This window comes from Microbispora sp. GKU 823, assembly GCF_002027145.1.
Taxonomy (GTDB): Bacteria; Actinomycetota; Actinomycetes; order Streptosporangiales; family Streptosporangiaceae; genus Microbispora; species Microbispora siamensis.
The window spans coordinates 57672-154457 of the sequence record NZ_MWJN01000004.1 but is presented as its reverse complement, the minus strand read 5'-3'; the positions used below and the strand labels follow the sequence as shown (position 1 = coordinate 154457).

The following is a 96786-nucleotide window of genomic DNA, read 5'->3' as shown; positions in this document are numbered from 1 at the left end:
CCAAGCGTCTCGGTTACCTGAACGGTGTGACCATCGCGGTCTCCGACACCGACGGCAACAAGCGCATCGACACCAGCGTCTCCCCGTACTTCGACGGTGAGACCCTGGCCGTCTACCAGTACGCCGCGAAGTTCGCTTCCGGCAAGATCGTCTGAGACTAACTCTCCCGACGGTCTGACTGGACCACAGGAAAGGGCCCGGCCTCCAGCCGGGCCCTTTTCCTATATCGCGGAGCGGCTGTCAGGCATCGCTCCAGTAACAGCCCTTACGCCCCATGATCTCCTCCGATAACTTTATTCTCATCCTTTACTGACGCATGGGGCAAAAGTCACGCCCCACGCCAGACCTGGGAGAAAAAGTGAAGCGCACCCTCGCTCTTGGCGGCGTGGCGGCCGGCCTGCTGGCTTCCGCCGTCGTCGCCTCCCCCGCCCAGGCGGAGACGGTTCCGGCCAAGCCCCTGGCCGAGACCAACTTCGCCGCCAAGCAGGTGGCGGCGTTCTGGTACGGCCAGAAGATGGCCAACCTGATCAACGCCACGCCGTACAACGTCGAGACCAAGGTCTCCTCCAAGGTCATCGCCCACCTGCCCAAGGAGCCCGCCTCCTACAAGCCGGGCGTCGTCGGGTCCAGCGGCGACCAGAAGCCCACTGGCACCTCGAAGAACGTCAACCTGCCCCGGTCCTCCGGCAAGGTCTTCTTCGTCGGCGCCGACAACAAGCCGCACTGGTGCTCCGCCACCGCCATTCAGAGCGGGCACAAGAACCTCGTGGCCACTGCCGGTCACTGTGTCTTCAGCACAGTGAAGGAGAAGGACACGATGAGCAAGTGGGTCTTCGTCCCCGGCTACTACCAGGGCAAGACCCCGTGGGGCATCTACGTCGGCAAGACGGCCTTCACCCACTTCGACTACGAGGTCTACGCCGACGGCGACTTCGACTACGCGTTCGTGGCCGTCTACAACGGCGTCCAGGTCACCGACGTGAAGACCGACAGCGTCAAGAACTGGGTCGACAAGCGGGTCTTCAAGACCCTGGCCGAGGCCGAGAAGGCGCAGAAGGACGTCGAGACCAAGGAGACGGGCTGGGCCGGCAAGATCGTGCCGTTCGTGTCCAAGCCCGAGACGGTCGTCAGGGACAAGAAGAACAAGGAATACCAGCAGACGTGGATCGACGTCTGCACCTGGGCGCACTGGCAGAACCTCCAGGCGCCGGCTCTGACGGCTGAGAACAAGGCCCCCGCGACCAAGGACGCGGTGGAGATCCTCAACAAGGGCCGCGGGGAGACGACCGACTTCAAGACCGCGCCCGGCACCGGGATCAAGGTCACCCGCGTCTCGCTCACCGAGTACGACTCGGCCAAGGACGAGGTGAAGCTCGGCGACCTCGTGTTCCGCGTCTCCGAGGACGGGAAGAGCGTCTACTTCATCTACGACCACGGCTACTACAAGGTCAACTTCTGGGCGAAGTACGACCTGGACTACAAGCTGGTCGGCAAGATCGTGGACATCACGCTGAAGGACGTCGGCCGCCTCGGCGACAACGTCCCCGGCCAGGGCCTCGCGTACAACCAGAAGGTCGGCCAGCCGACCTACGTGTTCGGTTACCCGAGCGGGTCGCACCCGGACGGCAACTACGCCTTCACCGGCAAGACCCTCAAGTACAGCTACGGCAAGACCTTCCCCGCCGCGGCGCCGTCCATCAAGGGCGAGGCGCTTCAGGGCATCAAGTCCTCCTTCACCGGTGAGGGCGCGCTCGGCTCCGGCTGGCTGTACAAGTACGACAACAGCAAGCGGTTCGGCTACCTCAACGGCGTGACCATCGGCGTCTCGGACACCGACGGCAACGACCGGTACGACACCAGCATCTCGCCGTACTTCGACGGCGAGACCCTGGGCGTCTACAAGGTCGCCGCGGCCGCCGCGTCCGGCAAGATCGTCTAAGCGCTCGACCTCATGAGAAGGGCCCGGCGGTCTGCCGGGCCCTTCTCTCGTTTCCCGGCTCTCCGGTGTCCTCCCACGTCACCCGGCGGGCTCGCCTTACGCTTTGCCCCCCGCCGGGTCGTCTCGCGGACAGAATCAGACGTGATCACATCGGCGCGCGGTTCCATCTCACGATTGTGATTTACATCACATTCCTCGCCTGAACGATCAGTGACTTCCCGTGATCACGGCATCTTGAAATCAGCATCTCATCAGCGGAAACACAGCAAACATTCAGGATCGGATTCGGCCCTGATCATCGCGGGTGCGTATGCGGAGCGATTCTCGGCGCTACTTTCCGCCTGACTCCTCCGATAGCTTTCTTACCGTCCCTTTACTGACGAGTGGGCGCATTTTGTGCCCCCGACAGATCGAGGAGAACACCCCTTGAAGCGCACCCTCACCCTCGGCGGCATCGCGGTCGGCCTGCTGGCCTCCGCGGTCGTCGCAACCCCCGCACACGCGGACTCCGTACCGCACGACACCCTGGCCGGCTCCAACTTCGCCGCCAAGCAGGTCGCCGCCTTCTGGTTCGGCGAGCGCATGGCCAACCTCCGCAACGCCAGGCCGTACAACGTGGAGACGCGAGTCTCGGCCAAGCACGTGTCGACCGGCGGGGCGTCCGCGGACAGCAAGCCCGGCGTCGTCGGGTCCAGCGGCGACAAGAAGGCGACCACCAGCACGAAGAACGTCAACCTGCCCCGCACCACGGGCAAGGTGTTCTTCATCGGCGCCGACCACAGGCCCCACTGGTGCACCGCGACCGCGGTCCAGTCGCACTACAAGAACCTGGTGGCGACCGCCGGCCATTGCGTGTACGACACCAAGAGCAACAAGGCGACCCTCGACAAGTGGGTCTTCGTCCCCGGCTACTACCAGGGCAAGACCCCGTGGGGCATCTACGTGGGTAAGACCGCGTACACCCACTACGACTACGACGTCTACGAGGACGGCGACCGCGACTACGCGTTCGTCACGGTCTACAACGGCGTCCTGCCCACCGGCGGCTCCAGCAAGAGCTACGCCCAGACGTACGAGACCTCCCGTGAGGCGAGGCGGGCCAAGGCCAGGCTCGACAAGGACAGCGCCTACTCCCACCTGCGTATCCGGCCCGTCCTCGACACCGACCACGTGGTCAAGGAGGGCACCCGCGAGTCGGAGAAGGTCTACGTCAAGCGGGACGAGTGGAAGAAGCTCAACCCCGAGGGCACTCCCGCGAACGGGCCCTTCAAGGAGGGCACCGGCGTCACGGACAAGGAGTACACCTCCAAGCCCGACGGCTGGGTCGAGGGCAAGGAGTCGGCCGACGGCAAGGCCTTCTACCTCAAGAAGGGCGACAAGTTCGTCGTCCGCACCTACTGGATCAACTACGACGTCGACTACCGCCTGACCGGCCGGACCCTGTCGATCGGCCTCAAGGACGTCGGCACCCTCGGCTCCAACGTCGGCGGCCAGGGCCTGGCCTACAACCAGAAGATCGGCAGCGGAACCTTCGTGTTCGGCTACCCGAGCGGGTCGCACCCGGACGGCAACCACGCCTTCTCCGGCAACACCCTCAAGTGGTCGTACGGCAAGACGTTCAAGGCCAGCTCCCCCACCATCAACGCCCAGGAGCTCGTGGGGATCAAGTCGTCGTTCACCGGTGAGGGCGCGCTCGGCTCGGCGTGGCTGTACCGCTACAGCAACAAGAAGCGGCTCGGCTACCTGAACGGCGTGACCATCGGCGTCGCCGACCGCGACGGCAACCAGCGCTACGACACCAGCGTCTCCCCGTACTTCGACGGCGAGACCTACGGCGTGTACAAGGTCGCCGCCAACAACTGGTCCGGCAAGATCGTCTGATCCGCCACCGCGTACGCGAAGGGGCCCGGCATCACGCCGGGCCCCTTTCCGTTTCTCCGCGCATCGGCGACCGCGGCGACGCCCTACTGCCCTTCGAGGCGCTCCGCCACCGTCATCCATTCGAGCTCGGCCGCCTCCTTCTGCGCGGCGATCTCGCGGAGCTCGGCGTCGAGCTTGGCAAGGCGCTCGAAGTCGCTCGCCGCCTCGGCCATCTCGGCGTGCAGCTTCACCTCGCGCTCGCCGAACTTGTCGATCTGCCGTTCCAGCCGGTTGAGCTCCTTCTGCAGCTCCCGCAGTTCCTTGGCGGACGGCCCGGCCGCAGGCGCCGGCCGGTCGTCCTGGACGGCCCCCTCGGGAGCGCCTGCGGCGGAGGCCGCGCGGGCCGACAACGCGGCGCCCGACGCGCGGCGTTCCAGGTATTCGTCCACGCCGCCGGGAAGCATCGACAGCCTGCCGTCCCCCAGGAGCGCGACGCAGCGGTCGGCCACCCTCTCCAGGAAGTACCGGTCGTGGCTGACCACCACGAGCGTGCCCGGCCAGGCGTCGAGGAGGTCCTCCAACTCGGTGAGCGTCTCGATGTCGAGGTCGTTGGTCGGCTCGTCGAGCAGCAGCACGTTCGGCTCGTCCATGATCAGCCGGAGGAGCTGCAGTCGCCGCCGCTCGCCGCCCGACAGGTCGCCGACGACCTTCCACTGGGCCTCGCCCCGGAAGCCGAGGCGTTCGAGCAGCTGGGAGGCCGACCACTCCTTCTTGCCCACCTGGACGTACTTGCGGATCTCCTCGACCGTCTCCAGCACCCGCCGCGTGGGGTCCAGCTCGGCGAGCTCCTGGGACAGGTGCGCGAGCCGCACCGTCTTGCCGCGTACGACCCGGCCGGAGTCGGGCTCGACCGTGCCGGACAGCAGGCGCAGCACCGACGACTTGCCCGAGCCGTTCACGCCGATCAGGCCGATCCGGTCCCCCGGGCCGAACTGGTACGTGCAGTGGTCGAGCACCAGCGGACCTGCCCCCGGGCCGCCGGCGTGGAGCGTCACGTCCTCCAAGTCCGCGACGGTCTTGCCGAGCCGTGCCGAGGCGAAGTTCAGCAGCTCGACGGTCTCCCGCGGCGGCGGCTCGTTCGCGATCAGCGCCTCGGCCGCGTTGATCCGGAACTTGGGCTTGGAAGTCCGGGCCGGCGGTCCGCGCCGCAGCCACGCGATCTCCTTGCGCATGAGGTTCTGCCGGCGCTCCTCCGCGGCCTGCGCGATCCGCGCCCGCTCCGCCTTGGCCAGCACGTACGCCGCGTAACCGCCCTCGTATCGCTCGACGGAGCCGTCCACGACCTCCCACGTGCGGGTGGAGACCGCGTCGAGGAACCACCGGTCGTGGGTGACGACGAGCAGCGCGGACTTGCGCTGGACGAGATGCCCGGCGAGCCAGGCGATGGCCTCGATGTCGAGGTGGTTGGTGGGCTCGTCGAGGATCAGCAGGTCGTGCTCCTCGACCAGCAGCCGCGCCAGGGCCGTACGGCGCCGCTCACCGCCCGACAGCGCGCCCGCGGGAGCCGCGAGGTCGATGTCGGCGAGCAGGTTGGCGAGGATCTCCCTGATCGCGGCGTCGCCGGCCCACTCGTGCTCGGCCCGGCCGGCCAGGACGATGTCCTTCACGGCGGCGTCCGGGTCGAACTGGTCACGCTGGGAGAGCGTGCCGACCCGCAGCCCGCGGGTGTGGGTCACCCGGCCGCTGTCGGGCTTGAGCGTTCCGGCGATGATCGAAATCAGCGTGGTCTTGCCACCGCCGTTGCGGCCGACGACGCCGATCCGGTCGCCCTGCTCCAGCCCGAGAGAGACGTCGGCGAGCAGGGGCTTGGGCCCGAAGGCGTGGGAGACGGACTCCAGATTGACCAGATTCATCGCCCGTAAAGCTTATCCGGCCACGGTGGCCCCGGGGACGGGCCCGTGGGCGGTGACGACGGCCCGGCAGCCGTCCACGTCCTTGATCAGGCCGGCCAGCTCGTGCGCCCGCTCGGCCGACTCGGCGAGGAACGCGCAGGTCGGGCCGGAGCCGGAGACGAGCGCGCCGAGCGCCCCGTGCGCACGACCCGCGGCGAGCGTGTCCGCGAGCGAGGGACGCAGCGCCAGCGCGGCGGGCTGGAGGTCGTTGGACAACGCCTGCCCGAGCGCCTTCGCGTCGCCCTCGCGCAGGGCGGCGAGCAGTGCCTCGCTCACCGCGGGCGTGGGCGCCGCCACCCCCGCCTCCTCGCGCAGCCGGTCGCACTCGCCGTACACCCTGGGGGTGGACAGGCCGCCGTCGGCGAGCGCGAAGACCCAGTGGAAGATCCCGGCGGTCTCCAGCGGGGCGAGCCGCTCGCCGCGTCCGGTGCCCACGGCGGTGCCGCCGAGCAGCGCGAACGGCACGTCGCTGCCGATGTCGGCGGCGATTTCCATCAGGTCCTCGACCGGCAGGCCGAGGCCCCACAGCTCGTTGCAGGCCACGAGGGCCGCGGCGGCGTCGGCGCTCCCCCCGGCCATGCCTCCGGCCACGGGGATCGACTTGCGGATCAGCAGGTCGGCCCGGTAGGAACGGCCCGCCCGGTCGGCCAGCGCCCTGGCGGCCCGGACGGCGAGGTTGTCGTCGCTCACCGGAACCTCTCCGGTGTGGTCCCCCTCGACCCTGACCCTGAGCGGGGCGGCGGAGAGGTCCCCGTCGGCGGGCTCGGCGGCGGTGACCTCGTCGAACAGCGAGACCGCGTGGAAGACGTTCACCAGGTCGTGGTAGCCGTCCTCGCGCAGCGGGCCGACCGCGAGCTGAAGGTTGACCTTCGCCGGCACGCGCACCGTGATCGCGCTCATCGCCCGTTCACCGGCTCGTGCCGTCCTCGCGTGTGTCCTGGTGCGTGTCGTCCTGGTGCGTGTCGTCCTGGTTTCGGGCGACGGGCGGGGCCACGTCGTCTGTGCCTGACCATGAGATCCGAGCTTAGCGTCACACGCCCCTCGGAACATCTCGCGAGTTTCCGCTGATCAGCCGTGCCCGCGTATGCGAAAAGGGCCCGGCTGGAGGCCGGGCCCTTTCCTGTGGTCCAGTCAGACCGTCGGAGAGCTAGTCTCAGACGATCTTGCCGGAAGCGAACTTCGCGGCGTACTGGTAGACGGCCAGGGTCTCACCGTCGAAGTACGGGGAGACGCTGGTGTCGATGCGCTTGTTGCCGTCGGTGTCGGAGACCGCGATGGTCACACCGTTCAGGTAACCAAGACGCTTGGTGCTGCTGTAGCGGTACAGCCACGAGGAACCGATCGAGCCCTCACCGGTGAAGGAGGACTTGATGCCCACCAGCTCCTCGGCCTTCATGGACGGCGCGGCCGCCTTGAAGGTCTTGCCGTAGCTCCACTTGAGGGTCTTGCCGGTGAAGGCGTAGCTGCCGTCCGGGTGCGACCCGCTCGGGTAACCGAACACGAAGACGGACGTGCCGATCTTCTGGTTGTAGGCCAGGCCCTGACCACCGACGTTGCTGCCGAGGGTGCCGACGTCCTTGAGGGCGATGTCGACCAGCTTGCCACGCAGCTTGTAGTCGACGTCGAAGTTGCCCCAGTAGGTCGCCTTGTACCAGCCGTTGTCCTTGGCGAAGTAGAAGGCCTTGCCGTCGGGCGTCCAGCCGCCGTTGCCGAACTCCTCCTTGGAGACCCGGGTGACCTCGGTGCCCCAGGTCTTGTCCTCGTAGGTGGAGGTGCCGTGCTCCTTGGCCTGGTTCTCCAGGGTCGCCACGTCGGCGGGCGTCTTCGTGATCTGGCCGCGGGTGACGGGCGCCTTCACCGAGTCAGGCGTGCGGAGGGGGACCCGCTTGGTGTAGTCCACCACCGGCACGATCTTGCCCGCGAAGCCGGTGCTCTTGAGCTCCAGCTCCTTCTGGGCCTTCTCGGCCTCCGCCTTGGTCTCGAACGTGCGGTTGTCCACCCAGTTCTTGACCTTGTCGGTCGAGACGCTGGTGGGCAGGACACCGTTGTACACGGTGACGAACGCGTAGTCGCGGTCGCCGTCCTCGTAGACGTCGTAGTCGTAGTGGGTGTACGCGGTCTTGCCGACGTAGATGCCCCACGGGGTCTTGCCCTGGTAGTAACCCGGGATGAACACCCACTTGTCGAGGGTGTCCTTGTTGCTCACCGTGTCGTAGACGCAGTGACCGGCGGTCGCCACCAGGTTCTTGTACTGGCTCTGCACCGCGGTGGCCGAGCACCAGTGCGGCTTCTTGTCGGCGCCGATGAAGAACACCTTGCCGGTGGTCTTCGGCAGGTTGACGTTCTTCGACGTGCCGCTGGTGGCCTTCTTGTCACCGCTGGAGCCGACGACGCCGGCCTTGCTGTCCGCGGAGGCGCCACCGGTCGAGACGTGCTTGGTGGGCAGCGTGGTCTCGACGTTGTACGGCGTCGCGTTGACGAGGTTGGCCTTGTTCTGGCCGTACCAGAACGCCGCCACCTGCTTGGCGGCGAAGTTCGTGTTGGCCAGGTTCACCGGCGGGGCGACGTCGGAGGCGGCCTGCGCGGCGGGGGTGGCGACAGCGGCGGCGGCCAGCATGCCGACCGCGATGCCGCCGAGGGTGAGGGTGCGCTTCAACTTACTACTCCCTGGTCTGATCGTCGGGCGCCACTTGCGCCCCATCCGTCAGTAAAGGACGAGTAAGAAGCTATCTAAGGATTTGCGTCTTGTGACCGCCTTAAGTCGTTTCAGTCTGATCAGCCGGTCAAGATCGCGACCTTCGTCGCCGCCCGAATCCCTCTGAGCACCATCACGTTTTCGCTGATCACAGATGCCGCCGTCGCAGACACGTCACCGAGCGTCACTGATCCATTCAGAGGCTCAATGTGACCTAAATCACACTAATCCGATGGAACGGGACGGCTGTTGATCACGTCAAAGTTGCTCCGTCAGAGCGCCCCGCACCCCCGGGCGAGAGCGTGCCCGGGGGTGCGCCCCCGCCCGAAGTGTCCGGCCGGGCGGGGCACGGCGCTCAGAGGATGCCGCGGTCGGCGAACGCCTTGGTGGCGGCGCTCGCCGCGCTTGTACCGTACAGACGCCGGGCCGCGGCGACGGTCGCCTCGGCCGCCGCCTTGAACGTGGTGTCGGGAGCGAAGTCGAACTGCGCCTCGATGATCAGCGTGCTCGCCTTGCGGTCGCCGAGCGCACGGCGGATGTCCCACAGGGCGCGGGACCAGATCTCGCCGTCGGCGTGGACCTCGCCCCTGACGTCCTCGGGGTAGTGCTTGGTCCCGTCCAGGCGGCGCAGGCAGTGCGGAGCGGACGTGTAGCTCACCGAGTCCCAGTCGGCGACGCACGCCTCGTCGGTCCTGGCCGGAACCCCGGTCGCCCAGCTGCTCACGGCCACGGCCAGGTAGTCGCCGAAGGCCTCGCCGATCGCGCCGGACTCCAGGGTGGTGCCGAACCCGGGCACCTGTCCGTCCTGGACGCTGTGGCCGTACTCGTGGACGATCACCTCGGCGTCCTCGCCGTCGTCGACGCCGCCCTTGCCGAGAGAGATGTTGGCCTTGTCATCGCGGAAGAAGGAGTTGTCGCCGCCGTACTGGTTGATGCGCAACTCGATCTGCCGCTGGTTCACCGGCCGCAGCGTGCTGCCGAAGCCGAGCGACTGGATGTAGTGCTGGGCGGTGGTCACCCAGTGATAGCCCATGACCTGCTCGAACTGGTCCACGTCACGGTGGTAGGCCGGGAAGGCGCCGCCCACGGCCTTGGCGGCGGCGCCGGTCGAGCTCTTCACCCGGACGTACCGGCCGGTGAGCGTGCCGGAGCCGTCGAGGTCGGTCAGCGTGACCTTCGTGTACGCGGGCCCGAACTCGGGCAGGTCGGCGTCCTTGGCGTCGGCGAGATCCTGCAGGCCGAGCTGCTGCACGGGGTTGGGGGCGAACACGGTCGCCGTCGCCGTGTCGGCGTAGGCACCGGCCTGCGCGGTCGCGGGCGGGGCGGCGACGCCTGCGACCGCGGCGGCGAGAGCGCCGGCCAGACCGGCGGCAAGGACGGCGGAACGCGTGAGGGGCATGAGTCCTCCGGAGAAAAGTGCCACAAGTACCGGAGATCGTCGTCGTGCTCCCAGATCGGCCGCAAGAGCCGATGCATGTCCGTAATGATCCAATTAGGTCAGGTGTGTCTAACCCGACCGGCGCCGCCGCCGACGATGTGGCCGTGCTGCCGGCCTACCTCGGCCGCCGGCCGATCTGACCAGACCTAGCGCGTCGCCGCCGCGGCCCGCTGTTCGGCGATGCGGGCGAAGTCCTCGATCCTCAGCTGCTCCCCCCCGCGCCGAGGGGTCGATCCCGGCACCGAGCAGGGCCTTCTCGGCGGCGGCCGGCGTGCCGGCCCAGGAGGCGAGCGCGGCGCGCAGCGTCTTGCGGCGCTGGGCGAAGGCCGCGTCGACGGCGGCGAACACCTCCTCGCGGGTCGCCGTCGTCGCCGGCGGCTCCCGCCGCACGAGCGAGACCAGGCCGGAGTCGACGTTCGGCGCGGGCCAGAAGACGTTGCGCCCGACCGGACCGACCCGGCGCACGTCGGCATACCAGGCGGCCTTCACCGAGGGAACGCCGTAGATGCGCGAGCCCGGCGCTGCAGCGAGCCGGTCGGCGACCTCCGACTGCACCATCACCAGCCCGCGCCGCAGCGACGGCAGCACCTCCAGCAGGTGCAGCACGACCGGCACGGACACGTTGTACGGCAGGTTGGCCACCAGCGCGGTCGGCTCGGTCCCGAGCTCGGCGGGCCCGACCTTGAGCGCGTCGGCGCGCACCACGGTCAGCCGGCCGGCCACCTCGGGAGCCCGCTCCGCGACCGTCAGCGGCAACTGCTCCGCCAGCACCGGGTCGATCTCCACGGCGACGACCTCGGCGACCTCCGGGAGCAGGGCGAGGGTGAGCGAGCCGAGCCCCGGCCCGACCTCGATCGCCACGTCGTGCGGTGCGACCTCGGCGAGCCGGACGATCCGGCGGACGGTGCCGCCGTCGATCACGAAGTTCTGCCCCAGCTTCTTCGTCGGCCGGATGTTCAGCTTCTCCGCGAGCGCACGCACTTCGACCGGCCCGAGCAGACTCATGCCTCCAGTGTCTCCCGCTCTACCAGGCGCCGAAGACGGTCTCGCCGTTGGCCGAGATCCGGGCGGCGAGGTCGGTGACGTCCATGCCCTTGACCTCCGCGAGGCAGCGGAGCGTGAGCGGGATCAGGTAGGGCGCGTTGGGCTTGCCCCGGTGCGGCGTCGGCGGCAGGTAGGGCGCGTCGGTCTCGACCAGCATCAGCTCGGGCGGCGCCACCGCCGCCGCCTCGCGCAGATACCCGGCGTTCTTGTACGTCACCGGGCCGGAGAACGACATGAAGTAACCGGCGTCCGCACACCGCTTGGCCATCTCGGCGTCGCCCGAGAAGCTGTGGAAGACCACCACGTCGGGGGCGCCCTGGTCGGCGAGCACGGCGAGCACGTCGTCGTGCGCATCGCGGTCGTGGATGACCAGGGCCTTGCCGGTCCGCTTGGCGATCTCGATGTGCGCACGGAAGCTGGCGTGCTGGTCGTCCTTCGACGCCCAGTCGCGGAAGTAGTCGAGTCCGGTCTCCCCCACCGCCCGCACGTGCGGCCGCCGCGCGAGGTCCTCGATCTCGGCGAGGACCTCGGGCGTGGAGGCGTGCGCCTCGTTCGGGTGGATGGCCACGGCCGCGTAGACGTCCCGGTGCTCGCCGGCCACCTCGGCGTTCCACCGCGAGGACGGCAGGTCGTATCCGACCGTCACCAGGCGCGTCACGCCGACCGACTTCGCCTCGGCGAGGATCGACTCGACGCTCGCCCCGGCCGCCTGGGCCGCCAGCGCGACCGGATCGCCCGAGGACGCCTGCCGGTTGCCGACCATGATGTCCAGGTGGCAGTGGCTGTCGAACACCTCCGCCGGCAGCGCCTCGGGCGGCGCGGGACGCTCACGCGACATGGTCAGGCGTTCTCCAGCCGCGGGAAGAGGATCTCGCCCTTGACGACCTGCGCCCCGGCGGGCAGCTTGCCCCAGGTGGCGACGTCGGCGACCCGCTGGTCGGCGAGCGCGCCCAGGTGCGGCTCCGCCCCGAGGGACGCCCACAGCTTCGCGCTCGTGGCCGGCATGATCGGGTGGAGCAGGACCGCGATCGCGCGCAGCGACTCGGCCGCCGTGTAGAGGATCGTCGCGAGCCGCGCCTGGCCCTCGGGCGAGTCGTCCTTGGCCACCTTCCACGGCGCCTGGTCGCTCAGGTAGCCGTTGACCTGCTTGACGAAGTCGAAGATGGCGCCGATGCCGCCGGCGAAGTCCAGGTTGTCACCGATCATGGTGTCCGCCTGGGCCGCCGCCGCCGCGAGACCGTCCGCGATCGCCTGCTCGGCCGGGCCCGCGTCGGTGGCCTCCGGCAGGACACCGTCGAAGTACTTGCCGATCATCGCCGCGACCCGGGACGCCAGGTTGCCGAAGTCGTTGGCGAGCTCGGAGGTGTAGCGGGCGGAGAAGTCCTCCCAGGAGAACGAGCCGTCCTGGCCGAACGGGATCGCCCGCAGGAAGTAGTAGCGGTAGGCGTCCACGCCGAAGTGGCTCGTCAGGTCGCGGGGCGAGATGCCGGTGAGGTTGGACTTGCTCATCTTCTCGCCGCCGACCATGAGCCAGCCGTTGGCGAACACGCGTCCCGGCAGCGGCAGGCCGTTCGCCATGAGCATGGCGGGCCAGATGATCGCGTGGAACCGGAGGATGTCCTTGCCGACCAGGTGCACGTTCGCCGGCCAGGTGGCGTCGAACTTCGCCTGGTCGGAGCCGTAGCCGACGGCCGTGGCGTAGTTGAGCAGCGCGTCGATCCAGACGTAGATGACGTGCTTGGGGTCCCAGGGGATCGGGACTCCCCAGTCGAAGGTCGACCGCGAGATCGACAGGTCCTGCAGGCCCTGCTTCACGAACTGCACGACCTCGTTGCGCGCCGAGGCGGGCTGGACGAAGTCGGGGTTGCGCTCGTAGAACTCCAGCAGGCGAGGGCCGTACGCCGAGAGCCTGAAGAAGTAGTTCTCCTCCTTCAGCCACTCCACCGGGCGCTTGTGGATCGGGCACAGGTCGCCCTCCAGCAGATCGCCGGGCGACTTGTACTCCTCACAGCCGACGCAGTAGGGCCCCTCGTAACCGCCCTTGTAGATCTCGCCCTTGTCGTACAGGTCCTGCACGAACTCCTGGACGCGGTCGGTGTGGCGCGGCTCGGTGGTGCGGATGAAGTCGTCGTTGGCGATCTGGAGGTGCTCCCAGAGCGGCTTCCAGGCGTCCTCGACGAGCTTGTCGCACCACTCTTGGGGCGACACGCCGTTCGCCTCGGCCGTGCGCATGATCTTCTGACCGTGCTCGTCCGTGCCCGTGAGGTACCACACCTTCTCGCCGCGCTGGCGGTGCCAGCGGGTGAGCACGTCGCCCGCGACGGTCGTGTAGGCGTGGCCCAGGTGCGGGGCGTCGTTGACGTAGTAGATCGGCGTCGTCACGTAGAACGCCGACTCCCCGGATGCAGTCGTTCCTGTAGCCGCCATGTGCGAATCCTATCGGCCCCGGGGAGATGACTCCCCGGGTTAAAACGCCGGTGGCGTCAGGCCACGGACTCGCGGCTGACGGCCTCGGCGGCCTCCTCGGCGGCGGACGCCGCGATGTCGACCGGGTTCTCCCGCGTACGGCGGATGCCGAGGATGCTGATGAACAGCGATGCGAAGATCGTCTGGAAGCTCATGACGAACGCGGTCGCCGACGGCACGACGAGGCGCAGCGACTCGGCCGGGATCAGCTCGCCGAAGCCGCGGCCGCCCCAGTGGGCGAGCGAGGCCACCAGGCCGACGAGACCGGCGACGGCCAGGGCGCCACCCGCGAGCAGGCCCTTCTCCAGCGTGACGACGTCCACCAGCCTGCGGATGCGGCGGTCCTCGGGGAGGAAGCCCTCCTCGGCCGCGTACACCTTGGTGAACAACGCGAACAGCACGGCCTGGAAGCCGATGACCACCATCGCGGACGCGCCGACCAGTGTGTCGACGTCGAAGGCGAGCTTGCCGATGTAGACCGGGCCGAACGACAGCGCGGCCCCGGCGATGAGGCCGAGGCTCATCAGCACCAGGCCCGGGATGAAGAACAGCCAGCGCGGGCTGTAGAGCATCAGGAAACGCAGGTGGCGCCAGCCGTCCCGCCAGGAGCGCAGGTGCGGCGGGCGGGAGCGGCCGTCGGGCGACAGGGTGGTGGGCACCTCGCGGACGTCGAGCCCCTGGAGGGTCGCCTTCACGACCATCTCGGAGGCGAACTCCATGCCACCGGTCTGGAGCCCCAGCCGCAGGATCGAGTCGCGGCGGAAGCCGCGCAGTCCGCAGTGGAAGTCGCCGATCTCGCTGGGGAAGAACAGCCGGCCGATGAACGACAGGACCGGGTTGCCCAGGTAGCGGTGGAGCGGGGGCATGGCGCCCGGGGCGATGCCACCGCGGAACCGGTTGCCCATGACCAGCTCGGCGCCGTCCCGGAGCTGCTCGACGAAGGGCATCAGGTTGGTGAAGTCGTAGGAGTCGTCGGCGTCGCCCATGATGACGTACTTGCCGCGGGCGGCACGGATGCCGCCGATCAGGGCGTTGCCGTAGCCCTTCTCGTCAATATGGACAACCCGGGCGCCCGCGTCACGGGCAAGCTGTTGCGAGCCGTCGGTGCTGCCGTTGTCGGCGATGACCACCTCGCCGTCGATTCCGTTCTCACGCATGCAGGTGAGTGCCTTGCGAACACAGATCTCAACGGTCTCGGCCTCATTGAGGCATGGCATGACAACGGTAAGTTCCACGTCGCAACTCCTCGCATATGACGGCAGGACACCAATGATGCCCGCTTCCCAGTAGCGTCCGAGTCAAGTCCGCGAAACGGCTGGCATTCTGTAACCGTGACTCCACCCACCGCTGGAGCGGCGGGACTCCCGCGTCGCCGGCCGAGCGGCGACGCAGAGGACGAGCCCGGCCCGGAGAATTACCAGCTCGCCGGCCACGCCGGCGTGCGCGGTATGCCCGCAGGTCACGTGCCGGAACTCCGCCCGGGTGGCGCGGTTTTCCTTCACCACACGCCCGCGGGTGTCCATTGGCAGGCACCGGCGAAACTCGAGGGGAGGAAGCGCGGACTCACCCGCCGGATGGAGCAGGCGGTCGAATCCGCGCGACTTTGATGGTCGCGATCGCGGATCCTCCGTCGGTGAACGCCGCCCCGGTCGGTGGCTGGGCCCGTCCGCTCGCCCTGCTGCGCCGGCACCGGGTCTTCGCGGCCGCGCTCGGCGTCGCCTTCGTGCTGCGGATCGTCACGATGCTGGGCTTCGGCCCGGCCATGTGGTTCAACGACTCCTACGACTACGTGTCGGTGGCGCTGCGCCCGCGTCCGCACCCGATCCGCCCGGACGGCTACAGCTTCTGGCTGCTGCTGCTCAAGCCGTTCCACAGTTTCTCGCTCGTGGTGTTGACCCAGCACCTCATGGGCCTGGCGGCGGCGTTCCTTATCTACGCGCTGCTGACCAGAAGATTTGGGATGCCAGGCTGGGGGGCGACGCTGGCCGCCGTCCCCGTGATGTTCGACGCCTACCAGATCCAGCTCGAACAGCTGGTCATGTCGGACACCATGTTCATCCTGCTCGTCGTGGGCGTGGTGACGCTCGTGCTGTGGCGGGATCGGATGACCTGGCGGGGCGGGACCGTGGTCGGGCTGCTGCTCGCGCTGACGGCGCTGACCCGGAGCATCGGCCTGCCCATCCTCGCCCTGGTCGTGGCCTACCTGGTGATCAAGCGGGCGGGCTGGAAGCCGATCGCCGCCATGGTCGCCGCGTGCGCGCTGCCCGTGCTCGCGTACATGGGCTGGTTCAAGGCGGTGAACGGCCAGTTCGCGATGACCAACAGCGACGGGGTGATCCTCTACATGAGGACGTCGCTGTTCGCCGACTGCCACAAGATGAACATCGACGAGCGCCGCGAGCTGGAGCTGGCGCTGCTGTGCATCAACGTCCCGCCCAAGGACCGCGGCCTGTCCGCGCAGGCGTACCTGTGGTGGGACGACCAGAACCAGCTCCACGTCTTCGGCTCGGGCATGAAGTTCACCCCGGAGATCAACGCGAACGCGAGCGCGTTCGCGAAGAGGGCGATCCTGTCCCAGCCGGGCGACTACCTCGCCGCGGTGGCCAAGGACTTCTTCCGCGCCTTCCAGTGGGGCCGCCCGCGGTTCCCGGACGCCAAGACCTTCCTGCAGTACGAGTTCGACAACGAGTACACCCGCAAGCTGCCCAAGTGGAGCTCCTACCACAGCACCACGGACAAGGACGCCGAGGCGTACGAGAACGGCCCGGCCGCCACGCACGTGGTCTCGCCGTGGTCGGACATCATGATCGGCTACCAGAAGGTCGTACGGCTGCCGGGCCTCGTGCTGGGCCTGCTGCTGCTGTTCGGCCTGTACGGCGTGGCGCGGCGCTGGCGCGACCTCGGCGGACCCGGGCTGCTGCCCTGGCTGGGAGCGGTGGGGCTGATCCTGGCCCCGGCGGCGACGGCCGAGTTCGACTACCGCTACCTGCTGCCCGCGGTGCCGCTCGCCTGCCTCGCCGCCGGCATCACCGCCGCCGGCCTGCTGGGCCGCCCCTCGCCGCGGCTGTCGTCGCCGCGCCCGTCCTCACTGCGCACGTCCTCACTGCGGCTGTCGTCACTGCGCCAGGCGTCACTGCGCCTGTCCTCGCGGCGCCGCTCCTCGCTCCGCTGACCCGCCGCGCGGTGCCCGGCCCCTGCCCGGAGGTCAGGCGCCGTGGACGGCGTTGTAGAGCTCGCGCTTGGAGACACCGGCCGACTTGGCCACCTCGGCGATGGCCTGCTTGCGCGGCACGCCCGCGCCCTCGCGCCTGGCCACCTCCTCGACCAGTTCCTCGATGCCCGGCGCGGCCTCCTCGGCGGTCCGTCCCGCCACCACCAGCGTGATCTCGCCCCTGACCTCGCCCGCGGCCCATTCGGCCAGCTCGCCGAGGCCGCCGCGGCGCACCTCCTCGTAGGTCTTGGTGAGCTCCCGGCAGACGGCGGCGGGCCGCTGCGCGCCGAAGGCCTCCGCCATCGCCGCCAAGGTCGCGTGCAGGCGGTGCGGCGCCTCGAAGAAGACCATCGTGCGATCCTCGGCCGCCAGCGCCGCCAGCCGCCTGGCCCGCTCCCCCGGCTTGCGCGGCGGGAACCCCTCGAAGCAGAACCGGTCGCTCGGCAGGCCGGAGACGGCGAGGGCGGTCGTCACCGCCGACGGGCCGGGCAGCGCCGTCACGGGAAGGCCCGCCTCGACCGCGAGGCGGGTGAGCCGATAGCCGGGATCGGAGACGCCCGGCATCCCCGCATCGGTGATCACGACGACGGTGCGGCCCTCGCGCAGCGCCTCCAGCAACTCGGCCGCCCGCGCGCTCTCGTTGGCGTCGTAGTAGGACACCACGCGGCCCCCGATGGCGATCTCCAGGTCGGCCGCGAGCCGCCGCAGCCGGCGGGTGTCCTCCGCGGCGATCACGTCGGCCGCGGCGAGCACCTCGCGCAGCCGTGGGGACGCGTCTTTGGGCTGGCCGATCGGGGCTGCGGCGAGAACGAGCACGCGTCCACCCTATGGCGGGCGTGAAACATTCATTCACGAACGGCCGGATGACCCAATCCACGCGCGAGCCGTGTCCTCGGCGGGGACTCACCAGTAATCTGTCGGCGTGGCCGTGACCGACTATTCTCACAAGGCGTTCGAGCAGCCGGAAGAGGGACCACAGGACAACGCTCCCGCGGTTTCCCTGCGCGACCGGCTCGTGCCGCCCATGCCCGGCAGCGCCATGTGGGGCTGGCTCGGCCCCATCCTGGTCGCCCTCTTCGGCGGGTTCCTCCGGTTCTACCGGCTGGGCACGCCGCACGCGGTCGTCTTCGACGAGACCTACTACGCCAAGGACGCCTTCGCCACCGTCAAGTACGGCGTCGAGCGGCAGTTCGTGGACGGCGCGGACAAGCTCCTGCTCGCCGGCAACGAGAACATCTTCAAGCAGTGCGGCTCGGTGAGCGAGTGCGCCTCCTACGTCGTGCATCCGCCGGTCGGCAAGTGGCTGATCGGCCTCGGCGAGATGATCTTCGGAGCGAACCCCTTCGGCTGGCGTTTCACCGCCGCGCTGCTCGGCACGCTTTCCATCCTGATCCTCGCCCGCACGGCCCGCAGGATGACCCGCTCGACGCTGCTCGGCTGCGCGGCGGGCGTGCTGCTGTCCCTCGACGCCCTCCACTTCGTGCTGTCCCGTACGGCGCTGCTGGACATCTTCCTGATGTTCTGGGTGCTCGCCGGGTTCGCCTGCCTCGTGGCCGACCGGGACTGGTCCCGCAGCCGGCTCGCCGATTGGCACGAGGCGGGGTCGCCCGCGGACGGGCCGCGACTGGGCCTGCGGCCCTGGCGCCTGGCCGCCGGGCTGTGCCTCGGCCTGGCCCTGGCCACCAAGTGGACCGGCGGCTTCTACATCGCCGCCTTCGCGATCATGACGCTGCTGTGGGACGCGGGCGCCCGGCGGGCCGTCGGCACGCCCCGGCCGTATGGCGTGGTCGCGCGCCGCGACCTGCCGCTCGCCGCGGTGTGGATGGCGGTCGTCCCGGTCGTCACCTACGTCGTGTCGTTCACGGGGTGGTTCGTCACCGACAAGGGGTACGGCCGCAACTGGGACCAGGCCACCTCGAACGGCCCGGTCTACTTCGTCATCGACTCGCTCCGGTCGTGGTTCGACTACCAGGAGCAGGTGTTCGGCTTCCACAAGGGCCTGGAGGCGAGCCATCCCTACCAGTCCGAGCCGTGGCAGTGGCCGCTGCTGCTGCGCCCGGTGGCGTTCTTCTACGAGTCGCCGAAGAACTGCGGCGCCGCCTCGTGCTCCTGGGCGGTCCTCGGCACCGGGACGCCAGTCATCTGGTACGCCGGTCTGCTCGCGCTGATCGGCATGATCGCGTGGTACGTCGCGACCCGCGACTGGCGGGGGGGCGCGGTGCTGCTCGGCTACGCCGCCGGGTGGCTGCCGTGGTTCTACTTCGCCATCGCGAACAACCGGACGATGTTCATGTTCTACGCGATGCCGATGGTGCCGTTCATGATCCTGGCGCTCGTGCTGGCCTGCGGGCTGATCATCGGCAGGGAGGATCCGGCCCGGCCCAACCGGCGTGTGGTCGGCACGGCCGTGGTCGGCGCGTTCGTGCTCCTGGCTCTGGTCAACTTCGGCTGGCTCTACCCCGTGATCGCCGCCGAGTCCATCCCGTACGACTCCTGGCACGCGAGGATGCTGTTCAACTCGTGGATCTGACACCCCCGTATCGTTGGGCGCGTACCGTGCGCCCTAGGGTGCACCCAGAGGGGGGGTGGTCGCGAGTGATGCCGGGTCGTCGTCAACGATGGGGTCGATACGGCAGACTGCGGGTCATGCCCGCACCTGACGTCGCCGCGCTCCTCGCCCAACTGGAGCGCTCCGAGCCGGACATCGCCGAGCCCGCCCGCGTCGCGGTCGAGTGGCTCGCCGGCGGCGAGGCGCTGGAGACCATCAGCCAGTTCGACGTGTGCGAGTTCCTCTGGTACACGCTGCCGATCAAGGTTCCGGGCGACCAGGCGACCATCGCCGGCGCCCTCGGCCGGCTGCTCAGGCTCGCGGGCATGGAGCGTTACGCGGCCCTGTGCGACTCCCCGGCCACCGCCCGGATCCTGCTGACGTACGCCAGGGAAGGCGAGGAGGCCGGAGCCGCGGCCTACCACCGCGAGCTGGAGGCCACCGGGGTGCTGCCCCCGGACATCGCCGAGCTGTCGTGGAGCTCGATCATGGGGCCGGAGGAGCTCGGGGCGCACGTCGCCTGCGCGGCCGCCCTGGAGCTGGCCATCGTCACCGGTGACCCGGTGGACCGCGAGGAGCTGACCCGCCGCTGGCTCACCTCGCCCCGCGCCGAGCTGGGCGGCGACTGCTGGCTGCACCGGGTCCACGGCGAGCGGCTGAACCGCTGGGTGCTCGGCCGCGGCACCGCCCGCCGCGAGCTCGCCCAGCCGTTCGAGGTGCGGCTGCACGCCCCCATCTCGGCTCCGGACGAGCCGCACCTGGAACCGCTGCGCTGGCTGCTCGGCCTGGCCCGCACCGGCGTCCGCCTCACCGAGCGGCTCAACGTCGGGCGTGCCGTGGCCGCCGAGGCGGCCGACCGGTTCGGCTGGGGCAATCGGGCCAGGTCCGGGGTCGTACGCGGCGAGGCCGACGTGCCCGCTCTCACCGAGCTGCGGCAGATCGCCGTACACGATCTCGGGGCGCTGCGGCGCAGCGGCCGGAGGCTGGTGCTCACCACCACGGGCAGGAACCTGCTGGACGACCGCGCCGCCATGTGGGAGGCGGCCACGCCCACGCTGCTCGTCCCCGCCCCCGGGGAGCACGACTTCGAGGTCTCCATCCGCGAGTCGGCGCTGATGATCCTGGTGGACGGCGACGTGGTGCGGGATGGCGACCTGCGCGACCGGGTCGCCGAGGTGGTCAACGGCGAGGGCTGGCGCGCCACGGACGGCGGCCGTGTCGACGGCGCCGACCTCACCGGCCCGCTCGCCCGGCTCCGGCACCGCCTCGAGGCCCTCGGCCTGGAGACCGCGGACGACGAGCCGGAGGCGGCAGGTTCAGCGCCCGAGACGGCAGGTTCAGCGCCCGAGACCGCCACCCGGGCACCCGGGCGCGCGAGCCGGGGAGCCCGTGAGGCGTGCCGCGAGCCCCGTGCCGTGGCGGCTCACGGCCGCCGGACGCGCGCCGCGCTCGCCGCGCTGCGCGCCCAGGCCCTGCGCCCCCGCCAGTACGCCGGCCTCGGGTAGCCGTTCAGGCCCGTGGGGCCTGGAGGGCCTCCAGGTAGTGGGCGTTGTACATGATCCCCAGGATGTTGCCGAACGGGTCGGCGACCGAGGCGGTGACGAACCCGGGGCCGCGCTCCGTCGGCGCCTCGTGCTGCGTGGCGCCCATCGCCAGCAACCTGTCCAGGCTCGCCGCCACGTCGTCCACGTGCCAGTAGAGGACGGCCCCGCCCGGCCCGCCCACCTCGTGCGGCGCGTAGCGGCGGTCGATCAGTCCCAGTTCGTGCTGGTGATCGCCGAGGCGGAACTCGGCGTAGGCGAGCCGCCCGTCCGGCCCCCGGCGCTCGAAGTACGCCTCCACGCCGAGCAGCTCCGCGTACCACCTCTTCGCCTGCTCGACGTCGTCCGCCCAGAAACTCACGGTCGTCATTCCGCGCAACATGCGTGCTCCCTTCGTCTGATGTGAACGCTAGAAGCCGTTGAGGAACGTACGGTTCCGCAATGCGCGGGAGACTGTGGCCATGCTGGAAACCTCCGTACGGCTGCTGCGGTTGCTGGCTCTGCTCCAGGCGCGGCCCGGCTGGTCGGGCGCCGACCTGGCGGACCGGCTCGGCGTGACCACCAGGACCGTGCGCAACGACGTCGAGCGGCTGCGCATCATGGGCTACGAGATCGACTCGGTCACCGGCCCAGCCGGCGGATACCGGCTGGGCGCCGGGTCCGCCCTGCCTCCGCTGCTGCTTGACGACGAGGAGGTCGTCGCGGTGGTCGTCAGCCTGCAGGCCGCCGCGGGCAGCACCGTGACCGGCATCGAGGAGACCTCGCTGCGCGCGCTCACCAAGCTCCAGCGCATGCTGCCGTCCCGGCTGCGCCACCGGATCGAGGCCGTACGCGCCGCCACGGTCGCGGTGCCGGGCCACGGCCCCACCGTGGATCCCGACACCCTGACCTCGATCGCCGCGGCCGTCCGCGACCGCGAGACCCTGCGCTTCGACTACCTGGACCACCGGGGCGACGAGGGGCGCCGGACGGCCGAGCCGCACCGGCTCGTGTTCACCGGGCGGCGCTGGTATCTGCTGGCCTGGGACGTCGACCGCGGTGACTGGCGGACCTTCCGCGCCGACCGCGTGCGGCTGCGCACCCCGAACGGCCCCCGCTTCACCCCGCGCGAACCACCCGAGGGCGACGCCGCCGCCCACGTCGTACGCGGGACGGGCTCGGCCGCCTGGAGGCACCGGGCCGTCGTACGGCTGCACGCGCCCGTCGAGGTCATGGGCGCGAGGCTCACCGCCGCGGCCGGCCTGCTGCGCGCCGACGGCGCGGACGCCTGCGTGCTGGAGACCGGCGGCGACTCGCTCCCCACCCTGACGGCCTTCATCACCGCGCTCGACGTGCCCTTCACCGTGCTCGACCCGCCCGAACTACGCGCCCACCTGTGCGCGCTCGCCGAGCGCTACCGGGCAGCGGCGGCAGGTAGCGTGTGAGGCCATGCCGGACGAGACACTTGCCGCCGACGACGACATTCGACACGTCAACGCGTTCTGGCGGAGGCTGGGCCTGCCCGGTCTGATCGACGTCCACACCCATTTCATGCCGGAACGCGTCCTGACGAAGGTGTGGGCGCACTTCGACTGCGCCGGGCCGCTGGTCGGCCGGACCTGGCCGATCACGTATCGGCTGCCGGAGGACGACCGCGTCGAACGGCTCAGGGCCTTCGGCGTGCGGGCGTTCACCTCCATGCTCTATCCCCACAAGCCCGGCATGGCGGAGTGGCTGAACGACTGGGCCGCCGGCTTCGCCGCCCGGGTGCCCGGCTGCCTGCACACGGCGACGTTCTTCCCCGAACCCGGCGCGGCGCGGTACGCCGCGCGGGCGATCGAGGCGGGCGCCCGGGTGTTCAAGGCACACCTCCAGGTCGGCGGGTACGACCCGAACGACCCGCTGCTCGACGAGGTCTGGGGGCTGCTGGAGGACCACGGCATCCCGGTGGTGACGCACTGCGGGTCGGGCCCGGTCCCCGGACCGCACACCGGGCCGGAGCCGATCGCGGCCCTGCTCACGCGGTATCCCCGGCTGCCGCTCGTGATCGCCCACATGGGCGCTCCCGAGTACGCCGAGTTCCTCGCCCTGGCGCTGCGTCATCCGGCGGTCCGCCTGGACACCACGATGGTCTTCACCCGCTTCACCGAGGAGACCGCGCCCTTCCCCCGGGAGGCCGTCCCGCTGCTGCCGGAGCTTCAGGACCGCGTCCTGCTCGGGACCGACTTCCCCAACATCCCCTACCCGTACGCGGAGGCGCTGGCGGCCCTGGCCGGCCTGGACCTCGGCGACGGGTGGCTGCGCGCCGTCTGTCACGACAACGCCGCCAGGATCTTCGGTCTGTACGAGGGGGACGGCCGAAGGTAGAAAGTGATCGTGGTGGAGCCGCGTGGGAACTCGCATGGGAAGTACGGTGTCGACGCCCCGGCGGTGCTGACCGGGCTGGCGCTGGGCGGAGTCGCGGAGACCGCGCTGGCCGCCGTGCTCTTCGCCGTCGGGTGGGCCGTCCCCGCGGTGGTGCTGCTGATCGGCGGCGGCATGATGATCATCGGCGCGGCGCTGTTCGCGCACACCACCCTGCGCGGCAAGTTCCGCGTCTGGGACGCGGAGCTCGACCGGCTCGGCCTGACCGGAAGCGAACGCGTCCTCGACATGGGCTGCGGCCGCGGGCTCGTCCTGCTCAAGGCGGCGGCGCGGGTTCCCGGCGGCGACGCGACCGGCGTCGACCTGTGGACGCACGACCAGTCGGGCAACAGCGGCGAGGCCACCCTGGCCAACGCCCGCGCCGAGGGCGTCGCCGACCGGGTCGCGCTGGTCACCGCCGACATGCGGGGCCTGCCCTTCCCCGACGCCACGTTCGACCTGGTGGTGTCGAGCCTCGCCGTGCACAACATCGTCGACGCCGAAGGGCGCGCCGACGCCGTACGCGAGGCGTTGCGTGTGCTGAAGCCGGGCGGCAGGCTGCGCGTGGCCGACTTCAGGAACGCCGGCCGCTACGCCGACGTGCTCCGCGAGTGCGGGGCCGCCGACGTCCACGTGTACGACCTCGGCTGGCGCTTCTGGTACGGCGGGCCGCACGCGAAGACGTCCATGGTCGCGGCCACACGTCCATGACGCACGGCCCGGAACGCACCGGAGGCCGGTCTCGAGAGACCGGCCTCCGGGCGTCTGTGCGGCTGTGGCGACTGGTTACGGCAGGGCCTCGATGACGGCGTCACGCCAGTCGTAGTTCATCCAGTCGTAGTTCCAGGGCAGCCCGCCGGTGACGGCCTCCAGCTGGCTGTCGTCCAGCGGGCGGAGGGCCTTGTCGAAGTCGTTCATCTCGGATGAGACCTTTCCGTGAGGAATGTGCTCACCGAAGGTCCCAGGCGCGGCTTGAAGATCTCTTGAAGACAACTGGGTTCTCAGGTGGACCGGTCACGCGGGGGACATGACCTCGTAGAGGTTGCGCGCCGCGTCGACGAAGAACAGCCCGCGCGGGCACAGCGGATGATCGATACGGCCGTTGTCGGGGTGTGCCGGATCGCTTCCGTAGGGCACCCCGGCCTCCCGCAGGCGTTCCAGGATCTGGTCGAACGTGGCCGGATCCACGTCGAACGCCAGATGCACGCCGGCCGGGTTCTCCACGGTCATGAAGTCGAGGGTCAGCGTCTCGTTCACCCGTACGGGCGCGAAGTGGCCGTTCCGGCCGGCGGGCGGGAGCTCCGCCAGACCCATGATCGAGGCGAAGAACCGGGCCGCCTCGCGGTTGTCGGCGGCGGGGACGATGGTGTGGTTCAGCGTGATGGTCATGCCGGGCTCTCCTGATCTCTGAGGCTGCCGTGGAGGAGGATGTCGACGAGCTCCTCCGGGGACGGGTCCACGCCGCCGGACGCGAAGTGAAGGCGGGTGAAGAGCATCCCCAGGAAGACCGAGGCGATCCTCTCCGGCTCCAGGCGCAGCGCCGCCCGATCGGGTTCGATCAGCTCGACGAGCGCCTCGTGGGTCGCCCTCATCGAGGTCTCGCGGGCTCCGGGAGGAGGCCGGTCTCCGGGGGCCTGCCGGTCGCCGAGGCTTCGCCCGCGGCGGTGACCGGTGCCGTGCAGTGCTCCGATCACGGTCCCCATGCGTCCCAGGTGGGCGCGCAGGGCCTCGGCCGCCTGCGTGAGCCGGTCGGCGAGTGGTTCGTCGAGGGAGATGGAGGCCAGCTCGCGCAGCACGTGATCGGGGTTCATCGCCTCGGCCATGCACGCGTCGAGCAGTTCGTCCTTGTCGCCGAAGGCCCGGAAGACGGTGCCCTCACCGATGCCGGCGGCCCGGGCGATCTGACCTGTGGTGACGGCGGCGCCGTGCTCGGCGACCAGTGGCAGCGCCGCGGCGACGATCATCGCCCTGCGCTGTTCTGGGCTCATCGCCGGCGCCCGCCGGCGGGGAACGGATTCTGTCATGCCTCCGACGCTACGGAGTGAGCGCTCACTCCGTCAACGAGATTTTGGTGGACGGCCTCTCTGCCGGGGGGCCGGTTCAGGAAGACAGGGTGTCGTCGGCCGGTGCCGCCGTCGCTTCGGCGGGAGCGGACGGGAGGCACAGGACGAAGCGGGCGCCGACGGGGCTGTCCTCGATCGTCAGGCTGCCTCCGTGGGTCTCCGCGATCTGCCTGGCGATCGGCAGCCCCAGCCCCGCGCCCCCGGCGTCCCTGCTGCGAGCCGAGTCCAACCGGGTGAACCGGTCGAACACCATCTCGCGCTTGTCCCGTTCGATGCCCGGCCCGTCGTCGACGACTTCCATCACCGCCGCGCCCCGCGGGTAGCGATCGCCGAAGCCGCCGCCGCGCTCGTGCCGTACGGACACGGTGATCATCGTCCGCGCGTGCCGTTCGGCGTTGTCGAGGAGGTTGGTCAGCAGGCGGGCGAGACCCACCCTGTCGCCGAGCACGAACACCCCCGGCTGGAGGGCGGATTCGACCCGCCTGGTCGGGTGACGACGGTTCCGCAGCTCCGCGGCCACGACCTCGGCCAGATCGAGCCGGTGCTGCTCGCCGCGCTGGCCGTGGTCCAGCCGTTCGAGGGTGAGCAGGTCGCGCACGATCGCCTGCAGCCGGTCGAGGCTGGGCAGGAGGACCGACCCCAGCTCGGGCACGCTGGTCTCCTCCGGCGCGAGAAGGCCGTCCTCCACCTCCGCGCGCATGGCGGCTATCGGAGTGCGCAGGTCGTGGGAGGCGTTGGAAACGAACTGACGCTGTTGCTGCAGCGCGTTCTGCACCTGTCGCAGCGCGGTGTCCAGCCGGCCGAGCGTGTGGTTGACGCTTTCGGCCATCCCCTGGATCTCGTCGTCCGTGGCCGGCACCGGCACCCGGCGACCGGGGCAGTCCCCGTTGATCTCGTCGAGCTCCTCCCGGATGGCGTTGACCGGCCTGAGCGACGCCCGTACGTTCCGGTAGCCGAGGTAGGTGATGGCCGCGGCCAGCACCGCCGCGCCCACTCCCACCAGCCCGGCCAGGCGGGGGTCGACCCACGGGGGCACTTCCGGGGAAGCGCTGTAGACCATCCATTTCTCGCCCGCGCGGTGTGCCCACTGCGCCACCACGATGTTGCAGTCGCCGGCCGGGAAGACGCCGCCGCACACGACGCTGGTCGCGCTGTTCCTGCTGTCCGGCGGGGTGAAGCGGGCCATTCTCGGCATCCCCCGTACATCCGGGGTCGAAGCGACGACGCGGCCGGACGGGTCGAGCACCTGAAGGTGACGGCACTCGCTCCCGGCAAGGGGATAGGCCAGCCGTCCCCGCTCCATCTCGACGGCGACACGGCCACCCGCCGCCGCGACCTCCCTGGTGACGGTGTCGCGAGCGTAGTGGCGGACGGCCGCCATGAGGAGCAGGGCCAGCAGCGCGCACAGCAGGGTGGACACCACCCCGGTGAACAGGGTGATGCGGCTGGTGATGGAGAAGCGGCCCTGCAGGTTCATCCTGGCTCCTCCGGCCAGTGGACCACATGGGGCGGAAAGGGCCGGGAAAGAGGCGACCACTCAATCCCGGCAGGGCGTCAAGGCCCTACCCGCATCTCCGGTGGAACGCCAAAGGTTCTCCCGCATCTCCTCCGTATGACTTCACGGAGGACGGCGGAGGTTGATCACCCGGAGAAGCAGAGAACTCTTCGCGGGCTCCGGCATCGTCCAGCGCGCCGACCGCGAACCCGGCGCATCCAAGCCTTCATCAGGTCGGCTGACGCCAGGCGAATCGCCGCCTACCGGCAGGTCAGGCACCTATCGTGGGGCCGCTGCGATGTGCGGTACCACGCACCAGACCGTCAGACGCATCATCGAGCGGGCACCGGCCGGGAACAAGGCGCCGGGCCGCAAGCAGCGCGAGCACGACTACGACCAGGTCGCCGGCCTGGTGGCCGAGAAGGTCCGCGCCGTCTTGTGGATCCGAAGCCTCTGACCGGCCTGAAGATCCGAACCTCGTACAGGCTCTAGCGGGGAGTGCCCTCAGTGTCAAGGTCAAGTTGGCCTCGACCTCCCCTCCGGGCGGACGGATGGTTCCTTCATTCGTATGAGCGCCAAAATCATCGCCGGTGGGGAGTTTCTGGACAGCGAGCCTTCCTAGCGTGGCCGTTATGAATCGCACATTGCTCATACGGGGCGTGGCCTCTGCCGTGGCGGTCGGCCTTCTGCTCACCGGGCCCGCCGTACAGGCCGCGTCAAAGCCCGTCACCGTGGCCCTGCCCCAGCCGACAGGTCCACGCGAGATCGGCACCGTCGCGCTGCACCTGCGTGACGGCTCTAGGGCCGACCCGTGGATCAAGGAACATGACCGGCGTGAGCTGATGATCAGCCTGTGGTATCCCACGCGTCGTCCGGACGGCCACCCCGCTGCGCCTTGGCTGCCGCCTCGCGCCGCCGAGGCCTTCTATCGCAGCAGCAGCCTCTCGCCTGCGGCTGTCGGCCTGCCCTCGACCCATGGCCGTGAAGGGGCCCCTGTGGCGGGCCGAGGGCTCCCCGTCGTACTGTTCTCGCCCGGCAACGGCGCCGACCGTTCCATGAACACCGCCACGGTCGAAGAACTGGCCAGCTGGGGCTACATGGTGGTCACGATCGATCACCCGGGCGATGCCGGCGAGGTGGAGTTCCCCGACGGCACGGTCACCGGCCGTGTGCTGAAGCCAGTCCCGGTGAGCCGGCTGGGCGAGAAGGCCGACGAGATCAAGGTGCGGGTGGCTGACACGCGCTTCGTGCTGGACCAGCTCAAGAAGCTGAACAAGGGGCAGAACCCCGATGCTGAAGGCCGGAAGCTGCCGGAGGGGCTGCGTGGCGCGTTCGACCTGAGCAGGGTCGGCATGTTCGGCCATTCCGCGGGAGGAGCGACGGTCGCCGCGACGATGCTGGAGGATCGGCGGGTCAAGGCGGTTCTGAACCTGGACGGCCCCGTCCTCGGGAAGGTGGCCGCCAAAGGATTGGCCAAGCCGTACATGCTCATGGAGGCCGAGATCTTCGACAAGCCCATCCGCGGGCAGAAGGCCTTCTGGTCCCGGCTGAAGGGCTGGCGGCTGCACGTGAAGACCAAGGGTGCCAAGCACAATTCCTATACCGACCTGCCGCTGCTGTACGAGCAGGCGGCCCCGGTGATCGGCCTGTCAAAGGAGCAGTTGCGAGCGGTGAACGGGACACTGCCGGCGGCGCGTTCCGTGGCCGTCACCCGCGCCTACACAATGGCCTTCTTCGATCTGCATCTACGGCGCAAAGGCCACCTGCTCGACAGGCGTTCCTCGCGGTTTCCCGAGGTGCAGGTGATCGCCCGTTAGAGCCTCGACGAGGTTCGGATCTTCAGGCCGCTCAGAGGCTTCGGATCCACAAGACGACTCCACGTAGGCGCAGGCCTGCCAGATAGCTGTCGGGCGTCTTGCCGAACCGGAAGGCCAGCCCACGCCGCTCCTCGATTCGATTGACGCACCGTTCCGCGGTGGTGCGCTGCTTGCAGAGATCGGGATCATGGTTGACCGGGCGTCCGCCGCGAGAGCCGCGCTTCTCGCGGTGGACGCCCGGTCGGCCTTCTCCGGAACGACCACCTTGAGGCTGGCACTCCCCCAGCAAGCAATCGACGCGCTACGTCAGCACCAACGCGTGCGCTCGCCCCGCCGTCTGGTGATCTCCGCAACGATCTCGCGGCCCTGAGCAGCGAAAAGGCCCGCCAGGTGGATCACCTGACGGGCCTTCGTCGTGGTGGAGCTATGGGGATTTGAACCCCAGACCCCTTCGATGCGAACGAAGTGCGCTACCGGACTGCGCTATAGCCCCAACGACCTCGACTAGATTAGCAAACTCTGCGGGGTGTTCGCGCCACCGATTCAGTCCCCGGCCGCGCGGCGCCCGTCGGCGTACTGGTCGAAGACCTGGACGCGCTTGCGCGCCTCGAACTTGATGATCTCCGCCTCGCGGGCCGCCGCGGCCAGGGCGCGGCGGCGTTCCCGCTGACGGCGCAGGTGCTCGGCCCGCGCCCGGGCGGCCTTCTCCCGCTGCTCCCTGTCCGCGCGTACGGCCACGCGCAGCACGGCGAGGTAGCCGACGAGGAGCACGCCCGAGGGCGCGACGGCCCACCAGGGCATCACGCGGACGGCCGCGGTGACCACGGAGGCCAGCACGAGCAGGATGCTCCACAGGAGCCGCCGCCGGCGCCGGGCGAGGATCCGGGCGCGGCGGTGGGCGGCGACACGGCGGGCCCGCGCGTGCGCTCCGCGGCGATCTGGTCCGGGGTGACGGCCTCGGCCGGCGCGCGACGGAAGACGCGGCGGGATCGGCGGAGTCCGCGGACGCGGCCGGCGGGGTGACCACCCGTGTCGGCGTCGCCCCCCGTCCACGTCACGGGTGCCGTCGGCGTCGTCGGCAGTGGCGGCCTCCGGGGGAGTCGTCGGCGAGCGACTCGGACAGCGTGGACGCCTCCGCCTGCTCCTCGAACAGATCGTCGTCGGTGTGCCGGTCCCGGCGCAGCCACATGGGCAGCAGGACGCTGAGCCACATGACGACGATGGCCAGGTAGAGCAGGGCGCTACCCATGCGCCCACCCCCACGCCCTCCGGCGATGGGCATGGTGAACACGTCCGTGGCCCTGTGTCGGCGGAGAGGTGTTCACGTCACGCACCGTAGGACTGTGTGTCACTGAATGACGAGCATTCAGTCCGGTGTGTCGCGAGATCGTCAAAGCTCTTCATGTAATTCGATCCCGTGCGAGCGCGCGATCCCCACAGGCACGCGGGTCGCTCTGCTACCGCTGGGCCAGCGGCGGCCGGGATGCGATGGACGGAGCCCGCTTCCTCATGTGGATGCCTCCCGTGACGCGGTTTCGGTTACCGCCACGGAGCATCACAGCACCCGCTAGTGATCGGTTTGTCCTTCGATTGCAGCCGGCCGGGCGCCGCCTCCTAACCGGGGCTGGACTCGCTGCGGCGGGCGGCCGAGTTCATCGTGCGGCGCCACTGGACGAGCAGTCCGCGCGGCACGTCCTCGACGGTCAGCGCGTAGCAGATGTGGTCGCGCCAAGCGCCGTCGATGTGCAGTTGACGCCGGCGGATGCCCTCCTCGCGGAATCCGAGCTTCTCCACGACCCTGCGGCTGGCGTGGTTCTCCGGCCGGATGTTGGCCTCGAGCCGGTGTAAACCGGTCGTGAAGAAGCAGTGGTCCACCGCCATGGCGAGCGCGGTCGGGATGATGCCCCGCCCGGCGAGCGCGCCGTCGACCCAGTAGCCCACCTGCGCGGAGCGGGCCGACCCCCACACGATCGCCCCCACGGTGAGCTGCCCGGCGAACCGTCCCTCGTACGTGACGACCCAGGGCATGGCCATCCCCTGGCGGGCCTCGCGGCGCAGCGTGCCGACCATCGAGACGTACGGCCCGAGGCCGGTGCGGAACAGGGGGGTCTCGGGGTTGCTCGGCTCCCAGGGGCGGAGCCATTCGGCGTTGCGCAGACGGGTGTCGCGCCAGTCCCGCACGTCACGCAGGCGCAGCGGCCGCAGCCCGACGGGCCCCTCGGCCATGGACGCCGGCCAGCCGCGAAGTCGATCCATTCGTCAATCATCCACCGGAACACGGTCAACGCGCCACGCGGGACGCGCCCCGGTCTCAGCGCGCATGATCGCCCCCGTGGATCTGGTCGACCACGTGAGCCAGGATCGGGGTCAGCACGGCCATGCCGTCCCGTACGCCGCCCGAGGACCCGGGCAGATTGACCACCAGCGACCTGCCGGCCTGCCCGGCGAGGCCGCGGGACAGGATCGACGTCGGCACCTTCTCCCGGTTGACCAGGCGTACGGCCTCGGCGATGCCGGGGATCTCCCGGTCCAGCACCCGCCGGGTCATCTCCGGGGTGAGATCGAGGGGCGTCACCCCGGTCCCACCGGTGGTGACGATCACGTCGTAGCCCGCGGCGACGCCCTCGCGCAGCGCGGCCTCGACGGCGTCCCCGTCGGGGACCACGCGGGGCCCGTCCACCTGGTCGCAGCCCGCCTCCTTCAGGAGGGAGGCAAGCAGCGGCCCGGAGCGGTCCTCATAGACGCCCGCGGACGCCCTGTTGGACACCGTCACCACCAAAGCGCGCAACGCCCTTACTCCTGTCCGGAACGGGTCCAGTGGCCGGTCTTGCCGCCCGTCTTCTCCTCGACCCGTACGTCGCTGATCACCGCCGCCGGGTCCACCGCCTTGACCATGTCCACCAGCGCGAGCGCCGCGACGGTGACGGCCGTGAGCGCCTCCATCTCGACGCCCGTCCTGTCGGCCGTACGGACCCGGGCGGTGATCTCCACCCCCTCGTCCACGACGGCCAGGTCGACCTTCACGCCGGTCAGGGCGATCGGGTGGCACAACGGCACGAGGTCGGGCGTGCGCTTGGCGCCCATGATCCCGGCGATCCGCGCCACGCCGAGCGCGTCGCCCTTGGGCACGTCTCCCGCGCGCAGCACGGCCACCGCCTCCGGCGACAGCAGCACCCGGCCCGTCGCGACGGAGGTGCGCGCGCTGACGTCCTTCTCCGAGACGTCCACCATCCGGGCGGCGCCCGACTCGTCCACGTGAGTCAGCTTCATAGCGGTATCACCTCCACCTCGGCGCCCTCGGGCAGCGAGGTCACGTCCTCGGGCACCACGATCAGCGCGTTCGCCCCGGCCAGCGCCGCGAGCTGGTGCGAGCCCTGCCGGGTGACCGGCGCCACGGTCTCCCGGGTCAGCACGGCCCGCAGGTACGACCGCTTCCCCTCGGGGGAGCGCAGCGGCGCGGTCACGGCCGCCCGTACGGTCGGAGGCGGACCGGCAGGCAGGCCCTGCATCGCCCGCAAGGCCGGCTTGACGAAGAGCACGAACGACACGAACGACGAGACCGGGTTGCCCGGCAGCGTGAAGATCGGCACCCGGTCCGGCCCCACGACGCCGAAGCCCTGCGGCATGCCCGGCTGCATGGCGACCTTCTCGAACGTCACCGTGCCCAGCGGGGACAGGGCCTCCTTGACCGGCTCGTACGCCCCCATCGAGACGCCGCCGCTGGTGATCACGGCGTCGGCCCGCAGGAGCTGGGCGTCCAGCGTGTCCATGAACTCCTTGGGGTCGTCGGTCACCGAACCGGCCCTGAACCCCTCCGCCCCGGCCTCGCGTACGGCCGCGGCGAGCATGAAGCTGTTGGACTCCCAGATGCGGCCCGCGCCCAGCGGGGTGCCGGGCTCGGCGAGCTCGGCACCCGTGGACAGCACGACCACCCTCGGCCGGGGCCGCACCAGCACCCGGCGCCGGCCCACCCCGGCGAGGATGCCGATCTGGGCGGGGCCGATCCTGGCGCCCTCGCGGAGCACCACGTCGCCCGCCCGCACGTCCTCCCCCGCCCGCCGGATCGCGTTGCCGAGCGGGGCCGGCCTGTCGATCCGTGCGCGGGCGGTGCCGCCGTCGGTCCACTCCACCGGGACGACGCGTCGGCGCCGGCGGGCAGGGGCGCCCCGGTCATGATGCGGGTGACCAGGCCGGGGCCGAGGGCGTTCAGCCCGCCGTCGCCCGCAGCCACGTCCCCGATCACCGGCAGCGTGACGGGCGCGGCGGCCACGTCCTCGGCCCGTACGGCGTAGCCGTCCATCGCCGAGTTGTCGAACGGCGGCAGCGGAACGGGCGAGGCGACGTCCTCGGCCAATACGGCGCCGAGGGCGGCCTCGATCTCGACCTCGAGCGGTGCGAGCGGTCGCACCGTCGCGAGGATGTCGGCGAGGTGGCGGTCGACTGGCTTCATCGGCTCACTGTCCGGCCTTGTCCAGGAACTCCCGCAGCCAGGGCAGGAACTCCGGAGCGAGGTCGTCCCGGTTCGCGGCGAACTGCACCACGGTCTGCAGATACTCCAGCTTGTTGCCGGTGTCGTAGCGACGGCCGCGGAACAGCACGCCGTGCACCGGACCGCCCTCCTCCGGGCCCATCGAGGCCAGCGTGCGCAGGGCATCGGTGAGCTGGATCTCGCCGCCGCGCCCGGGCGGGGTGCGCTCCAGCACGTCGAACACGGCGGGGTCGATCACGTACCGGCCGATGATGGCCCAGTTGGAGGGCGCCTCGTCGGCCGGGGGCTTCTCCACGAGGTCGGTGACGCGGACGACGTCGTCCTCGTCGGTCGGCTCGATGGCGGCGGCGCCGTACAGGGAGACCTGCTCGCGCGGCACCTCCATGAGCGCGACGACGCTGCCGCCGTACGTCGCGCGCACCTCGATCATGCGCTTGAGCAGCGGGTCGCGGGGGTCGATGATGTCGTCGCCGAGCAGACAGGCGAACGGCTCGTGGCCGACGTGCTGCTTGGCACACAGGACGGCGTGGCCGAGACCCTTGGGCTCGCCCTGCCGCACGTAGTGCATGGTGGCGAGGTCGACGGGCTCCTTCACCTGGTTGAGCCGTTCCTCGTCGCCCTTGGCGCGAAGAGCGTCCTCCAACTCGTACGCTACGTCGAAGTGGTCCTCGATCGAGCGCTTGTTGCGGCCGGTCACCATGAGGACGTCGAGCAGCCCGGCGGAGACGGCCTCCTCCACCACGTACTGGATGGCCGGCTTGTCGACGATGGGCAGCATCTCCTTGGGGGTCGCCTTCGTCGCGGGAAGGAAGCGGGTGCCGAGACCCGCGGCGGGCACGACGGCTTTGGTCACGGGATCGAAGTCAGCCATGAGTAGACACTAACGGAGCAGTCTTTGGACAAGATGAACCTGCGTCGGCGTATCCTGCGCGGCCGGTCGGAACTCGATCCCAGGACGCTGCGCGAGTCGTCGGCGGCCATCAGGGAGTTACTCCTCGACCAGCCGTGGGTGCAGATGGCGGGGCTGGTGGCCTGCTACTGGTCGACCGGCACCGAGCCGTCCACCCAGGGGCTGATCCTGGCCCTGTGGAAGCACGGCGCCACGGTGATGCTGCCGGTGCAGCGCCTGGACGGCGACCTCGACTGGGCGGTGTACGACGGCCCGGACTCGCTGGCGCCCGGCCCGAACGGAATCATGGAGCCCGTGGACGTCCGGCGCGGCGTCGACGCGATCCGCACCGCCGCGCTGGTCATCGCGCCGGCCCTGGCCGTCGACCGGGTCACCGGCGTACGGCTCGGCCGCGGCGGCGGCTTCTACGACCGGGCGCTCGCCCGCGTCGGGCCGAACGTGCCCACGGTGGCGCTCCTGCACGAGGGCGAGCTGATGGAAGGGGTTCCCGCGGAGCCGCACGACCAGCGCGTACGCTTCGCCGCCCTTCCGAGCGGAATCGCCCGATTGGTACAGATGTGACAAGATTGGTCTAAGTGACGGCGAAGGGAGCGGGTGGGTCTGAACGTCTGGCTGCTTCTGTCCGCCGCCGTCGTCATCGCGGCCATCGCGTCCGTACGGATCGCGCACCGCACCGGCCTTCCCACGCTGCTCATCTATCTCGGCCTCGGCCTGCTGCTCGGCGAGGGCGGCATCGTCGGCATCAACTTCGACAACGCCCAGACGGCCCAGCAACTCGGCATGGTCGCGCTCGCCGTGATCCTGGCCGAAGGCGGTCTCACCACCAACTGGAACCACGTACGCGCCGCCGTGCCGACCGCGCTCGTGCTCGCCACGGTCGGGATCGCGGTCAGCGTCGTCGTGCTCGCGGCGACCGTCGCCGTCCTGCTCGGCATGGAGTGGCGGATGGCCCTGCTGCTCGGCGCGTTCCTGGCGTCGACCGACGCGGCGGCCGTGTTCTCCGTGCTGCGGCGACTGCCGCTGCCGCCCCGGCTCGCCGGGATCCTGGAGGCCGAGTCGGGCTTCAACGACGCCCCGACCGTCATCCTCGTGATCATGCTGAGCGCGGGCTCGTCGCTGACCCTCTCGCTGCCGCACGTCCTGCTGGACACCACCGTCGAACTGGTCATCGGCGCGGCCGTCGGCCTCGCCGTGGGTCCGGCGGGGGTGTACGCGCTGCGCCGGGTCGCGTTGCCCGCCTCCGGCCTCTATCCGATCGCGGTGCTGGCGCTGGCGTTCGTCACCTACAGCGGGGCGACGCTGCTGCACGGCAGCGGGTTCCTCGCGGTGTACCTGACGACGCTGGTCCTGGGCAACGCCCGGCTCCCGCACCGCGCCGCCACGCGCGGCTTCGCGGAGGGCGCCGCCTGGCTCGCCCAGATCGGGCTGTTCGTCATGCTCGGCATGCTGGCCGATCCGCGCGAACTGCCCGGCGTGATCGTCCCTGCCCTGGTGTCGGGCCTGCTGCTGGTCCTGCTCGCCCGGCCGGCGTCCGTGCTGGTGTCCGGGGTGGTGGTGCGGCTCCTGCGGCTCGGCTCGCTGTCGTGGCGCGAGCAGGTGTTCCTGTCGTGGGCCGGGCTGCGCGGCGCGGTGCCCATCGTGCTGGCCGCGATCCCCTGGGCCGCCGGTCTGCCGGGGGCCAAGGGCCTGTTCAACGACGTCTTCATCATCGTCATCGTGTTCACGATCCTGCAGGGGCCCACGCTGCCGTACCTCGCCCGGCTGCTCGGCCTGGCGGCGGAGGGCGAGGCCCGCGACCTCGACGTGGAGGCCGCGCCGCTGGAGGAGCTGAACGCCGACCTGCTGCAGGTCCGCATCCCGCGCGGCTCGCTCATGCACGGTGTGGAGATCTTCGAGCTCAGGCTGCCCGCGAACACCATGGTCACGCTCGTCGTACGGAACGGGCAGTCGTTCGTGCCCACGCAGACGACCCGGCTGCTGGCGGGCGACCAGCTTCTCGTGGTCACCACGGCCGCCCAGCGGGAGACGGTCGAACGCCGCCTGCGCGCCGTCAGCCGCCGCGGCAAGCTCGCCGGCTGGTACGGCGAACGCGGCGGCTGACCGCTGCCGCCCGGGGTGCGCGGATTGGTTCGCAGGCGGACCGCGGCCTGAGCGAATGGGACGGCGCGGGGCAATAAACCGGGCTGGAGTGGCGTTTGGGCTTGTTGATTGCCTACCATTAGCAATCGACCCGGTCGAGTGCCAGTCTCAGGAGGAGCGAGTGCCTACCTACCAGTACGCCTGTACCGCTTGCGGTGAGCAGCTGGAGGCCGTCCAGAAGTTCTCTGACGACCCGCTCACGGAGTGCCCGGCCTGCCAGGGCAAGCTGCGCAAGGTCTTCTCCGCCGTTGGCATCGTGTTCAAGGGCTCCGGCTTCTACCGGACCGACAGCCGTTCGTCGAGCTCGTCGACGACCACGTCCACCACGACGACGTCGTCCTCGAAGCCGTCCGGCGACTCGGGCAAGAAGGAGCCCGCGGCCTCCACGAGCTCGTCGAGCACCTCCTCGTCGAGCACGTCGTCGTCCGGCTCCACCGCGGCCGCCTGAGGTTATCCACAGGGGGTCGGCGGGACGCGGCGGGTGTGCGGCGCCGTTCGCTAGTGTCGGCCCATGGTCAATCGCGCAGACATCGGGGTCATCGGCGGCTCGGGGTTCTACTCCCTGCTGGAGGACGCCGAAGAGATCGACGTGACGACGCCGTACGGCCCGCCGAGTGACTCGATCACCGTGGGCCGCATCGGCGAGCGGACCGTCGCGTTCGTCCCGCGGCACGGTCGCGGCCACACCTTCCCTCCCCACCGCATCCCCTACCGGGCGAACATGTGGGCCCTGCGGTCCCTCGGCGTCCGCCAGGTGCTCGCGCCCAGCGCGGTCGGGTCCCTGCGCCCGGAGATCGGCCCGGGCGCCCTCGTGATCCCCGACCAGCTCGTGGACCGCACACAGGGCCGCGAGCAGACCTACTACGACGCGGGCGGGGCCGTGCACGTGTCGTTCTCCGACCCCTACTGTCCCTCGGGCCGGGCGGCCGCCGTGACCACGGCGCGCGAGACGGGCTGGGACACGGTCGACGGCGGCACTCTGGTCGTGGTCCAGGGCCCTCGCTTCTCCACCCGGGCCGAGTCGAAGTGGTTCTCTGGCGCGGGCTGGTCGATCATCGGCATGACCGGGCACCCCGAGGCCGTGCTCGCCCGCGAACTCGCCCTCTGCTACACGACGCTCGCCCTCGTGACCGACCACGACGCCGGCGTGGAGGCCGGCGAGGGGGTCACCCACGAAGAGGTCCTGGCCTTCTTCGCCGCCAACGTGGAGCGGATGCGCACTCTGGTCGCGCAGGTCGTCGTGGCCCTTCCGGAGGAGCGTCCCTGCCCCTGCGGCAACGCCCTCGACGGGATCAAGCTGCCGATCGAGCTCCCCTGACACGAGGTGGTCATGCGTGATCTGAGACGGCTGACGGCGCGCCGTCGCCGTCCGATCGCCGCCGTCCTCGCCGGTCTGGCGGTGGCCTGTGTGCTGCTGGCCGTCCGTACCCCTGACGGGGTGGAGGTCCTCGCCGCCGCCCGCGACCTCCCCGGAGGCCGGCTGGCCGCCTCCGACGTCGTGGTCGTACGGCTCCCGCCCGACACGGTGCCCGCCGGGGCGTACGCGCCCGGCGCCCCGGTCTCGGGCCGCGTGCTCGCCGGCCCGTTGCGCCGGGGTGAACTCCTCACCGACGCACGGCTGCTCGGGCCGGGCCTGTTCCGCCAATCCCTGAACAGCGAGGCATCCGGCGGGCAGGAGCCGGGTGGGCAGGGCTCCGGCGGTCAGGCGCCCGGAGGGCCGGCCGGCGGTGGTCCGGCCTCGGGGCAGTGGGCCCCGGCCACGCAATCGGGGGCTTCGGCCGCTGGGCCGGGGATGGCCGGGACGCCGGGGATGGTCGCGACGCCGGTCAGGATCGCCGATCCCGACGCCGCCCGCCTGCTGTCGCCGGGAGACGTGATCGACATCCTGGCGGCCTTCGAGGAGGGCCCTTTCCAGGCCCGGACCGTCGCCCAGGAGGTGCGGGTGATCGCCCGGCCGCCGGGCCGTACGGACGGCGGTGCGCTGCTCGTGCTGGCCACGACCCCCGGGCAGGCGGCCCAGCTCGCCCAGGCGCAGGCACAGGGCAGGCTCTCGGTGACCATTCACCCCCACTGACCGGCCTTGCCGGGCGGCGGAGAACGCCGATCAGGCATGACCTGCTGGAGCATCTCCTTGAACCCGGCGTAGCGCCCGGCGCCGAGGATCCGTCCGTGCCGCTCCTCGATGGCGGCACAGGTCGGCCTGCGTGTGTATGTCAGAGCTGGGAGCCGAGCTTGGGGTCGTACTCCCAGTGCCAGGGCTCGAAGGGGCTGTGATACGCCCAGTCGGGGTGCATCCAGCCATACCGCTTGCTGTTGGCCTCCAGCCAGTTGAACTGAACGGAACGGAAGTTCTGCACTCCGCCGCACAGGTCGACGGCGAGCCCCAGGCCGTGGTTGCTCTTTCCCGGCGTGGCCGCGAAGCCGGGCCGCCGGTAGTAGATGGACTGCTGCTCGCTCAGGCTGCGATAGCTGTCGGAGATGCACATCGAGGTGCCGAAGCGCTTCTTGTAGGCGATGTTGAGATCGGCGAAGGCGATCGCCGCGTCCGCCCGCAGTTCCTCTCCGGCCTGCGGCAGGGGGCACAGGATGTTCTTGGGCAGCAGGCCGTTCGGATACTGCTCCGCCTGACTGATCCTGGTCGGGTCACAGCCGCCCGCCCCCTGCGTTCCATCGCCGATCTTCACGCCGAGTTTGATCAGCGCCTTGGTCAGCGACCGGACCAGAGCCGTGGAGCGTTTGCGCAGAACGGTGACCTGCGCGCTCAGCTGCGCCTCCTGCAGGAGGCTGGCCGCCCGGAGCTCCTGCGCCTCCTGCGCGAGCTGCTGCTGCCGCTCCAGCAGCTTCACCGCGTCGCCGAGCACGTTGTTCCGCCCGGCGACGATGTGATCGAGGTCGGCGATCCTCCGGAGCGTCTCCGTGCCGCTGCCCGCCCGGAAGAACGGGCTGATTCCGTCGAGCGAGGGGTCCTGATACATGGACGAGGCGAGGTCGGACAGCGGCTTGCGCAGCTTGTTGAGCTCCGCCGTGGCCTGCTGGAGACTCTCCAGCTTGGTCGCCAGCTCCTTCTCCACGGCGCCGAACTTCTTCTGCCGCGCCACCAGCGCCCTGTTCGCGTCCTCGATGGACTTGTACGCCTTCTGAGCCTCCCGCCGCAGCTCGGTCAGCGTGGTGGGCTCCTTGTCGAGCACGCCGGCCACGGCGCTCTCTCCGGCGGCCTCCGTGGTCGTGGTGCCGGCCAGGGCCGCCGATGCCGTGCCGTACGGCGCCGAGACGGCCAGCGAAGTCATCACCGTGACGACCGCGATCAGCCCGGCTGATCGAGGAGATGGCACGATCGACTCCCCCGTTTGCGAACTCGTGACCTGGGTCAGGGACGCACGTTACTACAGCGCCCTGTGTGCCCGAGCCCCGGTTCGCATAAGCGCTATCGACCGGTCACGTCGCATTTGCGCGTTTCCAGCTCATCGCCCGCCTTCGGGGTGGCCCTCGCGTTCCCGGCAGAGCTCCCACAGCCACGTGTCCCGCCACTCGGGCGCACACGTGAAGGTCGTCTCCTCGCGAGGTTCCGGCTTCTCCACCGGCCGACTCACCTTCGGGGCATCCCGGTGAACGACCTCACGGACGGGTTGGACGATCGGAAGGATCCGTACGATCCCCTCGTAGAGACGCGCGGGACCGGACGGCTCGGGCACCGGCGTCGGGTTCAGCAGGGGCTCCCGCACCGTCCCCGCCATCGGAACCACGGCGATCCTCCGGGCCTCCTGACCGTCCGCGAGATTCGGCGGCACGACCGGCCGCTTACCGAGCGTCCCGGCGGAAGCCCGCTCTCCCGCGGTCCCGGTGCGTATCTCATCCGCCGTCCCAGCCGGTTCCGCGCGTACGGCCGCATCACGTGAGAGATCGCTCCGCACCTGCTCCCCGTAGCCGCTGAAGTCGGCCATGAGCATGCCCGAGGCCAGGATCACCGGCGCGAGCAGCGCCGCGACGAGCACCACCGATCGCAGCCCCCGCGCGGATCCACGTCTCGTTACGGTCACGGCCAGCGACGGTAACCACCCTCCCCTGGCCGCCGTACGACGACTTGCCATGCCTTTACCGCAGGTCAGCCCGCCGATGACCGGCGGCCCCGAAACGACACCCCCAGGGGAGGCGCGAGCGGGCCCAACCTTTCGCTAGGCTTACTGGTGCACATCACGCCTCCGTAGCTCAGGGGATAGAGCACCGCTCTCCTAAAGCGGGTGCCGCAGGTTCGAATCCTGCCGGGGGCACTCACCAAATCTTCGGCACAGGCGCCTGCCTCCGGCAGGCGCCTGTTTTCGTTTCCGGGAAGTTCTTCTGCCATCGCCGCGACTCCTTTGATCGTCTCGTGGTCCAGAGTGATTCGGATCAACGCCACCCCACGGCCGGCGTCATGGCGGATCTCCAGATGGAAGGCCGTGAACAGCTCGCGCTGGAGCTCTTCGGGCAGCTCAGCGATCTTCGTCTGCAGCATGGGGATCATGTGGAGCAGGCCAGCTTGGTGGTCGCGCGCGGGCGGACTCCCCTCGGCATCGGCAAGCTCCTCCGCCTTGGTCCGGCGCTCGCCTTCCAGCTCCGTGAAGCGGGCCCGCAGACGTTGGCAGAACGCGTCGTCCGCGTCGGTGTCCTCGATCTGAGCGATCAGCCTGTCCTGCTTCCGCGTGATCTCGGTGATGCTCTTCTTGAGCGCACGGCACCGAGACTCCCACTCCTCCTCCGCCTGGCGGCTGTTCTGCGGCAGGTCGGCGGCGAGAAGTTCATGCCGCTGTTGGCCGAAGACGCGTCGTTGAAACAGATCATGAACTGCGTCAACAAGCAGGTCTTCACGAACGCGGACGACCTTGGGATGGCCAGGGAAACGGTCCTCCCGGCCATGATGGTTACGGTCGGGCTGGCACACGTAGTAGGCGTCCTGGGCCTTGCGGCGCGTCTCGGTCTGGCCGAACATGCGCCGGTCGCAAAGATCGCAATGGACGAAGGACCTCAGCAGGTACGTTCGGCGCGCCTGCGAGTGCCTGTTGAGCTGAGCACCGGAACGCGACGTGTTGCGCGTCCGGCCGACCTTCTGAGCGCTCTCGTAGATCTCCCGGGTGACCAGAGGCTCATGGGTCGGCTGCTCGGACCAGACCCAGGCGCTGGGAGGGTTCAGCATGCTGCGGTTCGTGCCTCGGCGGCTGGTGGTTGCCTTCCGATTCCACACCATGTAACCGGTGTACTTCGGGTTGAGCAGGATCTCCCGGATCCCGGACCGAGACCAAGAATTACGTCCCCGGAAGTTCGGGTTCAGCGACTCGGGCGGTGGATAGCGCTCATGGTCCGCGTTGAGCCGGTCGGCGATGTCGCCATATCCCAGCCGTTCCATCACCCGCCATACGAAGATCTGCGTGACGGCAGGGCCACGCACCGGGTCGGGCACCAACCTGGTCTTGCTCTTGCCGTCCGCCGCCTTGGCCGGAACCGGATGTGGGACCTTCTCCGCCTGGTAGCCGTACGGAGGGCGCCCGATGTTCCAGCCCTGTTGGGTGTGGGTGCGGAGGCCGTCCCAGGACGCCTCCATCATCTGGACGGCGTACCACTCGGCGATGCCCTGCTTGACCCGGCGGGTGAGGATGGCCGTGGCGCGTTTGCCGTTGAGCGTGATCGGCTCGTCGGCCGCGAAGAGAGCGACCCCGAGTTGTTCGAGCTCATGCTCGATCTTCGTCCCGTAGAACGTGCGGCGAGAGATCCGGTCGATGGACTCGCAAATGACCGCGTCGAACCGGCGGTTCGGCCGGGCGGCTTCGGCCAGCAGGTCCTGAATTCCGCCATCCCGAGGAATAGGAATCGTGAAGCGCTCGTGGGCGGTGCTGTGGCCACGGTCTTCCAGGTTCTTGCGGCCCGACTCGATGTCGTAGAAATGAGCGACGATCAGGGCGCCGGGCGGCAGTGCCGCCCGGCTGTTGCTGAGCTGACGAGGCAGAGAGAGCGTCGGGTCCTGTAGATCCTCGGTCGAGGTTCGTCCGCACCAAGCGACACGTAGCCCGTCGAAGGGGTCCTCGCGTGCCTTGCTCTCCCATCCGCCCACCAGCCTTACCCCCTTGCATCCTCAGCGGTCATCCAGAGCAGGATCTTGTAGATGGCACGCGCCTGGGTGGCCCGCAGTCCTCTGCCCTGATCCCCGGAAAGCGTGACGACCTGATATTCGATCGTCAGCGGCTGCGGCTCTGCCGCCCCTGACCGTGCAGATGAACCCTCGGCTGCCGGTCGGGGCTCTTCATTCACAGTAATCAGAGGATCGGCTGCCCGACTCGCCCTTCCGGGCCCTGCAGAGTACGCCGCTGAGGCTGGTTCGAGAGACTCTGAGCAGGCCCTTTGTGACCGTTCAGTCACCCTCGCCTCCTGCCGGGAGTGCCCCCGTCTTGATTGACGAGGAGCCGGGTTCGGGCGAGTTCGCAGTAGTCGGCATTGAGCTCGATACCGGCGAACTTCCGGCCGAGTTGCCGCGCCGCTATACCAGTGGTGCCACTGCCGGTGAACGGGTCCAGGACGGTGCCGCCGGGGCGGCAGCCGGCGGCAATCGCTGTCAGCGGGATGTCGACCGGGAACGCCGCGAAGTGCGCCGCCCGCAGTGGCCGGGTGGGGATCGACCAGACGTCCCCGGGGTTCCTGCCGTTGGGGTGCGCGGCGGCATGCCGCTCACCCGTGGGCCGCATCGCCGCGCCGTGCCGCGGGCCGGCCGAGTCCTCCCCGTACTTGCCGCTCGGAGGCCAGGCCGTCGTGATGCTGTTCGGCTTGTTGCCCCCGGCTCGTGCTCGCCTGGAAATCGGGCGGTCGCCGGTGTAGGGCTGGCGGACCGGGTCGAGATCGAACCAGTACCGCTGCTGCTTGACAAGCAGGAAGATCAGCTCGTAACGGTTGGACATCCGGTCGCGGACGGACTGCGGCATCGCATTGGGCTTGCTCCACACGATAGCGTTGCGGAGGATCCAGCCATCCTCCTGCAGGGCGAAGGCGACCCGCCACGGCATGCCGAGCAGGTTCTTCGGCGGCACGGCCAGGCGGGCCTTCGGCCGTACCTCGGGCTGGCGCGGGTTGTAGTGCTTGCCGCGGGACCAGCCGTCGGAGTTGGCCGCGTAGCAGTCGCCCACGTTCAGCCAGCAGGTGCCGTCGTCGGCGAGCACCCGGCGAGCCTCGGCGAAGGTGGCCCGCAAGGTGTCGACGTAGTCCTCCGGCGTGGGCTCCTGCCCGTACTGGCCCTCGCAGTAGTTGCGGAGGCCCCAGTACGGCGGACTGGTGACGATGCAATCCACCGAGCCCTCATCCATCTCGGCGAGCACCGCATGCGCGTCCCCGTGGTAGATCGCCGCGTGCTCGTCGCTCCAATACGGCTCGCGCAGTTTCCTCATGCGCGACCTCCGGAGATCTCCCACAGGACGCGGGCGACGTGACCGGAACGGCTGGTGCCCCATCCGAGCGGGCTGGGGACCAGCCGGAACCCGGCCGCGCACAGGCTGGTGCCGGGCTCGTCGACACGGGTGTAGGCGATCAGGCGCCTGTAGCCCTCAGCCCGCGCGGCCCGCCAGGCGGCACCCAGCAGGGCCGAGCAGGCATTGGGCGTGCCGTCCGTCGACAGGCAGACGACCTCGGCCGTGCTGCCGTCGTCGAAGGCCCAGAAGGCGGGCCTGCCGACGAAGGCGACGCCGACCAGGGTTGTGTCGCTGGTCTGGACACCGATGACGAACTCCGCCGCGGCCGGTGGGGCGAGGTAGCGGTGCGTCCAGGCGGTGAACGCCCACGCGGTTTGTACCGCGACCGGCGAAATCACCAGACGTGGCTTTTCCGTTGTGGCTAGGCCGCCGCTGCCGGCGTTCTTCTGGATGCCATTCCTTTTCTCCATTGATTTGTCGGGACACGTTTTCCGGATGCGGGCCGCCGAGGCCGTGAACACGGCTCCAGTGGCATGCAACCAGGCAAGCAGCGTCCTCAGAGTCCACTCAGAGGCCGGGCGGCTGAGCTCAGAAGGTCGCGCTCAGAAGCCGCCGAGCTACTCAGAATGCCGAGGCTCTGAGAAATTTCTGAGCGACTACCCAGCTTTTCTCTGAACCGTTTCTGAGGCGGTGCGTACACCGGTTTCGAGACCACGAACTCCTTCTCGACCCGGAGCACGACATGAGCGCGCATCGCCTCACCGAATCACCCCTGGACACCGCGGAGACGTCATTCCGGTTGCTGACGACCGGTCCCGGGGCCCTGTCCCTGGACTGCACGGCACTCGCCCCCGGCCTGCCCCGGGGAGCGGTCTGCCTTCGGGAGTTGCGCGTGCTGCTCACCAGCCGGACCATCACCGACGAGGCGCGGGACGCCGTCTGGCGGGAGCTGGTCGCACGCGCCCAACAGGCCAGCTCGACCTGGACGGTCGCGGCCATCGGCATGGCCATGCCGGCCCTGCGCACGATCGCGATAGCGCTGACCCGCGACCTGGTCCGCGGAGACCCCGTGGACGTCGATATCGCGATCATGGCGGGCTTCCTGCGAGCCCTGCATCGTGTGGACACCGCCCTGCCCCACATCCGCGCTCGACTGTGCGAGGCAGCCCGCTTCGCGGGTGAGCGCACCCGCCGTCACATCGAGGCCACGGCCGAGCGCCGCTGTGCGGCCGGCGAGCCGATGCCTCCCCCGCGTCCCTGGTACCACCCCGATCTGGTGCTGATCGACGCAGTGGCCCAAGGTGTACTCAGCGAGCTCGACGCTGAGTTGATCAGCCTGACGCGGCTTGAGGACGTGCCGCTGAGGGACCGCGGCCCGGTCAGCGGGCAGCAGAACCGCCGCGAGTTGCCACTGATCAACGTCCGGCGGGAGGAATCCGAACCCGCCGCCTTTCCCCCTATCGCTTCTTCGCCCCCGGGAGAAGCGCACTCGGCTTCCGCGCGAGCCAGGGAACTCCGGATGCGCACACAGCAACCGACCCGAAGGGAGGCAGGGACACAACCCCTGGCTCCGCGCGGTTCTCTCCCAACCACCCCTCTGTCGTGGCCCGCTGTCACCGCGCCGCCCGGCAGCGGCACCCGGTACGGCACCCCAGCGGCAGCTGTCCCTGCCGCAGAAGACCGTCCTCGCGGGGGATCGCCGTCTGGGGCCTGGCCATTACGGCAATCACCATTCTCGTCATTGCCGCAGTGGCAACCGGCGCCTTCGCTGCTTCCCCGGTGGCCGCCGCTCCGTCGGATCTCAACGCGGTCTTCACGAATCTACGCAACTGGCTGATCGGCCTGCTGGCGACGCTGGCCACGCTGATGCTGACCATCGGCGGACTTCGCTACCTCATCGCCGGCGGTGATCCCGGCGAGGTTCAGAAGGCCAAGGGGGCGTTGAAGGCGGCAGCCTTCGGCTACGCGCTGGCCGTGCTGGCTCCGCTCTTCGTGAGCATCCTCAAGCGCGTCGTCGGGTGAGAACGATGGCCTCCTCACCCTGGCCTCGGGTCACCGGCTCAGCCAACATCAGTCGGCCCGACGCCTCGTTCCGCGCTGCCGCGACTCCCCGGCCCGCTGCCTGGGCGCAGTCGTACGCCTCTCATTGCCACGTATGGCCGTGCTGCTGGTCGTGACGGGATCGGTTGTTGCCATCGCGGCAACCGCGAGCGCCACTCCAGTGCCGGTTCCTTCGCCCTCATCGTCGCTGTCCGGACCAGTCGACATCCCGGTGGACAGTCCCGGGTTCGGGTTCGGCATCGGTGACTGGATCAACGGCCAGATCAATTCCTGGTTCGCCAACCTGGTCGCGCTCGCGATCAAACCGCTGCTGGACGTGCTGGCCGCCACACTGCTGGCGACCCCGGACGTGTCCGGCAACGGCAGAGTGTTCGACCTGTGGAAGGCAACCGCGGCCATCGCGAACACCGGATTCGTCCTGCTGACCACGATCGGTGCGATCACCGCGATGGGGCATGGGACGGTCCAGACCCGATACACAGTCAAAGAGGTCCTGCCGCGCCTGTTCGTCGCGGTCCTGGCCGTCAACGTCAGCTTCGGCATCTGCGGCAAGGCCATCGAACTCGCCAACGCCCTGTCACGCGCGCTGCTCGGCCAGGACTTCGATGAGAGGCGCGCGGCGGCGACCCTGCGCCTCCTGGTTGTCGTCCCAGGGCAGCAGGAGATCTTCTACATCCTGCTCGCGCTGGTCGCGGTCATCTTGCTGATCCTGTTGCTGATCGCGTTCGTCATGCGGGCCGCGCTGATAGTGCTGCTAGTGGTCGCCGCGCCGCTCGCACTGGCCTGCCTGGCACTGCCGTACACCGACGGGCTGGCCCGGTTCTGGTGGCGAGCCTTCACGGGGCTGTTGATTGTGCAGGTCGCTCAGTCACTCACGCTGGTCATGGCGGTACGGATCTTCTTCAACCAGGACGGCCGTCTCCTGCTCGGGCTCATGCCGACCGGGCAGCTCGTCAACCTTGTCCTCGTCCTGTGCCTGCTGATCATCTTGGTGCGCATCCCGGGCTGGGTTTCCCGGCGCGTGTTCGCCCAGACCGCCGGCCGTGGCTCAACGGTCACGCGGATCGTCAAGTACGCCTTGGCCTACAAGCTCACCTCTCCGGTCATGAACGCTCTGCACCTCGGCAGAGGGCCACGCGGCGGCAGGGGTTCAGGCAGGGCCAGGGGTGCGACCTTCTCCATGGCGAGCAGGGCACTGCCCGCGCTCGCCGCAGGTCCCGCTGGTACGGCTGCCGCCACCACAGCGACCGCCGTCTCCGCGGCCAGGGGCGGCACCGGCCAGGCCCACCACGCGCCCGGGGTGGCTCGCCGTCCCGCCACTCCTGGCAACTTGCAGCCCGGCCCGGTCAAGCATGCCCCGTCCGGTTCTCCGGGTCAGGGCAAGTACGCGACACCGCTGCGGCCATCGGTTCCGATTCCCCCCACCACGCCGGTGTACGGCTACCCGCGCGACACCTACTACGCCAACGGCCCGGCAGGGCTGGTGCAGATGTACTGGCTCCGCACCCAATCCACTCCATCGACGTCTGGGCGGTCAGTCCAGGCGCCCAGTGCGCCGGCTCCCGGCGGCATCGACCGGCCTCAGAACCCTGGCCGTCGTGGGCCGCAGCGGCATGGCCGCCCGTCCGGCGGTGGTGACAACCGATGAGCTGGGTGCAGCCGGTACGCATCCCCGCCGATGTGGACCAGGAGGACCGGATCGTCGGCGGCTTCACCGCCCGGCAGGTGGCCATCCTCGGCGGCACCGCAGGCCTGCTGTACGCCGCCTACATGCTCGTCGGAGAGCACGTGCCGCTGGTGGCGTACGGCGTCGGGGCCCTGCCGATCGCGCTGACCGGCATCCTGCTCGCGATCGGACGGCGTGACGGTGTGAGTCTCGACCGGTACGTGCTGGCCGCGCTCCGTCACCAGCGTTCCGCGAAGGCTTTGGTCTCCGAATCAGGGAGCATTCGTCCGGCTCCCGCCTGGATAGCCGCCAGGTCTACTCTCCGGCCCGCCCCGGTGCGCCTTCCGGCGCGAGGAGTGGCCGATGAAGGGCTCATCGATCTAGGGCCGGATGGGGTCGCCGCCCTGGCGGAGGTGTCCACGGTCAGCTTCGCCCTTCGGACACCGGACGAGCAGGACGCCCTCGTCTCAGGTTTCGGCCGCTGGCTCAACTCACTGTCCGGCCCGGTCCAGATCCTCATCCGTGCCGCGCCGGTGGACCTCAGCGAGACGATCAACAGCTTGGTGGACAACGCTCGTGCGCTTCCTCACCCCGCGCTGACGGCCGCGGCGCATGAGCACGCGGCCTTTCTCACCGGCCTTTCGGCCGGGCACGACCTGCTGCGCCGTCAAGTCCTGCTGGTCGTCCGGGAGCCCTGCGCCGAGACGGGCGGCCGGGACGCGGCATCGGCCCGGGCGCTGCGCCGCCTGGAGGAGGCCGCCCGATTGCTGTCGGGCTGCGCACTCACCGTCCGCCCGCTGGACGCCCCGGCTACACGGGCGCTGCTCGCCTCCTGCTTCGACCCCGCCGGCCTGCCGCTACCCACCGACCAGCTTGCGACCCCGGGCGAGGTCATCAGGACAGGAGAACACCGGTGAAGCTCTTCCCACGCAGGCGCACGGCCCTCGCCACTGGGTTCGGCCCGGACGCGATCCAGGTCCGGCCGCGGGACCTTCGAGTGAGTGGCGGTCTGTGCGCGACCCTGGCCATCAGCGGCTACCCGCGCGAGGTCACACCCGGCTGGCTGGAGCCGTTGCTGACCTACCCCGGTCGCCTGGACGTGTCGCTTCATGTCGATCCGGTCCCGTCCCAGCTCGCCGCCGATCGACTGCGCAAGCAGCTCGCGCGTCTGGAATCCGGGCTGCGCAGCGATCAGCAGCACGGCCGGCTTCTGGATCCCGGAGCGGAGGTCGCGGCAGAAGACGCCCAGGATCTCGCCTCCCGCATCGCGCGCGGTCAGGCCAAGTTGTTCCGCGTCTCGATCTATCTCACCGTTCACGCGGCCACCCAGGATGAGTTGGACGAGGCGTGCGCACAGGTACGAGCGCTGGCCGCGTCACTGTTGCTGGATGCCCGGCAGGTCACCTTCCGACAGCTTCAGGGCTGGGTGTCCTCGCTGCCGCTGGCCTTCGACAACCTGGCCATCAGCCGTACGTTCGACACTCCGGCGCTCGCGGCGGCGTTTCCGTTCACCAGCCCGGACCTGACCACCGAACTGGGACCGACCGCCGTCCTGTACGGCGCCAACGCCGCCAGCCCGTCCCTCGTCGCCTGGGACCGATTCGCCCAGCCCAACCACAACTCGGCCATCATCGCCAGCAGCGGAGCCGGGAAGTCCTATCTGGCCAAGCTGGAAGCGCTGCGATCCCTCTACGCCGGGGTCGAGGTCGCGGTCATCGACCCGGAAGACGAATACGCCCGCCTGTGCACGGCCCTCGGTGGCGCCTACCTCCACTTGGGCGCGCCGAACGTCCGGCTCAACCCATTCGACCTGCCCCTTGAGGGGCGGCGGGACGGGGACCCGCTGACCCGGCGGTCGCTTTTCCTGCACACGCTGGTCGCGGTCATGCTCGGCGGGCCGCTGGACCACGCCGGTAAGGCGGCACTCGATCGGGCGATCCTCGCCACCTACAAGCAGGCCGGGATCACCTTCGACCAACGCACATGGAAGAAGCGCCCGCCTCTCATGAGCGACCTGGTAAGCGCGCTTACCAGAGACGACGACCCCAAGGCCGCCGGGCTAGCGGCAGGCCTCGCGCCGTACGTAACCGGCAGCCACCGCCAGCTCTTCGACGGACACACCACCACCCAGCCCGACTCCCACCTGGTCGTCTTCTCCCTCCGGGACCTGCCCGAGGAGCTCAAGGCCGTCGGCACCCTGCTCACCTTGGACGCCGTTTGGCGAAGGGTCTCCGACCCGCGCAACCGTCGCCCGCGCCTCGTCGTGGTCGACGAGGCATGGCTGCTCATGAAGGACCCCGAGGGCGCCAAGTTCCTGCTTCGGATGGCGAAGGCGGCCCGCAAACAATGGGCCGGGCTGTCGGTGGTCACCCAGGACGCTGCCGACCTGCTCGGCTCCGACATCGGACAGGCGATCATCGCCAACTCCGCCACCCAGATTCTGCTTCGGCAGGCTCCCCAGGCCATCGACGCGGTCAGCGACGCCTTCGGCCTGTCCGACGGGGAACGCCACCTCCTGCTCTCCGCCGAGCGCGGCTTCGGCCTGCTGGCAGCGAACTCCGGCGCGTCCCGCGTGGCCTTCCAGGTCCTGGCCAGCGAGCAGGAACACCGCCTGGTCACCTCCTCCCCTCAGGAACTCGCCGAGTACGCGGAGGACGACCTGTGAAGACGATGATTCAGGGTCCGCTGTACGATCCCGAAGCCTTCATCGACTGGCTGCTGGCCTGGGTAAACGGCCGCGTCTGGCAGCTCGCTCTCGCGCTCTCGGTCGCCGCGATCACTCTCGAACTTTCCCACGTCCTGGTCGTACGGCTCCGCCACCGCGCCGCGACGAACGGGGCACGATGCGTGGAGATCTTCGCCCCGCCCACGGCAGACATGGCGGGTGCCGAGGCACTGTGGGGCAACCTACTCGGACTCCTGCGCCCTGCCTGGAAGCGCATCCTGTTCGGCCAGCCGCATCTGGCATTCGAGTGCGTCTTCGGCACCGGCGGAGTCCAGATCCGGATGTGGGTCCCCGGCACAGTCCCTCAGCACCTGGTGGACCACGCGATCGAAGCCGCGTGGCCGTCCGCCCGGACCACCGTCGTGGAGGCCGCTCCGCCGATACCGCTCAGCGGGCAGGCCACCGGCGGACACTTGGTGATCGCACGCAGTGAGCGGCTGCCGCTCCGGCACGACCATGACCACGACCCTCTCCGCGCCCTCCTCGGAGCCGCGGTGGGCATGCCTGGCTGGCAGCACGCCGCCGTACAGATCCTCGCCAGGCCCGCCACCGGTCGCCGCCTTTCCGGCGGTGCCGGCAGCATTCTCGTCTTCCTACTGCGAGCCGGACTCGACCTCTTCGCGCCGGGCCCGGCTCGGGCTCACCACCAGTCGAGCTATGGGGCGCAGGATCACGCTGCCCGTCTGGAGCAGTACGCCGAGGCCCGCGCCATGAGGGACAAGGCCCTACAACCCCGATACGAGGTCGCGGTCCGCTACGCCGTCCACGGCGACGAAGGCAAGGACCGGGCAACGTGCAAGGCCCGCCGAAAGATCATCCGAGGTCGCGCGCATGCGATCGCTTCGGCGTTCGCCCTGTTCTCCGGGCACAATCACCTGGAGCGGTGCCGGCTCCCGCTCCCCGCTCGCCACCTCGCCTCCCGCCGATTCGGACGCGGCTACCTCCTGTCGGTCTCCGAACTGGCCGCACTCGCGCATCTACCAATGGACCCCTCCGTACCCGGGCTTCAACGAGCCGGAGCGAACACGGTGGCTCCCTCGCCGCAGGTCGCCCAGAACGGGAAGGTGCTCGGCCTGGCCGACGCCGGTCACGAGCGGCCGGTCGCTCTGCGTGTGATCGATTCCTGCCACCATGTGCACGTCCTCGGCCCGAACGGCACCGGCAAGAGCACGCTTCTGGCCCAGATGATCCTGTCGGACATCGAGGCCGGGCGCGGCGTCGCCGTCGTCGATGCGAAGGGAGACCTCGTCGCCGACCTCCTCGGTCTCATCCCCGAAGAAGCAGGCGAGCGCATCGCTCTGATCGACCCGGACGATCGCCAACCCCGGCCGGCACTCAACGTGCTGAGCGGCCCGAACCTGGAAACCCTCGTGGACAACCTCGTCGGCATCTTCCACAAGATCTACGCCGACTCCTGGGGCCCGCGCAGCGACGACATTCTGCGCGGCTGTGCCCTCACCCTCTCCCGCAACGGCGGGACTCTCGCCGACATCCCATTGCTCCTCACCGATCCCCTCTATCGCAAGCAGCTCACTGAACGCCTCAACGATCCCTTCCTGCTGGGGTTCTGGAACTGGTACGAGCACCTGTCCGAGCAGGCCCAGGCACACGTCACCGCGCCCATCATGAACAAGCTGCGGGCGTTTCTGCTCCGCCCGTTCGTCCGTGACATCCTCGGCTCTGCCCAGTCCACCTTCGACGTCGGCGACGTCCTGGACGGCAAGATCCTGCTCGCCCGGCTACCCAAAGGCGTGCTCGGCGACGACACCGCCCGGCTGCTCGGCTCGCTTCTGCTGGCCCAGGTCTGGCAGGCCGCCTCCCACCGCGCCCGGCTCGGTCGCAGTCGCGCGCCGTCTGCGTTGTACGTGGACGAGACGCAGAACTTCCTGAACCTCCCGCACGCCCTGTCGGACATGCTCGCCGAGGCTCGCGCCTACCGGCTGTCGATGGTGCTCGCCCACCAGCACCTGGCCCAACTCCCCCGCGACCTGTGCCAGGCGGTCAGCTCCGACGCCCGCAACAAGATCTACTTCTCGCTCTCGCCAGAGGACGCCCGCGAAGTCGAGCACCACTTCAGCCCATACCTGACCCGGCACGACCTAGCCAATCTCGGCGCCTTCCAAGCCGCCGCCCGCCTGGTCGTCCGCTCTGCCGAGACTCCGCCTTTCACCTTGCGCACCCGGCCACTGCCCGCCCCCGACCTCGCCCTGGCGCGACGCGTCCGCGCCGCCGCCGCCAAAGCCCACGGCCGGACCCCCACCCAGCCCGAAGTCCTACCGCACGACGACCCACGACAGCAGCCCAGAAACGGAGAGAACACATGAACGAGCACTACGCGCCCGGCGTCCTGGCCTCGCTCGCCACCCAGCTGACCAGCCGCGACCGCCACCTGATGCGCCTGGTCTGGACTCACAAGGTCCTGACCGGCCACCAGATCACCCGCATCGCTTTCGACAACCCGATCACCGCACGGCACCGCTTGGTCAGGCTGCATCGCATCGGCGTCCTGGACCGCTTCCGGCCCAAGCCACCCGTCGGTTCAGCCCCCTGGCACTACGTGCTCGGCGAACCCGGCGCCGCCGTACTCGCCACTGAGGACGGCGTCGACCTGAGCGAGTTCGGCTACCGCCGCGACCGCGCCCTTGCCGTGGCCTACAGCCAGCGCCTCGCCCACAGCGTCGGCGTCAACGACGTCTTCGCCCGCCTGTATGGCACCGCCCGTCAGGCGAACGGGTGCCGCCTGGAGACCTGGTGGCCAGAGGCGCGCTGTGCCGCCCAGTGGGGCAAGCACGTCCGCCCCGACGCCTACGGCAGGTGGACCGAGAACGGCAACACCGTCGATTTCTTCCTCGAGTACGACACCGGCACCGAGACCCTCGACCGGGTGCTGGGCAAGCTGCACGGTTACGCCGCACTGACGGCGGCCACCGGAATCACCACCCCCGTCCTGTTTCTCACCGCCTCCAGGCGAAGGGAGAGCAGCCTTCACGGCCGGCTCCAGCTCGGTGCGGCTCAGACCGGGGTGCCGTGCGCGACGGCCGTTGCCGGAGCTGACCCGCAGGGCCCCATCTGGCTGCCCTATAACCGCCGAGAAGCCCGCCTGCGCCTGGCCGAACTCGCCGATCAGTGGCCTCAGCCTGCCGCGGAGTGCCCTTGATCGTAGAAACCGCGCTGGCGAAGATCCTCGCCGCAGGCGCTGGCCTCGTGGCAGGGGTGGTGCTCCTCCTAGGACTGGCAGGAGGCGCGCGGTATGCGGCCATGTCGGCCAGTGCGGTCTGTGATTACCCCAGCCCCTCAGCGTCCGAGCTGAGATCGGCGCAGCCCCGGAGAACTACGTCCACGGCCGCCGCCGGACTGTGTGCGGAACTATCGCCCGGAGAGATCCCGGCAGAGGCGCTGGCTGGAGCGGAGCGCGGGATAATCGCCGTTCAGGCGGCGTTGCGCATGCGCGGCACCCCGTACTCGTGGGGAGGCGGCGGGCCGGACGGACCGAGCTTCGGCATTGGTCGCGGTGCCGGAACGCGAGGGTTCGACTGCTCCGGCCTGGCCGAATACGCCTGGTCGAGAGCCGGGGCCCGGATCGGCGGCGACACCTCCGCGCAGTGGAACGCCGGAGTCCACGTGCCCAGAAGCCAGATAAGACCAGGAGATCTGATCTTCTTCGCCTCCAATCCGGCCAATCCCGCGACGATCCACCATGTCGGCATCGCGATCGACGCGACCCGCATGGTCCACGCGCCGTTCACCGGCAGTACCGTGCGCGTCGACACCTGGGCAGGCGTGCCAAGCCGGGAGCGAGAGTTCATCGGCATCGTCAGGCCCGCGTGATGTAACTGCTCGTAGCAGGCGCGCGGTCAGCGGCATGAGCGGACGTCTATTGGTCTGGACGGCCGCCGGTCAGGTGGACATGACGTAACCCCGGGCTGAAGGCAGCGACGTGATCGGCGGTGCCGTGGTGCGCTTTCGAGGGCGTAAAGCGGCCTTCGCTGACTGCGACGTCGTAGGCGCCGCCGTACGGGTACTCGGCCAGGATCCCGGTCACCTGGTGCTCGGCTGCCCAGGCGAGTCCGGCGTCCAGCGTGTCGAACACGCCGGAGGCGTGTCGGGCGTGTTCACCGTGGAAGAGCCAGACGGCCGGCCTGAGCGGATCGCGCTGATCGGCGCTGGGCCTGCGGCGCAGGCCCTCGGGGTGCACGAGAAGGCGCGGGGAAAAGGGCCTGGCCGATGGCGTACGGTGAGGACCACCGGTTCGGGGTGGACGCCCCGCAATCCGGTCTCGGGTGCGGTGTTCGCGAAGGCATTCCACAGGTGCAGGCAAACCAAGTCGTCGTCACGATTGGCGGTGACGTAGGCAAGGGTCTTGGAGTAGAACTCGTTGGTTCCGCCGATCCACAGTGACGGGGGCCCGAACGTCCAATGACCTCGGACAGCGTGCGGTCCTGCGTCACCCACCCGCCGATGTCGGCGCTCAACCGCCGAAACTCCGCCGCCGACAGCGCCCGATCCAGCTCCAGCCAGCCGAGACGATGAGCGATCTCGGCGTAGACGGAGGCCGTGGCATCACGTAAGGCGTCGGCGGGAAGGATGCTGCTGTAGGCGCCCATGACGCCCGTCGCGGTGAACGCGTCGCGTTCGCGTAGTCGATCGCACTCCGCCCACCACCGCGTCAGGCTCCCGTCCACGGCGGCCATCGCCTCCAGCAGAAGCCGTTCCGCCGTCTCATCCCTGCCGTACATGCCAGGGCGACGAAGCACGCCGTTCACCTGCTTCAGGTGGTGCCGGCGAGCCCCATCCAGAACGGGATCGGAGTCCCCTTCACTGCTCATCGCATCGGATCATGACACACCAACGCGATCCGCGATAACGGCTTATCGGTATGAGTAGACGCATGCCGCTCCCACGCTGCCGAAGCATGCCAACCGACGGTGAAGCGACTCTCGAACACGTGGCGACCAGCGCAAATTCGCATGTCATGCCCGTTTCCACCTGTATGGCTTTCTCCAGAAAGCTCGAACCAACGGGTCGATCTGCAAGCTCACTCGTAGGCGCAGGCCGGCGCCTACTTCGTTCTCATTCCAGCACCGTCGTCGAAGCGGAGGATGCGAACCTGGGCACGCCCTCAGGAACCGTCATCACCGCTCAGCGAGCGGTGATGACGACGCGTGATTCGGCCCGTCGCCGACAGGCGGCGCGATCAGCCGACGCCGAGGATCCAGCGCAGTTGGTGGGCCTGCTGGGCGCCGATCAGCGGCTCGGCCGCGTCGATCAACCCACCGAGTCGGAGAGTCATCTCCTTGGTCGGCGCGCGGTAGGAGGTCGCAGCGCTGCGGCGTGACCAGTCGATCAGATCGGCCTGTGCTCGGTGGCCGAGTTCCACGTCACGGGCGGCCAGAAGGTGAAGGTCGACGTGAACCCGGGTCCAGGTATCTTTCGCCCGCAGCTGCTCATAGGCCCCGAGGCGAACATGCGGCGGTGATTCAGCGGTCAGCAGTTCCCATAGCCGTGCGGCCGGCACGACGTCAGGCTCGCTACGCAGTGCTTGCTTGACCGCGCGGACGACCACTGGGGCAGGATCGGCGAGCATTCGGGCGATCCGGGTGAGGGGCCCGTCCAGGCGGCGGACGGCGCGGACGGCTTCCGCCCGCACCCTGGGACTGGGATGCTCCAGGAAAGGTAGGAGTACGTCCACATCCTGATGCGTGCCGCATTCGCCGAGGCCGGCGACCAACGCACGAGTCCGGCCTGCGGGTGAATCCGCGGCCAGGGCGTTCCGGTAGATCACGGCGGGACTGCGGCCCGCGCGGCGGACCGCCCACTGCGCGGTGGCGCGCATCATCACCGATCGATCCGCCAGATGGGCCACACCGGTTTCAGGGCGGCCGAGCTTCACCAGGGCGGTGAGCGTCTCGATCCCGACCTTCGCGCTTCCCTCTCTCAGCAACCCTTCCAGCACGTCGACGCGCCGGTCTCGGACGGCATCGGCCACGAGCCATTCCGCGCACAGGAGCCGGCAGACCCCATCCTGTTCGCTCAGGGCGGCACGCGTGACCTCCTCGTGCCGGGAACGGCCGGACTCCAGCCACAACCGGTAAACCAGACGCCGCACCCCGATGTCCTGATGCGTACGCGCCGACGCCAGCACGCCGTCCGAGGCCGCACGCAGTCCCCCCGCGACGGCCTCCACGGCATGCCCACCACGCGCCCACGATCCCATCGCCGTGGCGACACTCGCCGCCGCCAGCAACGCCGAAGTACCCGCCGACCTCAACGCTGCGGTCAACGACCTGCGTGCGCGCTCATGTACCTGCGGCACCCAATCGGCGGTCCGCAACACCAGAACGGGCAGCAGCAACCCATCCGCAGGCATAGCCAGGCCCGCGACCGCCGACACCCTTCGGTGCCCGTCCTGGGAACAGCCCGCCACCAGTGACGACAGCCGCTCGTCCCTTGGCAGCCCGGCCTTCGTCGCATTCGGGGCACCCACGAAACACAGGAACAGGTCACGTCACCGTCGGCGTATGAGGATGGGTATGGCTGCTATCGGTGGTGCTGGCAGTACTCGACGTGTAGTTCCGCCCACGGGCGGCGGCGGTCCGGGTACCCCATCCGGCCCAGGCTGATTTCAGCGCAGCAATGCGCGTCGGGACTCTCCGCGAGATGCCTCGGACAACCTTCCGCCAGGGCACGCACCGGGTCCGCCTCCAACTCGAAGGCCTCGCGGCTGCCGATCAGAAAGAGGGTGTCCGCGGCGATGTCCCAGCGGAGATGATCGCGGAAGTCCTGATGGGGCCACGGTCGCCGGTCGCCAACGGAGCGCTGACGAAACGCCTGAGGGGGAAGTCTCACACCATGCGGCCTACCCGGTCCCAGCCGGGCGCGGACCTGTTTCCAGCGGGAGACCGGAAACGCCAGGCGATGATGCAGCAGGACCAGATCCAGCAGCCGCTCCTGGTTGGCCGAGTCAGCCGGGCGGGCCGCGCGCAGCGGCAGGTAGATCAAACTGTGCGGGGAGCCGGCGGCCAGCCCCCAGGCCATCGCGAGCACCACGGCCGCTCGCTTGTCCACGCTGAGCTCCGCACCGAGCTGGCCTTCGTACAGCATCGCGTGCTTCACGGCTCGGGCTGGCCGGACCACTCGGTACTCGTCGCGGCCAAGGCGAACCTTGCTGATCAACGTCGACCATGTCTGCTCCGAAAGACGCACTCTCACCCCCGTCTCGTGTCTCGTCCGGGAAAGCAGGCTAAGAGCGACGCACCGGCTTGGCGAGGCGTTTTGTATGGCACCGATCCGCCGTGATTACAACCACGGCACTCAGTGGCAGAAGAGTAGGTGGTGACAGGCGTGCCTTGCGGCCCGGGATCGAAAGTGGCAGCATGCGCCGATGCATCCAATGCGGCTGATCGAGTCGGCCCCGGGAGAGCACTCGCTGTTGCTCGACGCGGGAACCACGCAGGTTGACGACGTGATCGAGGAGCTCGGTCACACGCCGAACGGATATTTCTGGGAAGGCGTCGCGCAACTGCTCGTCAGCACCGAGGCCCCCGCTCTGGAAGGCCGCTTCTCCTACGACCCCGAAGGCGACATGTTCTGCGCGTACGGAAGAGACCGCGGCGCGCTGGAGGAATTGGGAACCCTGATGGCCGCCATCGCGGCTGACGCCGACCACATGCGGCGGCTCGTGGCAGCCGCCGAGGATGACGGTTTCGAGTTCGACGACTGACCCGTCTGCTGCTGAGCAGCAGACGGTAACCCCGCCGCCGTCTGGGCGCGCTCAATTCGACCTGCGACCTTCGCGCAGACAGTCGGCCGAGCGGTCAGCGGCATGTGAGAACGTTGCCGGATGGTGCTTACACCTGCACCATTGTGGTCATTAGTGACGGCCAGCGGACAAGGGAGCATCGGTGACGGGCATTTGGCATGACGAAGGGAATGGGCTGGTACCTCTTCCAGCGCAGCCGTATGCGAACGAGCAGGCGCTTCACAGCAGCATCGAACGCGCTCCCGCAATGCTGCCGCTTCCCGGTCAGCCAAGACTGGTGATCCTGGGTCGGGAGGTGCAGCTCGGCAATGGCTACGCCGATCTCGTGGCCGTGGATGCCGATAGCGGGCGACCAGTGGTCATCGAGGTGAAACTCGCTGCCAATTCAGATCGGAGAACCGTCTTCGCACAGGTACTCGGATACGCGTCCTATATATTCCGGCTGTCGGCGACCGCGTTCGAAGAGCTGATGCAGCCTCATGTGACCAAACGTGGACACGCGACCGTCGCCGATGCCGTGGCTGCGGAGGTCGGAGATGGGTCGTTCGACATCGAGGCCTTTCGCAACGGCATGGCTGAGGAATTCGAGAAAGGCAATGCCCGCTGCGTCGTGGTCCTCGATGCCGCGCCTACCGACTTGATCGAGCTCGCCGGGTATCTGCAGACTGTCACCAACGATCGCCTGGACATCGACCTGGTAACGGTGACGGCCTATGACGTGGGTGGGAGCCAGGTGCTCGTGCCGCAACTGGTCGAGCCGGAGCGCGCTCTGGCGGCCTCCATATCGCCATCGAGGATTCAACGGGAAGCCAAGCCGACTCCGGGATCGGCTTCCTTCCGCGACAGCATCGACAGCGCCGATCCCTCCCATCGCGAACTGCTCCGCCGGCTGTATGACTGGGCAGAGCGATTACAGTCAGATGGTCTCGCCACCCTCTTCACCACCGTGGGCAAGGGCCGCTGGATCCTCAGGCTGCATCTTCCCGGCCAGGGCCGTGCGATGTTCACGATCTGGAACGACCGAAGCGCCTATATCAGCCCGCAACGCACCGTCATCCAAGCCGAGGCACCGAACACGCTGGCCCTCATGGACGAACGGCTTCCCGGCCAGATCGGTCAGAACAACACCCTGAAGTGCGACATCAGTGACGAGGTGCTCGCGCTCATGAGGAGTGCCTACGAGGAATCCGCCAACCGCAGAACTGCCTAGTAGCGCGGTCAGCAGCGTGACCGGACGCGGGCGGACTGTCTTCAGATAGCCGTTCAAGTAGAACTCGTGGCGTCAAAGTCGATCTTGCTGCGAACGCGCAGCAGCGACCAAGGCCAGCACACCTGCGCCGAGGGTCGGAAGGCCGACGGAGAAAATGCCAAGGATTCCGACCACCGTCAGGATTACGCCCGACACCGCTAGCGCCAGTCCCCGCCAGGGCGCCGTGCGAACTGCGCTGTAGATCGCAAGAAGTGCGGCCAAGGCCAGTGCGGTGCGCCGAGGAACCAGGCCAGCACCTGACCGTCTCGCTGAGCAACGAATCGAACATACAGGCCCATCGTGACCAGAACGGTCAGAGCCGTGATCGCCGCCAGAGGATTCCAATCCCTTTGCAATCCGGGCATCATGGTTCATAGTTGCATATTTCGACGCTGTTCAGCGAGTGCAGAATCCACCTCGAGTCGGCACGAAAGCGCACTTGCGCCACCTGGGTAGACCACGCACGACTCGTCTCATTCGCGGATTTAGAGTAAGTTTTGGTCGAGACTGAACCAGGTAGGAGGAACGCGTGGGTGCTCGGCCCGAGCAGCAGTTGGCGCTCAACTTTCTGGATGCGATCCATCGTCTCTGGATCCAGCATCCTGGGAGCTATACCGTTAGAGAAACCATAGACGATCTTGTACCAGCATTGGCACAAATGTGCATCAAGGCGCTGGCTGCAGATGTTCGAGATGCGCCTCCCGCAGACGAGCAAGAGATTGCCATCGACGGCCAACTAATTCAAGACGACGGCGCCACTGTGCCGTTGACTTTGCGCGACGTAGTTAACAAGATTATTCATGGTACGCCAACGTTGGTGGAAGTGCGAGACAGGGAGGTGCTGCTTCACTTCAGGAACAACTTCGCTGGCGGGCGGAACCGTGTCGACAAATGGACGTGTGCATGGTTCTCCGGCACTAATCTACTGAAGAAGCTTAACGAAGAGCTTTCCAAACACGAGGGTCCACAGGTTGAGAAGCGGGAGCGGGAGATAGCCCAGCTGCTCGAAACACTAGGAGTGGATCGATTTCTACCCACCGCGATCAGTGAAAACGACTGTCAGCCTGGGCAGTACTCTCCCTGACTCATATTTGCATACCATGGTTCACACCATCGCGTGAGCCATCCTATTCCTATCTGATTGGCGCCGCACTATCCGACCCGGAGGGCAGGTCAGCGGACGGCGTTGTGGCTGCGGCGAGCGACATGCCTTGCCACATGAGCGGACGTCGGAGGCTAACCCCGATGTGCGGACCGTCGGACGCCGGCGCGCTCGCGCGGCCAGTTCTACTTGCGAGCAGTCCGGGCGAGACGGAGAAGCACCTGTGACAGCTGAGTTTGTGGCCATCGGGCATGGCGACCAGGATGGCATGACCCCACCGACGCGGCAGTCCACGTCCAGATGCATAAAGGTCATCCAGGACATGAAGCACGAGAGCCTACACGTGGCTCCCGCAGTGCCCGTGGAGGCGCAACGGGCCAATCCCAGTGATCACGAGCGGTGAGCCATAGGATTGCTATGACCGATCTCAATCTGCCTTTGATCACAGAGTTGAAGTTGGTCGGAGGGCCGGTTCTTCGCGAGCCGGCCCTCACTCCTCTCCCAAACATCGCTGCAACAGCAGGAAGCCAGGCATCTCGTTCCTCGGTCGGATCCCGACCTCGAAGATTTCTGGCTCCTCGAAGACGGGCTCTCCGCTGGGGCGACGCGCGTAGGCGACTCGCCCGTAGTCGACGCCGTCACCCCGGTCGTAGCTCATCCACGTGATGGCTTCTTGCTCACCTTCCCGCAGAGGGTGATTGGAGACGGCTCGCACTGCGATCGTGCTCGGCGGCTTGAACACCCACACTTGTGGAACCGCCAGCACCCATCGAGCCGCGTCGACTTCAACCGCCTTCTCAGCTGCCCTGGCCTCGAACGCCGCCGCGGTCGAACTGTCGCGCAGGTAGTCGTAATCGCTCAGAATCAGCTTCCGCCCGCCCTCGAGCGCGATGATCGCCGGGCACTCGCGAGCCACGATGTTCTTCTCCAGACGCTCCACCACGTCGAACAGTAGATGCGCGGTCGCCTCGTTCATGTCGCCTCTGGCCCCCTCGCTCGCGGCGTTTACAGTGCACCAGGGTTTCAGAAACGGTCGTACGAGGGGGAGATCCCGGAGAAGCTCCATCGTCGCGGTGGCACCTCAGATGGCTGGTGGCGACCAGCGCGTCGAAGACACGGGCGCCAATCTGGCCAGATGTGATGGGAGATTTGCGAGACGGCTCGAACCACGTGCCCTGCGGGCGCGAAGTGCTCGCTGCTCCGTCTCCCGAAGCCGTTTCTCACGCGAGCGTGGATTGCGGTGCCCGCTTCGGCCGACGCTCCGACGATCTTTGCTGGGTGCTGGCAGCCCTTGCATGCGGGAGCGCTTGGGGAACACGCAACCTCCTTCCGTTGACTACGGCTCCTCGCCCCTTGCGGGGACGGGGAGCCGTGTGAGTGTGATGTCAGACAGCTATGGCGAGCGGCTGATCCAGCACGGCGGCCAGTGTGCACAGGGTGCCGCGGTCGAGCTCGTCGATGCCGCCCGTCACCGCGCGGAGCATGTTTCGCTCAGCTCGCTCGGCGCCGCGTACGTTCTGCTCGTGGTGCGTGAAAGTGTTCACCGCCTGGACCACGCCCCAGGCCGTACCACGCCACGGAGCCACTCGGAGGTCGTGGTTCCAGAGCTTGGCCAGGGCGTCTCGCTTACTTTCCGCCATGGTGCGGCTGCGGCCTCGCTCTCGCGGCATCGGCGCGTGGACGTCCAGGAATGCCTGCCACTGCCGCTCGGTGACCTCAACCCGGCACAGGTCGCGTACCGCCGTTGAGAACTCGTCGGCCAGTGCGTACACGATGTGCAGCGCCTCGCGGGCCTCGGCGAGCCGGAACTTCGAGTGCCGGGAGTGCTTGATCTTCACCTGCTGCCCACGCTCCGCGAGGCCAGCGGCCATCGTATTGTCGCAGACGATGTTGGTCACCGCCCGCTTGAACGTCGTGGCCAGCGAGCCGTCAAAGGAGGTCGCCCCGAACAGGTGGGGCCGGAACTCGACGCCTTCCGGCGTGATGACGTTCTCGGGCACCTCGACCGACACCCAGGCGACCGCTCCGCCCTTGAGCAGCCCGGCGGAGCCGATCGATAGGTCGGCGTCGAGGAGCCGGGAGACGGTGTTGATGAGCCACTCCACGTAGGGGTGGGGTTCGTAGCCGTCTGAGAAGATGCCCATCACGTGGCCGTTGTCGCTGCGCAGGATGGCCTGCCTTCCGGGCACCTGTGCGAGCCCGCTGCGCGGGTCTTCGACATATACCGGGCTGCTCAGCGCCTCCCAGCCGAACAGCCGACGCTTGACGTCGTCCACAGGGACCGGGCCGGGATAGTGGTTCGGCTCCTCGCCCTGCATGCTCGCCCGGTAGTGCCAGGCCGTACCACGCTTCTCCGTGAAGCCGATCAAGGTGTTGGCGTTCAACCACTCCAGAGACTCCTTGGACATGTTCCTTCTCCCCCTCTATGGAAATGAGAAAGGCACCGGCCGTAGCCGGTGCCCTCAATACTGTCGATACTTTTGGTAAGTCGACTTTCCTGATTCGCCCGCCTCTCCAGCGTGAGCGCCGTAGCTCGGGCGAGGTCACGTGGAGCGGTGCTGTACGGCGTAGGCGATGCGTTCGGTCAGTTCACGATCGGCCGCGCGAATCTCAATCGCGCTCGTGGTGTCGCCGTACACGGTGAACGAGCCGGAAGCGCCGTCCAGCCGCCACCGGACGACGGTCTCTCGCTCGTTCTCGGTGAGCGAGGCTTCCGGCAGCAACTCGACCAGGGTTTCGGCGATCTCGGCCCGCGTGCCGTTCTCGGCCGCCCTCTTTGCCAGCCGCTCACGGCAGGCCAGCAAGTCTCGCCGGTAGTCGGGCAGTAGGCGGCGCTCGATCCTCTTCGCGACGAACTTCGCCCCTCGCGCCGCCGTCACCGTAATCTCATGCCGCCGCAGGCCGGGAAGCGTTCCTCTGCTGCCGCCGGGGTAGACACCGAGCACCCTGATCCGCCCCCGCTGATTCCAGATCGGATGCACGACGAGCCGGGCGCCGGCCGGTCCCGTCAGGTAGGCCGGATGACCGGGCCGCACCAGAGGGCTGAAGCCGTCCAGATGCTCGGCGACCTCGATCACCAGTTCCTCGGTCTCCCATTCGTTCACTCACGGACTCCTTTCGCATTATTGATTGACGGGTTCAAAGCAGGCCCGCCCAGAGCGCAGACTGAGCCGATCGAGCGTCATCACTTCGACCGAATAGACGCTCATTGCTGGCATTCAAATACGGGGGCCGTTGCGGCCCGAACGTCCGCCCCCAAGGCCCTGACGCGCTGCAACCTGATTCGGTGTAGGCGTAAGAGGTTTAGCAGATTTCCCGAATCGGGACAGTGCCCGCCGATCGGCAAGCGGCTTTATGGCTGCTCTTCGTTGCGCATGCGTTCTTGGTCGGCGCGGAATCGGTAGATGTCCCGGCCGGGCTTGGCGCACTCCTGGCAGCGGCAGCCGTACCTGTGGATTTCACTGATATGGAAAATCTGGACGCGGTCCTGCCATGGTGTGGGATAGAGCGACTCGTCCAGTTCCACGTGAACGCGTCCACGCTGCTCGATGACCTTGGTCACCCTGCCCGGGTAGTAAAACGGAGACTGATAAGACTCCGTCCACCACGGCCGCACCGGGATGTGGAAGAAGGGCCGGACCAGGACGCGGTCACCGGGCTCCATCGCTGTTTGCCCCCTTCCACAGCTCGAGGGCGCCCGCCGCGTCGTCGAGCTGTGGGCGGTCGGCGCCGCGCAGGTCGGCCAGTGTCCAGGCCACGCGCAGCAGCCGGAGAAGCCCGTCGGCCGTCACGAGCCCGGTGTTGACCGCCGATCGGAGCAGCTCGGCGGCCTCCGGCGCGACGGGAAAGCGCGTGCGCAGGTCCGGCGCGGGTACCTCGGCGTTGGTCGACCATGGTGTGTCGGCCAGCCGGTGAGCCGCCCGCACTCTCGCTGCGAGCATCCGCGCGGCCACCGCCGCACTCGGCTCACCCGCCCGCGTCCCGCGATTGTTCTGCTCAATAGGCGCGCGTACGGCGACATGCGGCAGGAGCAGGGCGAGGCGTGCCTGGTAGCGACGCCTGGCCTCCGGTGTGCAGGCACACTCCCGCCGTTCGAGGCATGGGCAGGGGCGGGCGTCGACAACCAGGGTGAAGCGCGCCGGGTAGCGGACGGTCCGGCCCAGGCCCGCGAGATGGACCTGTCCACTGTCCAGCGGCCGGCACAGGCCGTCCAGGACCGGACGGGTGAACTCCGGCGCGTCGGCCAGATGCAGCACGCCACGGTGGGCGAGTGAGACCGCGCCGGGGCGGTTGGTTGCCACGCTGCCGAAGATCGCTGCAGGAGTCTCCGAGTGGTGCGGCGCGGATAGCGGAGGCGTGATCCCCGGCGCCCTGTCAGATTGTCCGGCCAGCGAGTAGATCTCGGCGACCTGGCGGGCGGCCTCGTCGGTCAGCGACGGCAAGATGCCCGGAAGGCGTTCGGCGAGCATCGTGGCCGGGCCGTCGCCGGACAGGAACAGGTGGTGCCCGCCCGCCGCGCAGACCTCCAGCGCGCGGCGGGCAGCCTGGTTGCCGGGCACGTCGGCCAGGTCGACGGCGAATGAGGATGACAGCGCAAACTCAGACTCCGGCTCCTGATCATGGTGATCGCGGAGGGTCCCATGGCGGAGCTGGTCCACGACGTCGGCCAGCCGGGTTACGGGCATCACCACGGCGCCGGGCACCTGCGCCGCCTCCCGCGCGCATTCGGCGGGGACGGCGACTCTGCTGATTCCGGCCCGGACAGCGGCCGCCACTATCGGCAGGACGCCTCTGATGGGGCGTATCTGGCCGTCCAGCGCCAGTTCGCCGAGGAACACTCGCCCCGTGATCCGTTCGGGCGGGATGGCACCGGCGGCGGCCAGCAGCGCCACGGCCAGCGCGAGATCGGCCGCTGCGTCGTATACCGGCGGGATCATTGGTGACACGCTCACCGTGATCCTCGCGTCCGGCCAGGCTGTTCCGCTGTTGAGGATCGCGGCCCGGATCCGCGCCCGGGCAGGCCAAACCGACAGCTCCGGCAGGCCGACCAGATACAACTCTGCGGCGCCGGGCACGGGGTCGGCTTCGATGTCCACAAGCTGTGGATGCAGGCCGACCAGCGCCACTGATCGGGTGGTGGCGTGGCCCATCCCGTTCACCACCCCACCGGTAGCACCGGTCGCGCAAGGTCCGGGCACTGCTCGGCCTTATCTGCGATCTCGTCGGCCATGCCCGCGCAGTCCATCCCGGCGGCTGCCTCCGGCGGCAGACCGCAATCCAAGGCAGTACGGATCAGGCCCGCCAGGCTGTAGCGGGGATCGACCGACAGCGCCTGTTCCACGGCGACGCGCGCCAAGGGCCCGTCTCCGGTGCGCAGTGCGAGGAACGCCAGCAGGGCGGCGGGAGGGGCGGCGAAATCGGGCTCCACCCTGCGGGTGAGCTGGGTCCACAGCCTGATGTGACTGTCGTCGTCGTATCGCCCGATCAAGGTCAAGGCCGCATCGCGGACGAAGATCGCACTGAGCCGAATGCCGAGCCAGGCGACCTCCTCGGCGGACAGCTCCTGTCCGGCCTGGGTACGGTCCAGCGCGGCGGCGACCTGAGCAAGGCCCTCGTGATACCAGTCGTGATCGCCCCCAGCAGCCAGCAGGCTGCGCGCCTGAGCGCAGGCTTCCCGTGTGGCGGCCCGTACCTGTTCCCGGTCCTGTCCGCCGACCGGGGCGAGCATGGCCGTGAGCGCCGCGCGGTCGGGCCTGGCGACGTACCCGGCGAACACCGCCGCCGCGGCGGCCGGATTGGTCCCCGCGTCGTACGGGACGCCGTCGGGTGAGCAGCAGTCGGGATCGGGGCACGTGTACGACCAGTAGCGGCCGTCCTCGACCCGCAAGGCGTCGATCGTGTCGATGCCCGCCTCGGACAGTGCGCCGCGTACCGCGTCGAGGACGGGGGTGACGTGCCACCCAGGCCCGTACCCGATCAGAATCGCCCGCTCAGCGCCGTTGCGGGTGAGCAACTCGGCGAAGCGCCGGGCCAGGTCCGGTGTGTCCTCCGAGTCGTCCGGCAGATCGAAACGCATGCTGAACCGCAACCCCCGCCCCGTGCTGTCAGGGTCAGCGGCGGGTTCGAACGCCATCGCGACGATGCTGCGCTGGGGATGGAACCCCAGCATGTAGGGCACGATCGCGATGAAGTCCGCCGGACGGTTCAGCCGAACGGTGTGATCCAGACCAGAGGTCATAGGTGTTCTCCTGAACATGAAGAAACCCCCGGCGCGGTCAGCCGAGGGCGATGGAATGAAGAAGGGCGAAGTCAGCAGCGTTCGATGCGGACACCGTCGCGCGGTCCAAGGAAGATCCGCCTATCGGGGTAGTCGAGCCCGTCGGCGGTGCCGTACAGCGTGATCTCGCAGTCGTCCCCCACGCACGGGGTGAGCACGTCGGCGGCCTCGCGACGGGTGAAGGCGAAGTGCGAGCGCTGCCAGTAGCCGTACCGGTGCCGATCAGCTAGCTTGCGACGGGCCTCGGCCAGGCTGGCGAACTCCTCCAGATCATCGGGCTCGGGTGGGCCGTACCCGTTGCCGCCGTGCCAGAGCCCGTACCAACGCGCCACGCTCATCCCCCGCAGCGGGACGGGCAGCCGGGCGAGGCGTGGTCGCCGCCGCAGTAGCCGCACCACTCGTCCATCGCGTAGATCGACAGATCCTCGGCGTACCGGTCGCGCCACTCCACCTGAGCCCTGATGTAGGAGTCGAAATAGTCGGCGTCGGTGTCTCCCGGCCGAAGCGTGAGGTAGTGCAGGACCGTCCGGGCCGCGCTGATCAGCTCATCGGGCGTCAGAACCGCGCCGACACCCGAGCAGATGTCGGACCCGCTGAAGATGGTCCGGCGGCGACGAGACAGCCGGTAGCGCCAGCGGATCCGGCCCTCATCGGTCCGCCCGGCGGCCTCCACCTCCAACAGGTGGTCCGCGTCGATCTGCCACGCGGGCACCAACCGGGAGCTGATGATCCATCCAGGTGGCAGGGTCAGGGCATGCGTCATCGCCATGGCGACTCCAAAGGTTCAGAAAGGTGGAAGGGCGGCCGTCAGTACCGGCGACGGCGGCTCAGGTGATGCGGTCGTACGGTCGCGCTGACCGCATGGATTTCACAGTCCCGGAAGTCGAGGGCATCGACGAAGCAGCGTGAGCAGCGGATCAACCGCACACGCGCCCCGGAAGTCCGGTTGGTGTGCGTGGCGTCAATCCACAGATGGGTCTTGGCCAGACAGCCGAAACAGGTGATCACCTTGGCAGCCTTGGGCATCGGCGTGAGCGCTACCGTCACCACGTACTCACGCGCGCCGCCGGGATCGGCGGCGGACACCAGAGTCGCGGTGTCCGGGCGAACCTCACCCAACGCGGCCACCCGCATCACGCGGCCCCCGCCCCACACCGTCAGGTCTCCTACGGCCCAGCCCAGCGGGCCGGCAGACCTCACCTCCATACGATTGCCTCCCTTTTCGCGGCGCCTGTCCGGCGGCCTGTCGTACGTCCGGCGGATGCGGGAATCAGGACGCGCTTTCACGTATGGCGGATTCCGGCGTGTCCGGCGCTCTCGCGGCGCGAATTGCGCTCACTTAAATACGGTGGCCGGAACGGCCCGACCGTCCGCACGCGGCAGCATTGCCGCGCACGCCGCACCGACGGCCGACCGTTCCGGCCCCCTTGCCGTCCCGTGGCACGACTACGTGAGCCACAGAACAACATGCGAGAAACGAACACCGCGCCGGACGCGTCAAACGCGCACCGGCGGATTTCGCTCTCACTTAAATACGGTGCCCGGAACGGCCCGACCGTCCGCGCACGGCGACGTTTTACCAACGTCACCGCGCACTATACGAACGGTCAGGAAATCCGGTCTGTTGCCGTCCTACGGCTCAGCAACCAAGCCGCAGAACAGCACCGTAAGAGCGAACATCGCACCGGACGCGGCAGACGCGCACCGGCGGATTTCGCTCTCAATTGAATACGGGACGTACAACAGCCCAAGCGTCCACACTTGCCCGGCTACTTTGTGGCTCTGAAACGGGGTCGGCGCATCCTGAGGGCATGAAAAAGGGCCTCAGAACGCTCTCTGAGGCCCTCTCAACGGGTTGCGTCAGTCCTCTACGCCGTTGGTTCCGCCGTGCACCATCGCGCTCCTGACGTCGTCAAGACGCTCCGACAGTTCGCGCCACTCCGCGCGTGCGGCATCCCGCACCCGGATCACGTTCCGGCGAGAGCCGTACGCGCCCCCGTAGCGCTTCTGAGCTACCTTGTTCAGGACCCCCGCACGGCCCAGATCATTGGCCTGACCCGCTACCTCCATCACATCCGTGATGGTTGGGAAGTCCTGACCGTCTCCGAACGCCTGACGGAAGATGACGGCGCTGTTCTGCGCAGTGCAGAAAGCTACGGCCGCCCGTGAGACGTTCTCGGCGTGGGGCAATCCACGCATGAGCTGAGCGCCGGGCGTGGCGTCGACATCGCTCGGAGGAACATCGATGCGGTATCCGTTCCGCGCGGCGGCATCGCGAACCGCCCACCTCTGCAGGGTGGTCCGCGTGATTGTCATCTCTCCGCCATCGCGCCGGACGTAGACCCATGCGGGGGACTCTGCCCTGCCTTCAGGAGCCATACGGCAAGAAGCGATTATGTCTCGGATCCGCTGAGCGAAGAGAAGAACGGCATCCTGTGTGACGTCATCCGACACGTCATCGGTGCCGTACGGCGCGTGTCCCTGCTTAACTATCGTGGCGCTTCCATCCATGCGCTTACGGGATCGCGTCGCGTCGACCGTTCGGCAATAGCCGCGCGCCAGCCGCCGGATTTCCGCCCAGTCTTCCGGCGTCACCCTTGCCATGTCTTCCGGCGTAAGCGTCTCCCCGGGAACGTTGGCGGGAACACACTTTCCAGGAGCCACCCCGTTGGACATCTTCTATCTCCGATCTCTTCTATAGGAGCGCGCCTTTCGCGCCCCTACTGCCTTTGATCGGTTCAATTCAATCCCAGAACGGCCTCCAACTCAACGACATTCGGCGTTTCTTTACCCTATTTGATTGATGATAGGCTCGCCAGAGGGGGAATCCGATTGGCAATGAATTGACACTCCGGGGAGGGGGTCGAGCAATCAAGCAAGCCGGAGACAAGCGGTCAGCCAGATTGAGGGAGAGCTTTAGTTGACCTCTAGATAATGCAGGAAATCGGAGAATATATATTGCGACACCTCCGGAATCCAATAATAGAAACAGAATTACCGCGCCGGCCCCCGTCGGTCCTCTGATAGGTGGTGTCTGTCAGTCAGTCGGGCCGCCGAGTGGCTGGGGTTCCACATCCCTGACCTGGGGTTTCGCTGCCCTGCCGTCAGCCGCTCTCAATCGGCTGCCCACTGGCTTGTCATTGGTCATCTGAACGGTCATCGCCTCTGGAAACGGCGCGGAGCGCTGCCGGTTCAGAACGGCAAGCACCTCGCGGCAGCATTCGCCCTGGCTTACGCAAGAGACGGGACCTGCTGCAATAGGCAGCTCCTCATCCCTGGCGTCTCGGCACTGACGTACAACCCCTGCTGATAGTGCAGGCTGCAGGGGTCAGGCCCAGGCCATGACCAGTTGCGTGTGCCTTTTGCGGAAGATCCGGCCGACAGTTGGATTCGGCACTGTGGCGTCGGCGGGGTAGAGGCTGAAGGCCGGCTCGGGATGGTGGCGCCAGGCGTGATCCCAGACCTTGATCTGGTCATGGAGCCGGCGAGCGAGCTCGGCGCCGTGGTAGCCGTGTCCGTATACCCCGAGCTCGTAATTCACCCGCCGGGCTGTGGGAAGGTATGAAGGGCGGGCACGGACAGCGCCAGCCGATGTCCTGGTCCACCGTGCTGCGGCTGACCTGTGCTGGCCGTCCCCCGATCGTGTGAGCCCTTTCGCATTGTCCGCGGAGAAACAAAATTGGCGACGAAGGATCTCGTCCGTAGGTTCGTGGCGGTGCCATCATCGCCTGGACGGTCTCGCCGCAAGGGGACGTCTCCCGGTGGCATCCGTGCACTGAGACGATACGAGGACTGCCGAGCTGATTGCAGAGGTGGAGGGGCATGCGTCATCCGGGAACTATTCCTCAGTTGGCTGAGGCGCTTCGTCCGGGTGACTACATTGAGATCGCCGTTGATCAGTACGGCGCTGCTGTGGCCGGATCGGACGTGCGGTTCGCGCGCGTGGAACGGTGCGAGCACCTGCCGTCGGGAAGCATTGCCACGTCTTTCGGCGACCAGCCCTGCGTCGCAATCCTCTGCTATGGGATGCCGGGGCCGCTGCTTCTCCACGGAGGCGATCACCGCATGCTGGCGCAGGTCGATCCTGCGCGCGAAGAACACGACCGGCGGAGCCCTTGGTGGCAGATCGACGGCGCACCGTTCTTCGCGGGTGCCGGGATTCGCCAGCTTGGCGATGGTGACGACTGGCGGTGCAGGGTCGACCTTGCCTCGTTTCGTACCGTCGCTTGGCCGAGCCAGGATGCGTCGCCACGTTCACCGCGCCGCGCCGCCACCGTCACGATGCCCGCCAGCGCCCTGGCGCCAGGCGACTACCTGGAAGCGATTGGGGTTCGCTACCCGGAGGGCGACCGCACCGCTGATGAGGGGTTTGTACGCATTCAATGGGTCGGCGCCTTGGACCAGGATCTGGCCGCTCAGCTTGTTGCCCTGCCCGACTGGCACAACGATCGGCTGGTATTGGTCACCATGCGCGGCTCAGCCGATGTGCTCGTGCTGCGGCCGGACGACGAGGTGCGCATCCTGGCTTGGGTCAACCCCGAGCGGGCCGCCTGGGAAGGCAGCCTGGACGCGGAAGGTGAAGGTCCGCCCGGGCTAGTGAGCATCCAGGGCCTCCGGGCACCCACTCCCGCCGAGCTCGAACACGCTGCAGCTATCCGGGCCCAATGCCACAGCCGCACACAGGTGCCGGACGATGAAATCAGTCTGTACCCGCAGCGCTACACAGATCCTGCTGAGCGACGCCAGCTGCTGGAGGGCGTCAACGGCGTGCGGCTGGTCCCGCTGTCCGCTTTACCTTGGCCGCACAACCTGTTCAAGTGCGCACACCGGCAACGAGCCGACGACGTCTTAGCCAGTTACCCAGCACCCGACCGTGACGGCGGGACCGAGCAGATGTCGCAGGCCGCGCACGCCGAAATGTTCGGGCAAATGACCGCGGAGGATTTCGCCGCCTGCCTTTATCATCAGGTGAACTGGCAGGCCATCGGGGAGGTAGCCCGCCGGGCTGTGGAGGAGCACGACGGAGACTGGGAGGCCGCACTCGCCCGGTCAGACTCGCCCACACTCACCGATGACGACACGACGTGGCTGAGCTACCTGTTCGCCGATCCGCTTTGCTGGAGCGATGGAGAGGACAGCTTCGTCAACGGCCAACACCGCGCGTGCGCGCTTCGCGCCGCAGACGTGCCGGCGTGTCCAGTCGATGGCCGCTACATCCCCACCGACTCCTACCCTTCAGCATTACCCGCACGTGATCATGCCCAGCAGTTCGTGACGCAATTCTGGTTCGCCTACCTGAAGAAGCGCCTGAAAAGCGACGCCCTTGTCGCGGTGGCTGCACGGTTTTTGATCGCACGACCAGCCCTGCGTCGCCTCCTCTTCGGAAACCCAACCACGGCAGGCTCCCGGCCTGGTAGGAGCAGACGAGGAGCCTCCGGGCAGAATTGAACGGCAATCGGGGACGAAACGCCCGGGCTTGCTTGGGCCTCAGCATGTACTCAAACCTGCTGCGGGACCTGCCCGTCACGTTCTCCTCACGCACATCCCACAGCGCGGCTTGATAGCCGCTCCCTGGGCCTGGCTGCTTCCTACATCTATCTCGCCTTCGGCGGTCCGAGAGGAAGTACCACAACCACACCTTCCTTCACGAGAGCGGAACCGCCGGAGAGTCATCGCGATCGCTGGGCCGCGCTCAAGACCGCCAGGCACAGGGCCATCGCCGTGGCGAACGCCCCACCGCTCACCAGCGCCGATTCGGCGAGCCCCGCTCCAGTCTGGCTCTTCAATATGCCCGCGACCAGGGCGATCACCAGGGAGAAAAGCGCGGCGACCGCCAGCCACAGGGAGCGAGCGACGCCCGAGTCGGGGGGAGGTTGCGAGTCCACGTAGAGTTTCCTTTCTCGAAGATGGGTTCACGCCAGGTCAAGCGTGAGTGCACCGCTCATGAGCCCCTTGTTCAGCAGGGCGCGGGCGTCCGTAGCGGCGGTGACCAGCCGCCTGTGGAGTGAGATCTGCAGGTCGAGGTCGTGGAGCAGGGCGGCGACGCGCCGCTGTACGGGCATCGGGGGCAGCACTACCGGTAGCTCCCCGAATGAGCGGGCGCTGATGGAGGGCGCTCCCGCCGCAGCCGAGCGATTACGTACCCAGCCGAGTGCGTACGGCTGCGACAGGAAGGCCAGCAGATAGAGCGGATCGAAGACCTCCAGCCGGCGTGCACGCAGCCGGAAAAGGTTATGGTGCGGCAGCCACCCGTGCTGCCCGTCGCGCACCAGTGCAGGAGCGGTCAGCGCGCCAGACCGGATGCAGACGATGTCGCCGCTTTCGAGCAGGTATCGCTCGTGCGTCGCGGCGAATTCAGCCGAGATCTTCTCCTGGTCGGAGCCGGTGATGTGGCCGTCCCGCAGGTGCCTGGGCCGCACCAAGGGGACGGCACCATCGGACGAGCGCCGCTCGTCGCGTAGTTGTGCATACGAGGGACCCGCCTGAATCTCGCACACCTCTGCCAGCGTCGTGCGCGTCCAACCGTTTGGGAGCGGTGAAAGCGAACCGCCAGTCCCCCGAGCGAGCGCCGTAACGTGGACGCTAACCGCCCGGTCCGCCTCGTTCGCCTGCCCCTGCGTCTCGACCAACCGCTCGAATGCGTCCATGACCGCGCTCAACTCTTCAGCCGTACCTTCCGGCGGGTCGTCCGCCAGATAGTCCGCGGGGTTGAGCGAGAAGTCGTTGGCGCGGATGTCGCGGGGCGAAACCGCAATGCTGAGGCCGTCACCTGTTGACTGGCTGTCACACCACTGCCGATATGTGGTCACGATGGCATCCCGGTCGTCCGGGGGCAGCCTCCGGTGGTTGCGGGACTTTTCTGCTCGTTCCCGCGCGTCTATAAAGAGCACTGCCGCACCAGGAGTGCCCGGTCGGCGCAACAACCACACTGATACGGGCACATCCGTGGCGGGGAACAGCCTGCCTGGCAGGGCGATTACACACTCGACCACGCCCGCGTCCACCATATTGCGGCGAATGTCCCGCTCCGCCTTGCTGGCCGACGTCCCAGCGCTCTGCGGCATGATCACGGCTGCCCTGCCGCCGTCTTCCAGCGATTGCAGGACGTATTGCAGCCAGGCGAAATTGTCGTTTCCCACTGGCGGCACGCCATATGGCCACCTCGCCGGGTTTCTGTCCCGCATGGTCGAGCCCATGTTGAACGGAGGATTCGTGATGATCACGTCCGCCCGAACTGCTGGCCGGCTCCCGCGTGCCTCCCATGGGGCGGCAGTTCCGACCTCCAGGCTCGCATCCGCACCGTCTAGGGCCAGATTCATCATGGCGTACCGGAGTGTCTCTAACCGCGGGCTCTCGCCGCGCACGCTCGCGCCCAAGCCTGCCGCCTCGGCGGTCGCGACCAGCAACTCGCCCCCCCGAGCGTACGGGTCGTAGATGCGCTGGATCCCGTCTGCTCGAGAGACGACGAGGTCGGCTATCAGGCTGGTTAGCGTGCGAGGCGTGAAGAACTCACCACTGCGCAGCGCAACCTGCTCCTCGTACCTGCGAAGGAGCTGCTCGTACGTCTCGCGTCCGAGGTCGGCCGAAAGGCGAACGACTTGCCTGAGCTCCTGGACAGTGCGTGGGGTCAGCCGCACCAAGGAGTCTTGAAGTCCAGGGGGCACGCCACGTCGGCGCAAGGCCTCGTCCGCCGCATGCCCGATGTCGCGGAGCAGTTCCTTGGCCTGCTTTGCGCTGTCGGTGCGCATGGCCAGCTCGTGTAACCTCGTCCAGCGCTCTCGCTCGGCCCCCCACAGGAAGTTGAGCGTGAGCAGCAGGGTCAGGTAGTCGGCCATGGCGGCGGAGCCCTTGACGCCGTCCGCTAGCGCCAGCAGCTCATGCAGCCGTCGTAAGGGCCCGCGGCTGGGCGAATCCCCGACTGCAGGAAGCGGCTCATCATCGGGCAGACTGCGCCGGACCCGGTCACCGTATGTGGTGCCGAGGGGCTCGTCATCAATCAATCTGTTGACTGGGACTCGCCGCTTATCCAGCCAGGTGAGCACGCTCTCGAGCTGGAAGTATTCCGCTTTCCCTGCCGACACCGGCTTAGGGAAGGCTGGCTTCTTCTCCCAGTTCGTGACAGCCGGGCGTGTCACCTTGGCCCATTCCGCGATCTCCGTCCGGGTGATCAGCCGCCGGGCATTCCTCTGCTCCACCCGCATCTCTCGCTGCTGTGCCATGAGAACGACTGTAGAGGGAGCAACTCGGCTACTGCTCCCTGCGCACCATCGGTGCTCACCCTAGGCTCAGCCCATGCGCGGAGCCGTGGGTGAGCGGCCAGGCCCGCACTGATGCCCCTGATCTGCAGGAAAAGCCATTAGATGGCCTTCATGTTGATCTCTAGTACTGAAGCAGTCGCCGAAAAGCGGGTTAACAGATTTCTGTGACGATCACTCATGGGGATAGCTTCACACTTCCCGACGTACGTGATCGCCTATCAAGGGCAGAGTAGCTCCTAGAGGCAGCGGGCTGGTCCTGGGAACCTCGGCCCTGGTGACTCTGATAGGCGCGTCGAGGTCACTGTGCCAGGGGCAGCGGAAGGATCAGCACGTCCATCAGGGGTGCGTCGGGCCAGCCGGGGCGCAGACGGGCGACAGGCTGCCAACCCCATCGGACGTAGGCGGCGTAGGCCGTAGCGTTTTCCGGGCGGACCAGCAGTGTGGCGCGTCGTTCGCCGCGGCCGGCCAAGAGCTCATCATGCAGGGCGTGCGCGATGCCCTGTCCGGTCCACGCCCGCCGCACCATGATCTCCGAAAGGGCGAAGGTACGGGCGCCGTCCTCGGCGGTGAAGTCCGGCTCGGGTTCGGTCTCCAGCCCGTTCCACCACCGTGTGTCAGGGGGCAGAGGCCAACCCCAGGCCTGGCCCACCGGCTCGTCTCCGACGTACGCCATGACGAGGTCGAAGCCGTCCCGGCTGGTGTAGGCGTCGAAGCGAGCCATGAAGGCCTGGTCACTGGCGAATGCGTCACCGGTGGCGATTCGCTCGGCGTAGGCGTCGCGGTGGATCAGCGACACGACCTCACGCTGCTCCCGGGCGCCGGCGGCGTCGAACCGCTTGAAGATCACAGGTTCGGTCATGCTGTTCCTCCGGGTTCTCAGGATCAGACGGGGGCCAGCGCACGGGCGGCCTGGTCGAAGCGTTCGCAGAACTCCTCGTCGAAACCCTCCGCCTCGTGCCGGACGGGCCGCAGTTCATTGAGCACCCGGACGGAGGTCAGCCGTTCTCCCAGATCCGGAAGGAGCCGCATTCCCTCCTCGAGGGCGGTCCGGCGGTCCCCGGCTGCGGAGGTGGCCGCGGCAAGCCGGGCGCGGTAGTAAGCGCGGTCACGTGGCGAGCGGGCCGGATCGCTGAGAACCGACCGATACAGGCGGGCGGCGCGCTCGGGGTCGCCGAGCGCGATCCTGCCCATCGCCTCGTAGCCGGTTATCTCAGACTGGGTGACGAAGGTGCTCCAGGGGTGGTCGGTGTCGTGGGTGCCGCGGTCGAGCTCGTTGCGGGCCCGGCAGATCGCGGCCCGGAAAGCGACCTCGTCGTCAAGCTGGGCGTGGGCGAGTGCCTGGCGAAGCGCGATCAGCGCGTGCAGGGTGGCGGAACGGGCGTGCCGGGCGGCGTCGGCCGCGCGGTCGGCGAACCGCAGTGCCTCGCGTGCGGTGCCCCGGCGGCCGGTGATCCTGGCCAGGTGGGTCGCCTGCTGGGCCATGTTCACATACACGTGCACGATCAGTTCGGTGTCGCCGGAGCTGCCGGCCAGCAGTGCGGCCTGGCCGTACAAGGTGCGGGCGAGGGGCTGGTTGCCGGAGTCGTAGGCGAGCCAGGCGGTGACGATGCCGAGGTCGGCGGTCGTAACCAGTAGTTGCCTGCCGACCTGATCGGTGTAGTCGGACTCGTCCAGCATCGCCCGTGCCCGGGCGAAGGTCTGCATGGCCTGGCGCAGGAGGCCGGCGCCGCCGATGGTGCGGTCCTGGGTGCGCAGCCGCGACAGGACGGCCTGCAGGTAGCGGACGTGCGCGCGATCGACCCGCTCGGGAGGGGGCAGCAGCGCGGCCACGACTAATCCCGAGGTCACGGCACCGAACTCCCGGCGGTCGAGGTCCACGTCGACTCCCCAAAAACCGGCCTCATCGTCGCTTTCCAGACTGGCATCCTCCCGCCCCAGGATGAGCGGCAGCAATGCCGTTCGAGGCATCCCGAGTTCGTCGCAGACGCGGAGAATCTCCCGTACGTCATGGAAGGTGTACCGCTGGCGTCGTTCGACTTTGGTCACCATGGATTGGGACCAGCCGAGCAGGTTGCCGAAGTCGAGCTGGCTCAGCCCTGACGCTCCGCGCAGGATCGCCAGCGCGGCCCCCATATCGAGCCGGGTGAGCGCCTGCCGCAGAGGCAGCGAGTCCCAGACCCAGGTGGGGGTGACGCCGGTCGACTCCCGGGCCGAGGTGAGGCAGGGGCCACAGAGCGGGTCCGGGTTGTACCGGCTGAGCTTGGCGAAGCGGCATGCCGGGCAGACGCGGTCGCCGTTCGCTCTCGGGTCCATCGGGGCCCTCCGCCAGCCAGGGTATGCGTCGTCTTGATGGTGTCCGCGTTGCTCGTTGGATCGGGCAGAGCGTATCTCCAGCTCACCTTTCTCGTAGGCCAATCTGGCCTAACCCACGACGGCCTGGCTGGGACACAACGGCGTTGGCTCTCTCATCTGCAGAGGGCACGCTCGCAGGAGCAATCCCATGAGAGACCCTCTCGTCGCTCACGGTCACCACGACGGGGCGGCGTTCTCCCGGAAGACGCCTGCTCAGGAGACCTTGTATGGATGTGCTCCTTGCCCCGACCCAGACGCCACCATCAACACCCGAACAACCAGTGCAGATCCCCGCTGAGAACTGCCTGATCCGGGTCACCGCCTGGCGGTTGAGCCGCGAAGGCGGCCCACAGCAGGCTCGGCGTCTGCTGCGTTCGCATGTCGCCGAGCACGTGGACGGCCCCGCGCTTGATGAGGCGGACGTCGTGGTCAGTGAGCTGGCGACCAACGCGTTCGTGCACACCGGAGGTCCGTGTGAGCTGCGACTGGTTCAGTACGCGGGGTTCCCCATCGTCTGTGAGATCGCTGACGTCGGCGCCCAGGAGGACATCGTCGCCAAACGGCTCGCCGAGGCCCTGACGCCCGCGGCCGTGGCCGACGACTCCGATATCGCCCACCTTGACGAAGGCGGTTTCGGCCTGAGCATCGTCGCCGCCCTCGCAAAAGGCCACTGTGGCGTGCGCCCGACTCGGCTATATCACAGCGGACAGGTGGGCAAGGGTGTCTGGTTCGCCGTTCCGGCGCTCGGAGCCGTTCGTGCGACTCCGCGACACCCGGATGAATCCACCGGCCCTCCGTCACCTCGGGAAAGGGCGCCCCGGGTCGCGATGCCGTTGAACCCGCTCGGCGTGTAGTTGAGCGCCCCTGTCCGGGCTGGCCGGGCACGCCCCTGTCTCCTGCATCGCCGAGCACTCCGCCCGGCCCGGGCACACCACAGCGCGGAACGCCCGGGCCGGAATCTGTCCCATCTCCATTGACACGAAGATCGGAGATAGTCCATGCCTCAACCCTGCTTCGCGCTGTCCGGCGTTCCCTGGCGGAAGAGCAGCCGGAGCGCCAACAACTGCGCCTGTGTTGAAGTGGCCGTCTCGCCGAGCGGCGAAGTCGGCGTGCGCGACAGCAAGAACCAGGACGGCCCTGTCCTGGTGTTCACCCCCGCCGAATGGGACGCATTCATCAACGGGGTGAAGGCCGGCGAATTCGACCCCGAGCAGTTGGCCGCGAACGCTCAGGCTCCGTCCCTGCCGCTGTAGCTGCGGCAAGGGGCGGTGGTGGCGGAGTCGTCTTCCAAGACGCCGGCCACGAGCACGACCCCGGACCGATGCGGTGCGGGGAGTCCACCGGGGAGGACGCGATCACACGGGGTCCGGCTGCCCAGAGCCGGGCCATCGGGCGGTCACCGAGGTCCCTCCACCAAGGATCAGGAGCAAAGGATGAGCACGCAGACCATCACGCGGAGCGCCGAACCGCGCCAGCACGCCGGCGACGACGCCGACGACCCGTTCCAGCTCGACATCACCTTCATCGAGAACACGCCGGCGACTGAGACGGTGCTGTTGTGCAGCACCGGTGACAACTGCGGGAGCTCCTGCCCGAGCGCCTGCACCACCTCGTAGCCCAGGTCCAGCCCGGCGACGCGGGCCGGACGGACGGCTCCCTCCGGCCCGCTCCCTTCCTGTCAAGAACGGAGTGTGGGTGATGACGCGCTTACGACACAGCCTGTACCGGGTTGCCGGTGAGGGGATGCTGCGCGCCGCGGTGCACCTCACCGGGCCGGACCTGCCGCCCTGGCCGGGTCCCGCAGCGCCCCTCGAGCGCTGGCGTTCGTGGCTGGCGGAAGTGTGGGCCGATGACGCCTTTCGGCAGACGGCGTCCTGCGCCAGCCCGGATCTGGACCGCCAGGTCCAGGCGATCCTTAGTGGGCTCTCGGTGAAGGTACGCCGGGCACGCCGGGCGGCACTGGCCACCGCCCGATACGCGATCAGGTACGCGCGCCGCTCGACACCGTTCGGCCTGTTCGCGGGCGTCGCCCTGGTCGAGTTCGGCGACGTGGCTGAGGTCCGCTTCGGGGAGTTGCACCAAGCTGTTGCCCGACCGGACCCGGTGGCGCTGGAGGCGGCGATCAGCGACTGGGAGGCGGATGGCGATCGGATGGCTGACGTCGACGTGTGCGTCAACAATCTGGCACGTCAGCGGGCCGGGCGCGTCTACGTTCCGTCCGAGGGCGCCTCGGAGTTCTCCCTCGCGCTGACGCCCGCGGTCGCGCTGGTACTGGATGCGGCCCGGGTGCCGATCCGGTACTCGACCCTGACGGACAAGCTCGCCGCGGAGTTCCCGGGCGCGGACGAACGCCATCGGACGGGGCTGCTCGCGGAGCTCCTGCGGGTACGGCTGCTGCGGTCGTCGCTGCGTGCACCCGCCACCGTCGTCGACCCGGCCGATGCCCTGCCGGCCGCCCTGCGGGACACCCGGAACCGAATGGCGGCGCCGGATCTGCGGCTGGACGCAACGGTGCGGCTGCCGACGACGGTCGTGACAGAGGCGGAGACCGCCGCGACGGTCCTGACCCGGCTCGCCATGTATCCGACGGGGACTCCGGCATGGCGCCGTTACATCGAGCAGTTCGCCGACCGCTACGGCGAAGGGGTCGAGGTGCCGCTGGAGCTGGTGACGGACCCCGAGAGGGGCTTGGGCTTTCCCGAGGGTTTCGGCCAGGTGTCCGAGCCGCCCCGCCCGATGACCCGCCGGGACCGGCTGCTTCTGGAACTGGTTGGCACCGCGGCCATCACGAGTCATCGAGCGGTGGTCCTGTCCGGCGCAGTGATCGAGCGATTGGAGGCCGCCGCGGGCAAGCGTACGGTCACTCCGCCCCACCTCGAATTGTGTGTGCAGGTGCAGGCGGGCTCGGCGCGGGCTCTCGACTCTGGGAACTTCCGTCTTCGGGTGTTCACCGTCTCTCGGGCGGCCGGTTCGATGACAGGCCGGTTCTGGCATCTGTTCCCAGAGACCGGCGCGACGTACGCCGGTCTGCCCACGGTCGAGCCTGGCGCGGAGCTGGTCCAGCTGTCCTTCCACGCCGGCCGCGTCCCGGCCGATCTGCTCACTCGTGCCCCGCATGTGCTGTCCCGGCTGGTCAGCGTCGGGGAGTTCCGGCACCGTGGGAAGGGTGTGCTGTTCCCGTCCGATCTGGCTGTCGGTCTCCGCAACGGCCGCCTATATCTGACCGAGGCCGCCACCGGGGCACACGTGGAGGTGCTCGCACCGACCGCGATCAACTTCCTGTGGAACAACTACACCCCTCCCCTGGCGCGGTTCCTGGCCGAGATCAGCCGGGCCACCACTCCCCAGGTGACGTGGTTCGACTGGGGCGCGGCTTGGACCCTGCCATTCACCCCGGCGTTGCACTACCGGCGTTCGATCCTGGTGCCCGCGCGATGGAAGCTGCAGACTCACGAGTTGCCCGGTCGCACCGCGACGCTGGATGAGTGGGCCGTGCGCTTGCACGAGTGGATGGACCGGTTCGGCGTGCCAGACCGCGTGCTCCTGGCCGAGGACGCCCAGCATCTTCCGCTCGATCTCCGCCAGGACATGCACCTGGACCTACTGCGCACTCACCTTGCCTCCAGTCCGACCGGTGTCGCGGTCCTGCACGAGGCTCCGCCGCCGGATGCCGACGGCTGGATCGGCGGGCGGGCCCACAGCCTCGTTGTCCCGCTGAGGGCACGCTCATGAAGGCGACCGTCCCCCGGACGCAGGACCTGTCCGAGGGCGCGCTCGGAGTGGCGCTGCTGCACATTGAGCGCGGCGACCTCAAATCCGCTCGATGCAGCCTGGCGCGGGCGGTTGCAGGCGGTGTCAGTGCCGGAGGTAACGCGTCGTTGTTCCACGGCGCCCCGGCACTGGAGTTCGTGCTCAGCCGTGCCGGCCGCGCCGACCGTCACGTCCGGGGTGTTGTCGACCGCGTCGTGGCCGCCCGACTGGCCGCAGCGCGGCGGCGTCATACCTGCGGGGCACTGCCGCATCTCGCGGAGTTCGACCTCATCCGGGGCTTGACTGGGCTGGGCGCGCTGCTGCTGACCCGCGACAGCGCCTCGCCACTGCTGGAAGAGGTGCTGGACTACCTGGTTTCCCTGTGCCGGCCGGTCCGCATCCAGGGCCGGGAGCTGCCGGGCTGGTGGTCGGATGCCGGGCCCGCCGGTGAGGAGATGTCCGGCGGACACGGCAACAACGGTGTCGCACACGGCATCGCCGGCCCCCTGGCGGTGCTGTCCCTCGCCGCCCGGCGCGGTGTTCAGGTGTCGGGACAGCACGATGCCATCGAGGTGTTCACGCGCTGGCTGGACAGATACGGCTGCTGCTACTGGATCACCCGGGACCAGTTGTCCGATTCCGAGCGGCCGAAACGGCAGGTCGCGCGCCCGTCGTGGTGCTACGGAGAACTCGGCACCGCCCGCACCCGGCAACTGGCTGCCATCGCCCTGAACGACCCGGCCCGTCGCCTCGCGGCAGAGGACACCGTCGCATCCGTCCTCACCGACCCGGCCTGCGTCAGCCGGATTACCGATGCCTCGCTGTGCCACGGCTGGGCCGGCCTACTGACCGTCGTCCGTGCCGTCGCCGACGACAGCCCCGACCCGGGCCGGTACACGCCGCAGATCGAGGACCTGACAAATCGCCTGGCCGCTGACCTGGACCGGCTGTCCAAGCCCGGATTCATGGAAGGCCGTGCCGGCGCGCAACTGGCCCTGGACGGCACGAACACCACCGGCTGGACCAGGGCTCTACTGATCACTTAACCCCGCCCGTCATTCGACCCGAGCCCCACTGAGAAGGAGCGCCCACGACCATGGACGTCGACGATGAGGACCTGCCGATCACGCCCGAGCAGGGCTGGTGGCATGCCAGCGTGTCGTTCCCAGGCGGTTCCGTGAGCCAGGAGGCTGCCCAGGCGCTGGCGTCCGCGCTGCACGACCAGCGGTTCCACTTCCTGCGCAAGGACGGAGGGCTGCGGCTGCGCACCGAGCGCTCGGCTGCGGACCTGCTGGACCGGCTCGTCGCCGACCAACTGGCCGACGGTTGGGTCGGCGGTGTCTACGAGCCGGAGACCGAGGCGTTCGGCGGCCCCGAAGGCATGGATGTCGCCCATGAGGTGTTCTGCGCGGACAGCCGCGCAGCCCTGGCCGAGACGGGCAGGGCGGGTGCCCGGGAACGCTGTGTCCTGCTGATCTCGACCATGAACCGGGCGGCTGGCCTGGACCCTTTCGAGATCGGCGACGTCTGGGCGAAGCTCGGCTCTCTACGCCCGTCCGTCAGCCCGCCCGCCGACGCCTCACGTGACCGGGCAGTCGCGGCCATGCGGCGCCTGATGAACGCCGACGCCGCTCGGCGGCCGGACGCCGAGCCCGGCTGGGCCGAGCGCGTCGCCGCGTTCGAGGAGGCCGGACACCGGCTGAGGCGGCTGGTCGCGGATGGGCGGCTGACGCGGGGTCTGCGCGCGATACTCGCCCATCACGCGATCTTCGCCTTCAACCGCGCCGGAGTGTCCGCCGAAGAGCAGGCCGCAACCGCATGGCTGGGCCGACACGTCGCCTTCGCCGACGAGGAGGCAGCTGACGTGTCTTCCCGCACGTCCACCTCACCGGACTCTAACCTCACCCGAATGGAGACCACCGTGACGCCTGTAACCGACCCCGCCGAGCTGCGCGAAGCGCTCGTGACCCGCCTCATCGACAGCGGCCACCTGCGCACTCCTGACGTCATCGCCGCCTTCCGGAACACCGAACGGCACCTGTTCCTCCCTGGCGTCGACCTTCAGGCCGCGTACGTCGACGACGCCGTGCCCGTCAAGCACGACGAGACCGGCGAGATGATCTCCTGCATCTCCGCACCATCGATCGTCGCCACCCAGTTGGAGCAGCTGGGCGCCAAGCCCGGCCACAAGATCCTGGAAGCGGGGGCCGCCACCGGCTACAACGCACACCTGCTCGGCCAGCTCGTGGCCCCCGGTGGTCACGTGTGGACCGTGGACGTCGACCAGGACCTCGTGGACGCGCCCAGAAGAACCTCGCGCAGGCCGGGGCCCCGAACGTGACCGTCGTGCTGGCCGACGGCGCCGCCGGCCTTCCCGAACACGCCCCCTTCGACCGCATCCAGTTCACCGTCGGCGCCGGCGACGTCCCCCTGAGGATCCTCGACCAGCTTGCCCCCGGCGGACGCCTGGTCATCCCGATGCGGATTCGCGGCAGCATCTCGCGATCCTTTGCTTTCGAACGCGACGGTCGGACCTGGAAGGCCGTCTCGTGTGAGATGGCGACGTTCGTGCCCCTGCGCAAAGGCGTCTGCGACGACATCTGCACCCTCGTGCATATGGCCGGTGAGGGAAACGTACGCCTGGAGACCTTCAGCGAGCAGGACGTGGACCACGAGGTGATACGCACCGTGCTGGACCAGCCGCAGGCCAAGGTCTACTCCGGCGTGAAGTTCCGCCAAGGGGACCCCTGGCAGTGGCTGTATCTGTACCTGGCGTGCGTGCTGCCAGGCGGCCTGTCGCGCATGCCCGGGTCTCGCCCCGGCTTCACCCCGCACTTCGGCTGGGGCTCCATGGCCGCGCTCGACGGCGACACCCTGGCCTACCTGACCGTGCGCGAAGGCGAGGACGAGCAGGGCAGGTTCTGGGAGATCGGCGTCATCGGCCACGGCCCGCGCGCCGCCGCGCTCGCCGACCAGGTAGCCACCGCGATCAGCGAATGGGACCGCGGCTGGGGCAACAACGCCCCGGAACCCGGCTTCCGCATGGCCGTAGATGACGCCCGCGACCAACTAACGGCCGCTGAACCGCGCTTCGTCATCGACAAGACCTACAGCCGTCTCGTCGTCGACTGGCCGCGCAGGAGCTGAGCCGATGATCCCCGCAATAGCCAGCCGGATCCCGCTGGTCCGCCGACCCAAGGCGGCCGGGTTACCCCTCGCCGAACGCATCCGCCACCTCACCGATCTGACCGTCGAGCCCGCCAATGCGAGCCACCGCGATCTGGTGGCCCGCGCCAGCGGGGTCCTCAATTACGCCGCGCTGATCGCCTCCGACGTCGGGATGCCGGACCTGGCTGCGCAGCTGTGTTGGAGGCAGCACCAGGTCTTCGCCAAAGCGGGCAACCTCACCGGGGACATTGCCGTGATGGCACTCATGCCACTGGTGAACATCGCCCGGCTGCTGATCCGCGAAGGTGACGGCGAAGGCGCCTACGACCTGCTCACGCGGCTGTACCGCGCTGCTCAGCGGCGCGGCACAGCCGAGATCCGCAACCACAACGTGGATCTGTCGGTGCTGATCGACACAGAGGCGGACCACCGAAAGGTCTGCGAGGAGCTGTGGGTCACCGTACTCATCGACGGTGCCAGGGCCTTGGCGCGGATCGGCCGCTGGACCGAGGCCGCCGAAGCCATGGCCGCGCATCGCGGCGTCGGCAATCGCCTCCTCGACGGCCGTCAAATCATGATCATGTCACTGATGGAACGCGGCCTCGACGAGCAGGCTCGCGCCACGATCGAATCCACCGTCCCCGCGGAACCATGGGAGAACGCCATCGCGGCCCTCCTGCGCATCTGCTGCCGCCCAGCGACGTCACCAGCGCCGCAGCCGGAGTTTGAGCATGCCCTGCGGGAGGCACTCGCTCTGATCGCCCCGCCCGACCCGGCGACCGCGACGTTCCAGGCCCGAGTCGGACTGACCACACTCGACCTGGCCCACGACCGGACCAGTCCCTGCCCCGCCCTTCTGCAGGACGCCGTCGTGGAGGTGGCCATCCTCGACGCCTACGCCGCCCGCGACGTCCTGAACCACCGCCCGGTCTACTCCCGCCTGGCTAGTGAGCAAAGACAGAAACTCCACGCCGTACTGACCGCGTCGGGGCTCGGTGCCGGGAAGCTCTCACCTGCCCACATGCACGCTCTCACCACAGCCGTGGACACGGCCGAAGTGACACTCCGCCGGCTTCTGTGACTCGCTCACGGTCTTCGTAGTAACTGCAAAGGCGTGACCTGAGCGGCCTCCAGCCAGAGCCGCTCTGGTCAGCGGCCCGTACCTTCTCGGGTACGGGCCAGATGCCTGGCGTACTCGCGGATCCGTGGTCTGTCCTCGGGAAAGGCGCCCTCCCAGTCGTGGTGCAACGGGACCCAGGCGGCCGGCTGGTGACTCTCACCGCTCAGCGGGAGCGACCCGTTGAGCACTGCGGCATACGCAAGGCCGAGCGTGAGCGCCCAATCAGAACGATAGGACCGCACGAAAACCGCCGCGGGGACGTCCGACAGGTCGCCGACGATGCCGGTTTCCTCATGCAGCTCACGGCGTGCGGCGTCCCGTGGGGCTTCTCCCTGCTCGACCTTCCCGCCAGGCGCCACCCAGCCTCTCCAGCGGTGCTTGACGAGCAGAACACGTTCAAGGGCCTCGTCGAACGCCCAGACCTCAGCCGCGATCGGCTCGATAGCGCTGCGGCTGCCCAGCAGTTCTTCCAGCCAGGCCCGCGCGTCGTCGAACTCCGCCTCGGCGCGGTACGTGTCAGTCACCGCCGCGCGCAGTGTGTGCTGGTCAGGGTTAGCCAGAATCACCGGCATAGGCTACTGACCGAAGAGCACCTCGCGGGAGGAACACAAGGAACACGGGGACCGGCCCGACGACGGAGGAAGCGCCTACAGGCGTCGGATGACGACGTACTCGTCCGCGCTGTCCTCGATACCTTCAACCACGACAATCTCACTGGCCGCGATCGTGGGGATCATCGCGGATCGAGGCGGCCGCCATCGTGCGGCGTTGTCACTGGTTGGTCTGCCCTGGAGTCAGGCGCGCCTGGCGCAGCACCTGCCGCACCGACGCTTCCAGCGGACTGTCCTCGCCGATGACAGTCTCGCACCCGTCCGGCAGCAGGTCGCGCTCGCGGTACCACTCCCGCATCTGGTCGGGGGTGAACTCCGACCGCTGGGGGCGGCTGTCATGCCGCCGGAGCGTCTCGGGAAGGGACACGTCCAGGTAGAAGAAGGCGCTGGTCCCGGCATGGTCACGGCGTAGGGACTGCAGCATCGCCCCGTACCGGCTGGCGGTGAGGATGCCTTCGAGCAGGACGTGATACCCGTGATCGAGGGAGTACCGGACGATCGTGTCGATGAGGCCGATGTTCACACCGTCATGTACGTCCCGCTCCCGCAGCAGTTCCCGCCGTACGACGTCCTGGCCGACCAGCGCCAGGCCACGGCCATAGGCGGCCCGCACGGCCCGGGCGACGCTGGTCTTCCCAGAGCCGGAGTTCCCGCGGAGAACGATCAAACGGGCGTCGAGAGAGCCGGTACGCACCGGCTCAGGGTATGAACAGTCCGTGGGCGACACGCCGTCTTTCCCTGCCGGCCGGTGACGTCCCGCCCAGTGGTGTACGAGCTGCTTCCACGTGAGGTTTGGAAATACCCGGCGCCAGGCCGTGCGCGGCTCATAGTGTCAGAGCCGTCATGAGCGACTCCGCGTCATACCTGGCCTATGTCGCCTCCGTACCCCGCCTTCGTGCCGCGGCAGGCGCATTGCTCCGAGACAACGAGGGGCGGGTGCTTGTCGTGCACCCGGTCTACAAGGACGAATGGGACATCCCCGGCGGCATGGTCGAGGCGGGGGAGTCCCCCGTCAGTGCTCTGCTCCGTGAACTGCAGGAGGAACTGGGCATTGCGCCGCCGGTGGGTCAGCTCGCATGTGTCGACTGGGTGCCACCGGCACCGCCCTGGGACGCCGGGCTGATGTTCGTCTTCAACGCAGGCGTGCTCACTGACTCCCAAATCGCGGCGCTCCGCCTGCAACCCGAGGAACTCGACGAATACGTATTCGCTCCTCCCGCGGACTTGGACAAGCTCTTGCCGCCAGGCCTGGCGCGGAGGATGAACGCGGCCATCTTGGCGGCAGGCGCCGGCCAGACTGCTTACCTGGAGGACGGCCTCATCCGCCTGCTCCCGTAGCCGGATCCACGCGCGGGCTCGTAGGGTTAGCGCCACAGCCAGTACGTCGTGGGCCGGCGGGCGCGACAGGTAGCCGCTGCGGACAGCGATGGCCGGACTGTTGGCAAGTCGGTAGCCGCCCTCATGGCGGTTTGTACCTTGCCGCTCTCAAGGCTGCAGTTCGAGACGTTCACGGAACTCCTGATCGCATTTAGGGCGCTATACAGAACAAGCGCCCACTAGGCGGAGAATTACGTTGTTTCGACGATTTGGGCTCAACTCTCGCGCCACAAGAGGGCAACCGCCACAAGGGTTTAGGCGTCTTGATAAATCGCTGGTAATGATTGAATGACCAGACCGTTAGGCGCCACACTTGGGCCACTACTCTAATCTGGCGACTGCTTGTAGTGGACCAATTTCTACGGTGAAGGTGCTGGCCGGTGAGGGTTGTTTCGCGATGCCCAAAACGAGCCTTGCCCTTGGTGGCGATGTTCGTCGTCACGGCAAGCGCTGTGACTGCCTGCCAGTCCAGCGGCACCGCTCCAGAACCAACCCTCACCTTGACGCCGCCCTCGCCCACTCCGACGGCCACCACGAGCGAGGATGCCGTCCTTGCCGCATACCGCGACCTCTACCCCGCCGGCCAACGCGCCGAGCGTGCTTACCCAGCAGAGCGCAAGGCGATCCTTGAACAGGTGGCCACCCAGCCTCTCCTGAGCCGGATGTTGCGAGGAATCGCCGCGCTCCGCGCCACGCACCGGGTGACATGGGGAAATCCCGAACATCACCCGTTCGACGTACGGATCGAGAGAGATCGCGCCACCCTCCACGACTGCCAAGACGCCCGGAAAGGCGGTCAGGCAGACGATCGGACGGGAAAGCGCCTCACGCATGGAACGAGTCGCATTCATCTTGTCGCCACCCTCGCGAAGGGGGCGGATGGCGCCTGGCGAGTGTCGAAGGTAGAGCAGGTGAAAGAGCCTTGTTCGCCTACGGCATGACTTATGTCCTTGTCGCCGGGCTTGCCATTGCCCCGCTCGGGGACGGAGACGGGGACGGCGTCGGCGTGTCGAGCGACTACACGGGCTACATCATTTCGGCCAAGCGCCTGCCCCGTCCCGGGTCAGCGACTCCGACTGGCAAGGGATCGAAGGTCAGATGTACTTACCAGCCGTGGTTCGCTGACGGGCGGGAGAACGGTGGTCTGGAGTTCGTCGATCCCGGCAGCAACCTGAGCAGCGAGCCGACCGGCAAGGGCGCCTACTACCTGGTCGAGTGCTCCGATGGCTACCGAGACGTCGTCTGGATCAAGAAACGGCGTGATGCGGTAACCCCTGAGCAGCTCGCTCGTCGAGCGTACAAACTGATCCCGATCGCGCCGCCGACGGTGCTCACCGCTCCGCCACGCGGCCAGGACGGGCTGGTCGGACTCCCGCAGTGGTTCTTCCTAGCCGACGGGCAGTGGGCGCCCAAGTCCAAGCGGCTGCACATCGGCGCTGTCTGGGCCGCGGCCACTGCCACTCCCGAGCGGATGACCATCAGTACCGGCGACGGCCAGACGCTCACTTGCGACGGGCCCGGAACCGCGTACGACACCACTCGGCCTGCCGACCAGCAGAGCTCCACCTGTTCGCACACGTACCAGCATCCGGCAAGTGCCTACCGGGCGACCGTGTCAGTGACCTGGAGCGGCACCTGGCGCGGTTCAGGTGGCACAGGCGGCACGCTGCCGCCCATCACGAAGTCGGTCACCTTCCCGATCCGCGTCATCGAAGCCCAGGCGCTCGTCACGAAGGGATAGCCCTATGCTCCAGCGCTCCACGCCGAGCAGGGAAGCGGGCCGGGCCACACACGTGCGCCCGCTACCGAGCAGGCGCAGCCCGGTGATGCTCGTTGTGAGCATCGCGCTGACCGCTCTCGGCGCGCTGATCGCTTGGCAGGTGTACGGCATCGCCGGACACCGGACGCCGGTTCTCGTCATGGCACGCGACGTTCCCATCGGCCAGCAGTTGCAAGCCCAGGACCTTCGGACGGTCGCGCTCGGCTTGGACTCGGGAGTACGGGCTGTGGAGGCTACCGACAAGAGCGCGGTCATCGGCAGACGCGCCGCTGTGGACCTGAAGGCCGGCAGCCTGCTGGCACCCGCGCACCTGACCGGGACACTCGTTCCGGCACCGGGACAGGTCGTCGTGCCGGTGGCGCTCAAGCCCAGCCAACTGCCTGCCAGGGGAATCCAGCCCGGTGATCGCGTCGTGGCCGCCGCCGTGGCGCCCGCCATCTCGAACGGGCAGGGCACCCCGGCCGATCACCAGGCTCGGGTCGACCGCGTCGGCGAGCCCGACGCTGACGGGCTCATCGTGGTCGACCTCGTCGTCCCGGCCGGCGAGGGCAGTGCGCTGGCCCGTCAGGCCGCGGACGGGAAGATCGCGCTCATCCTCCAGTCGCGGGCGAGGTGAACATAGATGCTGACCGTCTTGTGTTCGGGCGGCCACAGTCCGGGCGTCACGACGACCGGACTCGCTCTCACGCTGGCCTGGCCGCGTGAGGTTCTGTTCGCCGAGTGCGATCCTGCTGGTGGCAGCGTCCTGTCCGGATATCTGGTCGGCCAACCACAGGAACGCGGCCTGGGCGAGTGGGCGGTCCAACTCCGGCGCGGTGCCGACCCCGCCACCACTCTTCGCGAGCAGGTCCTGCATCTGGCCGGTGCCGGGTCCCGCCGGATCCTGCCAGGTCTCGCCGACCCTGCTCAGGTGGCCTCGGTCCGGCAGCTCTGGGTGGACATCGCCAAGACCTTTACCGCGACGCCCGGGGATGTGATCGCCGACGTCGGACGCGTGGGCGGCTCGGACATGCCTACCTCGCTGCTCGCCGACGCGGACCAGGTGCTCGTGGTCGCACGTCCCACGCTCGTGGATCTGTCCGCGCTGGCTCCCCGCCTCACTGAGATTCGAGCCCTGCGCGGTCGTCGGTCCGGTCCGCGGGTTCTGCTCGTCGGGGCCGGGCCGTACGGCCGCAAGGAGGTGGCGAAGACGCTCGGCGTGGAGGTAGTCGACCACCTTTCACACGATCCTCGGGCCGCGGCCGTGCTGTCGCATGGCATCGGCAACGAGCGGTACCTCCCCCGTTCTCCACTGGTTCGGGCCGCTCGTTCGCTGGCCGAGCACCTCTGCGAGGGACCGGCACGTACCGAGGTGACAGTCTCGTGAGCTTCGACGTCCAGCAGGCGGTGCGCGAGGTCCTGCCCACGGTCACGCAAGCGCTTGACGCTGCAACGGTCACCGGGGACGAGGCCGTACGCGAGTACGCGAGAGCAGTCATCACCGACCTGGTCCGCGAGCACGTGGACAGCAGGGCACTGGCCGGCAGGGATGCGCCGACGCTGCAGGAGGAGCACCGGCTCGCGGAAGCGGTCTACAACGAGATCTTCGCGCTGGGGCGTCTGCAGCCGTTCGTCGACGACCCCGAGGTGGAGAACATCGACGTCAACGGCTGTGACCAGGTGTGGATCACCTACCGGGACGGCCGCAAGGCGCTCGGACCACCGATCGCCGACAGTGATGAGGAGCTGGTGGGCAACGTCCGCCGGTGGGCCGCCTACCAGGGACAGACCACCCGGGATTTCTCGATCGCTCGGCCGCGTCTTCATCTGTCGGTCGGGCACCGGACCCGCATCGCCGCGCTGATGGGAGTCACGCCACGGCCGTGCCTGTCCATCCGCAGACACGGTTTGCTCGAGGCCGACCTGGACGACCTGATGGTGAACGGCACCGTGGACAAGGGGCTTCGCGCGTTCCTCGCCGCCGCCGTACGCGCCCATAAGGACATCGTGATCACGGGTGGGATGGGCGACGGCAAGACCACCTTCGCCCGGGCACTGGCCGCCGAGATCGCCCCGGACGAGCGGATCGCCACTGTGGAGAAGGAGTACGAGCTCTTCCTTCACCTGCAGACCGACCGGCACCGAGACGTGCTCGCGATGGAGGCCCGGGAGGGCAACACCGAAGGCTTGGGCGCGATCACGATGCGCCAGCTCATCGAGGACGCGCTGCGGTTCAACGCACGCCGGATCATCGTCGGTGAGGTCCGCGGCGACGAGCTGGTGCCGATGCTGGAGGCGATGAACACCGGCGGCTCCGGCTCCATCTGCACCATGCACGCCGACTCTGCCGACCAGGTGTTCGCCCGGATGCTGATCCTCGCCGGGTCCGGCGGCCTTTCCATCGCGCCGGACACGCTGTTCCGCACGATCGGCATGGCCGTGGACTTCGTCGTCCACCTGCGGCACGAACTCCGCCACGACATCGATGGCTTGGTCAACCGCCGCTACGTCGCGGAGGTGAACGAGGTGCTGCCTCCGGGAGACGGGCTGGAACCGGCGGTCAACCACGTCTATGTCCCGGGGTCGGACGGGCGGGCCGTTCCGAACACGATCCCGCAGTGCATGGAGGAACTGGTAGCGGCGGGGTTCGACCCGGACCTGTTCGCGCCTCGTGCCTGGGATCGAGGGTACGCATGACCGGCTGGCTCGCCGCGCTGGCTGGCGCGGCGCTCGTCGCGGGACCTCTGCTCGCCATCGTGGGAGCGCGCCGAGCCCCGGTACGGCCTCCGCGCCCGGCACGGCGGCTGCCGCGGATACCGGCGATTCCTACGACAGTGGCTGCGGGAGTTCTCGTGCTGACATGGTGGCTGACGGGGTGGCCAGTCGCCGCCCTCGGTGCTGCCGTGGGCGCTGTGGCGCTGCCGCGGATGCTCAGCGCCCGCGACAGCGGACAACGGATCGAGCGCCTGGAGGCGCTTCAGACGTGGACCCGCCATCTGGCCGACGTGCTGGGCGGCAGTGCGGGCATCGAGGAAGCGTTGCAGTCCAGCGCGGACAACCCGCCGCCGGCGATCGTCGCCGAGGTGCGGGCACTGGCGCGGCGGCTCGCCTATCGCACTCCGACCGAGCAGGCCCTGCGGGCGTTCGCCGATGACCTGAACGACCCGACTGGAGATGTAATCGCGGCAGCGCTGATCCTGGCCTGCCGCGCCCGCGGCAAGGGACTGCGAGAGGTACTCCAGGGCCTCGCCCGTACGGTGGCCAAGGACGTGGCGGCACGGCGGGAGATCGACGCCGAGCGCGCCACCCATCGCACGACCGCCCGATGGGTCATCGGCGCGCTGCTCGGATACACCGCCTTCGCGCTGGTCAACCGGGCCTATGTCGCCCCGTTCGGAACGGTCGGCGGCCAGCTGGTTCTCGGCATCGTGATCGCGTTGTACGCGGGTGCCTTCATGTGGCTGCACCGCCTGACCAGGGCGCCGAAGGGACATCGCTTCCTCAACCCCGCAGGTGATCCATCGTGATAGCGCTGGTGCTGACCTGCGGGGCATTGATCGGCCTCGGCGGAGCCCTCGCCATCATGGCGGTCTTCCCCGCCCCGCCCGCGCTCGCCTCAGCCATGGAACGGCTCAGGCCGGGTGGGAGCCGTGTCGAGCCGGATGGGGACTGGCGGTCGCGCATGGCGCGGAAACTGTCCAGAACAGTTATCGGGGCGCGGCTCCCGCAGGCGGATTTGGCGGTGCTCGGCAGGACGGCCGATGACTACCTCACCCAGAAGGGCGCGATGATCGGGCTCGGGGCGGCTGGTCCGGTCGGCTTCTGGGCGTGGTGCGCACTGCTCGGCGTCGTCCTTCCCTGGCCGGTCTCATGGGGGGCATGCCTGGCCTTCGCCGTCGCGGCGTTCTTCGCCCCCGACGCCTCGCTACGCGGCCAGGCCGCTGAGGCGCGGGCGGCGTTCCGGCAGGCCATCGTGGCGTACCTGGATCTGGTGGCGCTCGCTCGCGCGGCAGGATCGGGGCCGGCTGAGGCGCTGGAGTCGGCCGCCAAGGTCGGCGGGGGGTGGACCTTCCAGCGGTTGTGTCTCGCGCTGGACCCCGCACGGCGGGCCACCGCGAGCGCATGGGATGAGCTCACCCGGCTGTCCGAGGAGATCCGCGTTCCCGAGCTCGCCGACCTGGCCGCCATCGCACGGCTCGCCGGAACCCACGGCGCCGGCATCCTCGACACCCTCATGGCCAAGGCCCAATCCCTGCGCGAGGTCGAACTGTCGGCCGAGGTGTCCAAGGCCAAATCCCGTACCGAGACCATGACCGTCCCGATGGCCCTGTCGGTCCTCGGGTTCCTGCTGCTGCTCGGCTATCCCGCCTTCGCGCGAATGACCGGCGGCTGACCCTTTCGGAGGTACCCACCGATGATCTACAGAGCCATGCTCGCGCTGGCCGTACAACTAGAACGGATGTCGCTGATTATCAACCGGTACGTGCAGCGGCGCGGCGTGAACCCTGAACGCGGTGGTTCGACGGTCGAATGGGTGATCATCGCAGCCGTGGTGTTCCTGCTGGCCATCGCCGTAGGCGCGAAAATCACGTCCGTCGTCAACGAACAGCTCGCCAAGATCAAATGAGCGGGCGTGAGCGAGGATCAGCGACGCTGGAGGCCGCGCTGGTCTATCCCGCGCTCCTCCTGCTGGTCCTGCTCACAATCAACGCCGCGTTGTGGTTCCACGCCCGGAACCTCGCGTTGGCGGCGGCTCAGGAAGGACTGCGAGCCGGGCGGGCGTACGGCTCCAGCCTTTCCGCCGGCCAGGCGACAGCCGAACGCTTCATCCGGCAGGTCGGCGGCTCGTTCCTCACCTCCACGAAGGTCAGCGTCGAGCGCACCGCGGACAGCCTCAGCGTGGCGGTCAGCGGCCAGGCGATCAGCCTGATTCCGCTGTTGCCCCTCGATGTCGAGCAGGTCGCCCGGGCCCCGGTGGAGAAGTGGACATCCGAATGACGGACCTGCGTGAGCGCGGCTCGATGGCCCTGGAGACGGCGATTATCGCGCCTGGACTGGTCGCTGTGCTGCTGATGGTGATCGGACTGGGCCGCGTCACTCTCGCCTACGGTGCCATCGACGCCGCGGCGCGGGACGCGGCCCGCCAGGCTTCCATCGCCCGCGATCCAACCGCGGCACGATCGGCCGCTCTCTCCAGCGCGCGGGCGGCACTCGAGCGTGAAGGACTGGCGTGCTCGCCGTCGGTGGCAGTCGACACGACAGGGTTCTCCACTCCGCTGGGGAGGCCTGCTGTCGTGGTCGCTCGTGTCACTTGTGACGTGGACCTGGCCGACCTCGCCGTGCCCGGTGTTCCCGGATCCAAGCGCCTGACCAGCAGCTTCAGCAGCCCGATCGACCCGCACCGCGCAAGGAGCGGACAGCCGTGACCCGGACCAAGGAGCGAGGCTCCGTCACCGCGTTCACCGCGGTGCTCGGCCTGGCGCTGCTGATCTGCGCCGGACTCGTCGTGGACGGCGGAGCCAAGATCCAGGCATACCGCGAGGCGTACGCCGTGGCCGAGGAGGCCGCCCGCGCCGGAGCTGGACAGGTGGACATCGACCACGCCTACGCCGGCGGCCGATTCGAGATCGACACTTCCAAGGCGTTGGCCGCCGCCCGGGCCTACCTGTCCTCCAGCGGGCACTCGGGCAACGCCTCCCTATCCGGCAACCGCACGGTCCAGGTGACCGTCACGGTCTCCCGGCCGACCATGCTGATCTCCCTGATCGGGATCGGCAGCGTGACCGCCACAGCCAGCGCCTCAGCGCGCATGTTCCAGGGCATCGAGCAAGGAAGATCATGACGATGTACGGGCTGCGTCACCCCATCCTCGCCAAGGCAACGGCGATCGCGGTGCTTACTGGGCTGCTCGCCGGGATCCCCGCCATCCTGCTGACCTTCTTCTGGCCGGTAGACCTTCCCACTCTCGACGACCTGGCCACACCCGCCGAACCCGTTGTGATCAAAACGCTCCTGCTCGCGACCGTATGGACGTGCTGGACCCTGTTCGCCGGGGCAGTAATCGCCGAGTTGGTGGCAACGGCCCGCGCCAGGCGCGGGAGGGTGCGCATGCCGTTCCAGCGACTGGCGGCCTACCTGATCACCACGATCACCGTGGCAACCACAGCTCCGGTTGCCGCATCCCGCGGAACCATCCCGGCGGCAGCGGTGGCAGTCACACCAGTGGCCTTGCCCTCGCACCACCTGACGGCGGCCGAGCCGAAGACGTCTGAGCCGGCAAAGCCGTACGCGACCTACGTGGTCCAGCCGAGAGACACGCTCTGGTCGATTGCCGACAAGCAACTCGGAGACCCGATGCGCTACCGGGAGATCGTCGCGCTGAACCAGGGACGCGCCATGGACGACGGGCAGACCTTCACCCGGGGAGACTGGCTGAGACCCGGATGGACGCTACGTCTGCCGGGCGACGCGGCCAGGAAGGAACCTCGCTCATCCCAACGCACCCATACCGTCAGGCCGGGCGAGAGCCTGTGGGAGATCGCCGAACAGCACCTCGGAGACGGCAAGCGATACAAAGAGATCTTCAGGCTGAATAGAGATCGACCGCAGCCGGGCGGCGCCCGGCTGACCGATCCTGACGTGCTGGAATCCGGATGGCACCTCGTCCTGCCCGAACGCGAACGGGACACCGGGAAGGCCGATCCGACCCGCCACCGAGCCCCTTCGCTTCTTCCCACGGCTATATCGGCAACGCGGCAACCCGGTCACCACGAAGACGCCTCACCTCGTCCCACGGCGGACTTCTCGCCGCAGCCAAGGAGATCGGCCGTCTGTTCCAGCGTGGTCGTGCTGCCGGAAGGCGGCATGATGGCCATCTCCTTCGCCGCCGGCGTGGCCGTCGCGCTCGCCTCCGCCCGGCTCCGCCATCGGCGACGCCTACCCGTCCCGGCCGTCGACGAGCCGATCAGCGTGCCTTCCCTCGAACCGCAGGCGCCTGCCGTACGAGCGCTGGAGCAGTCACACCACCGCAGCTTCGCCGAATCAGAAGATGGTCCGCCGGACGATTTCGAGCTGGTCACCTCCGCGTTCTCCATCGACCCGCCATTCATGCTCAAAGCCGGGCTCCGCGGCGAGGAGCCCGTCTCCCTTGAGCTGTCCGGCCTGAACCTGGCGTTGACTGGTCCGGGAGCTGAAGACTGCGTACGAGCGATTGTGCTCGACCTCCTCACCCAGGCCGACCAGCATCGCGCTGAAATCGTCATCCCCTCCCAGGACGCCGTATGGTGGTTCGGCGAGACCATCACCACCCTGGCCAATCACCTGCCGGGCCTCCGGCTGGTCGCCACCCTGGACGAGGCCATCGACCACCTCGAGGAACAGTTCGTCGCCCGCCGCCGCATCCTCCGCGACCAGGACACCGACGACATCCCCCAGCTCCGCGAGGCCGAGCCCGGTGAGCCGCTGCCCGCGCTGCTGTTGACCGCCTGCGCTGCGGATGGCCATGCCTACCTGGACACCCTCATGAGCTTGGGGTCCACCTTCGGCGTCGGGTCCGTCCTGATAGGGCGATCGTCGTCCGGAACCACCTGTGATATCGACCAGGACTACCGAGTGGCCGAGACGATCGGCCCTCTGGCGAAGGAACTCCGCGACGTCACGCTGTTCCATATGCCGGCCGATGCGGTGGCGACAGTGCTCCACACACTCGCCGTGGGGAACGGCATGCCGGCCGAGCCAACCGAGAAGCCGGCAGAACTCGAGGTCCCGCCACCCAGCACCGCACCCCAGCCGGTCCGGTTCGCCATCCTCGGCGCACCGGTCATCGAGGCAAGCGGCACACCGGTGGACATCTCCGGCCGCGCCAAAGCGCTGGAGCTGTTCGTCCTCCTGGCCGTCTACCCCAAGGGCCTGGATCGCGAGGAGATCTGCGAGCATCTCTGGCCGGATCTGGAGGAAACGCTGGCCGGGTACCGCTTCCACGCCGCACTTAAGGACCTGCGCGCCGCGCTGCGCGGAGCCTCCGGCCTGGGCGAGAAGGAAGCCAGTTTCATCGAACGAAGCGGCAAGACGTACCGCATCGAGGCGCAGCGCGTCGACGTGGATCTATGGGCCTTCCACCGCGCGCTCGCCGACGCGCGT

General features: G+C 68.7%; 88 protein-coding genes, 2 tRNA genes and 4 pseudogenes (1 of these 94 cut by a window edge). 47 read left to right on the top strand and 47 right to left on the bottom strand.

Going from position 1 to position 96786, the window contains the following annotated elements:
• Positions 1-358 precede the first annotated feature (358 nt).
• Entirely contained in the window at positions 359-1939 is a 1581-nt protein-coding gene (locus tag B1L11_RS49715) for a serine protease (RefSeq protein WP_256862207.1), read from the top strand.
• A gap of 426 nt (positions 1940-2365) precedes the next feature.
• Complete coding sequence (locus B1L11_RS49710) at positions 2366-3820, top strand: serine protease (protein ID WP_256862206.1); 1455 nt, start codon at positions 2366-2368, stop codon at positions 3818-3820.
• Between the two features lie 83 nt (positions 3821-3903).
• Here the strand turns inward: B1L11_RS49710 and B1L11_RS04200 are convergent, their stop codons facing one another.
• The 8 genes and pseudogenes from B1L11_RS04200 to B1L11_RS04165 form a co-directional block, all read right to left on the bottom strand.
• Complete coding sequence (locus B1L11_RS04200; RefSeq protein WP_079313249.1) at positions 3904-5712, bottom strand: ABC-F family ATP-binding cassette domain-containing protein; 1809 nt, start codon at positions 5710-5712, stop codon at positions 3904-3906.
• A gap of 12 nt (positions 5713-5724) precedes the next feature.
• Positions 5725-6651: a 4-(cytidine 5'-diphospho)-2-C-methyl-D-erythritol kinase gene (locus B1L11_RS04195; protein WP_079313248.1), complete on the bottom strand. Its 927-nt coding sequence runs from the start codon at positions 6649-6651 to the stop codon at positions 5725-5727.
• Between the two features lie 253 nt (positions 6652-6904).
• A complete protein-coding gene (locus B1L11_RS49705) occupies positions 6905-8407 on the bottom strand; it encodes a serine protease (protein ID WP_256862205.1) in 1503 nt (500 codons plus the stop codon).
• 394 nt (positions 8408-8801) lie between these two features.
• Positions 8802-9845: a M4 family metallopeptidase gene (locus B1L11_RS04185; RefSeq protein ID WP_079313247.1), complete on the bottom strand. Its 1044-nt coding sequence runs from the start codon at positions 9843-9845 to the stop codon at positions 8802-8804.
• Between the two features lie 185 nt (positions 9846-10030).
• Positions 10031-10889, bottom strand: a pseudogene (rsmA, locus tag B1L11_RS04180) (16S rRNA (adenine(1518)-N(6)/adenine(1519)-N(6))-dimethyltransferase RsmA).
• 19 nt (positions 10890-10908) lie between these two features.
• The gene (locus B1L11_RS04175) at positions 10909-11766 is read right to left on the bottom strand and encodes a TatD family hydrolase (protein WP_079313246.1); all 858 of its coding nucleotides are present in this window, start codon (positions 11764-11766) and stop codon (positions 10909-10911) included.
• 2 nt (positions 11767-11768) lie between these two features.
• Positions 11769-13355 (bottom strand): methionine--tRNA ligase, encoded by a 1587-nt coding sequence (gene metG, locus B1L11_RS04170; RefSeq protein WP_079313245.1) that lies wholly within the window; start codon positions 13353-13355, stop codon positions 11769-11771.
• A 56-nt stretch (positions 13356-13411) separates the two neighbouring features.
• The gene (locus B1L11_RS04165) at positions 13412-14629 is read right to left on the bottom strand and encodes a glycosyltransferase family 2 protein (RefSeq protein ID WP_218670890.1); all 1218 of its coding nucleotides are present in this window, start codon (positions 14627-14629) and stop codon (positions 13412-13414) included.
• Between the two features lie 398 nt (positions 14630-15027).
• Here B1L11_RS04165 and B1L11_RS04160 point away from each other — a divergent pair, with 398 nt between their 5' ends.
• A complete protein-coding gene (locus B1L11_RS04160) occupies positions 15028-16566 on the top strand; it encodes a hypothetical protein (RefSeq protein WP_256862204.1) in 1539 nt (512 codons plus the stop codon).
• A gap of 33 nt (positions 16567-16599) precedes the next feature.
• On the opposite strand, the gene rsmI is transcribed toward B1L11_RS04160, so the two are convergent.
• Positions 16600-17421 (bottom strand): 16S rRNA (cytidine(1402)-2'-O)-methyltransferase, encoded by an 822-nt coding sequence (rsmI, locus tag B1L11_RS04155; protein WP_079313243.1) that lies wholly within the window; start codon positions 17419-17421, stop codon positions 16600-16602.
• A 208-nt stretch (positions 17422-17629) separates the two neighbouring features.
• On the opposite strand from rsmI, the gene B1L11_RS04150 reads away from it, so the two are divergent.
• Complete coding sequence (locus B1L11_RS04150; protein ID WP_079313264.1) at positions 17630-19135, top strand: dolichyl-phosphate-mannose--protein mannosyltransferase; 1506 nt, start codon at positions 17630-17632, stop codon at positions 19133-19135.
• A gap of 116 nt (positions 19136-19251) precedes the next feature.
• The gene (locus tag B1L11_RS04145; protein WP_079313242.1) at positions 19252-20658 is read left to right on the top strand and encodes a hypothetical protein; all 1407 of its coding nucleotides are present in this window, start codon (positions 19252-19254) and stop codon (positions 20656-20658) included.
• A gap of 4 nt (positions 20659-20662) precedes the next feature.
• On the opposite strand, the gene B1L11_RS04140 is transcribed toward B1L11_RS04145, so the two are convergent.
• The gene (locus B1L11_RS04140) at positions 20663-21076 is read right to left on the bottom strand and encodes a VOC family protein (RefSeq protein WP_079313241.1); all 414 of its coding nucleotides are present in this window, start codon (positions 21074-21076) and stop codon (positions 20663-20665) included.
• Positions 21077-21155: 79 nt separating this feature from the next.
• Here B1L11_RS04140 and B1L11_RS04135 point away from each other — a divergent pair, with 79 nt between their 5' ends.
• From B1L11_RS04135 to B1L11_RS04125, 3 genes are read left to right on the top strand one after another with little or no spacing between them, the layout of a single operon-like run.
• Positions 21156-22118, top strand: coding sequence for a YafY family protein (locus B1L11_RS04135; protein WP_079313263.1), 963 nt, complete (start codon positions 21156-21158; stop codon positions 22116-22118).
• A 4-nt stretch (positions 22119-22122) separates the two neighbouring features.
• Positions 22123-23040, top strand: a complete 918-nt coding sequence (locus B1L11_RS04130; RefSeq protein WP_079313240.1) for an amidohydrolase family protein — start codon at positions 22123-22125, stop codon at positions 23038-23040.
• A gap of 9 nt (positions 23041-23049) precedes the next feature.
• On the top strand, positions 23050-23787 hold the full coding sequence (locus B1L11_RS04125) for a class I SAM-dependent methyltransferase (RefSeq protein ID WP_256862203.1): 738 nt from the start codon (positions 23050-23052) through the stop codon (positions 23785-23787).
• 75 nt (positions 23788-23862) lie between these two features.
• Here B1L11_RS04125 and B1L11_RS49700 read toward each other — a convergent pair whose 3' ends face one another.
• From B1L11_RS49700 to B1L11_RS04110, 4 genes are all read right to left on the bottom strand, one after another.
• Positions 23863-23994 (bottom strand): hypothetical protein, encoded by a 132-nt coding sequence (locus B1L11_RS49700; protein ID WP_256862202.1) that lies wholly within the window; start codon positions 23992-23994, stop codon positions 23863-23865.
• Between the two features lie 96 nt (positions 23995-24090).
• The gene (locus tag B1L11_RS04120; RefSeq protein ID WP_079313238.1) at positions 24091-24465 is read right to left on the bottom strand and encodes a VOC family protein; all 375 of its coding nucleotides are present in this window, start codon (positions 24463-24465) and stop codon (positions 24091-24093) included.
• Positions 24462-25100 carry a TetR/AcrR family transcriptional regulator gene (locus B1L11_RS04115; RefSeq protein ID WP_079313237.1) on the bottom strand — a complete coding sequence of 213 codons (639 nt, stop codon included), beginning with the start codon at positions 25098-25100 and terminating at the stop codon, positions 24462-24464. Before B1L11_RS04115 ends, B1L11_RS04120 begins: the two co-directional genes overlap by 4 nt.
• 76 nt (positions 25101-25176) lie before the next feature.
• A complete protein-coding gene (locus tag B1L11_RS04110; RefSeq protein WP_256862201.1) occupies positions 25177-26616 on the bottom strand; it encodes a cell wall metabolism sensor histidine kinase WalK in 1440 nt (479 codons plus the stop codon).
• A gap of 316 nt (positions 26617-26932) precedes the next feature.
• Between B1L11_RS04110 and B1L11_RS54515 the strand changes: the two genes are divergently transcribed.
• Positions 26933-27091 carry a hypothetical protein gene (locus B1L11_RS54515; RefSeq protein ID WP_179154968.1) on the top strand — a complete coding sequence of 53 codons (159 nt, stop codon included), beginning with the start codon at positions 26933-26935 and terminating at the stop codon, positions 27089-27091.
• 175 nt (positions 27092-27266) lie between these two features.
• Entirely contained in the window at positions 27267-28451 is a 1185-nt protein-coding gene (locus tag B1L11_RS04105; protein WP_079313236.1) for a hypothetical protein, read from the top strand.
• 416 nt (positions 28452-28867) lie between these two features.
• Here the strand turns inward: B1L11_RS04105 and B1L11_RS04100 are convergent.
• From B1L11_RS04100 to galU, 8 genes and pseudogenes are all read right to left on the bottom strand, one after another.
• Positions 28868-28944 (bottom strand) — tRNA-Ala (locus B1L11_RS04100).
• A 50-nt stretch (positions 28945-28994) separates the two neighbouring features.
• A complete protein-coding gene (locus tag B1L11_RS04095; RefSeq protein ID WP_079313235.1) occupies positions 28995-29288 on the bottom strand; it encodes a hypothetical protein in 294 nt (97 codons plus the stop codon).
• Between the two features lie 217 nt (positions 29289-29505).
• Complete coding sequence (locus B1L11_RS04090) at positions 29506-29700, bottom strand: hypothetical protein (protein ID WP_079313234.1); 195 nt, start codon at positions 29698-29700, stop codon at positions 29506-29508.
• Between the two features lie 365 nt (positions 29701-30065).
• Entirely contained in the window at positions 30066-30707 is a 642-nt protein-coding gene (locus B1L11_RS04085) for a GNAT family N-acetyltransferase (protein WP_079313233.1), read from the bottom strand.
• A gap of 55 nt (positions 30708-30762) precedes the next feature.
• Positions 30763-31239, bottom strand: a complete 477-nt coding sequence (locus B1L11_RS04080; RefSeq protein ID WP_079313232.1) for a molybdenum cofactor biosynthesis protein B — start codon at positions 31237-31239, stop codon at positions 30763-30765.
• Positions 31240-31244: 5 nt separating this feature from the next.
• Positions 31245-31721, bottom strand: a complete 477-nt coding sequence (gene moaC, locus B1L11_RS04075) for a cyclic pyranopterin monophosphate synthase MoaC (RefSeq protein WP_079313231.1) — start codon at positions 31719-31721, stop codon at positions 31245-31247.
• Positions 31718-32901 (bottom strand): annotated as a pseudogene (gene glp / locus B1L11_RS04070) (gephyrin-like molybdotransferase Glp). Before glp ends, moaC begins: the two are co-directional and overlap by 4 nt.
• Positions 32902-32905: 4 nt before the next feature.
• On the bottom strand, positions 32906-33811 hold the full coding sequence (galU, locus tag B1L11_RS04065) for a UTP--glucose-1-phosphate uridylyltransferase GalU (protein ID WP_079313230.1): 906 nt from the start codon (positions 33809-33811) through the stop codon (positions 32906-32908).
• A 33-nt stretch (positions 33812-33844) separates the two neighbouring features.
• On the opposite strand from galU, the gene B1L11_RS04060 reads away from it, so the two are divergent.
• The 5 genes from B1L11_RS04060 (at position 33845) to B1L11_RS49690 (ending at position 38063) form a co-directional block, all read left to right on the top strand.
• A complete protein-coding gene (locus B1L11_RS04060) occupies positions 33845-34411 on the top strand; it encodes a 5-formyltetrahydrofolate cyclo-ligase (protein WP_143736935.1) in 567 nt (188 codons plus the stop codon).
• Positions 34412-34444: 33 nt separating this feature from the next.
• The gene (locus tag B1L11_RS04055; RefSeq protein ID WP_079313228.1) at positions 34445-35950 is read left to right on the top strand and encodes a potassium/proton antiporter; all 1506 of its coding nucleotides are present in this window, start codon (positions 34445-34447) and stop codon (positions 35948-35950) included.
• 160 nt (positions 35951-36110) lie between these two features.
• Positions 36111-36437 (top strand): FmdB family zinc ribbon protein, encoded by a 327-nt coding sequence (locus B1L11_RS04050; protein ID WP_079313227.1) that lies wholly within the window; start codon positions 36111-36113, stop codon positions 36435-36437.
• Positions 36438-36500: 63 nt separating this feature from the next.
• Positions 36501-37307, top strand: coding sequence for an S-methyl-5'-thioadenosine phosphorylase (locus B1L11_RS04045; protein ID WP_079313226.1), 807 nt, complete (start codon positions 36501-36503; stop codon positions 37305-37307).
• Between the two features lie 12 nt (positions 37308-37319).
• Positions 37320-38063 carry an SAF domain-containing protein gene (locus tag B1L11_RS49690; RefSeq protein WP_256862200.1) on the top strand — a complete coding sequence of 248 codons (744 nt, stop codon included), beginning with the start codon at positions 37320-37322 and terminating at the stop codon, positions 38061-38063.
• Positions 38064-38202: 139 nt separating this feature from the next.
• Here the strand turns inward: B1L11_RS49690 and B1L11_RS04035 are convergent, their stop codons facing one another.
• Together B1L11_RS04035 and B1L11_RS04030 are read right to left on the bottom strand one after the other, a co-directional pair.
• Entirely contained in the window at positions 38203-39321 is a 1119-nt protein-coding gene (locus B1L11_RS04035; RefSeq protein WP_143736924.1) for a D-alanyl-D-alanine carboxypeptidase family protein, read from the bottom strand.
• A gap of 129 nt (positions 39322-39450) precedes the next feature.
• Positions 39451-40026, bottom strand: coding sequence for a hypothetical protein (locus B1L11_RS04030; protein WP_143736922.1), 576 nt, complete (start codon positions 40024-40026; stop codon positions 39451-39453).
• Between the two features lie 158 nt (positions 40027-40184).
• Here B1L11_RS04030 and B1L11_RS04025 point away from each other — a divergent pair.
• Positions 40185-40257: transfer RNA gene (locus B1L11_RS04025), tRNA-Arg, on the top strand.
• Positions 40258-41126: 869 nt separating this feature from the next.
• Here B1L11_RS04025 and B1L11_RS54510 read toward each other — a convergent pair.
• The 3 genes and pseudogenes from B1L11_RS54510 to B1L11_RS04010 form a co-directional block, all read right to left on the bottom strand.
• Positions 41127-42071, bottom strand: a pseudogene (locus B1L11_RS54510) (recombinase family protein); the annotation flags it as partial.
• Positions 42072-42372: 301 nt separating this feature from the next.
• Positions 42373-43392 carry a site-specific DNA-methyltransferase gene (locus B1L11_RS04015; protein ID WP_079313223.1) on the bottom strand — a complete coding sequence of 340 codons (1020 nt, stop codon included), beginning with the start codon at positions 43390-43392 and terminating at the stop codon, positions 42373-42375.
• Positions 43389-43811, bottom strand: coding sequence for an XF1762 family protein (locus B1L11_RS04010; protein ID WP_143736920.1), 423 nt, complete (start codon positions 43809-43811; stop codon positions 43389-43391). The genes B1L11_RS04015 and B1L11_RS04010 overlap by 4 nt, the downstream gene beginning before the upstream one ends.
• Positions 43812-45162: 1351 nt before the next feature.
• Between B1L11_RS04010 and B1L11_RS04000 the strand changes: the two genes are divergently transcribed.
• From B1L11_RS04000 to B1L11_RS47895, 7 genes are all read left to right on the top strand, one after another.
• Positions 45163-45435, top strand: a complete 273-nt coding sequence (locus B1L11_RS04000; protein WP_256862198.1) for a hypothetical protein — start codon at positions 45163-45165, stop codon at positions 45433-45435.
• A gap of 133 nt (positions 45436-45568) precedes the next feature.
• Positions 45569-47122 (top strand): conjugal transfer protein TrbL family protein, encoded by a 1554-nt coding sequence (locus B1L11_RS03995; protein ID WP_143736918.1) that lies wholly within the window; start codon positions 45569-45571, stop codon positions 47120-47122.
• A complete protein-coding gene (locus B1L11_RS03990; RefSeq protein WP_079313219.1) occupies positions 47119-48057 on the top strand; it encodes a PrgI family protein in 939 nt (312 codons plus the stop codon). The genes B1L11_RS03995 and B1L11_RS03990 overlap by 4 nt, the downstream gene beginning before the upstream one ends.
• On the top strand, positions 48054-49805 hold the full coding sequence (locus B1L11_RS03985; protein ID WP_079313218.1) for a VirB4 family type IV secretion system protein: 1752 nt from the start codon (positions 48054-48056) through the stop codon (positions 49803-49805). The genes B1L11_RS03990 and B1L11_RS03985 overlap by 4 nt, the downstream gene beginning before the upstream one ends.
• Before the next feature lie 5 nt (positions 49806-49810).
• Entirely contained in the window at positions 49811-52189 is a 2379-nt protein-coding gene (locus B1L11_RS03980) for a type IV secretory system conjugative DNA transfer family protein (protein WP_256862208.1), read from the top strand.
• Entirely contained in the window at positions 52186-53022 is an 837-nt protein-coding gene (locus B1L11_RS03975) for a replication-relaxation family protein (RefSeq protein WP_079313216.1), read from the top strand. Before B1L11_RS03980 ends, B1L11_RS03975 begins: the two co-directional genes overlap by 4 nt.
• 287 nt (positions 53023-53309) lie before the next feature.
• Positions 53310-53693 (top strand): C40 family peptidase, encoded by a 384-nt coding sequence (locus tag B1L11_RS47895; RefSeq protein WP_218670888.1) that lies wholly within the window; start codon positions 53310-53312, stop codon positions 53691-53693.
• A 46-nt stretch (positions 53694-53739) separates the two neighbouring features.
• Here the strand turns inward: B1L11_RS47895 and B1L11_RS03965 are convergent, their stop codons facing one another.
• The 3 genes from B1L11_RS03965 to B1L11_RS03955 form a co-directional block, all read right to left on the bottom strand.
• Positions 53740-53955, bottom strand: a complete 216-nt coding sequence (locus tag B1L11_RS03965; RefSeq protein WP_143736915.1) for a hypothetical protein — start codon at positions 53953-53955, stop codon at positions 53740-53742.
• Between the two features lie 1104 nt (positions 53956-55059).
• A complete protein-coding gene (locus tag B1L11_RS03960) occupies positions 55060-56049 on the bottom strand; it encodes a HEAT repeat domain-containing protein (RefSeq protein WP_179154967.1) in 990 nt (329 codons plus the stop codon).
• 353 nt (positions 56050-56402) lie between these two features.
• On the bottom strand, positions 56403-57068 hold the full coding sequence (locus B1L11_RS03955; RefSeq protein WP_079313260.1) for a hypothetical protein: 666 nt from the start codon (positions 57066-57068) through the stop codon (positions 56403-56405).
• A gap of 187 nt (positions 57069-57255) precedes the next feature.
• Here B1L11_RS03955 and B1L11_RS03950 point away from each other — a divergent pair, with 187 nt between their 5' ends.
• The 3 genes from B1L11_RS03950 (at position 57256) to B1L11_RS44800 (ending at position 59957) form a co-directional block, all read left to right on the top strand.
• Complete coding sequence (locus tag B1L11_RS03950; protein WP_218670887.1) at positions 57256-57585, top strand: Imm51 family immunity protein; 330 nt, start codon at positions 57256-57258, stop codon at positions 57583-57585.
• Between the two features lie 181 nt (positions 57586-57766).
• The gene (locus B1L11_RS03945) at positions 57767-58834 is read left to right on the top strand and encodes a hypothetical protein (RefSeq protein WP_143736913.1); all 1068 of its coding nucleotides are present in this window, start codon (positions 57767-57769) and stop codon (positions 58832-58834) included.
• Between the two features lie 568 nt (positions 58835-59402).
• Positions 59403-59957 (top strand): hypothetical protein, encoded by a 555-nt coding sequence (locus B1L11_RS44800; RefSeq protein ID WP_143736912.1) that lies wholly within the window; start codon positions 59403-59405, stop codon positions 59955-59957.
• 508 nt (positions 59958-60465) lie between these two features.
• Here B1L11_RS44800 and B1L11_RS03940 read toward each other — a convergent pair.
• From B1L11_RS03940 to B1L11_RS03890, 11 genes are all read right to left on the bottom strand, one after another.
• Positions 60466-60951: a hypothetical protein gene (locus tag B1L11_RS03940; RefSeq protein WP_079313210.1), complete on the bottom strand. Its 486-nt coding sequence runs from the start codon at positions 60949-60951 to the stop codon at positions 60466-60468.
• 409 nt (positions 60952-61360) lie between these two features.
• Entirely contained in the window at positions 61361-62383 is a 1023-nt protein-coding gene (locus B1L11_RS03935) for a DUF932 domain-containing protein (RefSeq protein WP_079313209.1), read from the bottom strand.
• A gap of 135 nt (positions 62384-62518) precedes the next feature.
• Positions 62519-63052: a hypothetical protein gene (locus tag B1L11_RS03930; RefSeq protein WP_143736910.1), complete on the bottom strand. Its 534-nt coding sequence runs from the start codon at positions 63050-63052 to the stop codon at positions 62519-62521.
• Between the two features lie 275 nt (positions 63053-63327).
• The gene (locus tag B1L11_RS03925; protein WP_143736908.1) at positions 63328-63537 is read right to left on the bottom strand and encodes a hypothetical protein; all 210 of its coding nucleotides are present in this window, start codon (positions 63535-63537) and stop codon (positions 63328-63330) included.
• A gap of 88 nt (positions 63538-63625) precedes the next feature.
• Entirely contained in the window at positions 63626-65125 is a 1500-nt protein-coding gene (locus B1L11_RS03920) for a YifB family Mg chelatase-like AAA ATPase (RefSeq protein ID WP_079313259.1), read from the bottom strand.
• 5 nt (positions 65126-65130) lie between these two features.
• Positions 65131-66213, bottom strand: coding sequence for a DUF4192 domain-containing protein (locus B1L11_RS03915; protein WP_179154966.1), 1083 nt, complete (start codon positions 66211-66213; stop codon positions 65131-65133).
• A gap of 71 nt (positions 66214-66284) precedes the next feature.
• Positions 66285-66590 (bottom strand): hypothetical protein, encoded by a 306-nt coding sequence (locus tag B1L11_RS03910; RefSeq protein ID WP_143736905.1) that lies wholly within the window; start codon positions 66588-66590, stop codon positions 66285-66287.
• Complete coding sequence (locus B1L11_RS03905; protein WP_079313204.1) at positions 66587-67021, bottom strand: hypothetical protein; 435 nt, start codon at positions 67019-67021, stop codon at positions 66587-66589. Before B1L11_RS03905 ends, B1L11_RS03910 begins: the two co-directional genes overlap by 4 nt.
• A 38-nt stretch (positions 67022-67059) precedes the next feature.
• Complete coding sequence (locus tag B1L11_RS03900) at positions 67060-67458, bottom strand: hypothetical protein (protein ID WP_079313203.1); 399 nt, start codon at positions 67456-67458, stop codon at positions 67060-67062.
• 654 nt (positions 67459-68112) lie between these two features.
• Entirely contained in the window at positions 68113-68928 is an 816-nt protein-coding gene (locus B1L11_RS03895) for a hypothetical protein (RefSeq protein ID WP_079313202.1), read from the bottom strand.
• Between the two features lie 652 nt (positions 68929-69580).
• Positions 69581-69793, bottom strand: coding sequence for a hypothetical protein (locus B1L11_RS03890; RefSeq protein ID WP_079313201.1), 213 nt, complete (start codon positions 69791-69793; stop codon positions 69581-69583).
• A gap of 281 nt (positions 69794-70074) precedes the next feature.
• Between B1L11_RS03890 and B1L11_RS03885 the strand changes: the two genes are divergently transcribed.
• Entirely contained in the window at positions 70075-71700 is a 1626-nt protein-coding gene (locus B1L11_RS03885) for a hypothetical protein (RefSeq protein WP_143736904.1), read from the top strand.
• Positions 71701-71921: 221 nt separating this feature from the next.
• Here B1L11_RS03885 and B1L11_RS03880 read toward each other — a convergent pair whose 3' ends face one another.
• The 4 genes from B1L11_RS03880 to B1L11_RS03865 all read right to left on the bottom strand — a co-directional run bounded on the left by B1L11_RS03880 (position 71922) and on the right by B1L11_RS03865 (position 76823).
• On the bottom strand, positions 71922-72137 hold the full coding sequence (locus tag B1L11_RS03880; RefSeq protein ID WP_079313199.1) for a hypothetical protein: 216 nt from the start codon (positions 72135-72137) through the stop codon (positions 71922-71924).
• Positions 72138-72164: 27 nt separating this feature from the next.
• Entirely contained in the window at positions 72165-74471 is a 2307-nt protein-coding gene (locus B1L11_RS03875; RefSeq protein ID WP_079313198.1) for a type I restriction-modification system subunit M/S, read from the bottom strand.
• 337 nt (positions 74472-74808) lie between these two features.
• The gene (locus B1L11_RS03870) at positions 74809-75369 is read right to left on the bottom strand and encodes a GNAT family N-acetyltransferase (protein ID WP_079313197.1); all 561 of its coding nucleotides are present in this window, start codon (positions 75367-75369) and stop codon (positions 74809-74811) included.
• Between the two features lie 23 nt (positions 75370-75392).
• Positions 75393-76823, bottom strand: coding sequence for a helix-turn-helix domain-containing protein (locus B1L11_RS03865; RefSeq protein ID WP_079313196.1), 1431 nt, complete (start codon positions 76821-76823; stop codon positions 75393-75395).
• 266 nt (positions 76824-77089) lie between these two features.
• Here B1L11_RS03865 and B1L11_RS44790 point away from each other — a divergent pair, with 266 nt between their 5' ends.
• From B1L11_RS44790 to B1L11_RS03830, 7 genes and pseudogenes are all read left to right on the top strand, one after another.
• Complete coding sequence (locus B1L11_RS44790; protein WP_143736902.1) at positions 77090-77716, top strand: ATP-binding protein; 627 nt, start codon at positions 77090-77092, stop codon at positions 77714-77716.
• 144 nt (positions 77717-77860) lie between these two features.
• Positions 77861-78115 (top strand): DUF397 domain-containing protein, encoded by a 255-nt coding sequence (locus B1L11_RS03855; RefSeq protein WP_079313194.1) that lies wholly within the window; start codon positions 77861-77863, stop codon positions 78113-78115.
• 180 nt (positions 78116-78295) lie between these two features.
• A complete protein-coding gene (locus B1L11_RS03850; protein ID WP_079313193.1) occupies positions 78296-78478 on the top strand; it encodes an FxLD family lanthipeptide in 183 nt (60 codons plus the stop codon).
• Positions 78479-78560: 82 nt separating this feature from the next.
• The gene (locus B1L11_RS03845; RefSeq protein ID WP_218670886.1) at positions 78561-80594 is read left to right on the top strand and encodes a lantibiotic dehydratase family protein; all 2034 of its coding nucleotides are present in this window, start codon (positions 78561-78563) and stop codon (positions 80592-80594) included.
• A complete protein-coding gene (locus B1L11_RS03840) occupies positions 80591-81658 on the top strand; it encodes a lanthionine synthetase C family protein (RefSeq protein ID WP_079313192.1) in 1068 nt (355 codons plus the stop codon). The genes B1L11_RS03845 and B1L11_RS03840 overlap by 4 nt, the downstream gene beginning before the upstream one ends.
• Positions 81659-81708: 50 nt before the next feature.
• Positions 81709-83759 (top strand): annotated as a pseudogene (gene fxlM / locus B1L11_RS54505) (methyltransferase, FxLD system).
• Positions 83760-83763: 4 nt separating this feature from the next.
• The gene (locus tag B1L11_RS03830) at positions 83764-84861 is read left to right on the top strand and encodes a hypothetical protein (protein WP_079313191.1); all 1098 of its coding nucleotides are present in this window, start codon (positions 83764-83766) and stop codon (positions 84859-84861) included.
• Positions 84862-84929: 68 nt separating this feature from the next.
• On the opposite strand, the gene B1L11_RS03825 is transcribed toward B1L11_RS03830, so the two are convergent.
• Positions 84930-85466 (bottom strand): NUDIX hydrolase, encoded by a 537-nt coding sequence (locus B1L11_RS03825; RefSeq protein WP_306291592.1) that lies wholly within the window; start codon positions 85464-85466, stop codon positions 84930-84932.
• A gap of 205 nt (positions 85467-85671) precedes the next feature.
• Positions 85672-86205: an AAA family ATPase gene (locus B1L11_RS03820; RefSeq protein ID WP_079313190.1), complete on the bottom strand. Its 534-nt coding sequence runs from the start codon at positions 86203-86205 to the stop codon at positions 85672-85674.
• Positions 86206-86354: 149 nt separating this feature from the next.
• On the opposite strand from B1L11_RS03820, the gene B1L11_RS03815 reads away from it, so the two are divergent.
• From B1L11_RS03815 to B1L11_RS03765, 13 genes are all read left to right on the top strand, one after another.
• Positions 86355-86849 (top strand): NUDIX hydrolase, encoded by a 495-nt coding sequence (locus tag B1L11_RS03815; protein ID WP_079313189.1) that lies wholly within the window; start codon positions 86355-86357, stop codon positions 86847-86849.
• Between the two features lie 467 nt (positions 86850-87316).
• Positions 87317-87829, top strand: coding sequence for a hypothetical protein (locus B1L11_RS44785; protein ID WP_143736898.1), 513 nt, complete (start codon positions 87317-87319; stop codon positions 87827-87829).
• The gene (locus B1L11_RS03810) at positions 87811-88629 is read left to right on the top strand and encodes a hypothetical protein (RefSeq protein WP_079313188.1); all 819 of its coding nucleotides are present in this window, start codon (positions 87811-87813) and stop codon (positions 88627-88629) included. Before B1L11_RS44785 ends, B1L11_RS03810 begins: the two co-directional genes overlap by 19 nt.
• Positions 88630-88633: 4 nt before the next feature.
• Positions 88634-89284: an SAF domain-containing protein gene (locus B1L11_RS03805; protein ID WP_079313187.1), complete on the top strand. Its 651-nt coding sequence runs from the start codon at positions 88634-88636 to the stop codon at positions 89282-89284.
• Between the two features lie 6 nt (positions 89285-89290).
• Positions 89291-90034: a hypothetical protein gene (locus tag B1L11_RS03800; protein ID WP_079313186.1), complete on the top strand. Its 744-nt coding sequence runs from the start codon at positions 89291-89293 to the stop codon at positions 90032-90034.
• Positions 90031-91344, top strand: a complete 1314-nt coding sequence (locus B1L11_RS03795; RefSeq protein WP_179154965.1) for a CpaF family protein — start codon at positions 90031-90033, stop codon at positions 91342-91344. Before B1L11_RS03800 ends, B1L11_RS03795 begins: the two co-directional genes overlap by 4 nt.
• 155 nt (positions 91345-91499) lie before the next feature.
• Positions 91500-92174 (top strand): type II secretion system F family protein, encoded by a 675-nt coding sequence (locus B1L11_RS03790; RefSeq protein ID WP_179154964.1) that lies wholly within the window; start codon positions 91500-91502, stop codon positions 92172-92174.
• Positions 92171-93040, top strand: coding sequence for a type II secretion system F family protein (locus B1L11_RS03785; protein WP_143736896.1), 870 nt, complete (start codon positions 92171-92173; stop codon positions 93038-93040). The genes B1L11_RS03790 and B1L11_RS03785 overlap by 4 nt, the downstream gene beginning before the upstream one ends.
• Positions 93041-93061: 21 nt before the next feature.
• Entirely contained in the window at positions 93062-93274 is a 213-nt protein-coding gene (locus B1L11_RS46450) for a hypothetical protein (RefSeq protein WP_179154963.1), read from the top strand.
• Positions 93271-93645 carry a TadE/TadG family type IV pilus assembly protein gene (locus tag B1L11_RS03780; RefSeq protein ID WP_179154962.1) on the top strand — a complete coding sequence of 125 codons (375 nt, stop codon included), beginning with the start codon at positions 93271-93273 and terminating at the stop codon, positions 93643-93645. Before B1L11_RS46450 ends, B1L11_RS03780 begins: the two co-directional genes overlap by 4 nt.
• Positions 93642-94073 carry a TadE/TadG family type IV pilus assembly protein gene (locus tag B1L11_RS03775; RefSeq protein WP_079313181.1) on the top strand — a complete coding sequence of 144 codons (432 nt, stop codon included), beginning with the start codon at positions 93642-93644 and terminating at the stop codon, positions 94071-94073. Before B1L11_RS03780 ends, B1L11_RS03775 begins: the two co-directional genes overlap by 4 nt.
• The gene (locus B1L11_RS03770) at positions 94070-94489 is read left to right on the top strand and encodes a pilus assembly protein TadG-related protein (RefSeq protein WP_079313180.1); all 420 of its coding nucleotides are present in this window, start codon (positions 94070-94072) and stop codon (positions 94487-94489) included. Before B1L11_RS03775 ends, B1L11_RS03770 begins: the two co-directional genes overlap by 4 nt.
• Positions 94486-96786 carry the 5' portion of a LysM peptidoglycan-binding domain-containing protein gene (locus B1L11_RS03765; protein WP_079313179.1) on the top strand. The gene runs 429 nt beyond the window's last position, so the window shows 2301 of its 2730 coding nt (coding positions 1-2301); the start codon lies at positions 94486-94488; its stop codon lies off the right edge, out of view. The genes B1L11_RS03770 and B1L11_RS03765 overlap by 4 nt, the downstream gene beginning before the upstream one ends.

Bases quoted from the DNA above. Each gene is read 5' to 3' on its own strand.
- B1L11_RS04200 (WP_079313249.1), bottom strand. From the start codon at position 5,712: ATGAATCTGGTCAATCTGGAGTCCGTCTCCCACGCCTTCGGGCCCAAG.
- B1L11_RS04195 (WP_079313248.1), bottom strand. From the start codon at position 6,651: ATGAGCGCGATCACGGTGCGCGTGCCGGCGAAGGTCAACCTTCAGCTC.
- B1L11_RS04185 (WP_079313247.1), bottom strand. From the start codon at position 9,845: ATGCCCCTCACGCGTTCCGCCGTCCTTGCCGCCGGTCTGGCCGGCGCT.
- B1L11_RS04175 (WP_079313246.1), bottom strand. From the start codon at position 11,766: ATGTCGCGTGAGCGTCCCGCGCCGCCCGAGGCGCTGCCGGCGGAGGTG.
- metG (WP_079313245.1), bottom strand. From the start codon at position 13,355: ATGGCGGCTACAGGAACGACTGCATCCGGGGAGTCGGCGTTCTACGTG.
- B1L11_RS04150 (WP_079313264.1), top strand. From the start codon at position 17,630: ATGCCCGGCAGCGCCATGTGGGGCTGGCTCGGCCCCATCCTGGTCGCC.
- B1L11_RS04145 (WP_079313242.1), top strand. From the start codon at position 19,252: ATGCCCGCACCTGACGTCGCCGCGCTCCTCGCCCAACTGGAGCGCTCC.
- B1L11_RS04140 (WP_079313241.1), bottom strand. From the start codon at position 21,076: ATGTTGCGCGGAATGACGACCGTGAGTTTCTGGGCGGACGACGTCGAG.
- B1L11_RS04135 (WP_079313263.1), top strand. From the start codon at position 21,156: ATGCTGGAAACCTCCGTACGGCTGCTGCGGTTGCTGGCTCTGCTCCAG.
- B1L11_RS04130 (WP_079313240.1), top strand. From the start codon at position 22,123: ATGCCGGACGAGACACTTGCCGCCGACGACGACATTCGACACGTCAAC.
- B1L11_RS49700 (WP_256862202.1), bottom strand. From the start codon at position 23,994: ATGAACGACTTCGACAAGGCCCTCCGCCCGCTGGACGACAGCCAGCTG.
- B1L11_RS04120 (WP_079313238.1), bottom strand. From the start codon at position 24,465: ATGACCATCACGCTGAACCACACCATCGTCCCCGCCGCCGACAACCGC.
- B1L11_RS04115 (WP_079313237.1), bottom strand. From the start codon at position 25,100: ATGACAGAATCCGTTCCCCGCCGGCGGGCGCCGGCGATGAGCCCAGAA.
- B1L11_RS04110 (WP_256862201.1), bottom strand. From the start codon at position 26,616: ATGAACCTGCAGGGCCGCTTCTCCATCACCAGCCGCATCACCCTGTTC.
- B1L11_RS54515 (WP_179154968.1), top strand. From the start codon at position 26,933: ATGTGCGGTACCACGCACCAGACCGTCAGACGCATCATCGAGCGGGCA.
- B1L11_RS04105 (WP_079313236.1), top strand. From the start codon at position 27,267: ATGAATCGCACATTGCTCATACGGGGCGTGGCCTCTGCCGTGGCGGTC.
- B1L11_RS04090 (WP_079313234.1), bottom strand. From the start codon at position 29,700: ATGGGTAGCGCCCTGCTCTACCTGGCCATCGTCGTCATGTGGCTCAGC.
- B1L11_RS04085 (WP_079313233.1), bottom strand. From the start codon at position 30,707: ATGGATCGACTTCGCGGCTGGCCGGCGTCCATGGCCGAGGGGCCCGTC.
- moaC (WP_079313231.1), bottom strand. From the start codon at position 31,721: ATGAAGCTGACTCACGTGGACGAGTCGGGCGCCGCCCGGATGGTGGAC.
- galU (WP_079313230.1), bottom strand. From the start codon at position 33,811: ATGGCTGACTTCGATCCCGTGACCAAAGCCGTCGTGCCCGCCGCGGGT.
- B1L11_RS04060 (WP_143736935.1), top strand. From the start codon at position 33,845: ATGAACCTGCGTCGGCGTATCCTGCGCGGCCGGTCGGAACTCGATCCC.
- B1L11_RS04045 (WP_079313226.1), top strand. From the start codon at position 36,501: ATGGTCAATCGCGCAGACATCGGGGTCATCGGCGGCTCGGGGTTCTAC.
- B1L11_RS49690 (WP_256862200.1), top strand. From the start codon at position 37,320: ATGCGTGATCTGAGACGGCTGACGGCGCGCCGTCGCCGTCCGATCGCC.
- B1L11_RS04015 (WP_079313223.1), bottom strand. From the start codon at position 43,392: ATGAGGAAACTGCGCGAGCCGTATTGGAGCGACGAGCACGCGGCGATC.
- B1L11_RS03995 (WP_143736918.1), top strand. From the start codon at position 45,569: ATGGCCGTGCTGCTGGTCGTGACGGGATCGGTTGTTGCCATCGCGGCA.
- B1L11_RS03990 (WP_079313219.1), top strand. From the start codon at position 47,119: ATGAGCTGGGTGCAGCCGGTACGCATCCCCGCCGATGTGGACCAGGAG.
- B1L11_RS03980 (WP_256862208.1), top strand. From the start codon at position 49,811: ATGATTCAGGGTCCGCTGTACGATCCCGAAGCCTTCATCGACTGGCTG.
- B1L11_RS03975 (WP_079313216.1), top strand. From the start codon at position 52,186: ATGAACGAGCACTACGCGCCCGGCGTCCTGGCCTCGCTCGCCACCCAG.
- B1L11_RS47895 (WP_218670888.1), top strand. From the start codon at position 53,310: ATGCGCGGCACCCCGTACTCGTGGGGAGGCGGCGGGCCGGACGGACCG.
- B1L11_RS03950 (WP_218670887.1), top strand. From the start codon at position 57,256: ATGCGGCTGATCGAGTCGGCCCCGGGAGAGCACTCGCTGTTGCTCGAC.
- B1L11_RS03940 (WP_079313210.1), bottom strand. From the start codon at position 60,951: ATGAACGAGGCGACCGCGCATCTACTGTTCGACGTGGTGGAGCGTCTG.
- B1L11_RS03935 (WP_079313209.1), bottom strand. From the start codon at position 62,383: ATGTCCAAGGAGTCTCTGGAGTGGTTGAACGCCAACACCTTGATCGGC.
- B1L11_RS03920 (WP_079313259.1), bottom strand. From the start codon at position 65,125: ATGGGCCACGCCACCACCCGATCAGTGGCGCTGGTCGGCCTGCATCCA.
- B1L11_RS03915 (WP_179154966.1), bottom strand. From the start codon at position 66,213: ATGACCTCTGGTCTGGATCACACCGTTCGGCTGAACCGTCCGGCGGAC.
- B1L11_RS03910 (WP_143736905.1), bottom strand. From the start codon at position 66,590: ATGAGCGTGGCGCGTTGGTACGGGCTCTGGCACGGCGGCAACGGGTAC.
- B1L11_RS03905 (WP_079313204.1), bottom strand. From the start codon at position 67,021: ATGGCGATGACGCATGCCCTGACCCTGCCACCTGGATGGATCATCAGC.
- B1L11_RS03900 (WP_079313203.1), bottom strand. From the start codon at position 67,458: ATGGAGGTGAGGTCTGCCGGCCCGCTGGGCTGGGCCGTAGGAGACCTG.
- B1L11_RS03895 (WP_079313202.1), bottom strand. From the start codon at position 68,928: ATGTCCAACGGGGTGGCTCCTGGAAAGTGTGTTCCCGCCAACGTTCCC.
- B1L11_RS03885 (WP_143736904.1), top strand. From the start codon at position 70,075: ATGCGTCATCCGGGAACTATTCCTCAGTTGGCTGAGGCGCTTCGTCCG.
- B1L11_RS03875 (WP_079313198.1), bottom strand. From the start codon at position 74,471: ATGGCACAGCAGCGAGAGATGCGGGTGGAGCAGAGGAATGCCCGGCGG.
- B1L11_RS03870 (WP_079313197.1), bottom strand. From the start codon at position 75,369: ATGACCGAACCTGTGATCTTCAAGCGGTTCGACGCCGCCGGCGCCCGG.
- B1L11_RS03865 (WP_079313196.1), bottom strand. From the start codon at position 76,823: ATGGACCCGAGAGCGAACGGCGACCGCGTCTGCCCGGCATGCCGCTTC.
- B1L11_RS44790 (WP_143736902.1), top strand. From the start codon at position 77,090: ATGGATGTGCTCCTTGCCCCGACCCAGACGCCACCATCAACACCCGAA.
- B1L11_RS03855 (WP_079313194.1), top strand. From the start codon at position 77,861: ATGCCTCAACCCTGCTTCGCGCTGTCCGGCGTTCCCTGGCGGAAGAGC.
- B1L11_RS03850 (WP_079313193.1), top strand. From the start codon at position 78,296: ATGAGCACGCAGACCATCACGCGGAGCGCCGAACCGCGCCAGCACGCC.
- B1L11_RS03845 (WP_218670886.1), top strand. From the start codon at position 78,561: ATGACGCGCTTACGACACAGCCTGTACCGGGTTGCCGGTGAGGGGATG.
- B1L11_RS03840 (WP_079313192.1), top strand. From the start codon at position 80,591: ATGAAGGCGACCGTCCCCCGGACGCAGGACCTGTCCGAGGGCGCGCTC.
- B1L11_RS03830 (WP_079313191.1), top strand. From the start codon at position 83,764: ATGATCCCCGCAATAGCCAGCCGGATCCCGCTGGTCCGCCGACCCAAG.
- B1L11_RS03815 (WP_079313189.1), top strand. From the start codon at position 86,355: ATGAGCGACTCCGCGTCATACCTGGCCTATGTCGCCTCCGTACCCCGC.
- B1L11_RS44785 (WP_143736898.1), top strand. From the start codon at position 87,317: ATGTTCGTCGTCACGGCAAGCGCTGTGACTGCCTGCCAGTCCAGCGGC.
- B1L11_RS03805 (WP_079313187.1), top strand. From the start codon at position 88,634: ATGCTCCAGCGCTCCACGCCGAGCAGGGAAGCGGGCCGGGCCACACAC.
- B1L11_RS03800 (WP_079313186.1), top strand. From the start codon at position 89,291: ATGCTGACCGTCTTGTGTTCGGGCGGCCACAGTCCGGGCGTCACGACG.
- B1L11_RS46450 (WP_179154963.1), top strand. From the start codon at position 93,062: ATGATCTACAGAGCCATGCTCGCGCTGGCCGTACAACTAGAACGGATG.
- B1L11_RS03780 (WP_179154962.1), top strand. From the start codon at position 93,271: ATGAGCGGGCGTGAGCGAGGATCAGCGACGCTGGAGGCCGCGCTGGTC.
- B1L11_RS03775 (WP_079313181.1), top strand. From the start codon at position 93,642: ATGACGGACCTGCGTGAGCGCGGCTCGATGGCCCTGGAGACGGCGATT.